This is a genomic window from Streptomyces sp. NPDC008001 (assembly GCF_042958085.1).
Classification (GTDB): Bacteria; Actinomycetota; Actinomycetes; order Streptomycetales; family Streptomycetaceae; genus Streptomyces.
In genome coordinates this window covers 169,821-266,178 of record NZ_JBIBIZ010000008.1, presented here as the reverse complement: position 1 = coordinate 266,178, position 96,358 = coordinate 169,821, and the positions used below count along the sequence as shown (strand labels likewise).

At 71.2% G+C, this 96,358-nt stretch carries 69 protein-coding genes and 2 pseudogenes (1 of these 71 running past the window's edge); 41 read left to right on the top strand and 30 right to left on the bottom strand.

Annotation, left to right across the window (positions count from 1 at the left end; translation table 11 throughout):
* Positions 1–653: 653 nt before the first annotated feature.
* A complete protein-coding gene (locus ACFZCD_RS22495) occupies positions 654–1,355 on the bottom strand; it encodes a nuclease-related domain-containing protein (protein WP_391833524.1) in 702 nt (233 codons plus the stop codon).
* A 253-nt stretch (positions 1,356–1,608) separates the two neighbouring features.
* On the opposite strand from ACFZCD_RS22495, the gene ACFZCD_RS22490 reads away from it, so the two are divergent.
* Positions 1,609–3,204 carry an alpha/beta hydrolase gene (locus ACFZCD_RS22490; RefSeq protein WP_391833522.1) on the top strand — a complete coding sequence of 532 codons (1,596 nt, stop codon included), beginning with the start codon at positions 1,609–1,611 and terminating at the stop codon, positions 3,202–3,204.
* A gap of 82 nt (positions 3,205–3,286) precedes the next feature.
* Here ACFZCD_RS22490 and hemQ read toward each other — a convergent pair whose 3' ends face one another.
* Together hemQ and hemG are read right to left on the bottom strand one after the other, a co-directional pair.
* On the bottom strand, positions 3,287–4,000 hold the full coding sequence (gene hemQ, locus ACFZCD_RS22485) for a hydrogen peroxide-dependent heme synthase (RefSeq protein WP_391833520.1): 714 nt from the start codon (positions 3,998–4,000) through the stop codon (positions 3,287–3,289).
* A 5-nt stretch (positions 4,001–4,005) separates the two neighbouring features.
* Positions 4,006–5,457 carry a protoporphyrinogen oxidase gene (gene hemG / locus ACFZCD_RS22480; protein ID WP_391833518.1) on the bottom strand — a complete coding sequence of 484 codons (1,452 nt, stop codon included), beginning with the start codon at positions 5,455–5,457 and terminating at the stop codon, positions 4,006–4,008.
* Positions 5,458–5,677: 220 nt separating this feature from the next.
* On the opposite strand from hemG, the gene ACFZCD_RS22475 reads away from it, so the two are divergent.
* The 5 genes from ACFZCD_RS22475 (at position 5,678) to ACFZCD_RS22455 (ending at position 10,858) form a co-directional block, all read left to right on the top strand.
* Positions 5,678–6,871: a thiolase family protein gene (locus ACFZCD_RS22475; RefSeq protein ID WP_391833516.1), complete on the top strand. Its 1,194-nt coding sequence runs from the start codon at positions 5,678–5,680 to the stop codon at positions 6,869–6,871.
* A 70-nt stretch (positions 6,872–6,941) separates the two neighbouring features.
* Entirely contained in the window at positions 6,942–8,168 is a 1,227-nt protein-coding gene (locus tag ACFZCD_RS22470; RefSeq protein ID WP_391833514.1) for a 4-hydroxybenzoate 3-monooxygenase, read from the top strand.
* A gap of 9 nt (positions 8,169–8,177) precedes the next feature.
* Positions 8,178–8,927 (top strand): protocatechuate 3,4-dioxygenase subunit beta, encoded by a 750-nt coding sequence (gene pcaH / locus ACFZCD_RS22465; RefSeq protein ID WP_391833512.1) that lies wholly within the window; start codon positions 8,178–8,180, stop codon positions 8,925–8,927.
* On the top strand, positions 8,927–9,466 hold the full coding sequence (gene pcaG, locus ACFZCD_RS22460) for a protocatechuate 3,4-dioxygenase subunit alpha (protein ID WP_391833510.1): 540 nt from the start codon (positions 8,927–8,929) through the stop codon (positions 9,464–9,466). Before pcaH ends, pcaG begins: the two co-directional genes overlap by 1 nt.
* A 12-nt stretch (positions 9,467–9,478) precedes the next feature.
* Entirely contained in the window at positions 9,479–10,858 is a 1,380-nt protein-coding gene (locus tag ACFZCD_RS22455) for an FAD-dependent oxidoreductase (RefSeq protein ID WP_391833508.1), read from the top strand.
* Positions 10,859–11,130: 272 nt separating this feature from the next.
* On the opposite strand, the gene ACFZCD_RS22450 is transcribed toward ACFZCD_RS22455, so the two are convergent.
* Complete coding sequence (locus tag ACFZCD_RS22450) at positions 11,131–11,622, bottom strand: MarR family winged helix-turn-helix transcriptional regulator (protein WP_391833506.1); 492 nt, start codon at positions 11,620–11,622, stop codon at positions 11,131–11,133.
* Positions 11,623–11,778: 156 nt separating this feature from the next.
* Between ACFZCD_RS22450 and ACFZCD_RS22445 the strand changes: the two genes are divergently transcribed.
* Positions 11,779–12,846: an alkene reductase gene (locus tag ACFZCD_RS22445; protein ID WP_391833504.1), complete on the top strand. Its 1,068-nt coding sequence runs from the start codon at positions 11,779–11,781 to the stop codon at positions 12,844–12,846.
* A gap of 169 nt (positions 12,847–13,015) precedes the next feature.
* Positions 13,016–13,609: a nucleoside deaminase gene (locus ACFZCD_RS22440; protein WP_391833502.1), complete on the top strand. Its 594-nt coding sequence runs from the start codon at positions 13,016–13,018 to the stop codon at positions 13,607–13,609.
* A gap of 15 nt (positions 13,610–13,624) precedes the next feature.
* Here ACFZCD_RS22440 and hemE read toward each other — a convergent pair whose 3' ends face one another.
* A complete protein-coding gene (gene hemE, locus ACFZCD_RS22435) occupies positions 13,625–14,689 on the bottom strand; it encodes a uroporphyrinogen decarboxylase (protein WP_391833500.1) in 1,065 nt (354 codons plus the stop codon).
* A gap of 90 nt (positions 14,690–14,779) precedes the next feature.
* Here hemE and ACFZCD_RS22430 point away from each other — a divergent pair, with 90 nt between their 5' ends.
* The 7 genes and pseudogenes from ACFZCD_RS22430 to ACFZCD_RS22400 all read left to right on the top strand — a co-directional run bounded on the left by ACFZCD_RS22430 (position 14,780) and on the right by ACFZCD_RS22400 (position 22,815).
* Positions 14,780–15,502, top strand: a complete 723-nt coding sequence (locus ACFZCD_RS22430; RefSeq protein WP_391833498.1) for a DUF3000 domain-containing protein — start codon at positions 14,780–14,782, stop codon at positions 15,500–15,502.
* 703 nt (positions 15,503–16,205) lie between these two features.
* The gene (locus ACFZCD_RS22425; RefSeq protein ID WP_030369345.1) at positions 16,206–16,868 is read left to right on the top strand and encodes a response regulator transcription factor; all 663 of its coding nucleotides are present in this window, start codon (positions 16,206–16,208) and stop codon (positions 16,866–16,868) included.
* Positions 16,869–17,019: 151 nt separating this feature from the next.
* Positions 17,020–18,297: an HRDC domain-containing protein gene (locus ACFZCD_RS22420; protein ID WP_391833495.1), complete on the top strand. Its 1,278-nt coding sequence runs from the start codon at positions 17,020–17,022 to the stop codon at positions 18,295–18,297.
* A 272-nt stretch (positions 18,298–18,569) separates the two neighbouring features.
* A complete protein-coding gene (locus tag ACFZCD_RS22415) occupies positions 18,570–19,790 on the top strand; it encodes a thiolase family protein (protein WP_391833493.1) in 1,221 nt (406 codons plus the stop codon).
* The gene (locus ACFZCD_RS22410; RefSeq protein ID WP_391833491.1) at positions 19,787–21,916 is read left to right on the top strand and encodes a 3-hydroxyacyl-CoA dehydrogenase NAD-binding domain-containing protein; all 2,130 of its coding nucleotides are present in this window, start codon (positions 19,787–19,789) and stop codon (positions 21,914–21,916) included. Before ACFZCD_RS22415 ends, ACFZCD_RS22410 begins: the two co-directional genes overlap by 4 nt.
* A gap of 17 nt (positions 21,917–21,933) precedes the next feature.
* Positions 21,934–22,125 (top strand): annotated as a pseudogene (locus ACFZCD_RS22405) (hypothetical protein); the annotation flags it as partial.
* Positions 22,126–22,209: 84 nt separating this feature from the next.
* Positions 22,210–22,815 carry a disulfide bond formation protein DsbA gene (locus tag ACFZCD_RS22400; RefSeq protein ID WP_391833489.1) on the top strand — a complete coding sequence of 202 codons (606 nt, stop codon included), beginning with the start codon at positions 22,210–22,212 and terminating at the stop codon, positions 22,813–22,815.
* Here the strand turns inward: ACFZCD_RS22400 and ACFZCD_RS22395 are convergent.
* Complete coding sequence (locus ACFZCD_RS22395; protein WP_391833488.1) at positions 22,808–23,836, bottom strand: hypothetical protein; 1,029 nt, start codon at positions 23,834–23,836, stop codon at positions 22,808–22,810. The two genes, ACFZCD_RS22400 and ACFZCD_RS22395, sit on opposite strands and share 8 nt — an antisense overlap.
* 278 nt (positions 23,837–24,114) lie before the next feature.
* Between ACFZCD_RS22395 and ACFZCD_RS22390 the strand changes: the two genes are divergently transcribed.
* The 5 genes from ACFZCD_RS22390 (at position 24,115) to ACFZCD_RS22370 (ending at position 29,906) form a co-directional block, all read left to right on the top strand.
* Positions 24,115–26,373, top strand: a complete 2,259-nt coding sequence (locus ACFZCD_RS22390; RefSeq protein WP_391833486.1) for a HAMP domain-containing protein — start codon at positions 24,115–24,117, stop codon at positions 26,371–26,373.
* Positions 26,374–26,376: 3 nt separating this feature from the next.
* The gene (pgsB, locus tag ACFZCD_RS22385; protein ID WP_391833484.1) at positions 26,377–27,657 is read left to right on the top strand and encodes a poly-gamma-glutamate synthase PgsB; all 1,281 of its coding nucleotides are present in this window, start codon (positions 26,377–26,379) and stop codon (positions 27,655–27,657) included.
* Positions 27,654–28,136, top strand: a complete 483-nt coding sequence (locus ACFZCD_RS22380; protein ID WP_391833482.1) for a poly-gamma-glutamate biosynthesis protein PgsC/CapC — start codon at positions 27,654–27,656, stop codon at positions 28,134–28,136. Before pgsB ends, ACFZCD_RS22380 begins: the two co-directional genes overlap by 4 nt.
* A gap of 28 nt (positions 28,137–28,164) precedes the next feature.
* A complete protein-coding gene (locus tag ACFZCD_RS22375) occupies positions 28,165–29,277 on the top strand; it encodes a C40 family peptidase (protein ID WP_391833480.1) in 1,113 nt (370 codons plus the stop codon).
* A 98-nt stretch (positions 29,278–29,375) separates the two neighbouring features.
* Complete coding sequence (locus tag ACFZCD_RS22370; protein WP_391833478.1) at positions 29,376–29,906, top strand: hypothetical protein; 531 nt, start codon at positions 29,376–29,378, stop codon at positions 29,904–29,906.
* 53 nt (positions 29,907–29,959) lie between these two features.
* On the opposite strand, the gene ACFZCD_RS22365 is transcribed toward ACFZCD_RS22370, so the two are convergent.
* Positions 29,960–32,062: a tachylectin-related carbohydrate-binding protein gene (locus tag ACFZCD_RS22365; RefSeq protein ID WP_391833476.1), complete on the bottom strand. Its 2,103-nt coding sequence runs from the start codon at positions 32,060–32,062 to the stop codon at positions 29,960–29,962.
* 516 nt (positions 32,063–32,578) lie between these two features.
* Here ACFZCD_RS22365 and ACFZCD_RS22360 point away from each other — a divergent pair.
* Positions 32,579–42,211, top strand: a complete 9,633-nt coding sequence (locus ACFZCD_RS22360; protein ID WP_391833474.1) for a DNRLRE domain-containing protein — start codon at positions 32,579–32,581, stop codon at positions 42,209–42,211.
* A gap of 32 nt (positions 42,212–42,243) precedes the next feature.
* The gene (locus ACFZCD_RS22355) at positions 42,244–42,714 is read left to right on the top strand and encodes a DUF4265 domain-containing protein (protein ID WP_391833472.1); all 471 of its coding nucleotides are present in this window, start codon (positions 42,244–42,246) and stop codon (positions 42,712–42,714) included.
* Positions 42,715–42,799: 85 nt separating this feature from the next.
* On the opposite strand, the gene ACFZCD_RS22350 is transcribed toward ACFZCD_RS22355, so the two are convergent.
* Positions 42,800–43,879 carry a hypothetical protein gene (locus ACFZCD_RS22350; RefSeq protein WP_391833470.1) on the bottom strand — a complete coding sequence of 360 codons (1,080 nt, stop codon included), beginning with the start codon at positions 43,877–43,879 and terminating at the stop codon, positions 42,800–42,802.
* 142 nt (positions 43,880–44,021) lie between these two features.
* Here ACFZCD_RS22350 and ACFZCD_RS22345 point away from each other — a divergent pair, with 142 nt between their 5' ends.
* Positions 44,022–44,396, top strand: coding sequence for an NTP pyrophosphohydrolase (locus tag ACFZCD_RS22345; protein WP_391833468.1), 375 nt, complete (start codon positions 44,022–44,024; stop codon positions 44,394–44,396).
* A gap of 59 nt (positions 44,397–44,455) precedes the next feature.
* Here the strand turns inward: ACFZCD_RS22345 and ACFZCD_RS22340 are convergent, their stop codons facing one another.
* The 6 genes and pseudogenes from ACFZCD_RS22340 to ACFZCD_RS22315 all read right to left on the bottom strand — a co-directional run bounded on the left by ACFZCD_RS22340 (position 44,456) and on the right by ACFZCD_RS22315 (position 53,428).
* On the bottom strand, positions 44,456–45,958 hold the full coding sequence (locus tag ACFZCD_RS22340; protein ID WP_391833466.1) for an amino acid permease: 1,503 nt from the start codon (positions 45,956–45,958) through the stop codon (positions 44,456–44,458).
* Positions 45,959–46,300: 342 nt separating this feature from the next.
* Positions 46,301–48,253 (bottom strand): 1-deoxy-D-xylulose-5-phosphate synthase, encoded by a 1,953-nt coding sequence (gene dxs / locus ACFZCD_RS22335; RefSeq protein WP_391833464.1) that lies wholly within the window; start codon positions 48,251–48,253, stop codon positions 46,301–46,303.
* 412 nt (positions 48,254–48,665) lie between these two features.
* Entirely contained in the window at positions 48,666–49,982 is a 1,317-nt protein-coding gene (locus tag ACFZCD_RS22330; RefSeq protein ID WP_391833462.1) for a sugar ABC transporter permease, read from the bottom strand.
* Between the two features lie 152 nt (positions 49,983–50,134).
* Positions 50,135–50,935: pseudogene (locus ACFZCD_RS22325) on the bottom strand (ATP-binding cassette domain-containing protein); the annotation flags it as partial.
* Positions 50,936–50,946: 11 nt separating this feature from the next.
* Complete coding sequence (locus tag ACFZCD_RS22320; RefSeq protein WP_391833460.1) at positions 50,947–52,053, bottom strand: substrate-binding domain-containing protein; 1,107 nt, start codon at positions 52,051–52,053, stop codon at positions 50,947–50,949.
* A gap of 193 nt (positions 52,054–52,246) precedes the next feature.
* Positions 52,247–53,428, bottom strand: coding sequence for an ROK family protein (locus tag ACFZCD_RS22315; RefSeq protein ID WP_391833992.1), 1,182 nt, complete (start codon positions 53,426–53,428; stop codon positions 52,247–52,249).
* Between the two features lie 1,753 nt (positions 53,429–55,181).
* Between ACFZCD_RS22315 and ACFZCD_RS22310 the strand changes: the two genes are divergently transcribed.
* The 3 genes from ACFZCD_RS22310 (at position 55,182) to ACFZCD_RS22300 (ending at position 58,952) form a co-directional block, all read left to right on the top strand.
* Positions 55,182–56,768: an FG-GAP-like repeat-containing protein gene (locus ACFZCD_RS22310; RefSeq protein WP_391833458.1), complete on the top strand. Its 1,587-nt coding sequence runs from the start codon at positions 55,182–55,184 to the stop codon at positions 56,766–56,768.
* Between the two features lie 378 nt (positions 56,769–57,146).
* On the top strand, positions 57,147–58,280 hold the full coding sequence (locus tag ACFZCD_RS22305; RefSeq protein WP_391833456.1) for an acyltransferase family protein: 1,134 nt from the start codon (positions 57,147–57,149) through the stop codon (positions 58,278–58,280).
* 210 nt (positions 58,281–58,490) lie between these two features.
* On the top strand, positions 58,491–58,952 hold the full coding sequence (locus ACFZCD_RS22300) for a hypothetical protein (RefSeq protein ID WP_391833454.1): 462 nt from the start codon (positions 58,491–58,493) through the stop codon (positions 58,950–58,952).
* A gap of 60 nt (positions 58,953–59,012) precedes the next feature.
* On the opposite strand, the gene ACFZCD_RS22295 is transcribed toward ACFZCD_RS22300, so the two are convergent.
* From ACFZCD_RS22295 to ngcE, 3 genes are all read right to left on the bottom strand, one after another.
* Positions 59,013–59,954 (bottom strand): carbohydrate ABC transporter permease, encoded by a 942-nt coding sequence (locus ACFZCD_RS22295; protein WP_391833452.1) that lies wholly within the window; start codon positions 59,952–59,954, stop codon positions 59,013–59,015.
* Between the two features lies 1 nt (position 59,955).
* Positions 59,956–60,873 carry a carbohydrate ABC transporter permease gene (locus ACFZCD_RS22290; protein WP_391833451.1) on the bottom strand — a complete coding sequence of 306 codons (918 nt, stop codon included), beginning with the start codon at positions 60,871–60,873 and terminating at the stop codon, positions 59,956–59,958.
* Between the two features lie 141 nt (positions 60,874–61,014).
* Positions 61,015–62,451, bottom strand: coding sequence for an N-acetylglucosamine/diacetylchitobiose ABC transporter substrate-binding protein (gene ngcE / locus ACFZCD_RS22285; protein WP_391833449.1), 1,437 nt, complete (start codon positions 62,449–62,451; stop codon positions 61,015–61,017).
* A gap of 659 nt (positions 62,452–63,110) precedes the next feature.
* Here ngcE and ACFZCD_RS22280 point away from each other — a divergent pair.
* Positions 63,111–66,938: a GH92 family glycosyl hydrolase gene (locus tag ACFZCD_RS22280; protein WP_391833447.1), complete on the top strand. Its 3,828-nt coding sequence runs from the start codon at positions 63,111–63,113 to the stop codon at positions 66,936–66,938.
* Positions 66,939–67,042: 104 nt separating this feature from the next.
* Entirely contained in the window at positions 67,043–68,098 is a 1,056-nt protein-coding gene (locus ACFZCD_RS22275; protein ID WP_391833445.1) for an FG-GAP repeat domain-containing protein, read from the top strand.
* 226 nt (positions 68,099–68,324) lie between these two features.
* Here the strand turns inward: ACFZCD_RS22275 and ACFZCD_RS22270 are convergent, their stop codons facing one another.
* Positions 68,325–68,852, bottom strand: a complete 528-nt coding sequence (locus ACFZCD_RS22270) for an EF-hand domain-containing protein (protein ID WP_391833443.1) — start codon at positions 68,850–68,852, stop codon at positions 68,325–68,327.
* 234 nt (positions 68,853–69,086) lie between these two features.
* Here ACFZCD_RS22270 and ACFZCD_RS22265 point away from each other — a divergent pair, with 234 nt between their 5' ends.
* The 5 genes from ACFZCD_RS22265 to ACFZCD_RS22245 all read left to right on the top strand — a co-directional run bounded on the left by ACFZCD_RS22265 (position 69,087) and on the right by ACFZCD_RS22245 (position 73,270).
* Positions 69,087–69,605: a hypothetical protein gene (locus ACFZCD_RS22265; protein WP_391833442.1), complete on the top strand. Its 519-nt coding sequence runs from the start codon at positions 69,087–69,089 to the stop codon at positions 69,603–69,605.
* 20 nt (positions 69,606–69,625) lie between these two features.
* Positions 69,626–70,690 carry a cobalamin-independent methionine synthase II family protein gene (locus tag ACFZCD_RS22260; protein ID WP_391833440.1) on the top strand — a complete coding sequence of 355 codons (1,065 nt, stop codon included), beginning with the start codon at positions 69,626–69,628 and terminating at the stop codon, positions 70,688–70,690.
* A gap of 132 nt (positions 70,691–70,822) precedes the next feature.
* Positions 70,823–72,718: an asparagine synthase-related protein gene (locus tag ACFZCD_RS22255; protein WP_391833438.1), complete on the top strand. Its 1,896-nt coding sequence runs from the start codon at positions 70,823–70,825 to the stop codon at positions 72,716–72,718.
* Positions 72,715–72,981, top strand: a complete 267-nt coding sequence (locus tag ACFZCD_RS22250; RefSeq protein ID WP_391833436.1) for a lasso peptide biosynthesis PqqD family chaperone — start codon at positions 72,715–72,717, stop codon at positions 72,979–72,981. Before ACFZCD_RS22255 ends, ACFZCD_RS22250 begins: the two co-directional genes overlap by 4 nt.
* Before the next feature lie 46 nt (positions 72,982–73,027).
* Positions 73,028–73,270: a hypothetical protein gene (locus ACFZCD_RS22245; RefSeq protein WP_391833434.1), complete on the top strand. Its 243-nt coding sequence runs from the start codon at positions 73,028–73,030 to the stop codon at positions 73,268–73,270.
* Positions 73,271–73,303: 33 nt separating this feature from the next.
* On the opposite strand, the gene ACFZCD_RS22240 is transcribed toward ACFZCD_RS22245, so the two are convergent.
* From ACFZCD_RS22240 to ACFZCD_RS22220, 5 genes are all read right to left on the bottom strand, one after another.
* Positions 73,304–74,584, bottom strand: coding sequence for a hypothetical protein (locus ACFZCD_RS22240; RefSeq protein WP_391833432.1), 1,281 nt, complete (start codon positions 74,582–74,584; stop codon positions 73,304–73,306).
* A 101-nt stretch (positions 74,585–74,685) separates the two neighbouring features.
* On the bottom strand, positions 74,686–75,027 hold the full coding sequence (locus tag ACFZCD_RS22235) for a hypothetical protein (protein WP_391833430.1): 342 nt from the start codon (positions 75,025–75,027) through the stop codon (positions 74,686–74,688).
* 29 nt (positions 75,028–75,056) lie between these two features.
* Entirely contained in the window at positions 75,057–75,335 is a 279-nt protein-coding gene (locus ACFZCD_RS22230) for a hypothetical protein (protein ID WP_391833428.1), read from the bottom strand.
* Positions 75,336–75,532: 197 nt separating this feature from the next.
* The gene (acnA, locus tag ACFZCD_RS22225; RefSeq protein ID WP_391833426.1) at positions 75,533–78,247 is read right to left on the bottom strand and encodes an aconitate hydratase AcnA; all 2,715 of its coding nucleotides are present in this window, start codon (positions 78,245–78,247) and stop codon (positions 75,533–75,535) included.
* A gap of 218 nt (positions 78,248–78,465) precedes the next feature.
* Positions 78,466–79,386: an alpha/beta fold hydrolase gene (locus ACFZCD_RS22220; protein WP_391833424.1), complete on the bottom strand. Its 921-nt coding sequence runs from the start codon at positions 79,384–79,386 to the stop codon at positions 78,466–78,468.
* 195 nt (positions 79,387–79,581) lie between these two features.
* Here ACFZCD_RS22220 and ACFZCD_RS22215 point away from each other — a divergent pair, with 195 nt between their 5' ends.
* Positions 79,582–80,148, top strand: coding sequence for a Uma2 family endonuclease (locus ACFZCD_RS22215; RefSeq protein ID WP_391833422.1), 567 nt, complete (start codon positions 79,582–79,584; stop codon positions 80,146–80,148).
* Here the strand turns inward: ACFZCD_RS22215 and ACFZCD_RS22210 are convergent.
* Both ACFZCD_RS22210 and ACFZCD_RS22205 read right to left on the bottom strand, forming a co-directional pair.
* On the bottom strand, positions 80,145–80,507 hold the full coding sequence (locus ACFZCD_RS22210) for a GntR family transcriptional regulator (RefSeq protein WP_391833420.1): 363 nt from the start codon (positions 80,505–80,507) through the stop codon (positions 80,145–80,147). The two genes, ACFZCD_RS22215 and ACFZCD_RS22210, sit on opposite strands and share 4 nt — an antisense overlap.
* 1 nt (position 80,508) lies before the next feature.
* On the bottom strand, positions 80,509–81,555 hold the full coding sequence (locus tag ACFZCD_RS22205) for a hypothetical protein (protein WP_391833418.1): 1,047 nt from the start codon (positions 81,553–81,555) through the stop codon (positions 80,509–80,511).
* Between the two features lie 92 nt (positions 81,556–81,647).
* Between ACFZCD_RS22205 and ACFZCD_RS22200 the strand changes: the two genes are divergently transcribed.
* Positions 81,648–83,177 (top strand): helix-turn-helix domain-containing protein, encoded by a 1,530-nt coding sequence (locus ACFZCD_RS22200; protein WP_391833416.1) that lies wholly within the window; start codon positions 81,648–81,650, stop codon positions 83,175–83,177.
* Between the two features lie 59 nt (positions 83,178–83,236).
* Here the strand turns inward: ACFZCD_RS22200 and ACFZCD_RS22195 are convergent, their stop codons facing one another.
* The 3 genes from ACFZCD_RS22195 to ACFZCD_RS22185 are packed head-to-tail and all read right to left on the bottom strand — an operon-like array spanning position 83,237 to position 87,059.
* Positions 83,237–84,952 carry an ADP-ribosylglycohydrolase family protein gene (locus ACFZCD_RS22195; protein ID WP_391833414.1) on the bottom strand — a complete coding sequence of 572 codons (1,716 nt, stop codon included), beginning with the start codon at positions 84,950–84,952 and terminating at the stop codon, positions 83,237–83,239.
* A gap of 5 nt (positions 84,953–84,957) precedes the next feature.
* Positions 84,958–85,656 carry a DarT ssDNA thymidine ADP-ribosyltransferase family protein gene (locus ACFZCD_RS22190; protein ID WP_391833412.1) on the bottom strand — a complete coding sequence of 233 codons (699 nt, stop codon included), beginning with the start codon at positions 85,654–85,656 and terminating at the stop codon, positions 84,958–84,960.
* Positions 85,653–87,059 carry a UvrD-helicase domain-containing protein gene (locus ACFZCD_RS22185; RefSeq protein WP_391833410.1) on the bottom strand — a complete coding sequence of 469 codons (1,407 nt, stop codon included), beginning with the start codon at positions 87,057–87,059 and terminating at the stop codon, positions 85,653–85,655. Before ACFZCD_RS22185 ends, ACFZCD_RS22190 begins: the two co-directional genes overlap by 4 nt.
* A 111-nt stretch (positions 87,060–87,170) precedes the next feature.
* On the opposite strand from ACFZCD_RS22185, the gene ACFZCD_RS22180 reads away from it, so the two are divergent.
* The 6 genes from ACFZCD_RS22180 to ACFZCD_RS22155 all read left to right on the top strand — a co-directional run bounded on the left by ACFZCD_RS22180 (position 87,171) and on the right by ACFZCD_RS22155 (position 93,676).
* Positions 87,171–87,434, top strand: coding sequence for a CopG family transcriptional regulator (locus ACFZCD_RS22180; RefSeq protein WP_391833408.1), 264 nt, complete (start codon positions 87,171–87,173; stop codon positions 87,432–87,434).
* Complete coding sequence (locus ACFZCD_RS22175; protein ID WP_391833406.1) at positions 87,431–87,844, top strand: type II toxin-antitoxin system VapC family toxin; 414 nt, start codon at positions 87,431–87,433, stop codon at positions 87,842–87,844. The genes ACFZCD_RS22180 and ACFZCD_RS22175 overlap by 4 nt, the downstream gene beginning before the upstream one ends.
* A 135-nt stretch (positions 87,845–87,979) precedes the next feature.
* Positions 87,980–89,212, top strand: a complete 1,233-nt coding sequence (locus tag ACFZCD_RS22170) for an arginine deiminase (RefSeq protein WP_391833404.1) — start codon at positions 87,980–87,982, stop codon at positions 89,210–89,212.
* Between the two features lie 116 nt (positions 89,213–89,328).
* Positions 89,329–90,330, top strand: coding sequence for an ornithine carbamoyltransferase (gene argF / locus ACFZCD_RS22165; protein ID WP_391833402.1), 1,002 nt, complete (start codon positions 89,329–89,331; stop codon positions 90,328–90,330).
* Between the two features lie 156 nt (positions 90,331–90,486).
* A complete protein-coding gene (locus ACFZCD_RS22160) occupies positions 90,487–91,314 on the top strand; it encodes an enoyl-CoA hydratase family protein (RefSeq protein WP_391833400.1) in 828 nt (275 codons plus the stop codon).
* A gap of 136 nt (positions 91,315–91,450) precedes the next feature.
* The gene (locus tag ACFZCD_RS22155; protein WP_391833990.1) at positions 91,451–93,676 is read left to right on the top strand and encodes a bifunctional salicylyl-CoA 5-hydroxylase/oxidoreductase; all 2,226 of its coding nucleotides are present in this window, start codon (positions 91,451–91,453) and stop codon (positions 93,674–93,676) included.
* A gap of 243 nt (positions 93,677–93,919) precedes the next feature.
* Here the strand turns inward: ACFZCD_RS22155 and ACFZCD_RS22150 are convergent, their stop codons facing one another.
* Together ACFZCD_RS22150 and ACFZCD_RS22145 are read right to left on the bottom strand one after the other, a co-directional pair.
* Complete coding sequence (locus ACFZCD_RS22150; RefSeq protein ID WP_391833398.1) at positions 93,920–94,771, bottom strand: PaaX family transcriptional regulator C-terminal domain-containing protein; 852 nt, start codon at positions 94,769–94,771, stop codon at positions 93,920–93,922.
* A 20-nt stretch (positions 94,772–94,791) separates the two neighbouring features.
* Positions 94,792–96,358: the 3' portion of an AMP-binding protein gene (locus ACFZCD_RS22145; RefSeq protein WP_391833396.1), read on the bottom strand. Its footprint extends 164 nt past the window's final position; the window shows 1,567 of its 1,731 coding nt (coding positions 165–1,731); its start codon lies off the right edge, out of view; its stop codon occupies positions 94,792–94,794.

Sequence of the window (96,358 nt, the reverse complement as noted above, 5' to 3'; positions counted from 1 at the left end):
ACGGCACCGCCGGACACCACCGCCGTGGTGACACACCGTCACGGCGGGCAACGGTTGCCGCGGCCCGGCACAGAAGCCGACGGCTGCCGGCCCGGCACCCTCCACCCGCCGCCACGGCGCGCAACCCGCCACGACCGCCCCGGCGGTGCCGGACCCACCGAGCCGGTACGGCACCGCCGGACACCACCGCCGTAGTGACGCGCCGTCGCGGCGGAGGGTGGTTGCCGCGGCACGCAACGCACCACCGCCGTCCCGACGGTCCCGGACCCTCCGAGCCCGTACGGCACCGCCGGACACCACCGCCGTGGTGACACACCGTCACGGCGGGCAACGGTTGCCGCGGCCCGGCACAGAAGCCGACGGCTGCCGGCCCGGCGGTGCCGAACCCACCGGGCCCGTAAGCAACCGGCAGGCCGCGGCCACGCCCCGCGCCACCGCGCCAAAGCGAGCGCGGTCGAGATACAGGAAGGCTGCGGTGCGGGCCGCCGCCCCGGCCGGGGTGCCTTGCAGGGCACCCTCATCCCCGAGCGCCGGCCGGGCACGGCGCACCGCACCGCAGCCTCCCCGTGGTCCTCGACCGCATGATCAAGGCTAGGCGGCAACACCCGCTCCGGTCGGGAAATACGCCCGCAGGTCACCCATCTGACGGTACGTCACGCCCAGAGCCACACCCGCCGGTTCCGCGCCACCGTGTGCACCCGCCGCGAGCGGTCCGGGTGCAGCACCCCGCCCGGCGCGCCCAGACCCGGCACGTCCGCCTCCCCCAGCACCCGGACGTCGTCCAGCCCCGGCACGACCTCCAGGCTCCGCGCCCCCACGAACACCAGCACCGGCTGCACCTGCACCAGGAACCCGCAGCCGCGGGAGAGGACGAGCGACGCCCGGCCCGCGTCGTGACGGATCTCGCGGACGTACGGCCGCGGCTCCCGCTCGCGGTCCGTCCGCACCTCCCCGTGGCCGACGCGGATCCGCGCCCCGCGCCCCGGCTTGGCGGCGACGGCGAAGACCCCGCCGGGTCCGATCAGCAGGTGGGGGATGATCGCGTCCCCGGGAAGGACGATGGAGTGCACCACGTCCCAGCCGCCCGCGGCGAGCCCTTCGAGCGCCGCGCCGACGCACTGCTCGGCGGCCAGCTCCCGGCGCCACGCGTCCGCGGCGGGCCGCCGGCCGAGCAGCCGGGCGAGCAGGAGGCGCACGCGGCCGGACGGGCCGGCCGCACCGGAGGAGTCGAGCCGGGCGCGGAGCGTCTCGCCGGGCCGGTTGGGCGCGAGGTCGTCGTCGGGCGGCAGGAACAGCCGCTCGGGATCGAAGGCCTTCCCGTTCGCGTTCCTCTTGCCGTCCGGCCGCTCCCGCACGCAGACCACCCCCTCCGCCATACTGCCGCAGAAGTACGGGAACCAACCCGTCCTGCGAGCCGTTGCCCCCTCAGAGGCCCCGCGACATCCCCCCGATCGCGGGGCCTCGTCCATTCCCGCGCGCCTCCCCCGCCTCCCCCTCCTTCCCCTCCTTCGGCCCCATCGCGGCGACACCGGCCACCGGTGCTTTACATCGGCAAACCCTCGGCCAATTATCCCTTTTGTCGCATTAAATGCCGGGAAGGGATGGTCAGTGAGAACAATCGCCTTGTACGGAGTCCTGGGTTCGCTGGTCCTCACCACGCTCGTCGCCGCCCCGGCCGACGCCCACGCCCCCGACCTGACGCACGCGCCCGGCGGTTACGCCGAAGCGCTCGGCGCGGCGGACGCCGCCCAGGAGGCCGAGGAGACGGGCATCCGCTTCGGCCCGTGCCCCGAGCCCGAGGGCCTGCCCGCCCCCTTCGAGTGCGGCACCGTCTCCGTGCCGCTGGACTACGCCCACCCCCACGGCAAGCACATCAGCCTCACCGTCAGCCGCGGCCGCGCCACCGGCCCGTCCTCCGGCCGGCAGGGCGCGCTCGTCTACAACCCCGGCGGCCCCGGCGGCTCCGGCATGTTCTTCCCCCTGCTCGCTGCCATCCCCCAGTGGCAGAACCTGGCCAAGGCCTACGACTTCGTCGGCTACGCGCCCCGCGGCGTCGGCCGCTCCGCCCCGCTGTCGTGCGTGTCGCCCGCGGGCTTCACCAAGGCCCCCAGCCAGGCCCCGCAGCACCCCTCCCCCGCGTACAAGCGCAAGAAGATCGCCGAGGCCCGCGCCTACGCGCGGGGCTGCGCCCGCAAGGCCGGTTCCGACCTGCGGTTCTTCACCAGCCTCAACAACGCCCGCGACCTGGACGTCATCCGCGCCGCCCTCGGCGAGCGGCGGCTCACGTACATGGGGGCGTCGTACGGCACCTACTTCGGCGCGCTCTACGCCACCCTCTTCCCGCACCACGTGCGCCGCATGGTCTTCGACAGCGTGGTCGACCCCGACCCGAAGAAGATCTGGTACGGCAGCAACCTCGCCCAGTCCGCGGCCTTCGAGCGACGCTGGCGCGACTGGCGGCGCTGGGTGGCCCGGCACGACGACGTCTACCACCTGGGCCGCAGCCCGCACCGGGTGCTGGCCTCCTACCAGCGGGTGAGCCGGCGGCTCGCCCGCAAGCCGGCCGGCCGGGTCGGCCCAGGAGAGCTCCAGGCCGCCCTGCTCCAGGTCGGCTACACCGACAGCTACTGGGCGCGCAGCGCGAACGCCCTCGCCGCCTACCTGCGCGGGGACGTCAAACCGCTGCGCGCGCTCGCCGAGCCGGACGCCTCGAACGCGGTCGCGAGCGAGAACTCCAACGCCGTCTACACCGCCGTCGAGTGCAACGACGCGCGCTGGCCGCACGACTGGCACGTGTGGGACCGCGACAACACGCGGCTCGCGCGGAAGGCGCCCTTCGAGACGTGGCAGAACGCCTTCATGAACCTGCCGTGCGCGTTCTGGAAGGCGCACCCCCAGCGGCCGCTCGACGTCAGGGCGGCGCGCGGCGCCCTCCCGCCCACGCTGCTCCTGGCGGCGGAGCGGGACGCGGCGACTCCGTACCCGGGCGCGCTGGAGCTGCGGCGCCGGCTGCCGGGTTCGGTGCTGGTGACCGAGCGGGGCGCGGGCACGCACGGCATCGGCGGCGGCCCGAACCGCTGCGTCAACCGCCACCTGGAGGCGTACCTGCTGGAGGGCGCGGTCCCCGCACGGGACGCGAAGTGCGCTCCGCGCCGGGAACCGGTGGCGACGAGCGGCAAGGTGGCACAGACGGACGCGGAGTGACCGCCGGCCCGGACGCTCCGCCCCGCGGGGCCGGCCGCCGGGCCACGGCCTGATCCGGCCCCGCCGGGGCTGGCGTGCCGCGTTACGCCAGCCCCGCCACCAGCTCCGACACCGCCTTGCGGCGGCCCGTGTAGAAGGGGACCTCCTCGCGGACGTGCATCCGCGCCTCGGACGCCCGCAGGTGCCGCATGAGGTCGACGATCCGGTACAGGTCGTTCGCCTCGAAGGCGAGGATCCACTCGTAGTCGCCGAGCGAGAAGGACGCGACCGTGTTCGCCCGGACGTCCGGGTAGCCGCGCGCCATCTTGCCGTGGTCCGCGAGCATGCGGCGGCGGTCCTCGTCGGGCAGCAGGTACCAGTCGTAGGAGCGGACGAAGGGGTAGACGCTGACGTAGTCGCGCGGCGTCTCGTCCGCGAGGAACGCGGGGATGTGCGACTTGTTGAACTCGGCGGGGCGGTGCAGGGCCATGTTGGACCACACCGGCTCCAGCGCCCGGCCGAGCCGCGTGCGGCGGAAGAGGTTGTACGCGTCCTGGAGGGCGTCCGAGGTCTCGGAGTGCCACCAGATCATGACGTCGGCGTCGGCGCGCAGGCCGGAGAGGTCGTACGTGCCGCGCACGGTGACGTCCTTCTCGGCGAGCTGCGCGAACAGCTCCTCCACCTCGTCGGCCCAGCCGGAGCGGTCCTGCGGCAGGACGTCGCGGAGCTTGAACACCGACCAGAGGGTGTAGCGGATGACCTCGTTGAGGTCCTTGGCCTTCTTGCCGGCGTTCGGGGTCTTCTGCGCGTCAGTCATGGTTCCTATTCTCCCCTGCGGTCCCCGGCGCCCTCGGCCAGGGTGGTGAGCAGCCCGTCGGCGGCCCGGTGGGCGCCGGCGATGCAGGCCGGGACGCCCACGCCCTCGTAGGCGGCGCCGCACACGGCCAGGCCGGGCACGCGGCCGACGGCCTCCCGGATGCGGGCGACGCGGCCGAGGTGGCCCACCGGGTACTGCGGCAGCCCGCCGTCCCAGCGTGTCACGCGCGTGCCGACCGGGGCCGAGGCGAGGCCGACCGCGTCGCCGAGGTCCTTGAGCGACAGCGCCACGAGCTCGGAGTCGTCGCGCTGCAGGTCGCCCTCGTCGCCGTACCGCCCGATCGAGGTGCGCAGGACGAAGAGGTCCGGGGCGGCGCCGGCGTTCCAGCGCCACTTGTTGCTGCTGAAGGTGGAGGCCTTGATGGTCCGGCCGTCGACGGGCGGGACGAGGAATCCGCTGCCGTGCAGCAGCCCTTCCACGTCGGAGCGCCGGAAGGCCATCGTGACCAGCGCCACCGAGGCGTACTCGATGCCGGCGAGCTCGGCGGCCGCCGCGGGGGCGGTACCGCGCAGGAGCCGTCCGGTCTCGCCCGCCGGTGCGGCGAGGACGACGGCGTCGGCCTCGACGGTCCGGCCGCCCGCCCGGACGGTCCACTTCGCGCCGTCGCGGCGCAGCTCGTCGGCGCGCGTGCGGGTGAGGATCTCGCCGCCCGCGGCGCGCACCGCGTCGGCGACGGCGAGCGGCAGGCGCCCGATGCCGCCCTCGATGCCCATGAAGACGGGGCCGGTCTGCTGCCGGGCGGCGGCGCGCTCCTGCAGGTCGCGGGCGGCCTCGGCGAGCGAGCCGTGGGTGCGGGCGGCCTCGAAGAGGGGCGGGACGGCGGCGCGCATCGAGATGCGGTAGGCGTCGCCCGCGTAGACGCCGCCGAGCAGCGGCTCGACCAGCCGGTCGACGACCTCGCGGCCCATGCGCTCGGCGACGTACGCGCCGATGGCGACGTCCTCGCCGGGCTCGGTGGGGGGCAGCTCGGCGTCCCGGGCGACGCGCGCGAGGCCGTCGGCGGAGAGGATGCCGGAGGCGGCCAGGGGGGCGAGGTCGCCGGGGACGCCCATGGTGTGGCCGGTGGGCAGGGGGCGCAGCTCGCCGCGGGTCCAGATCATGGCGGTGGCGGCGGGCGGCTGCAGGCTGTCGCCGAGGCCGGCGGTGCGGGCGAGCTCCACCGCCTCGGGGCGCCGGGCCAGCACCGACTCGGCGCCGAGGTCCACCGGCGCACCCTCGATCTCGTCCGCCCACAGCTTGCCGCCGACGCGGCCGCCGCCCTCCAGGAGGGTGACGCGGACGCCCGCCCGTGCCAGCCGGAGGGCCGCGGCGAGCCCCGAGATCCCGCCGCCGATGACCGCCACATGGTGCCTGGAAGAAGCCGCCGGAGGGCCGGCCGGAGAGTCCGCTGCGCTCATGGGACCACTCTCTCAAACGGCACCGATCACCCTTCCGCCGCCCTCCGCCGGAATGCCCGCCCGGATGCCCGTCCGGACGCCCGCCCGGTCTCCCGACCGACCGATCGGCCGGTTGCCCATTGACAGCGGCCGGAGGCAGCCCGAAGACTCGGCAGCGGCCGGCCATGAACAACCGTTCACACGGCGGGCCCCGGTCGCGGGGTCCCGCGGGAGGAGTGCCATGAACGACCGCATCCGGGACGTCTACATCGTGGACGCCGTGCGCACCCCGGTCGGCAAGTACGGCGGTGCCCTCGCCTCCGTGCGCCCCGACGACCTGGCCGCCCACGTCGTCCGCTCCGTCGCCGGCCGCAGCCCCGCCCTCGACCCGGCCCGGATCGACGACGTCGTCTTCGGCAACGCCAACGGCGCCGGCGAGGAGAACCGCAACGTCGGCCGGATGGCCGTGCTGCTGTCCGGGCTGCCGGTGACCGTGCCGGGCATGACGGTCAACCGGCTGTGCGCCTCGGGCCTGGAGGCCGTCGTCCACGCGTACCGGACGATCGCCCTCGGCGACGCGTCGGTCGTCGTGGCGGGCGGCGTCGAGTCGATGACCCGCGCGCCCTACGTCCTGCCGAAGCCCGAGCGGGCCTTCCCCGCGGGCCACCAGGAGCTGTACTCGACGACGCTCGGCTGGCGGATGACCAACCCGGCCATGCCCGAGCGGTGGACGACGCCGCTGGGCGAGGGCGCCGAGCTGATCGCGGACAAGTACGGCATCACGCGCGAGCAGCAGGACGCGTACGCGCTCGCCAGCCACCGGAAGGCGGCGCGGGCATGGGCGGACGGCGCGTACGACGACGAGGTCGTGCCGCTGCCGGGCGTCGGGCTGCCCCGGGACGAGACGATCCGCGACAACACCTCCATGGAGGCCCTCGCCCGCCTGAAGCCGGCGTTCCGCAAGGACGGGGGCACGGTCACGGCCGGGAACGCCTCGCCGCTCAACGACGGCGCCGCGGCGCTGCTGCTGTGCGACGAGGAGGGGCTGCGGGAGACGGGCCGCGAGCCGCTCGCGCGGATCCGGGCGTCCGCGGTCACCGGCATCGAGCCGGACCTCTACGGGCTCGGCCCGGTGGAGGCCGTGCGGCGCGTCCTCGCGAAGGCCGGGCGCTCGTTCGCGGACGTGACGCATTTCGAGCTCAACGAGGCCTACGCGGCCCAGGTCCTGGGATGCTTCGCGGAGTGGCCGGACCTCGACACCGGGATCGTCAACCCCCGCGGCGGCGCGATCGCCATCGGCCATCCGCTGGGCTGCTCGGGGGCGCGCCTCGCCGGGTCGGTCGCCCACCAGCTCGCCGCGGCGGGCTCGGGCACGGGGCTGGCCGCGCTGTGCATCGGCGTCGGGCAGGGGCAGGCGCTGGTCCTCGAACGCTGAGGGACCGCCCGCCCGGGACGCGCGCGCCGGGGCCCGTACGGCGCTCGCTCTCCGGGGAGGTAGCCCGCACATGCGTACCACCGTCGGCATCATCGGGGCCGGACCGGCCGGCCTGCTGCTCGCCCGGCTGCTGCACCGGGCGGGCGTGGACTGCACCGTCCTGGAGGCCCGCGACCGGGCGTACGCCGAGCGGCGGCAGCGCGCCGGGATCCTGGAGCAGGGCTCGGCGGACGTCCTGCGGGAGTGCGGCGCGGGCGAGCGGCTGGACCGCGAGGGCCTGGTGCACCGCGGCTTCGAGCTGCGCTTCGAGGGCGAGGCGCACCGGGTGGACCTGCCGTCCAGGACCGGCGGCCGGACCGTGACGATCTATCCGCAGACCGAGGTCGTCAAGGACCTGATCGCCCTTCAGCTTGCGGACGGCCCCCCTCTGCTGTTCGGCACGCGGGTGGTGGCGGTGGAGAAGGCCGACGGCGAGCAGCCGCTGATCCGCTTCGTGCGGGGCGGCCCGCAGGGGCAGGAGGGCACGCTGGAGTGCGAGTACGTGGCCGGCTGCGACGGCTCGCACGGCGCCTCCCGGCGCGCCCTGCCCCCGGGAGCGGTGCGGATGCACGCGCGCACGTACCCGTACGCGTGGCTGGGCATCCTCGCCGACGTGCCGCCCTCCAGCGACGAACTGCTGCTCGCGGGCCACGAGCGGGGCTTCGCACTGCACAGCATGCGCTCCCCCGCCGTCTCCCGGCTCTACCTGCAGGTGCCCCGCGGCACCGATCCGCGCGCCTGGCCCGACGAGCGCGTCTGGGACGAGCTGGACGTCCGGCTGGCCGCCGGGGACTGGCGGCTGCGGCGCGGCCCCGTCCTCGCCAAGTCGGTGAGCGGCCTGCGCGGCCAGGTGATCGAGCCGATGCGCCACGGGCGGCTGCTGCTGGCCGGGGACGCGGCGCACATCGTGCCGCCGAGCGCCGCCAAGGGCCTCAATCTGGCCTTCGCGGACGTCGTCACGATGGCGCGGGCGTTCACGCACTGGCACCGCACCGGCTCGACCGCGCTCCTCGACCGGTATTCGGACGACTGTCTGCGCCGCGTGTGGCAGGCGCAGCTCTTCTCGCACGAGATGACGACGATGCTGCACGCGGCGCCGGGGGCCGGCGCGTACGACCGCGCCCTGCAGCTGACGTGGCTGCGCCGGGTCACGGGCCCCACGGCGGCCGCGGCGGAACTGGCCGAGAACTACGCGGGAGCGCCGCTGCTCCGACCCGGCGGCGGGCCGGGCGGGATCACCGGCGGCGCCCCGGGGTAGATCAAGGCCATGGCCACCTCTGAACCCGCACAGGATCGGATACGCCCTGCCGTCCCCGCCGGCGCCGCCGCGGTCCCCGGCGGCGACGCCTTCGCCGCCGCCGCGCGGGCCGTCGCCCTCCGCACGCCCCGCAGACCGCCCGTGCCCGTCCCCCTGCCCGCCGCGCCCGGCACCGTCGAGCTGACCGGCCCGGTCTTCGGGACGGCGGACGTCGGCCCCCTCGACCACGACCTCACCCGGCAGCACGACGGCGCGCCCGTCGGCGAGCGGATCGTCGTCGGCGGGCGGATCACGGACCGCCGGGGCCGTCCCGTGCGCGGCCAGCTCGTGGAGCTGTGGCAGGCCAACGCCGCGGGCCGCTACGCCCACCCCCTCGACCGCCACCCCGCCCCGCTCGACCCGCACTTCACCGGCGCGGGCCGCTGCCTCACCGACGACGACGGCCGCTACCGCTTCGTCACCGTCCGCCCCGGCGCCTACCCCCTCGGCGGCCCGCACGACCTCTGGCGCGCGGCCCACCTGCACTTCTCCCTCTTCGGCACGGCGTTCACCCAGCGGCTCGTCACCCAGATGTACTTCCCCGGCGACCCGCTCCTGCCGGCCGACATCATCTGGCACGCCGTCAGCGACGAGGCCGCCCGCGCCCGGCTCGTCTGCACCCTCGACCGCACCCTGGGCGAGCCCGGCCGCTCGCTCGGCTACCGCTGGGACATCGTCCTGGACGGCCCGTCCGCCACCTGGACCGAAGGGGACCGATGATGACGCTGCCCCCGACCCCGTCCCAGACCGTCGGCCCCTACTACGGCATCGCGCTGCCCTGTCCCGGCGGCGGCGACGCGGCCCCGGCCGGGCACCCGGACGCCGTGACCGTGCACGGCCACGTCCGCGACGGGGAGGGCGCGCCCGTGCCCGACGCGCTCCTGGAGTTCTGGCAGGCGGCCCCGGACGGCTCGCTCGCGGGCGCACCGGGCAGCCTGCGCCGCGACGGGCGGACGTTCACCGGCTGGGCCCGCGTGCCCACCGGCCGGGACGGGCACTACGTCCTGCACACGCTGCTGCCCGGCGGGGCGCCGTACCTGGCGCTGTGCCTCCACGCCCGGGGCCTCGGCCGGCACCTCTTCACCCGGGTGTACGTCGCCGAGCCGCCCGGCGACCCACTGCTGGCCGCGCTGCCGCCGGACCGCCGCGCCACGCTGCTGGCGACGCCGGAGGCCGGGCGGCGGAACGCGTACCGCTTCGACGTGACGTTGCAGGGAGAAGACGAGACGGTGTTCCTTGACTGGCACACCGCGGGCTGAAAGGAGCGGGACATGAGCGCGCAGCGGCTGGTGGTCGTCGGGGGCGATGCGGCGGGCATGTCCGCCGCGTCCCGGGCGCGCAGGCTCCGGACGCCGGAGGAGCTGGAGATCACCGCGTTCGAGCGCGGCCGGTTCACGTCGTACTCCGCGTGCGGCATCCCGTACTGGGCCGGTGGCGTGGTGGACGGCCCGGACGCGCTCGTCGCCCGGACGCCGGAGGAGCACCGCGCCCGCGGCATCGGCGTGCGGATGCGCACCGAGGTGACGGAGCTCGACCTCGGCGGGCAGCGCGTCCTCGCCCGCGACCTGGAGACCGGCGAGGAGCGCTGGCACGGCTACGACCACCTCGTCCTCGCGACCGGTGCCCGCCCCGTGCGGCCGCCCCTGGAGGGCATCGACGCCCCGGGCGTGTACGGCGTGCAGACCCTGGACGACGGCCGGGCGCTCGTCGCCGGCCTGGACGGCGGCGGAGCGGACCGCAGGGCGGTGGTGATCGGCGCGGGGTACATCGGCGTGGAAGCGGCGGAGGCCCTCGTCCGGCGCGGCTACGCGGTGACGGTGATCGAGCGCGCGGCCCAGCCGATGTCGACCCTCGACCCGGACATGGGCCGGCTCGTGCGCGACGCCATGACCGGCATGGGCATCGAGGTCGTGACGGACACGGAGGTCACCGCCGTACTGACCGGTCCGGACGGCCGGGTCCGCGCCGTCGCCGCCGGCAGCGTCGAACACCCGGCCGACGTGGTCGTCCTCGGCCTGGGGGTGCGGCCCGGGACGGCGCTCGCCGAGGCGGCGGGCCTGCCGCTGGGCACGTCGGGCGGGCTGCTCACCGACCTGGCCATGCGGGTGCGCGGCCACGAGAACGTCTGGGCGGGCGGCGACTGCGTGGAGGTCCTCGACCTCGTCTCCGGCCGCACCCGGCACATCGCCCTCGGCACGCACGCCAACAAGCACGGCCAGGTCATCGGCACCAACGTGGGCGGCGGCTACGCCACGTTCCCCGGCGTGGTGGGCACGGCCGTCAGCAAGGTCTGCGACCTGGAGATCGCCCGTACGGGCCTGCTGGAGTCCCAGGCGCGGGCGGAGGGCCTGCGCTACGTGACCGCCACCGTCGAGTCCACCAGCCGCGCCGGCTACTACCCCGGCGCCCGCCCGATGACGGTGAAGATGCTCGCCGAACGGGGCACGGGCCGCCTGCTGGGCGTGCAGATCGTCGGCCGCGAGGGCGCGGCGAAGCGCGTGGACGTCGCAGCGGTCGCCCTCACCGCCCGCATGACGGTCGATCAGATGACGGCCCTGGACCTGGGTTACGCCCCGCCGTTCTCACCGGTGTGGGACCCGGTGCTGGTGGCGGCGCGCAAGGCGGCGGCGGAGGTGGCCTCGGCACGCTGAGCGCCGCCCAAGGCCATGCCGGGGCCCGCGGCGGTCCGGGGCCTTCGCGAGCTCGCCGCCCGAGCGGTCTCCGGGCCGCCCCGGGCGGTGGCTCCGCCCGGGGGCACCCGTACGCCTCGGTCCGGTCTCAGGCGCGCCACTGCTCGATGCAGGCCGTGGGCACCCAGCCCTCGTGGCCCGCGTAGCTCAGCAGGATCCAGCTGTTGTCCTTCTTCCCGCAGAGGTTGCAGGACGAGCGCCGCGCCGCTGGACGGCATCCCTTCGGCCACGGCTCAGCAGCCGGTGAGGTTGCCCTCCACGTGGGCCAGCAGCCGGGCCAGTTCGCTGCGGTCGGCGTCGCCGAGGCCGGCGAGCGTGCGGTCCTCCAGCTCCTGCCACACCTGCGCCACCTCCTTGCGCAGGGCTTCGCCCGCCTCCGTCGTCGCGACGATCACGACGCGGCGGTCCTCGGAGCACGGCTGCCGGGTGACGAGACCGGCCTGCTCCAGCCGCTGGACCATGCGCGTCACGGTCGAAGGGTCGAGCCCCAGCAGCCTGATCAGCTCGGACTGCCGCTGCGGGCCCGCGTCCCAGAGCCGCATCATCAGCAGCTCCTGCCCCGCGTACAGCCCGAGGCGGCGCAGCAGGTTCCCGGCGGTGATGCGGTGGACCCGGGCCACGCGCGCGATGGCGTGGCTGATCTGCCCGTCACCCCCGGGGCACAGCGGCGGGGCGGCGGCGGGCGGACACGCGGTGGCGTCGGTTACGGCGTCCCGGGCGGTCATGGCGGGTCTCCTCGGTCGGCGGGGGGGGGTCGGGGCAGGGGGCTCCAGTCTGCTCCGGACACCTCCCCTCTCATTATGTTGGCCGGCCAAACAATGCGCTACAGTGGCGACCGAGCCGATTACTTGGTCGGCCAATGAATCCTGGAGGGGACCGCTGTGACCACCGCTTTCGACCCCATCGACCTCGCCGGCACCCGGCTCGCCAACCGCATCGCCATGGCGCCCATGACCCGCAGCCGCGCCGGCGAGGGCGGCACCGCCACCGAGCTCGTCGCCGACTACTACGCACAGCGCGCCTCGGCCGGCCTGATCATCACCGAGGGCATCCAGCCTTCCGCCGTCGGCCAGGGCTACCCCTGGACCCCCGGCCTGCACAGCGCCGGGCAAGTCGCCTCCTGGCGCAAGGTCACCGGCGCCGTCCACGCCCGGGGCGGCCGGATCTTCGCCCAGCTCATGCACACCGGCCGGATCGGCCACCCGGTGCTGCTGCCGGACGGCCTGGTCCCGGTGGGCCCGTCGGCCATAGCCGCCGAGGGGGCCCACTTCACCCCCGAGGGCATGAAGGACCTCGTCACCCCCCGGGAGCTGACCGGCGAGGAGGTCCGCGCCACGATCGCCGACTACGCCACCGCCGCGCGCAACGCGATCGAGGCGGGCTTCGACGGCGTCGAGGTGCACGGCGCCAACGGCTACCTCATCCAGCAGTTCCTCGCGTCCAACTCCAACCGGCGCACCGACGAGTGGGGCGGCAGCACCGGAAACCGCATCCGCTTCGCCACCGAGGTCGTCAAGGCCGTCGCCGCCGAGATCGGCGCCGGGCGGACCGGTCTGCGGATCTCGCCCGCGAACACGCTCGGCTCGATCGCGGAGACCGACACCGAGGCGACGTACACCGCGCTGGTCGACGCCATCGCGCCGCTGGGCCTGGCCTACCTGCACGTCATGGAGGCCACCGGCATCCGCGAGCTCACCCTCGACCTGCGCAAGCGCTTCCCCGGCACCCTGATCCTCAACCCCTTCACCGACGGGCCGACCGGCCCGGACGCGCTCGGCCTCGTCGAGGACGGCACCGCCGACGTCATCAGCTACGGCACGCTCTTCATCGCCAACCCCGACCTGCCCGCCCGGCTCAAGGCCGGCGGCCCGTTCAACGCCGCCGACCGCACGACGTTCTACGGCGGCGGCGCCGAGGGCTACGTCGACTACCCGGCGCTGACGGGCTGACAACTGACGGCCTGACGGCCGACGGCCTCACCGAGGGCTGCCGGAGCGTCACATGTATCGCAGGCGGCCGCTTCCGGCCGCCTGCTCGCCGTATACGCCGCCCCCGCAGTCCCCGCCGTACCTGGCTTTTCCGCCCCGCCGGCCGTCACCCGCCTGCTAGAAACTCCGGGTGACTTCTTCCGACTCGTCGCGCCGCCGCTTCCTTTCGGGCGCGGTCGCAGCCGGCGGCGCCCTGCTCGCCGCGGCACCCGAAGCCCGGGCCGGAGCCCGGACCCATGCCCGTACCCGTACGCCTGACCGAACCGGCACCTGGCCCCCGGGCCTTGAGGCCGCGGTCCGCCGCGCCATGCCCGCCGCCGCCGACCGGGCCCGCACCGCCCGCTATCCCTACGGCGCGGTGCTCGTCGACGTCGCCGGCGGAAGCGTCGTGACGGGCGCGCGCAACGACTCGGGGCACGACCCCACGGCGCACGCCGAGGTCGCCCTGCTGCGCGCCGCGGCCGCGGCGGGCTTCCATCTCCCGGACCACGCCGTGGTCACCACGGCCGAGCCCTGCGCGATGTGCGCGGGCGCGCTCCTGTGGAGCGGGGTGCGGGCCGTCGCCTACGGGACGTCCGTGGAGAAGCTCATCTCGTACGGGGTCCCGCAGATCGACATCTCCTTCGCCGAGATCGCGGGAAGATCACTCCTGTCACGGACGCCACCGGCCCTGGCCGGGGGCGTCCGCTGCGATCTCACCGACCCCCTCTACCGCACCACCTGATGCCAGGCCGCGCGGTCAGCGGGCCGTGCGCTCGTGCACGTACTCCACGAGCGCCGTCAGCGCCTCCGGGTCCGTGTTCGGCAGGACGCCGTGGCCGAGGTTGAAGACGTGGCCCTCCAGGCCGGCCGCCGAGTCCAGCACCTCCTGGGCCTTCGCCTCGACCGCGCCGCGGCCCGCGAAGAGCACGGCCGGGTCGAGGTTGCCCTGGAGCGCCTTGCCCGGGCCGACGCGGCGGGCCGCCTCGTCCAGGGGGACGCGCCAGTCGACGCCGACGACGTCCGCGCCGGCCTCGCCCATGAGGCCGAGGAGCTCGCCCGTGCCGACGCCGAAGTGGATGCGGGGCACGCCGTGGTGCGCGACCGCGTCGAAGACCTTGGCGGAGGCGGGCATGACGTACTTGCGGTACTCGCCCGGGGCGAGCGCGCCCGCCCACGAGTCGAAGAGCTGGACGGCGGAGGCGCCGGCCGCGATCTGCACCTCCAGGAAGGCGGCCGTGATGCCCGCGAGGCGGTCGACGAGGGCGGCCCACAGCTCCGGGGCGCCGTACATCATGGCCTTGGTGTTCTCGTACGTGCGCGACGGGCCGCCCTCGATGAGGTAGCTCGCCAGCGTGAACGGCGCGCCGGCGAAGCCGATCAGCGGCGTGGCGCCGAGCTCGCCGGTGAGCTGGCGGACGGCCTCCGTGACGTACGGGACGTCGGAGGCGTCGAGCGGACGGAGGCGCTCCAGGTCCGCGCGGGTGCGGACCGGCTGGGCGACGACCGGGCCGACGCCCGGCTTGATGTCGAGGTCGATGCCGACGGCCTTCAGCGGCACCACGATGTCGCTGAAGAAGATCGCGGCGTCGACGTTGTGCCGCCGCACCGGCTGCAGGGTGATCTCGGTGACGAGGTCCGGGCGCATGCAGGACTCGAGCATCGGGATGCCCTCGCGCACCTTGCGGTACTCGGGGAGCGAGCGGCCCGCCTGCCGCATGAACCAGACCGGGGTGTGGGGCACGGGCTCGCGCCGGCACGCCCTCAGGAACGCCGAGTCGTGTGCGGCGGTACGGCCTGTCTGCTGCTGGCTGCGCTCACTCATGCCCCAAATCTTCGCACGGGCCGAACGAGTGACCCGCCCGTGTGGGTGTCCTACCCGGAACCGCGCGTCGTTCCGCCTAGTCTTCCGGGCATGGCTGCGGCGCAGGGACACCTCTCGGACGGTCCGGACGACGCGGATGGGGAGGGCTCCCCGTCCGTCTTCCGGCAGGCGGTCGCCGGGCTGCAAGGGGTGCGCCTGCGGCCGGAGATCGAGCTCGACGCGACGCCGCCGCCCCAGCGGCTCGCCCCCTTCTCGTACGCGCTGGAGGCCGCGGTCGTCGTCGACGACCAGGAGCTGGCCGACGGCCGGCTGATCCTGCTGCACGACCCGGCCGGGCACGAGGCGTGGGGCGGCACGTTCCGCCTGGTGACCCTGGTCCACGCGGACCTGGAGCCGGAGATGGCCGCGGACCCCCTGCTGCCCGAGGTCTGCTGGTCCTGGCTCACCGGCGCGCTGGAGGCGCGCCGCGTGCCGTACGCGGCTCCCAGCGGGACGGTGACGCGGGCCGGGTCGCACTACTTCGGCGGGCTCGCGGAACGGGAGCCGTCGACGCGCATCGAGATCCGGGCCTCGTGGTCCCCGGTCCCACCGGCCCCGCCGGCGGCCGCGAAGCCCGTCCGGGCGGTCCGGGACGGGAAGGACGGCGGCCCGGCCGCCGAACCACCGGAGGACGCCGGGGTGCCGGACACGGCGGCGCACCTCGCCGCCTGGTGCGACCTGCTCTGCCAGATCGCGGGCCTCCCCCCGGGCGGCACCCCGGACGCCGGCGTAGTAACCCTCCCCCAACGAAGGGACCCCCAGGGCCGCTGCTAGGCGCGGCGCGCGCCGGCCGGCCAAGGATGCGCAGCATCCTCGAATCCGCCGCAACGGCGATCAGCCGGAACGAGGCAGCCCGGCGGTGCCGTAACGGGCCCGCCCACGCCCGGCACCGCCGGACACGCCTACTGTGGCTGATCACCGCCGCGGCGGGATCGAAGGGGCGAAGCCCCCTTCACCACCGACCGGCGGCCGCCCCGGCCGTAGTGACGGGCGAGCCCCTCACCGCCAGTCGAGGATGCCCGCATCCTCGAATCCGCCGCCACGGCGATCAGCCGAAACGACGCAGCCCGGCGGTGCCGTAACGGGCCCGCCCACGCCCGGCACCGCCGGACACGCCCACCGGGGCTGATCACCGCCGCGGCGGGACCGAAGGGGCGAAGCCCCTTCGCCAGACCCCGGCCGTGATGACGGGCGAGCCCCTCACCGCCCCACCCCGTGGAGGCCACGGAACGGTCACCCGAATGCCGTATCCATGACCGATTCCGCCCCCTCCCCGGCACCATTTCGGTCGGCAATCCGACCGATTGCCGACCGTTCGCATCCGAATTGCCCGAATTGTTACTCACCAATTCGTGATCATTCCCTAAAGCCGGGACGCTTCGGTGCCGAAGAGGCTTGTGACCCTTCCCATACGGATCGCCCCGGCTTACCCCCCAAAGCCGGAACCGTCCCCCCGCCACTCCCCCCTGGAGGCTTGGTGTCCGTTCTCCTCGAGCAACCTGCGAGCCTCGCCTACCGCCCCAATAAACCGACGGCCATGGTCGTCGTCGCCGACCCCCGTGTCCGCTCCACCGTCACCCGGCACCTCTGGGCGCTGGGCGTGAGAGACGTGATCGAGGCGTCGTCCATCGCGGAGGCTCGCCCCCGCGTCGGCAACCCGCGCGACATCTGCGTGGCCGACGTCCACCTCCCCGACGGCTCCGGGCTCACCCTCCTCTCCGAGACCCGTGCCGCGGGCTGGCCCAACGGCCTGGCCCTGTCCGCCGCCGACGACATCGGCGCCGTGCGCAACGCCCTCGCGGGCGGCGTGAAGGGCTACGTCGTCACCGGCACCCGGACCAACCTCGGCGTCCCCGGCCGCCCCGGCGCCGCCCCCATCGGCTCCGCCGCCGCGGCCCGCCTGCACCGCCGCCCGCCCGGCGCCCCCGGCCACCCCGGCGGCTACCGCGAGCTGTCCGGCCGCGAGGTCGAGGTGCTGCGGCTGGTCGCGGAGGGCCAGTCCAACAAGGCCATCGGCGTGTCGATGGGGCTGTCGGCGCTCACGGTCAAGAGCCACCTCGCCCGGATCGCCCGCAAGCTCGGCACCGGCGACCGGGCCGGCATGGTCGCCGTGGCGCTGCGCACCGGCATCATCCACTGACGCCCCCACCACCGCCCGCACCTCCACTCACGCCCCCGGCCCGCCCCCGGCGCCCCTCACACCCCCCTCACCACCGCCGGCCCGCAACGCCGCGCCCGTCGACGGGACGTTCCGTCGGCGGGCGCTTGCCATACACAGATACCCTTGACCGGTGACCGACGCCCAAGAAACCGCAGCAGACACACCACTGCGAACCACCGGGGGCGGCCCCCCGGACGACGTCGTTTCGGCGCCGATCCCCCTACTGGAGCCACGCGAAGGCATCCCGCCGGTCGTCGCTGACAACGATGCCCTCGCGGCGGTCGTCGCCGCGTTCGCCGCCGGCACCGGCCCCGTCGCCGTCGACGCCGAGCGCGCCTCCGGATATCGCTACGGCCAGCGCGCCTACCTCGTACAGCTGCGCCGTGCGGGCGCGGGCAGCGCGCTCATCGATCCGGTCGGCTGCCCCGACCTGTCCGCGCTCGGCGAGGCCATCGCCGACGCCGAATGGGTTCTGCACGCAGCCACCCAGGACCTGCCGTGCCTGCGCGAGATAGGGATGACGCCGACGCGGCTGTTCGACACGGAGCTGGCCGGCCGGCTCGCCGGGTTCGCACGGGTGGGTCTCGGAGCCATGGTGGAGAACGTCCTGGGGTACGCCCTGGAGAAGGGCCACTCCGCCGTCGACTGGTCGACCCGCCCCCTGCCCGATCCCTGGCTGCGCTACGCCGCCCTCGACGTGGAGCTCCTCGTCGACCTGCGCGACGCGCTGGAGGCCGAGCTGGAGCGCCAGGGCAAGCTGGAGTGGGCCCGGCAGGAGTTCGACGCCATCGCCGCCGCCCCGCCCGCCCCGCCCCGCAAGGACCCCTGGCGCCGTACGTCCGGGATGCACAAGGTGCGCAGGCGCCGCCAGATGGCGGTGGTGCGCGAGCTGTGGACCGCCCGTGACCAGGTGGCGCAGCGGCGCGACGTCTCGCCCGGCAAGGTGCTCGGCGACGCCGCGATCATCGAGGCCGCGCTGAACATGCCGCCGAACGCGCACGCCCTCGCGGCCCTGCCCGGCTTCGGGCACCGCATGAGCCGCAAGCAGCTGGAGCAGTGGCAGGCCGCGGTCGACCGCGCGCGGGCCGTCCCGGACAACGAGCTGCCGCAGCCCGGCCAGCCGCTCACCGGCCCCCCGCCGCCGCGCGCCTGGGCCGACAAGGACCCGGAGGCGGCCGCCCGGCTCACGGCGGCCCGTACGGCCGTGTCCGCGCTCGCCGAGCGCCTCACGATGCCGCAGGAGAACCTGATCACGCCGGACACGGTGCGGCGGCTGTGCTGGGAGCCGCCGGCCGATCCGACGCCGGAGGCGGTGGCGGAGATCCTCTCCGCCCACGGCGCCCGCCCCTGGCAGATCGAACAGGTGACCCCGGTCCTGGTGAAGGCCCTGACGGAAGCCGCGGCCTGACGACCGCTTCCCGGATTGCGCCCCGGCCCCGCAGTGGGGGCCGGGGCGCAGCCCGTTTTCCGGCTCGAGCCGGTTTCTCCCACCGCAAACGCCACCGGCGGTGCCGAACCCCCAGTAGCCCCCTCCGTACACGGAATGTGACCTTCGCCGCTCCCCGCCAGGGGACTGGGCAACTTAGTTACCCGTAAGTAGCATGACGATGTCAGCCCGCACCGCGGCGGAGCCGTCCAGGCATGCCCGCGAGCAGCGATCCCGCACAGGAGGAGAGCCAAGTGCCTCGTACCGCTAGGGACGTCGTATTCGTCGACGGCGTCCGCACCCCGTTCGGCAAGGCGGGCCCGAAGGGCATCTACCACGAGACCCGCGCCGACGACCTCGTCATCAAGTGCATCCGTGAGCTGCTGCGCCGGAACCCGAACCTGGACCCCGCCAAGATCGACGAGGTCGCCATCGCCGCGACCACGCAGATCGGTGACCAGGGTCTGACCCTCGGCCGTACGGCCGGCATGCTCGCGGGCCTGCCGCAGACCGTGCCCGGCATGTCCATCGACCGCATGTGCGCCGGCGCCATGACCGCCGTGACGACCGTCGCCGGCGGCGTCGCCTTCGGCGCGTACGACATCGCCCTCGCGGGCGGCGTCGAGCACATGGGCCGTCACCCGATGGGCGAGGGCGTCGACCCCAACCCGCGCTTCCTCTCGGAGCGGCTGGTCGACGACTCCGCCCTCGTCATGGGCATGACGGCGGAGAACCTGCACGACCGCTTCCCGCAGCTCACCAAGGAGCGCGCGGACGCCTACGCGGTCCGCAGTCAGGAGAAGGCCGCCAAGGCGTACGCCGACGGCAAGATCCAGGCCGACCTGGTGCCGATCTCCGTCCGCCGCACCACGCCCGAGGGCGGGGAGCTGGGCTGGGGCCTGGTCACGGCCGACGAGCCGATGCGCCCGGGCACCACCATGGAGGGGCTGGCCAACCTCAAGACGCCGTTCCGCCCGCACGGCCGGGTCACCCCGGGCAACGCCTCGGGCCTCAACGACGGCGCCACCGCCTCGCTGATCGCCGCCGAGGACGTCGCGCGCGAGCTGGGCCTGCCGGTCCGCATGCGCCTCGTCTCGTACTCCTTCGTCGGCGTCGAGCCCGAGGTCATGGGCTACGGCCCGATCCCGGCGACCGAGAAGGCCCTCGCCAAGGCGGGCCTGACGATCGACGACATCGGCCTGTTCGAGCTCAACGAGGCCTACGCGGTGCAGGTGCTCGCGCTCCTGGACCACTACGGCATCGCGGACGACGACCCGCGCGTCAACCAGTACGGCGGCGCCATCGCGTTCGGCCACCCGCTGGCCTCCTCCGGCGTCCGTCTGATGACCCAGCTGGCCCGCCAGTTCGAGGAGCAGCCGCACGTCCGCTACGGCCTCACCTCGATGTGTGTCGGCCTCGGCATGGGCGGCACGGTCATCTGGGAGAACCCCCACTTCGACGGAGGCACCAAGTGAGCACCACCGCTGAACTTCTCAAGGGTGCGGCGGAGCTGTTCCCCGACGAGGTCGTGACCCAGGCGCACGTGCGCCACTTCGACCTCCCCTTCGGCGCCGGGCGCTTCGCGCTCGTCACGCTGGACAACGGCCTGGACCACACCAAGCCGACCACCTTCGGCCCGCAGTCGCTCGCGAACCTGAACACCGCGATCGACCAGGTGGAGAAGGAGGCCGCCGAGGGCACGATCACCGGCATCGGCATCACCGGCAAGCCGTTCATCTTCGCCGTCGGCGCCGACCTCAAGGGCGTCGAGCTGCTGAAGAAGCACGAGGACGCGCTCGCCATCGGCAAGGGCGGCCACGACGTCTTCAAGCGGCTGTCGTCCCTCGCCGTCCCGACCTTCGCGTACTACAACGGCGCGGCCATGGGCGGCGGCGTCGAGGTCGGCCTGCACTGCACCTACCGGACCGTCTCGCGGGCCATCCCGGCCTTCTCCCTGCCCGAGGTCTTCCTCGGCCTGGTCCCCGGCTGGGGCGGCTGCACCCTGCTGCCGAACCTCATCGGCGCCGACCGCGCGGTCTCGGTCATCATCGAGAACTCGCTCAACCAGAACCGTCAGCTCAAGGGCAAGCAGGTCTTCGAGCTCGGCATCGCCGACGCGATCTTCGACGGCGCCGACTTCCTGGAGCAGTCGCTGATCTGGACGGCCTCCGTCCTCAAGGGCGACGTCCAGGTCGACCGCGCCGAGATCGACCGCGGCGAGGCCTGGGACCAGGCCGTCGAGCGCGGCCGCTTCATCGCCGACTCCAAGGTGCACGGCGCCGCCCCGGCCGCCTACCGCGCCCTGGACATCATCTCCGCGGCGAAGAACGGCGACCTGCGCCAGGGCTTCGACGCCGAGGACCAGGCCCTCGCGGACCTGATCATGGGCGACGAGCTGCGCAGCGGCATCTACTCCTTCAACCTGGTGCAGAAGCGCGCCAAGCGCCCGGCCGGTGCCCCCGACCGCTCGCTGGCCCGCCCCGTCACCAAGGTGGGCGTCGTCGGCGCCGGCCTGATGGCCTCCCAGCTCGCGCTGCTCTTCGCGCGCCGCCTGGAGGTCCAGGTCGTCCTCACCGACATCGACCAGGAGCGCATCGACAAGGGCGTCGGCTACGTCCACGGCGAGATCGACAAGCTCCTCGCCAAGGGCCGCATCGGCAACGACAAGGCCAACCGCCTCAAGGCCGCCGTCACCGGCTCCCTCGACAAGGCCGCCGCCTTCGGCGACGCGGACTTCGTCATCGAGGCCGTCTTCGAGGAGATGGGCGTCAAGCAGCAGGTGTTCGCCGAGGTCGAGGCGGTCGTGCCCGCGCACACCATCCTCGCCACGAACACCTCCTCGCTGTCCGTCAGCGAGATGGCGTCGAAGCTCAAGCACCCCGAGCGGGTCGTGGGCTTCCACTTCTTCAACCCGGTCGCGATCCTCCCGCTGCTGGAGATCGTCCGCGGCGAGAAGACGGACGACGCCTCCCTGGCCACGGCCTTCGCCGTCGCCAAGAAGCTGAAGAAGACCGCGGTCCTGGTGAAGGACGCCCCGGCGTTCGTCGTCAACCGCATCCTCACCCGCTTCATGGGCGAGATCCAGAACGTCATCGACGAGGGCACGCCGGTCGCCGTGGCCGAGAAGGCCGTCGAGCCGCTCGGCCTGCCGATGTCCCCGCTGGTGCTCCTGGAGCTGGTCGGCCCCGCCATCGGCCTGCACGTCTCCGAGACGCTGGCCGGCGCGTTCCCCGACCGCTTCAAGGTCTCCCCGAACCTCGCCGCCGTGGTGAAGGCCGGGAAGCGCGGCTTCTACGTCTACGACTCCGGCAAGCCGGAGCTGGACCCCGAGGTCGCGGCGCTGCTCAAGCAGGGCGACAGCGTCCTGACGGAGGAGCAGGTGCGGGCCCGCGTCCTGGAGGCGGTCGCGCAGGAGATCGGCATCATGCTGGACGAGGGCGTCGTCGCCGAGGCCCAGGACATCGACCTGTGCCTGATCACCGGCGCGGGCTGGCCCTTCCACCTGGGCGGCATCACGCCGTACCTGGACCGCGAGGGCGTCTCCGAGCGTGCCGCCGGCCGGCGGTTCCTGCCGGTGGGCGTGGCGAGCGTCCCGGCGTAATCGCCGGCGCTGTGCCGATGCGAGGGCCGCACGGGGTTTCCCGTGCGGCCCTCGCTGTTTCCGCCACGCACGGCTTCAGTCAGCGGCTTCCGGTCGACTGGCTCCAAAAGCACCTCGCCGCAGAGGCGACGCACTACCTGCTCCCTACGCTCGTGCAGCGGCTCAGGCACCGTCCCGAGGTGCCGCTGCAGTGGAGGTGCCGGCAACTGCAGGAGTGACACGGGTATTGGCCCATGATCTTCGTGGGGAAGTGGCCCTGCCCGCCGGTCCACCTTCCCCATAGCCTCATGACCATGACACACAAAGTGGACTTCTACTTCGATCCCATCTGCCCCTTCGCCTGGATCACCTCCCGCTGGATCCTGGAGGTCGAGCGCCACCGCGACATCGACCTCCGGTTCCGGGTCATGAGCCTGTCCGTGCTCAACGAGGGCCGGGCCGACCTGCCCGAGCGGTACCGCCGCCTGTTCGACGTGGGCTGGGGCCCGGTGCGGGTGTGCACGGCGGCGGCGCAGGAGCACGGGGAGGACGTGCTGCGGGACCTGTACACGGCGCTGGGCACCCGTATCCACAACGAGGACGGCGAGGTCGGCGACGACCTGATCAGGAAGGCGCTGGCCGACGCCGGTCTCCCGGAGTCGCTGGCCGAAGCGGCTCACTCGTCCGACTACGACGAGGCGCTGCGCAAGAGCCACCACGAGGGCATGGACCCGGTCGGCGAAGAGGTCGGGACGCCCACGATCCACATCGACGGGGTCGCCTTCTTCGGGCCCGTCCTGAGCTCGATCCCGCGGGGCGAGGAAGCCGCCCGGGTCTTCGACGGCGTCCGGCTGCTGGCCGGCTACCCGGACTTCTTCGAGCTCAAGCGCACCCGTACGGGCGGCCTGGACTTCAGCTGACCCGGGGGCCCGGGGTGCGAGGCGCCGCGGCCCACGTCCGCGCGATCTCCACCAGCGCCCGTACCGCCTTCGCCACCAGCCCGTCGTCGTCCCGCACCTGCCGGCTGTGCTCGACGTGCACGAACGGCACCCCGGCCTTCCCCGCGTACTCGCCCTCCACGTTCGTACGGCCCTCCAGGCGGCCGCAGTAGCGCTCCCAGACCTCGCAGACGCGCAGGCCCTGGGCACGGTAGGCGGCGGCGAGGCGGCGGGCGGCGGGGAGGCCCGCTTCGCCGCTGCCGGGGGAGACGACGACGTCGTGGTCGGGCAGGCTGCTGTCGGCGAAGCCGTGCACCTGGACGGCGGGGAGGTGCCGGTCGGCGAGCGCGTCGGAGACGGCCGCGAAGACGGAGTCGGGGCGGTGGGCGACGTCCGCGGCGTCGGGGCCGGCGCCGGAGTCCGCGGCGCGGTGGGCGCCGGCGAGGACGAGCACTCCGCCGGGGGCGCCGCGCAGCAGGCCGATGCCGAGCTGCTCGGTGCGCTGGTCGGCGGACGGGTGCGGGACCTGGACCTGCCAGTGGGCCGGGCCGCCGAGGCCGACGTAGACGCGGCCCCAGCCGCGCCGGACCTCGCCCTCGCGCGTGGCGTCGGCGACCTCCGCGTACCGGGCGCCGCCGCTGCCGTCGGCGAGCGTGCGGACGGTGTAACCGACGCCGGAGAGGCGGCGGGCGGCCGTGGCGCGGTCCCCGTCGAGGACGGCGCGGACGCCGTCGGCGACGGCCCGGCGCTCGCGCTCGGTGGGGATGCGGTAGCTGCCGTCGGCGGTGATGCCGTCGGTGTAGTCGGTGATGTGCCGGCCGAGGTCGACGGTGGCGGCGGGTTCGGGGGCGGACTTGTGCGACGTGACGCCGCCCTTGCGGGCCCCGGGCCCGTCCGCGGCCGGTGCGCCCCCGCAGCCGGCCGCGCCGGCCAGGGCCAGCGCGCCGAGCAGCACGCAGGACAGCGCGGCGCGCACGGGCCGCACGGAGCGTACAGCTCGCACGGGGCGTGCCGTACGGACGGTACGGGCTGTGCTGTCGGGCGCCGGCCGGGTCCTCATGCGGGCAAAAGTACCCCGGAGAGACGCCCTCCCTCGCCCCTTACTCCAACAGCAGCCACTACGCACGCATATGAGGCACGCGTCACCAAGGTTTTGTTAGTCCTTTAACTTCCACCTAGAATTCAGCGGTTCCCGTTAGTTCATCCTGATGTGCGGCAAGCGGAACAAGGTATTCCGCCGACCCCGGCAATGCCGAGCCGCGGCCGAAAGGAATGCCAGGAATGCCGCTGTCCGCCCCGCGCGGCGCGCGCCGTCGCAAGCTGCGCCGGCGCGCCGACATGCCCCTGCTGGGCGGCGCCCGCCCGCCGGTGGCCGCACTCCTGGCGCTCCTGCTGCTGGTCGCGGGCGCGACCGCCCTCGTGCTGGGCGGCCCCGACCGGGCCGCCGCCGACCAGGCCGTCCTCACCTCGCAGCAGCGGGTCGCGGAGGACGGCGCGCTCGCCCTGCGGGCCTCCCTCGACGAGAGCGTCACCGACCTCCAGCGCGCCGCCGCGCTCTTCGCCGGCCCCGAGGCCGTACCCGCCGACACCGTTCTGGACAAGCTCGGCAAGGTCTACAACAAGTGGCGCGGCCTCGCCGTCATCGACCCCGCGGGCGGCAGCCTCCTCGCCGCCCGCGGCGAAACGATCCCGCTCGCCGACGCCCTGACGGACAGAACAGGCAAAAAGGGAGAGACCGACGGCTCCCCCGCTCCCCGCCTCGTCAAACTGCCCTCCGGCGACACCCGCATGCTCGTCACCGCCGCCCTGCGCGGCGGCGACAAACCGCGCCTCCTCGTCGCCTCCGGCACCCTCAACGTGCCGGGCATCTCCACCGGCGAGAACCGCTCCCTGCTCGTCGTCGACTGGGCCGGCACGGTCCTCGCCAAGGACGGCCCGTCCATCTCCCGCACCGCCTGGGCCAAGCGCGCCGCGAAGACGGCGGCCGCGGCCTTCGCCAAGGCCCCCGAGCCCGGCGGCCACCCGGGCGCGAGCGGCCGGCTCATGGGCGGCACGGAGAAGCACCGCGCGGCCGTGGGCTACGCGGCGGCGGGCCGCGCGCCCGGCGAGACCAGCCCCGCGGGCGGCCTCGGCCTGTCCGTGGTCACCTCGGTCAAGCTCACCGAGGACGCCAAAGCGGTGCAGACCCGGGCCTTCGGCCTCGTCGCCGCCGCCGTGCTGCTCGTCCTCGCTGTGCTGGTGACCTGGATCCTGGTCCGTACGGTCCAGCGCCCGCTGATCCAGCTGTACCTGGAGAGCCGCCGGATCAGCCGCGGCGAGCTCGACCGGCCCGTCCGCAGGTTCCGCGGCCGCGAACCGGCCCGCATCGGCGCCGCCCTGGAGAGCCTGCGCGGCCAGCTCCTCGGCGGGCGGCCCACCCGTACCGGCCGGGCCCGCGGCGGCTTCGGCACCCGCGCCACCGTCGTCGTCTGCGGCGTGGTCCTGCTCGCCTGGGCCGCCCCGCTCCTGCTGCTGCTCAACCGCGCCGGCAGCGGCGTGACCGTGCCCAAGCAGCTGGTCGAGGACCAGCGCCGCCGTACGGACACCGCCGCCGACCGCGTCCGCAAGGCCCTCAACGAGGGCTGGGCCGACGTCGCCTCCGTCGCCCAGATCGTCGGCGCGGGCGGCGGCAAGGAGGACGGCGCCAAGGACAGCAACAAGGACGGGGGCAAGGACGGCGGCAGGGACGACAGTGCCGACAGGGCCGTCCTGCAGACCACCCTGCGCGAGCACCCCCGCTACCGCTCCGTCTACGTCCTCGACGCCGGCGGCAAGGTCCTCACCCGCGCCGGGGCCGCCCCGCGCCACCCGGCCGGGCAGAAGCCCCGCGAGGACTCCGTCGCCCAGCTCAACACCTCCGGCAAGGAGCCGGCCGTCGCCGCCTACGCGGCCGTGCCCGGCGGCAAGGGCCGCACCGTCGTCGGCGAGTACGACCCCCAGTTCCTGATCTCCATGGTCACCCGGCCCGGCCTCGGCCAGGTCTGGCTGGTGGACGACGGGCACCGCATCATCGCCGCCGACCGCCAGCACGGCTTCCGCGCCTTCTCCAAGCTGCCCGGCAGCCACCTGAACGACCTCGTCACCAAGGCGCGCAAGGACACCAACGGCACCGCCCTGCTGCATCGCGCCGACGGCGGCTCCTCCCTCGCGGCCGCCGCGTCCTTCACCGGCGGCGGCGCCGTCCGCGACCTGAACTGGCAGGTCGTCAGCGAACAGCCGGCCTCCTGGCTGGAGCTGCCCGAGTACACCGCCCAGCGGCACACCATGCTCGCCGGCCTGCTCGGCGTGACCGCCGCCGTGGCCTGCCTGGGCTGGCTGCACATCATCGTCGTCCGCCCGCTGCGCACGCTCGCCGGCCAGGCCGAGGCACTGGCCGGCGGCGACCGCAAGACGGTCCTCTTCCCGCAGCACCACGACGAGGCGGGCGCGATCGTCCGCAACCTCGAACTGATCCGGCAGCAACTGCGCACCACCGAGCGGCCGCCGGCCGGAAGGAACTGACGCGTGCTCTTCCTCTACACGGTCCTGGTGATCTGCTGCGCGATCGTCCTCGTCGCCGGCGTGATCGAGCAGCGCCGGCACTTCACCAACCTCGACATGATCCCCACCCGGGTGCTGATCAACGGCATCCGCGGCAAGAGCTCCATCACCCGGCTGTGCGCGGGCGCGCTGCGCGGCGGCGGCCTGGTCACGGTCGCCAAGACCACCGGCACCGCGGCCCGCTTCATCCACCCGGACGCCACCGAGGAGCCCGTCTACCGCAAGTTCGGCATCGCCAACGTCGTCGAGCAGATCGGCATCGTGCGGCGCGCCGCCGCGTACCGGCCGCACGCGCTGGTGATCGAGTGCATGGCCGTCATGCCGGCCCTGCAGGAGGTCAACCAGACCAAGCTGATCCGCTCCACCATCGGCGTGCTGTGCAACGTCCGCGAGGACCACCTGGCGGAGATGGGCCCCACCCTGGACGACGTGGCCCGCTCGCTGAGCCGGTCCATGCCGCACGGCGGCATCTGCGTCACCGCCGAGCGCGACCGGCTGCACATCCTGCGCGAGGAGGCCGCCGAGCGCGACTGCCGGCTGATCGCCGTGGACCCGGAAACGGTCACCGACGCCGAGCTGCGCGGCTTCAGCTGGTTCACGTTCAAGGAGAACGTCGCCATCGCCCTGGCCGTCGCCGAGCTCCTCGGCGTCGACCGGGCCACCGCCCTGCAGGGCATGTACGACGCGCCGCCGGACCCCGGCGTGCTGTCCGTCGAGCGCTACCTCACCCCCGGCGGCACGCCGTTCCGCTTCGCCAACGTCTTCGCGGCCAACGACCCCGAGTCGACGCTGATGAACGTCGAGCAGCTGCTGACCCTGGGCGCGATCGAGCGCCCCCTGCACGTCCTCATCAACTGCCGCCCGGACCGCGTCGAGCGCAACGGCCAGATGGGCGAGCTGATCCCGCGCCTCGCCCCGGAGTCGGTCTTCCTCATCGGCCACCCCACGAAGAGCGCCGCCGACGCGATCCCCGCCGAATGGCGCTCGCGGATCACCGACCTCGGTGGCGACCGCCGCGACCCGGCCGAGCTGGAGCGGGAGATCCTCGGCCGGCTCGGCCCCGGCGCGTCGCTGATCGCCATCGGCAACATCCACGGGCAGGGCGAACTGCTGCTGGAGCGGCTGGCGGAACTGCCGGCGGACGACGAGCCGGCGCGGCAGGGGCCGCCTCCGCCGGGACCGGAAGAGCCCCCGGTGTACGTCCCGACCTACCTGGACCCGGATCCCACAGGAGACTTCCGTTGATCCCCGCCGTCCTCACCCCGGAGATCGCCGCCATCGGGATCGCCCTGGGCCTGCTGTTCTCCCTGGTCTGCTACCTCACGACCAACCTCTCCCCCGGCGGCATGATCACCCCCGGCTGGCTGGCCCTCACCCTCGTCGAGAGCGTCCAGCGCGCCGCCATGGTCGTCGGCATCACCGTCCTGACGTACCTGGCCACCCTGCTGCTGCAGCGGTACGTGATCCTCTACGGCAAGCGGCTGTTCGCGGCGGTCGTGCTGACCGGCGTCGTGCTGCAGGCCACGCTGTACGTGATCCTGCAGCAGCAGTTCCCGCTGATGTACGCGAACCAGACGCTCGGCTTCATCGTCCCCGGCCTGATCGCCTACCAGCTGGTGCGCCAGCCGCGCGGCGCGACCCTGCTGGCCACCGGCACGGTCTCGCTCGCCAACTACGTCGTCCTGACCGCCGGCATCCTGCTGGGCTTCATGCCCACCGCCTGAGCCTTCCCGACCCCCGGAGCACAGCCCCATGACGAAGGACACGACGAAGGGCACGACGAAGGACCGGAAGCGGGCCCGGAAGAAGGGCCCGGCCGGCCGCCACGCCCTGCACACCCTGGTCGTGCTCGGCCTGCTCGGCACCAGCGCGTACCTGACGGTGGAACTGCGCGAGAAGCAGGACGGCACCGCGCCGCCGGTGCAGTCCGTCTCCGGCACGGCCACCGGGCACGCGTCCGGCGGCAAGCCGGCGGCGGGCGAGCGCCGCTTCGAGCGGCTGACCGCCCCGGCCCGCACGGTCGTGCGCGCGGCGGACGGCGGCGTGCTCGCCACCTTCACCGACGGCGCCCGCACCGCGGTCCTCACCGGCGCGAGCCGTACGTTCACCGAGCCGAAGTACACGGACGCGAAGGTGACCACGGACAGCTGGGTCCGGTTGCTGCCGGAGGCGTGGAAGGAGGGCTCCGAGAAGGCGGCCTGGTTCAAGGACTGGTTCAGCAAGTCCCTGGGCAGCAAGGACCCCGACGTCTTCGCCTTCGCCATGGAGTACCTCGACGGCGCCCCGCAGAAGAAGGACGCCCAGGGCGTCCCGTACTCCGGCGACGCCCAGTTCGGCCCGCTGAACCCCACCGGCTCCGCGGCGGGCGACCTGCGCCTGGAGCAGTCCGACTTCTACGACTACCTGGGCATCCCGTACCGCTTCCGCGACGGCACCGTCGAGCGGCCGGAGGCGGCACGCTTCCGGGCCATGGACTGCTCGGGCTTCGTCCGCACGGTCTTCGGCTACCGGGCGCGCTACCCCCTCATGGCCAAGGACGCCAAGGGCGACGGCCTGCCCCGCACCGCCGACGGCATGGCCCGCCTCTCCCCCGGCGTGCCCGTCCTGGAGCTCACCGGCAAGCGCCCCGACGCCATCGACAAGCTGCAGCCGGGCGACCTGGTCTTCTTCGAGATCGACAAGCGCACCGGCGAACGCCTCGACCACGTCGGCATCTACATGGGCCTCGACACCGACGGCAAGCCCCGCTTCATCTCCAGCCGAGAAGAAGCCAACGGCCCCACCTTCGGCGACAAGGGCGGCACGGCCCGCCTGGACGGCAACGGCTTCTACGCGACGGGGCTCCGGAGCGCGAAGAGGCTCTGACGCGGTCTCAGCTGCAAGGGGTGCAAATATTCCGTTTGCCGGAACTCCGTGTCAGACTTGCCCGGTTCACAGGTGGTTCGCGAGAGAAGTGTGAGACTGTGCCCGAGCAGGTGAAGTCCTCGTCCGGAGAGCGGAGCGCAGGAGAACGGATCAGCCGTGCGGCTCGTAGCGCCGGCACGCGGCTGTGGTCGACCCGCAAGCGCCGGCTGACGACGATCGGCACGTCGGCCGCCCTGGTGGCCGCCGCCGTCACCGGCGTCCTCGCCTTCTGGGACAGCGACCCCGGCGCGGAGCCCGGCGCCAAGGGCGCTCGCAAGCTCGTCATGGCGTACATCGACGCACTCGCCGACGACGACATGCGCGAGGCGTGCCACCTGATGCATCCCAAGGTGGTCTCCTCCATGGCCGAGGCCGACGGCGGTTGCCCCGGGGCCATGCGCGCCCAGATCGGTAACCGGCTCAGCAGCAAGGAACAGCGCAAGGTCGGCGACATCGACGTCCACGCGGCGCGGGTCGAGGGCGGGGGCAAGGTTGCCCGCGTTGAGGTGAGCGCAGGGGCGCAGGGCGCCAGGAAGAGCACCGTGACGGTGGAGCGCATCGACGGGCACTGGCGCATCCTGGAGGACTGAAGGCGAGCCGTGCGACGAGTGGGGCGGGAGGTGTTCCTCCCGCCCCACCACCGCTACCGGCCTTCCTTCACCACGGGCTTGCCGTCGCGGGACTTGGCGACGACGCCGCCGGTGAACACCGGACCGGCCGGAACGCTGCGCTTCGGCCTGACCAGGGACCGGGGCTGGGCGCTGCCGCCGTCGGCCTCGGAGAGCCAGTACATCCGCTCCAGGCCCTGGGTGTCGATGTAGAAGACGGCCCACTCACCGTTGTCGAGCTGCACCACGGCCGGGTCGGTTGCCGCCTGCTTGGGAGCCACGAGGCTCCAGCGCCCGAACTCGCCGTCGGGGGTGAGCTGACGGGCGTAGTAGACATAGCCCTTGTCGTCCCGGACGACCACACCGAGTGACTTGTCCTGGTTGACGGCAACAGCAGGCGAACCCGTGGTCTTCACACCCGGCAGGACGGTCCCCTGGCCGAAGAAGCCGTTGAGCGGGAGCTTGGTGTCGGCGTCGGCCTTGGTGGACTCCTTCGCCGTCCAGATCTCTCCGTCCTTGGTGCGGGCGAACGCCGTCACCTTGCCGTCGGCGCCGCGCGCGGCGGCGGGCGTCCCGCCGAGGCCGCTCACGTCGGAGGCTCCCCAGACCCACCAGCCCTCGCGCTTGGCATCCGCGCGGTTCATGCCGAGGCGCCCCTGCTTGTCGATACCGAGGATGAAGGGGCGATCGGCGGTGACGTCCACCGAGACGGCCTGGCCCGCCCCGGCGAAGGACGACTTCTCGTACCCGGCGGGCATGGAGGAGTAGGCGTCCCGGGTGCGCCACGGAATGAAGTTGTCACTGTTCGAGCTCTGCTGGTTCAAGTACCACATCCTGCCGTCGCGGTCGAAGGCGTGGACCGCGACGATGCCCTGGGGGTTCCTGGTGACGGTGGGCGCGGCGGTGAAGTCGCCGCCCAGGTCCTTCAGCGCGGACCAGGTCCCGCCTGCTTGGCGCTTGGTCATCCAGACGTGGCCGTCCTTGCCGAGGGCGAAGGCCATCGGGGTACCGTCCGCCTGCTCCATGACGACCGGCTGGTCGACGAAGTCCCGCGCGCCGGCCACGGTGCTGTAGGCCACGGTGCCCAGGTCCTTGGGATCGCGCTGGACACCGTTGATCAGCCATCCGCGCTCGTCGACATAGAACTGCTGGATGAGTTTGTCACTGCCCTGCCGGATCGCAGCGGGCATGTTGGGCCGCGGAGCGACGGGGGGCTTCACGGGCTGGGCCGGGACCTTGCAGGCGTCCGTGGACACGGATATCCCGTAGTACGTCTCGAAGTTCCAGCCGGCCTTGCGGCGGCCGGTGTCGACCCAGGCGGCGGCGTTGACGTCGTAGCGGTACCAGAACAGCGAGCCGTCGGTGTGCAGGGCGTAGAGGGTGCCGCCGCCCGCGGAGCGGATCTCCCGGATCTTGTCCCAGCCTGCCGTCCAGGCCGGACTCTTGATCTCGAGCCACTGCTGGGTGTCGACGTCGTAGCGGTAGCGGTACAGGTCCCCGCCCTGGCGGGCGAAGAGCAGGCCGTCGCCCGCGGCGACGACGAGGTTGTACCCGCCCCAGGTGCCGGTGTCGATCACGCGGCCGTTGCCGGGCATCGGGGCCCCGGTCTTCTCGTCGTAGCGGTACAGCCGCAGGGTGCCGTCGTCGTGGACGGCGAAGATGTTGCCGCGCTCGTCAATGGTGACGCGGTTGCGACGGCTCGCACCGTTGAGGAAGTTCCCCCAACCGCTGTCGATCTTCTCGCCCGGAGGCGTGCCCCAGCTGTTGGTGACGGGATCGTAGCGGTGGCGGTACAGGCCGCCGTCGGCGTTGATGCTGTAGATCCAGTTGCCGGGACCACCGAGGGTGATGCGGGGAGCGCCCCAGCCGCTCCCGTCTATCCGCTTGCCGATGACGGGCCAGTTGAACGACCCCTGTGCGGCGTCGGCGTGAGAGAAGAAGTCCAGCTTCCCGTCGGGGGCCGCGCCGTACAACTGGACCGGGCGGCAGCTCACCTGTGCGGACGGGGCGGGAGCGGACGGCACGGCGTCGGCCATGGCCGTGGGCGCACACACCAGTCCCAGCGGCAGGGCCGTGACGACTGCGAGGGTCAGCGCCGCCACACGGGCGGCGGACGGGCGGGGGCGTCTCAGGGGCATCGAGGGGCACTTTCTGACGGGGCGACAAGGCCCGGGCCGGGGCCGAGGTCCCGACCGGAGGACGGCGGGGCGGGATGCATGTAATCACACCCCATGTACCGATCTTTGGGTAGTTACCCTCGATGAGCGTTGATAGCGGCAAATCACCCATAATCCCCGTTCGTGACTTCAGAGTGTAGTCACCATCTTTTTAACTCGCCCTGCGTCTTGCATGCCTGATCTTTACTCAGATAAAACTTCGTCTCAATGCCCGCCATCTCGTGGTTGTGGCTTCCCTGTGGCGATCTATGCCCATATGACGATGCATGTCCATATGCCGGCTCGCCACGTCCGGTCGATGGGTGGGGTGTTTTCTCCGTGTTCCTTGGCAGTCGGCGCGCCGGATCATCCGGTGCGCGTCGCCGCCGTGGTGGCTTCAGGCACCGCGGCTTCTTCGCCACCAGACCGGGTGCGCGCCGGGCCGTCGCGGCCACGGCCGCCATGCTGGTGTTCACCGCCGCAGCACCCTCGGAAGCCGTGACCAAACCGGCGTCCGGTCCCTCGCTGCCGGGCGTCAAGGGACACACCAAGCGCCCTGACGGGCAGCGCTGGGGCAGTGCGGCGGATCTCGACCACCTCGACGGCGCGTCCAACCCGGTCAAGTCCCGCGGCCCGCAGACCCTGCACGGCAAGTACGCCGTGGAGCACCCGGAGATACCCGCGGCCACCGCCCGGAACGAGGCCAGGGTCGTGGCTGCCCCCGGTAAGGAGGTCAAGGGCTACGACCCGAAGAGCAGCAGCGAGATCACCGGCAAGCGGTCGGAGTTCGAGCGCACCTTCAGCAACCGGGACGGCTCGCAGACGACCCAGTTCTCCAAGGAGCGGCTGAACTACCGGGCCGCCGACGGCAACTGGAAGCCCATTGACTCCACGCTCGTCCGCACGGGCGACGGCAACACGAGTGGCTGGCGCAATGCCGCCGACAACCTCGACATCCGGCTGGCCGCACAGGCCGACGCCAAGGACCTGGCCCGGCTCGTCGTGGACGGCGACCACGAGGTCTCCTTCGGCCTCGACGGAGCGCAGCGCTCGGCCGGCCGGACCGACGACAAGAACAAGTCCGCGATCACCTACCCCGACGTCCTCAAGGACGCCGACCTGGAGCTGATCTCCAGGCCCGGCGGCCTCAAGGAGGTCATGGTCCTGCGGTCCAAGAACGCGCCCCGCAGCTGGCTCTTCCCGCTGCGTACCAAGGGCCTCACGGCCTCCATGGACAACGGCGACGTCGTCCTCAAGGACGCCGAAGGCAAGCAGCGCGTGCGGATTCCGCACGGCTACATGGAAGACTCGAAGGTCCATCCGGAGTCCGGAGACGGCGCGATATCCACCAAGGTGGACTACCGTCTCGTCAACCACGCCGGCGGACAGGCGCTGCGCGTGGACCTCGACGGCGACTGGCTCTCCGCACCCGAGCGCACGTTTCCCGTCCGGGTCGACCCGCCCATGGTGGAGCCCGTCGGCGCCTCGTCGAGCATGTACGTCGAGAAGTCCGGCGGGAACAACTGGAGCTCCGGCTCCGAGGACACGCTCAAAGTGGGCGCCGTGAGCGACGGCGGCACCAGCCGGGCCGCGAGCTACCTCGCCTTCCCGAACGTGGCCTCCAAGCTGCGCAACCACAAGATCTTCGGCGCCTCCCTCAACGTCCTCAACTACTGGTCGGCCTCCTGCCGGCCCCGTGAGGTGAGCGTCCATCCGGTCACCGAGGCGTGGACGGCCGGCAAGGGCCACACCTACCCCGGGCCCTCCTACGGCTCGAAGATCGCCGGCTCCTCCTTCGCCCACGGCTTCATCGGCGAGGGTCAGTCCAGCTCGGACTGCCCCGCTGCGTGGGAGGCCATGGACCTCGGCTCCAAGGGACGCGACCTGGTCGAGGAGTGGGCCAACGGCACCCGGCCCAACTACGGCCTGACCCTGCGCGGCTCGGAATCCGACACGTCGAGCTGGAAGAAGTTCTCCAGCACCAACAGCGCCAACCCGCCGTCCCTCTACGTCACGCACTCGCCGTACGACGCCAAGTACTCCGTCGAGCGCGCGAACCCCGAGCCGCCCGTCACCCGGAGCCAGGACGGCAAGGTCAAGATCAAGGTGACCAACCTGGGCGCCGAGACCTGGACCCCCAACACCTACGAGCTGGGCTACCGCGCTTACAAGGGCGGCAAGCTCGTCAAGGAAGTGTCCGCGGCGCAGCTCCCCAAGGATGTGCCCCACGGTGCCGGCGTCACCCTCGACGCGACGATCCAGAAGGGTGACCCGGGCGAGTTCCTCATCGACTTCTCGATGATCCGCAAGGGTCTGGGCTTCTTCACGGACTACAACATCGCACCGGTCCGCCTCGGCCTCAACGTGCTGGCCATCCCGCCGGTCGTCGACACCTTCCACCCGGCCAACGGCTACCAGTCCCAGACGCTCGCGCCGGAGCTGTGGGCCAACGCCCGGGACATGGACAAGACCGGCCAGACGCTGCAGTACCGCTACGAGGTCTGTGAATCCGGCAAGGACGGCAAGCTGAAGGACTGCTTCTTCTCCGACTGGTCCCCCGATCGCAGCTGGGTCGTTCCGGCCGGCAAGCTGCGCTGGTCCAAGACCTATCTGTGGCGCCCCTGGAGCAGGGACAACGCGGCCGTCAGCCCCGAGCTGCCCTACACCACCCTGCTGACCGCGGTGCCCCAGCCGGCCATCACCTCGCACCTGGCGGGCTCGCCCTACGGTTCCTCGGACAAGCCCTTCGACCCGCAGGTCGGCAACTTCGCCAGCTCTGCGGTCGACGCCTCGGTGGCCACCGTGGGCCCGGACCTCACCGTGGCCCGCACCTACAACAGCCTCGACCCGTCCACGAACCACATCTTCGGCGCGGGCTGGGCCTCGCGCCTCGACATGAAGGTGACGCCGGACGACGACGGGACCGGCAATGTCGTCCTGACCTATCCGGACGGCCAGCAGGTCCGGTTCGGTCGCAACCCCGACGGGTCGTTCGCCGCACCCATGGGCCGTGACGCCGTCTTCACCGCCGTCAAGGACGGCGGCTGGCAGCTCACCGACAAGAACAGCGTCCGCTACGCCTTCCGCGCCGACGGCCTGCTCGGCACGGTCACCGACGCGAGCGGCCTGACCCAGACCTTCACCTACACGGACGGCAAGCTCGTCCAGCTCCGCAACGAGGCCAGCAAGCGGAGCCTGTTCTTCCAGTGGACGGGCGAGCACATCACCGCGGTCGGCACCGACCCGCTGCGCACCAGCCCGCTGACCTGGACCTACGAGTACGAAGGCGACAAGCTCACCAAGGTCTGCTCCCCCGAGAAGACGTGCACCCGATACGAGTACGCCAAGGGTTCGCACTACCGCAGCGTGGCCCTGGACTCCGGCCCCTACGCCTACTGGCGCTTCGGTGAGGACGGCGACGACGCCGTCAGCCAGGTCACTGTCAACCAGGGCAAGGACCAGGCCCGGTACGTCAACGTCACCCACGACGCCGCCGGCCCCCTGAGCGGCACCTCGGACGGCGCCGCCACCTTCAACGGCACCTCCTCGCGCATCGACCTGCCCGAGAACCTGCTGAACCTGCAGCGCAACCTCGCGGTCAGCATGTGGTTCCGCACCTCCGGCAGCGGCGTGCTGCTGAACTACCGCTCCGACAAGCACAACGACAGCAACGACGGCACCAGCGCGCCCGTGCTGTACATCGGCGCGGACGGCAAACTGCGCGGACAGTTCCGCATGGGCCGCATCTCCCCCATCACCACGGGAACCGCCGTCAACGACGGCCAGTGGCACCAGGTGGTGCTGTCCTCGGACGGCACCCGGCAGACCCTGTTCCTGGACGGCAAGCGCCACGGCACCCTGGACGCACCGGTCGACCACGGCAACCAGCGGTTCGCCGAGATCGGCTCCGGCTACGCCTACGACTGGCCGTCCCCGCCCGCCAAGGGCGCGGTCTACTTCAAGGGCGACATCGACGAGGTCGCCGTCTACCACAAGCCGATCGGCACCGCCGCCGCGCAGGCCCTCTACGTCGCCCGCGGGCAGGCCGACCAGCTCACCAAGGTGACGACGCCCGGCGGCCGCACGGCCGTGGAGGTCTCGTACGACACCTCCGTGGACCGGGTCGACAAGCTGACCGACAACAACGGCGGCCAGTGGCAGCTGGGGGTCCCGGTCACGGGTCTGTACGGCAAGGAGCTCATCCGCACCGTCCAGGTGACCGACCCCAAGAACCGCCGGCACTTCTACGACTACGATCCGCTGGCCGGGCGCGTCATCCGCTACGTCTCGCCGTTGCGCGACAAGCCGGTGGAGCCCGCGAAGCCCAAGCCCACCGTCTCCGCGAGTCCCGGCACCGAGGGCGGCATTTTCGAGGGCGGTGTCGTCGGCGACGGCAACCCCCCGCTGGACTACCCCGACCCCGAGTTCGTCGGCGGCGCGATCAACGCCATGGGCGTCCGCAGCTTCGGCTACGACGACAAGGGCTTCCAGAACCGGGTCATGGACGAGAACGGTCATGCGATCGACATGACCTACGACGACCAGGGCAACATCGCGACACGCAAGACCTGCCGCGACCTCGGTGACTGCCAGACCACGTACTACAGCTACTACTACGACGAGAAGAACCCGGTCGACCCGCGCAACGGCAAGCTCAGCGAGTCCCGCGACGCCCGCTCGGCGAACGCGACGGACAACACCTACCGGACGACGTACTCCTACGACGCCCGCGGCGAGCTGACCGAGCAGACCGCACCGGACGGCCGCAAGGCCACCCGTGTCTTCACCACCGGATCGGACCCCGCCTTCAACAACGAGGGCACCGCTCCGGCCGGCCTGCTGGCGTCCATGACCGACGCCAAGGGCAAGACGACCAAGTACACCTACTTCGCCAACGGCGACCTGGCCGAGACCACCGACCCGGCGGGCCTGGTCACCCGCTACACCTACGACCGGCTGGGCCGCAAACTCACCGAAACCGACGTCAGCGACTCCCAGCCCAAGGGCGTGACCGTCAGCTACACCTACGACGGGCTGGGCCGGACGGTCACCACGACCAAGCCCGGGGTCAAGAACCAGATCACCGGGGTCACGCACACCGCCCTCACCACCATCGAGTTCGATCCGGACGGCCTGGTGCTCCGCTCCGAGGTCGCCGACACCACGGGTGGCGACCCCACCCGGGTGACCCGCACCGAGTACGACGATTCCGGCCGCCCGGTGCGGGTCACGGACGCCGAAGGCTCCGAGACCAGCTTCGGCTACGACGACCTGGGCAACCGTGCCTGGCAGGTCGACCCGAGTGGTACCCGGACCGAGTACACCTACACCCCGCGCAACAAGGTGGCCGAGGTACGGGTGCGCGACTGGCGCGGAGACCCGGAGGAGGCGCCCAAGGACGCCGACGAGAAGGTCCTGGTGACCGACTCCTACGCCTACGACATGGCCGGCCGCCTGACCCGGCACGCCGACGCCATGGGCCGTGTCCGAGCCTTCAGCTACTACGACGACGGCCTCAGCAAGTCCGTGCGCGCCCTCGGCGTGCGCCAGCCGGACGGTTCCACCCGCGACGTCGAACTCGAGCAGAACGTCTACGACGCCGTCGGCCACCTGACGCGCAAGACCACCGGCAACGGCACCACCGTCACCGCGTACGCCTACGACGTCTCGGGCCGTACCCAGACGATCACGACGGACCCGGGCCGGCTCGACCGCAAGGTCAGCTACTCGTACGACGACGCCGACAACGTGACGCGCGTCGTGCACACCGGCAAGAGCTCCAACGTCCCGTTCTCCAGCAGCAGCTCCGAGGTCGTCGACTACACCTACGACGGCGCCGGCCGGGAGCTCAGCGAGACCACGCTCAACGGCAAGGAGCGGCTGACCACGACCTTCAAGCGCGATCAGCGCGGTCTGCTGCTCGCGGAGACCGAGCCCCGGGGCAACGCCGAGGGCGCGGACCCGGAGGCGTTCACCACGACGTACACCTACGACGAGCTCGGCCGTCAGGTGACCGTCACCGAACCGGCCGCCGACGTGGAGAACGGCGCAGGCGACGCCCAGGCGGTCAGGACCCGCCCGACCACCACGACCGGCTACAACGCCTTCGACGAGGCGACCCAGAGCAAGGACCCGCAGGGCCGGGTCTCCTCCGTCGCCTTCGACAAGGCCGGCCGCCCCACGGCCAGCACCTCTCCCTCCTACACCCCGCCCGGCGCGTCCGAACCGATCACGCCGGTGAGCCGCAACGAGTACGACGCGGCGGGCCGGATCACCGCGACCACGGACGCGCTCGGCAACGTCCAGCGATTCCGCTACGACCAGCTCGGGCGGATGGTCCAGCGTGAGGAGCCGCGCGCCTCGAAGCTGCTCGGCCTGGTGACGGAGCCCGGCAAAAACGTTCCGGCAGGTGCCGGTGCCGTGTGGTCCTACACCTACTCCCGCACGGGCGAGACCCTGTCCGTGACGGACCCGACCGGGGCCCGCACCGAGAGCACCTACGACGACCTCGGTCGTCAGCGCACCGCGACCGCGGTGGAGCGCAAGTCGGACCAGACCCGCTACTTCTCCACCACCTTCACCTACGACGATGCCGACCGGCTCGTGGCGCAGACCGCGCCCAGCGGCGACACCACGCGCTTCACGTACGACGCGCTCGGCCAGCTCACCGGCACCGAGGACGCCGCCGGCGTGAAGACGCAGACCGGCTACGACATGGCCGGCCGCGTCATCCGCAACAGCGACGCCCTGGGCCGCACCGTGCGCCAGGACTACGACCAGGCGGGCCGGATGACCGGTCAGCTCTGGCTGGACAAGGACGACCGCCCGCTGCGCGACCGCAGCTTCCGCTACGACCAGGCGGGCAACCTCTCGGCCTCCACCGACGCCAAGGGCAAGAGCACACAGTTCACCTTCGACCCGCAGAACCAGCTGGTGAAGCAGGTCGAGCCGGTGAGCGCGGGCAAGACGATCACGACCAGCTTCGGCTACGACGCCAACGGCAACCGCACCCGCTTCACCGACGGCCGCGGCAACACCACGCGCTACACCTTCAACACCCTCGGCCTGCCCGAATCGGTGATCGAGGCGGAGACCAAGGACCACCCGGCCCCGGCCGACCGCACCTGGACCACGTCCTACGACGCCGAGGGCAACCCGGTCCAGCTCACCGAGCCCGGCAAGGTGGAGCGCCGACGCACCTTCGACCCCAGCGGCCTGCTGCTCCAGGAGACCGGAACGGGGGCCGAGGCCTCAACGCCTTCCCGTGTCTACGAGTACGACGCGGCCGGCCGGATGACCTCCGCCAGTGCCCCCAAGGGGGCGAACGTCTTCGAATACAACGACCGTGGCCTGCTGACCTCCGCGAAGGGCGGCTCCGGCGACGCCACGTTCGGCTACGACGAGAACGGTCGTCTGCTCACCCGGGTCGACGCCGCGGGCACGGCAGTGTTCGGCTACGAGAACGGCCGGCTGAAGTCCGTCAAGGACGCACAGTCGCAGCAGCTCTTCAGCTACCGGTACGACAAGTCGGGGGCGCTGGAAGGCGTTGACTCCCCCGGCCTGAACCGCACCTTCGGCTATGACTCGCTGGGACGCCAGGTCTCCGACGTCACCAAGTCCACCGGGGGGACGACACTCACCTCGTTCGAGTACGCCTTCGACGACAACGACCGCGTGGTCTCGAAGAAGACCACCGGCACGGCCGACGCGGGTGAGCAGAAGTACGCCTACGACGACGCCGGCCGTCTGACCTCCTGGACCGACAAGGACGGCAAGACCACCGGCTACGCGTGGGACGACGCCGGAAACCGCATCCAGTCAGGCGAGCGGAAGGCCACGTACGACGCGCGCAACCGGATGCTGACCAACGGTGAGGCCACCTACAGCTACACCCCGCGCGGCACCCGGAAGTCCTCCACGACGTCCGGCCTGACCGAGGAGAGCCGTTTCGACGCCTTCGGCCAGCTGGCCAAGCAGGGCGAGATCTCCTACCAGTACGACGCCCTGGGCCGCCTGGTCGACCGGGACGGCACCCAGCACACCTACGACGGTCTCGACGACGAGGTCGTCACCGACGGCCGCGGCGTCTACAGCCGCGGGCTCAACGGCGAGCTGGTCTCCATCACCCAGGACGGTGCCACCCGCCTGGCGATGAGCGATCGCCACGGCGATGTCGTCGGCACGCTGGACGCCAAGGACACCGACCCGAAGAAGCTCACGTCGTCGACCGGCTTCGACCCCTTCGGCCGCACCACGGCCAGCCAGGGCGACAAGGTCTCCATCGGCTACCAGGGCGACTGGACCGACCCGTCCACCCAGCAGGTCTCCATGGCCGCCCGCTGGTACGACGCCGACGGCGGTTCCTTCATCTCCCGCGACAGCTACAACCTCGACCCGACCCCTGCGTCCATCCGCGCCAACGCCTACACCTACGGTGACGGCGACCCGGTGGACAACACGGACCCGACCGGGCACTGGAGCCTCCGGGGCACCCTGAAGAAGGTCGGACGGAAGATCGCGTCCGCCGGCCGCGCCATCGCGCAGACGGCCACGCAGATCTACCACTACGCGGAACAGCAGGTCACGCGGTTCTACCACTACGCGGAGCGAATGATCTCCTCCGGCGTCAACTGGGTCCGGGAGAAGGTCTCGTCCGGCGTACGGTGGCTGGGCAACAAGGTTGCTTCCGGAGCGCGGTACATACGCAACCAAGGCGCACGGATCTATAAATCCGCGGCCCAGATCTACCGCGAGAGCAAGCGCTACATCAGCGACACGGCACGGGCGGCGAAACGGTACGCCGCCACCCACAACCCCATACCGGTCCTGGCCAAGGCACTTCGCCCGGTCTACGCGGGCATGAAGATGGTCGTCGCTGCAGCGGCCCACGCACCGGCGCTGATCGTCCAGGAGACCAAGCAGGTCGTCCAGGACGTGGCCAAGGTCGCGACCGAGGTCACGAAGATCGTCGCCGACGTGAGCGCCAAGATGGTCTCGGCCGTCGACACCGCGATCACCGCGGTCTCGGAGTTCGCCCAGACGGCGGCGCCCTACCTGAAGGCGGCGCTGGACTTCGCGGCCGAGGTCACGGGCGTCAACGACGCGATCGCATGCGCGACGAAGGGCGACGTCGAGGCGTGCCTGTGGACCGTAGCGACGGTCGGCAGCATGTTCGTGCCGGGCGCCACGGCAGGCGTCCGCGGCGCGAAGGCGGCGCGGGCCGGCATGAAGATGGAGCACGCGGCGAAGACGGCGTTCGTCTCGGAGAAGGGCGCGACCACCGCGGGGAAGGGCGCGCAGGCCGCGGAGAAGGCCGAGGACCTGGCCGGCGCCACCTGCAAGGTCCCGAACAGCTTCACTCCGGAAACCCCGGTGTTGATGGCCGACGGCACGACCAAACCCATCAAGGACGTCAAGGCCGGCGACAAGGTCCTGGCGACCGACCCGACCACAGGAAAGACAGAAGCCCGGCCTGTTGACGACGTCATCGTCGGCAACGGCGAGAAACACCTCGTCAACTTGACGGTCGACACCGACGGCGACAAGGGCGACGCAACCGGCACCATCAACGCGACCGAAGGCCACCCGTTCTGGCTGGAGGACCAGAAGACCTGGGCCAAGGCCGGCGAGGTCAAGCCTGGAGCACTGCTCCGGACTTCGGCAGGCACGTGGGTCAAGGTCACGGCAACGCGCGCGTGGACGGCCGTCCAACAGGTATTCAACCTGTCGGTCAGCGGGATCCATACCTTCTACGTCCAGGCTGGTGCGGCAACTACACTAGTTCACAATGACTTGTGCCAGCTCCGCCCCGGGTTCGTGGCCAAGGATAATCGTGGGGGCGCACCCGGCTCTCGTGCCGGAAAGGACTTCACTAAAGCAGGTAAGGACGAAGTTATCCAGCGAAATGCACAGAAACAACCAGATGGAATCGCACGTTGCGAGAACCCTGGATGCCAGGTCGAACTGGAGCGTGCAGTGAAGTCCCAAAGCGGCGTAAAGCCACCCGGCAACGAGGCCCAGGTCGACCACATCGACCCGAAGGCACACGGCGGTTCCGGGGATCCATCAAACGGGCAGGCCCTATGCCGGGACTGCAACAGATTGAAGAGCGATGGACCACAGCCCTGGTAACAGGATTCAAAAAGACCGCACGAAAGGCTCCAATGACCGCCGGAAGCAGCGTTGTGCATATTCATCTCAAGCGGGAGGGTGACTGGCCTCCCGTCGCGTACGAAGAAATCAGTGCAGCGCCTCTGGGCTCCCACCGTTTCCGGCTGACTCGGCCACCGCTCTTCGCCAAGCGACTGGCAGCAGGTGACACCGTCCGAGTCGTTCACCTCGGGAACCCTGAACTTCCATGGGTTGAAGAAGTCATGGAATGGGGTGGGCACTCCACAGTGCGGGTGATCGTCCTCGAGAAGAATGGAACGTCAGGAGAGCAGAGACTGCAGGAATCTGTGAGTGCACTCGGAATGACCGCCGACCGCACGAGGTTTGACGGATTGTTCGTGATTGACGTTCCCGCCGACGTTGATTACGCAGAGCTGCGCGCAGTACTGGACGAAGGCGAAAGCCACGGCCTGTGGGAATATGAAGAGGGAGCTGTCTCGGCACAACACGACTCACAGCTCTAGCGGATGGCAAGGGTTGTGCAACAGGTGTACCGGTCGCACAACCCTTGCCATCTACTGTCAGAATCCACAGAGCCGAACTATCCAATTAGGCCCGAAGCCACTCCCCCAGCGCCAACCCTGGCTCGTCGGCCCGCTGGCGGGCCACCCGCAAGTGGCCGTCGGCACCGAGCACAGCCACCGTCACGCGGCCGTTCGCGTCGAGGGCCAGCGCCGGCGCGCCCGTGAACTCCTCGCCCGTCTCCGACCACTGCGCCGCGAGCGTCTCGTCCCCGCTGGGGCATACGGCGACGGCCGGCAGCCCGGAGGCCGCTCGCTGGGCCAGCACCGTGCACTCGTGCCCGTCGAGGACGGCGTGCAGCACGGCGACCGGGCCGCTGCCCGTGCCGCCCACCGAGACGGTGGCCGGCTCGGCGTCGGTGCCCTCGGCGGACGCCTGTTCCGGCGCCAGGGTCCGCAGGCTCCCGTCCGCCGCGTCCCGCCAGAAGTGCGTGATGCGGTCGTCGCCGGTGACCCCGGAGGCGGAGGATCCGGCCGCGGGCTTCGCGGGGACGTTGAGCACGCGCCGCACGGGACCGCCCGCCTCGTCCTGCCGCCAGCGCAGCACGAACTCGGCCGCGGGGGCGATGAGTTCGACGCGCCCGGCGGGCGTCGCGACGGCGGTCAGCCCTTCGAGGACGTGACTGCCCTTCATGTCGGTCCAGGGGCCCCAGATGCCGCGGGCGTCCTGCCGCCGTCCGCACACCCCGCCGCCGGCGTTGCGCACGAAGACGTGCAGGCCCGCGGAGTCCACGGCGGCCGCGGGCACGCCGATCTGCTCCGAGCGCTGCCGGTCCTGGCCATGGGGCGAGCCGAGCGAGCGCCAGTTCGTGGGCGGCCGGCCCGACTGGAACTGGGTGGCGTAGACGACGTCGGTCTCGGTCTGCCCCTCGACGTCGCGGCGCCGCAGGCCGACCAGGGACACGTAACCCTTCGGGCCCTGCGCTATGGACAGGCACGGCTCCAGGCCGGGCATCTCCAGCAGCTCCGGGCCCGTCCACTCCGGGCCGCCGGGCCGGGTCTCGGTCCAGCGCACGACACCGCCCTCGGCCGGTGCGTAAGCCGTCAGACGGCCGTCGCTCCCCCTCAGTAGCCAGCCGGTGACCGGGGTGGCCGTACGCACTGCCATGACTCGCTGCCAGCCTTTCTCACATGCGGCTCTCGCACCGGCCTCGGTCGCGCTGCGCTCGGAGCCCGTTCGTCGACCCTCGACAATAACATCGTGGCCGGTCAGGGCAGCCGGCCGCAGTGGGCGTGCGAGGCTGGTGGGTATGAGCGCTCTTCTCGTCGTGGACTCCGCGAACGTCGTCGGCTCGGTGCCGGACGGCTGGTGGCGCGACCGCCGCGGCGCGGCGATACGGCTGCGGGACCGCATCGCCGCCTGGGCGGCGGCCGGGGAGCGGGCACCGTTCAGAGACGCGCCGGAGGTCGTCCTGGTGGTCGAGGGCGCGGCCCGGGACGTCGGCTCGGTGCCGGGCGTGCGCGTGGAGCGGGCCGCCGGCAGCGGCGACGACACGATCGTCGACGTGGTGGCGGCCCGGACCCCGGGGCGGCGCTGCGTGGTCGTCACGGCCGATCGCGAGCTGCGGTCACGCGTCACCGCCCTCGGCGCGGAGGTGGCCGGACCGAGCGTGCTCCAGCCGTAGGCTCCCGCCGTAGAAACGGGCCCGCCGGAGAACCGGGGCGCCGGCGGGCCCCGCCGGGGCTACGGCACCCGGCTGTGCCGCCTCCCGTACGCGAAGTAGAGGACGAAGCCGAGGACCATCCAGGCCGCGAACCTCAGCCACGTCTCGGCGGTCAGATTGAGCATCAGCCACACCGACGCGACGACCGACAGGACGGGCACCAGCGGCACCAGCGGGGTGCGGAAGGCGCGCGGCAGGTCGGGCCGGGTGCGGCGCAGGATGATGACGCCCAGGGCCACGACGACGAACGCGAAGAGCGTACCGATGTTGACGAGTTCGGCGAGGACGTCGATCGAGGTGAAGCCGGCGAGGACGGCGACGACCAGGCCGAGCAGGATCGTGGAGCGGTAGGGCGTGCCGAACCTGGGGTGAACGCGGGAGAAGATCCGCGGCAGCAGCCCGTCGCGGCTCATCGCGAAGAACACCCGGCTCTGGCCGAGCAGCAGGATCATGCAGACGGTCGTGAGGCCGATGGCGGCGCCGAAGCTGATGAGCCCGGCCCAGAACGGGTGCCCCGTGGCCTTGAAGGCGTCGGCGAGCGGGGCGTCCGTGGACAGGTCGCTGTACTTCTGCATGCCGGTGACGACGACGGACACGGCCACGTAGAGCAGCGTGCAGATGGCGAGGGAACCGAGGATGCCGCGCGGCACGTCGCGCTGCGGGTTGCGGGTCTCCTCGGCGGCGGTGGCGACGATGTCGAAGCCGATGAAGGCGAAGAAGACCACGGCGGCGGCCGCGAAGATGCCCATGACGCCGAAGTTCGACGGGGAGAAGCCGAACATCAGCTGCACGAGCGGTGCCTGGATATCGCCGCCGGCGGTGGTGCTCTGGGACTTCGGAATGAACGGCTCGTAGTTGGCGCCGTCGATGAAGAAGGCCCCGACGACGATGACGATGAGGACGACGGTGACCTTGATGGCGACCACGACGGTCGTCACGCGCGAGGACAGCTTCATGCCGAGGACGAGGATGGCGGTCAGGACGAGGACGAGGGCGGCGGCGAGGACGTCGAAGCCGAAGCTGCCCCCGTGCGTGCCCTGCAGGCCCACGGGCAGGTGCCAGCCCGCGTTGTCCAGCAGCGAGCGGATGTAGCCGGACCAGCCGACGGAGACCACGGCGCAGCCGAGCGCCAGCTCCAGGACCAGGTCCCAGCCGATGATCCAGGCGGGCAGCTCGCCGAGGGAGGCGTACGAGAAGGTGTACGCGGAGCCGGCGACCGGCACGGTGGAGGCGAACTCGGCGTAGCACAGCGCCGCGAGCCCGCACACGACGCCGGCGAGGACGAAGGCCAGCGCGACCGACGGGCCGGCGTTCTCCTTGGCGACCTTGCCGGTGAGGACGAAGATGCCGGTGCCGATGACGACGCCGACGCCGAAGACGGTGAGGTCGAGGGCGGTCAGGGACTTCTTGAGCGCGTGCTCGGGCTCCTCGGTGTCCCGGATGGACTGCTCCACCGATTTGGTACGGAAGACCCCGCGCCTGCCGCCGCGCTCTCCGAGAGGTTGCTGTTCGCTCGTGCTCATCGGCCCACCTCCACCTGCTCGCATCTCTTGGCCGTCGCCCACCATGAACTGAGCGAGTGTCCGCGATGATCCGGGCCGGACAGGGGCCTGACCGGCCACCATCAACAGGATTCACCCGATGGGACGCACGGGTCCATATGCAGACGGACCGCCCGGACCACCCGGATAGGGGGTGCTCCGACCGGCCCGTAAAGAGCGGCGCCCGCGCCCCTTGAGGGGCGCGGGCGAGCATTCGCCCCGTAAGGGGCGCGGGGAACTGCGCGATCAGCCACAGCGGACCCGCAGCCGACCAACAGCCAAAGGCCCGCACCGCGGGAAGGCGCCGCAAGGGCGGGCGAAGCCCTAGTCCCGCGCGGGCTCCACGGCCGCCTCGGAGGCCACCTCGGACGCCGCCGCGGGCGCCTCCTCAAGCCGCCCATCCAGCTTGGCAACAAGCCCCGTCACCTGACGCGCAATGTCCGGCGCGGTGAGCCCGATCTCCGCCATGACCTCCTTGCGGGAGGCGTGGTCGAGGAACCGCGGCGGAATGCCGAAGTCGCGCAGGGGCAGGTCGACGCCCGCGTCGCGCAGCGCCTGGGCGACGGCCGAACCGACGCCGCCCACACGGCTGTTGTCCTCGACGGTGACGACAACACGGTGCTCCGCGGCGAGGCCCGGCAGGGCCTCGTCGACCGGCTTGACCCAGCGCGGGTCGACGACGGTCGCGGAGATGCCCTGCTTGTCGAGGAGGTCGGCGACCTCCAGGCACATCGGGGCGAGGGCGCCGACGGAGACGACGAGGACGTCCGGCCTGACCGTGCCCTCGGCGGGACGGCGCAGCACGTCCATGCCGCCGACGCGGCCGACGGCCTCGACGGCCGGCCCGACGGTGCCCTTGGAGTAGCGCACGACCGTGGGCGCGTCCTTGACGTCGACGGCCTCGCGCAGCTGCGCACGCACCTGGTCGGCGTCGCGCGGTGCGGCGATCCGCAGGCCGGGCACGACCTGCAGGATCGACATGTCCCACATGCCGTTGTGCGAGGCGCCGTCGTCGCCGGTGACGCCGGCCCGGTCCAGGACGAAGGTCACGCCGCACTTGTGCAGGGCGACGTCCATCAGCACCTGGTCGAAGGCGCGGTTGAGGAACGTGGCGTAGACGGCGAAGACCGGGTGCAGGCCGCCGGTGGCCAGGCCGGCCGCGGACGTGGCCGCGTGCTGCTCGGCGATGCCGACGTCGTAGACGCGCTCCGGGAAGGCCTTCGCGAACTTGCCGAGGCCGACCGGCTGCATCATGGCCGCCGTGATGGCGACGATGTCCTCGCGCTCCTTGCCGAGCTCGACCATCTCGTCGGCGAAGACGGAGGTCCAGCTGGCGCCGGAGGAGGCGACCGGGAGGCCGGTGTCGGGGTGGATGGCGCCGATGCCGTGGAAGCGGTCGGCCTCGTTCTGCTCGGCGTGCTTGTAGCCGCGGCCCTTCTGGGTGAGGCAGTGCACGAGGACGGGGCCGCCGAAGCGCTTGGCGCGCTGCAGGGCGGACTCCAGGGCCTCGATGTCGTGGCCGTCGATGGGGCCGACGTACTTCAGGCCCAGGTCCTCGAACATGCCCTGCGGGGCGATGAAGTCCTTGAGGCCCTTCTTCGCGCCGTGCAGCGTCTCGTAGAGCGGCTTCCCGACGACCGGGGTGCGCTCCAGGATGTCCTTGCCGCGGGCCAGGAAGCGCTCGTAGCCGTCCGTGGTGCGCAGGGTGGCGAGGTGGTTGGCGAGGCCGCCGATGGTGGGCTCGTAGGAGCGCTCGTTGTCGTTGACGACGATGACGAGCGGGCGGTCCTTGGCGACGGCGATGTTGTTCAGCGCCTCCCAGGCCATGCCGCCGGTGAGCGCGCCGTCACCGATGACGGCGACGACGTGGTCGCTCTTGCCGAGGACCTGGTTGGCCTTGGCGAGGCCGTCGGCCCAGCCGAGCACCGTGGAGGCGTGGCTGTTCTCGATCACGTCGTGCGGGGACTCGGCGCGCGAGGGGTAGCCCGAGAGGCCGTCCTTGGCGCGCAGCTTCGAGAAGTCCTGGCGGCCGGTGAGCAGCTTGTGGACGTAGGCCTGGTGCCCGGTGTCGAAGAGGACCTTGTCCCTGGGCGAGTCGAAGACCCGGTGCAGGGCGATGGTGAGCTCGACCACGCCGAGGTTGGGCCCGAGGTGTCCGCCGGTCTTGGAGACGGCGTCGACGAGGAAGGTGCGGATCTCCGCGGCGAGCCGGTCGAGCTGCTCCGGGCCGAGCCGGTCCAGGTCGCGCGGTTCCCTGATGCGGGTCAGCAGGGCCACCCGTGCCTCCTCTTCGTCGAGCTGTCGGCTGTAGAAGCGTGTGTAGATGTGCGTGCGTGCGGATGCGTGTGGAAACGCTTGCCGGAGCGTCCGGAACGTACGGCCGCCGGTGGAGGCCTCCGATCCGGTATCCGGCTGGATCAGTCGAGTCTAATGTTCCGCCCGCGGTGGCGATGAACGGGTGATGCGACCTGCATCACGCGAACGGGTGTACGGGCTCCCAAACCGGCCGAAAGGGAACGGGCACACGGGTGGGGCCCGGCCTGTGCAGGCCGGGCCCCACCCGTGCGTACAGATGAGCGTTTCGCCGGGGCGTTACGCCCGGGCATTGCGCCTGAACGTTACGCCCGGGCATGGCGCCCGAGCGCCGAGCCGGAGCGATACGCCCGTCCGGCGGTCTCAAGCCGGAGCGCTACGCCCGTCCGGCGGTCTTCTGCGTCCGCCGCGAGACGGAGTCGATCACGACGGCGGCCAGCAGCACCGCGCCCGTGATCATGTACTGGACCGCGGAGGCGATGCCCAGCAGGGCCATGCCCGACGCGATCGACTGGATCACCAGCACGCCCAGCAGGGCGGACCAGGTCTTGCCGCGCCCGCCGAAGAGGCTGGTGCCGCCGATGACGGCCGCGGCGATCGCGTTCATCAGCAGGCTGCCGGCGCCGGAGGACTGGTTCGCGGCGTTGATCTGCGACGCCAGGAACATGCCGCCGACGGCCGCCATCGTCCCGGAGAGGGCGAAGACGGAGATCCGGACCGCCGCGACGTTGATGCCCGCGCGGCGGGCCGCCTCGACGCTGCCGCCGAGGGCGAAGACCTTCCGCCCGTACGGGGTGCGGCGCAGCACCAGGTCGAGCGCCACGACGACCCCGAGGAAGATCACCACGGCCAGCGGCAGGCCCTTGTACTGGTTGAACAGCCAGGCCACCACGTAGGCGGGGACGGCCAGCGCGGCCGTGCGGAGCACGATCTCGCTGAGCGGCCGGCTGGGCACGCCCGCGGCCTCGCGGCGCCTGCTGTCCCGGAAGGACACCAGGAAGAACGCGGCCACGGCCACCGTCGCCAGCCCGTACGCGGCGGCGACGTCGCTGAAGTAGTGGTTGGTCAGGCCCGCGACCAGCCCGGAGTCGTCCAGGTTGATCGTTCCGTTGGACCCCAGGACCTGCAGCATCAGGCCGTTCCAGCCCAGCAGACCGGCCAGGGTGACGACGAAGGCGGGCACGCCGATCCGGGCGAAGAAGAAGCCGTGCAGGGCACCGATGACCGCGCCGGAGAGGATCGCCAGGACGAGCGCGAGCCACTCCGGCATGCCGTGGTTGACGTTCAGCACGGCGAAGACGGCGGCCGCGAGCCCGCTGACCGAGCCCACGGACAGGTCGATCTCGCCGAGGATCAGCACGAAGACGATGCCGACGGCGATCAGGCCGGTGCCGGCGGCGGTGACGAAGAGGTTGTTCAGGTTCTCCGCGCCGAGGAAGGCCGAGTCCCGCAGCTGGAAGACCAGGGCGATGACGATCAGGCCGACGATGACGGGGAGGGAGCCGAGCTCGCCGCTGCGCAGCTTGCGCCGGAATTCGCCCCAGTAGCCGGCGAAGCCCTCTTGGCGGACGAGGAGGCGGGGGTCGACGGCGGGGACGGCGTCGTGGGCGGCGGCCTGGCCGTTGGAACCATTCGAACCGTTGGAACCATTGGCGGCCAGCTCGGTGGACGACGTAGGCAGTTCGGTGCTCATGCGCCCGCCTCCTTCTCGGGCTTGTCGGCCTTGACGGCCTTGTCGGCTTTGCCGGCCTCGGCGGGCTCGGCGGGCTCGGCGTCCTGAGTGGTCGGAGCCGCCTTGGCGGCACCGGCGGCCTCCGCCGCCCCCATGGCCTCCGTAGCCCCCGCGGCCTCCGCGGAGCGGGCCCGGCGCCGGGTGACAGCGTTGTCCGTCGCACCCGTGATCGCCGAGATGATCTCTTCCTGGGTGGTGCTCGCCACCGGAAACGTGCCGTTGTTGCGGCCGAGGCGCAGCACCGCGACCCGGTCGGCGACGGCCTTGACGTCGGCCATGTTGTGGCTGATGAGGATGACGCCGAGGCCGCGCTCACGCAGCCGCTCGACCAGGTCGAGGACCTGTGCGGTCTGCTCGACGCCGAGCGCCGCGGTCGGCTCGTCCAGGATGACGATCTTGGGCTCGCCGAGCAGGGAGCGGGCGATGGCGACGGTCTGCCGCTGCCCGCCGGAGAGCGAGGCGATGGGGATCCGGACGCTGGGGATCCGGATGGACAGGGTGGAGAGCAGCTCACGGGCGCGGCGCTCCATCTCGACCTCGTCGAGCACCCCGGCGCGGACGATCTCCCGGCCGAGGAAGAGGTTGCCGACGACGTCGAGGTTGTCGCAGAGCGCGAGGTCCTGGTAGACGGTCGCGATCCCGAGCTCCTGGGCGGCGTGCGGCCGGTCGACGGTGACCGGCTTGCCCTCCCACTCGATGACGCCGTCGTCGGCGGGGCCGACTCCGGCGATGGTCTTGACGAGGGTGGACTTGCCGGCGCCGTTGTCGCCGACGAGGGCGACCACCTCACCGGCGTGGATCTCCAGGTGGACGTCGGTGAGCGCCTGGACGGCACCGAAGCGCTTGGAGATCCCGCGCAGCGCGAGGACGGGCGTGGCGCCGGCCGTGGCGGCCTTCGCGGTGGTGGCGGACATCTGAGATATCCCTACTTCAGACCGGCGGAGTCACACTGCGCCTTGTACTTGTCGGTGCAGATCTCGTCATGGGTGAAGAACCCTTCCTTGCCGACGTACTGGGCGATGTCGCCCTTGGTCAGCGCGAAGGGGGTGACGATGATCGAGGGGATCTTCTTCTCGGTGCCGCTGTCCACGGCGGACTTGGCGATGCCGTCGAGCTTCTTGCCCTGGGCCAGGGCCACGGCCATCTCGGCGGCGGCGTCGGCCTCGGGCTTGTAGGGCTTGTAGACGCTCATGAACTGCTCGTCGGAGAGGATCCGCTGGACGGCGGAGAGCTCGGCGTCCTGGCCGGTGACGGGCGGGAGCTTGTCGAAGCCCGCGCTCTTCAGGGCGGTGATGATGCCGCCGGCCATGCCGTCGTTGGCGGAGTAGACGCCGACGATGTTGTCCTTGCCCAGCGAGGAGATCGCGCCCTTCATGTTCTCGTTGGCGTTCTCCGGCTTCCACTCCTTGGTGTCGTACTCCTTGCCGATCTTCACCTTGCCGTCGAGGACGGAGTGGGCGCCGTCCTTGTACATCTTGGCGTTCGGGTCGGTGACGGAGCCGTTCATCATGACGATCTGGCCCTTGGAGGCGTTGTCGCCGAGCTCCTTCAGCAGCGATTCGCCCTGGATCTTGCCGACGCGCTCGTTGTCGACGGAGGTGTAGGCCTTGACCGGCCCCTCGGCCAGCCGGTCGTACGCGACGACGGGAATTCCCTTGTCGTTCGCCTTCTTCACCGAGGAAGCTATCGACTTCGCGTCCACGGAATCGACGATCAGCGCGTCGACCTTCTTCGTGATCATCGTGTCGACCTGCTGCTGCTGGACGGAAGCGTCCTGCTTGGCGTTCTCGTAGAGGACGACGGCGTCCGCCCCCGCCAATTCCTTGATCTTCTTCTCGATCAGCGGCTTGTCGAAGCGCTCGTAACGTGCGGTCTGGTTCTCCGGGAGGAGGAGCCCGATGGTGAGCGGGCCCTTCTTCTCCTTCTTGGACTCCCCGCCACCGGCTTCCTTGGCGCTGCCACAGGCGGCGAGCCCGGCGGCCATCGACACGGCCGCAACGGCCACGGCTGCACGACGCAGATTCGTGTTCACTTCAGAAACCTCCCTGACGAGGCCGCGTCGTTGCGGCCGAGGTGGCTGGAAGTCAACTCGGCCGCCGGAGCACCGTCAAGAAGTAAATCCCTAACGAGACGGCAACGATGCCATTCGTTATCTACGTGAACTCAAGATGAGTTCCAGCCGAATGCGCTCCGGCGGCCGGACGCCCTCGGGCAGGCAACGGGGATCAGGCCGGAACGGGTGCGTCCAGCAGGGTGGAATCACCCATCTCGCTCAGTACGAGGGCGAGCGCGCCCAGCACCTCGGCCCGGCCGCCGAGCGCCCCGGGAACGACCTCCAACTGCCGTGCGGCGCTGGGGATCGCGTACCGCGAGACGGACTCGCGGATGGGCGCGAGCACCAGCTCGCCGGAGTCGGCGAGATCACCGCCGAGCACGATACGGCTGGGATTGAGGAGATTGCAGAGGTTGGCGACACCGCTCCCGATATGCCGCCCGACGTCGGAGATCACCCGGCGGCAGCCGGGGTCCCCCTCCCGCGCGAGCTGGACCATCCGGGCGACGGTGAGGTCGGCTCCATGAGCCGAATGGAGCAGGGGCAGGACGTACCGGGCGGCGGTGAAGGTCTCAAGGCACCCGCGGTTCCCGCAGCGGCACACGGGCCCGGATTCATCGAGCGTGATGTGCCCGATTTCCCCCGCGGTGCCCCCGGGCCCCCGGTAGATCTGCCCATTGATGACGAGCCCGGCTCCGACACCGCTGGCGACCTTGATGTACGCAAGATCGGCAGCCCCGCGCCCGGCGCCCCACACGAGCTCACCGAGGGCGCCGAGGTTCGCGTCGTTGTCGACGTGCACGGGCACGCTGAGCCGTGAGGCCAGCTCGTCCCGCGGATTGGTCCCGGCCCAGCCCGGCAGAATGGCGGTGGATCCGAGCGTTCCGGTCTCGACGTCGATGGGCCCGGGCACGCCGAGCCCCACCCCGATGATCTTCCCGGGATCGATCCCCGCATCCTTGATCAGCCGCTTGACCAGGTGCTCCGCCCGGTCCAGGCCCTGCGCGGCGGAGGCATCCACGTCCAGCGGCTCGGCCTCCTCGGCGAGCACCCGGTGAGCGAGGTTCCCGACGGCGACCCGCAGATGCGTGTGCCCGAAGTCCACGCCGACGACGATCCCGGCATCGCCGGACAGCGACACGCTGCGCGCCCGCCGCCCCCCGGAGGAGGTGGGCGTGACCTCGACGGTCCCGCCCTCCTTCAGCTCCCGCACGATGTTGGAAACGGTCGCGGCCGACAGTCCGGTGGTCCGGGCGATCTCGGCCTGTGTGAGCGACCCGGCCGTCCGCACCGCACGCACGACCCGCTCAAGGTTGGCCCGGTGCAGCGACGACTGCGACCCCGGAGTCTCCACGCCCATCCACTCCCGCCTAGCCGGCAACGGCACGCCGGCCGTCCCCGTACCGGACCACAGCTCTGGAGCCCGGCATCCATACAACATATGAACTCTAAGCTGAGCCGTCCGGCGGATCCCCCGTCAAGGCCCGGAACCACATCGAGGCCACCCTGGTACGGAATGCCTCCCAACAGGACCGGCCGATGTGCGGGAGGCCTCAGCCGCGGGCCGCCATTCCGGCAACGAGGGAGAGCACTCCTTCGATCTTGCCCCTGATCTTGATCTTGCCCTTCGGAATCAAGGTCAAGATCATCCGTGAGGTCAGTTTCCACGGTCGGGCATCGGGCATGATCGGGAGCCCGCATGACCGGCACGTGCATGACGGGCAACCATGCGCCACCCCCCTGATCACTCACCCTTACTTAAGGACGGCCACCGGAGGCAGGCGCGTGCAGCCAGCCATAGTCACCGCGAAGAGCACCACACGGGCACGTACCCCGGAGAACGTTCCCGCCACCGTGCAACGCCCCACGTCATCGGACGGAGTGAACCAGCAAAACTGGTAAGCACAGGAGTTCACAGCCGGGAACCACCCACTCGGACAGCCCTTCGCTGACAAAATCAGCGCGCACGGCGCACAGTTCGGGAATCGCCTCCCTCTTGCATCCATCGGATGCGGTCTCGATATGTCATGACGGTTTGACAGGCGCCCTACCCCATCCACTGTCCACTGGACCGGCAACTCTCGGCCGACGGCGCCGAGGCCAACGGATCGACAGGACTCGGGGACCCGCACCAACCTGACCGCTCACTCCGATCGGCTAGCCATAAGGCGCTCATTGCCGCGTACATGACACTATGTCAGGTGTATCACCCTCCCGCCCGTGGGTCCGTTAACGACTCAGACCGTATGGTATGTTCACCCGCATCGCCTGCCGCTCCACCGCAATTCATGGTTACGGCCGCAGGAGAACCGCGGAAGGATCCCAGGACTGGCAGACCGATCCGAGACCTTCTGTGCACCCGACAGATGACCCAAGCAGTCCTCGCCTTCGTGAATGCCGACGGCAAGACCCCGCACATTCGCGTCGGCAAGAGTGACGGCGAGAGAGTCAGCCGGGGAGCCGAGCCCCCGGCGCCTTGCCACTGTGGTCGAGCTTCGCGTCACCGGCTGATTTGTCCCGTCAAGCCTGTTGCCCAGTCCCGCCCCAGAGGAAGCTCGCATGCCTGCCATACGCCCACGTAGCGCGTGGATGTCAGGGTTATCGGTAGCGGCTGTCGCTTGCCGACACACTCAAGCCGATGCTCTCCAGGACGCCACCGGACGGCAGGAACAGGCCGGCATCATCAACGCCCCCTTGTCACGAGGCCGGCCCCTGGGCGCCGACCCGGACAAGGCACTCGCCGGCACCGTCGGCCGCGCCGCACCGCGCGCGAGGCGCAGGCACTTCGGCCTGCATCCAGCCGTGGAAGTAAACGTCACGCGCCTCCGCGCAGGCCCCCTCACTTAGCACCCGGACTGCCACGACGCCATGCGGTGCGGGACTTAATTCCATGAAGTCACGGCAAGCCCCTCAGCGAAAAGTGCGCCTCCTCCGTTCACGGAAAGGGAGGGCCGCACTCGGCCGTAGTCGCCAAAAGCTGTCCTCCGATCGCAAGGAAGCGCACACTCCGGGCTGCCAAAAAGAGATATGACAGAGAGTCATTGAACTTGAAGAGTAGAAATCACCTCAGACCGTCGTCACCGCGACTGGCCGCGTTCGCGCTGACCGTGGCACTCACAGGAGGCCTTCTGGCCACCGATACCGTGGTCGCCGACGCGCAGCACTCACAGGGGTCCCCCGGCACTCCTGAAGTCGTTCCACCGGCCGCCGGAAAGAGCTGGAATGTGCCACGCCTCACCGTGATGCCTCTCGGCGATTCGATAACGTACGGCGCCGGCAGTTCGACCGAGTCCGGCTACCGCGGCGAATTGTGGAACCGGCTGGCCTCGCACACGGACCACTTGGACTTCGTGGGATCCGTGCAGAATGGAAAGCTTCCCGACCTGGACCACGAAGGACACTGGGGCTGGAAGATCGGTGGCCTGTCGAGCAATATCGACAGATGGCTGCCGGCCGCACAACCCAATGTGGTGCTGCTGCACATCGGCACCAACGACCTCAACGACAACTACCACGTGGATACGGCCCCCCGCCGCCTCGGTGACCTCATCGACAAAATCACGTCGGCCGCCCCTGATGTGACGGTGCTGGTCTCCTCTCTGGTCCCCTCCACCACGGCCGACACCCAGAAGCGCATCGAGCAGTTCAATGCCGTGGTGCCCCAACTGGTCGCGGAGCGGAAGGCCAAGGGCCGGCACGTCGGGTACGTCGACATGGGGGCGGTCACCACGAGCGATCTCGCCGACGACCTCCACCCCAAGGACAGCGGCTACGTCAAGATGGCCGAGGCGTTCTACCAAGGCGTGGCCCGGGCGGCCGAGGACGGCTGGATCCAGCAGCGCGTGGACGTGAAGCCCGCCGCACCGCGCCGGGCGGCTCCGCCCGGTGACTACCGGGTAGACGTCGACGGCGATGGAAAGGCCGATTACCTCGTCGTCGAGGACAACGGATCCGTGAAGGCCTGGATCAACAACGGCGGCACCGACCACGGCAGCTGGAGCGGACGCGGCACCTTCGCCACCGGCGTCGGCGCACCCGGCAGCAAAGTCCGCTTCGCCGACATCAACGGCGACGGCAAAGCCGACTACCTGGTCCTCAATGACGACGGATCCGTGAAGGCCTGGATCAACAACGGCGGCACCGACCACGGCGGCTGGAGCGAGCGCGGCACCTTCGCCACCGGCGTCGGCGCACCCGGCAGCAAAGTCCGCTTCGCCGACATCAACGGCGACGGCAAAGCCGACTACCTCGTGGTCAAGGAATACGGCGCCGTGCAGGCCTGGCTCAACAACGGGGGCACCGGTCAGGGAAGCTGGATCGGGCTCGGCACCATCATCGGTGGTGTCGGCGAACACGACGACAGCATCCGTTTCGCCGATATCGACGGCGACGGCAAGGCCGACTACCTCGCCGTCCAGGATGACGGCTCCGTGCGGGCCTGGATCAACAAGGGCAGCGACGGTCGCGGCCGCTGGATCGAACTCGATTCCTTCATCCCCGGCGCCGGCGAACCCGGGCACAAAGTCCGCTTCGCCGACATCAACGCCGATGGCAAGGCCGACTACCTCGTCCTTCAGGACAACGGCGTGATCCAGGCGCGGATCAACGCCATCGGTGAGGGCCAGGGAAGCTGGACCGAACGCGGCACCTTCGCCACCGGCGTCGGCGAGCCCGGCAGCAAGGTCCGGATCTAACGCAACACCTGGAAATGGGCGGGCATCTGTCCCTCCGTATGCCTTCGGCCTGCAAGAACCGCAGGTAACAGGAGCCGCGGGTAAGTCACGACACTCCGGCTCGGCAAACCTGTGACCGAGACACCTCATGTAGTGACCATCTTGCATATAAGATGAGCGCTTCGTGCTCATTCGTTCCGCAGCCGGAGGCCGCCTTCCCGCGGCCCCGGCCACCCGCAGTACGGCCTGTGTTCCCTGCCCGCGCCAGCCGGGCGGGACACAGGCGTTTCTGTGGTCCCTGGAGATCATTTCTCCAGGGATCCCTCCATGCCCTCGCACGGCCCTGCGACGTGACCCATGTCGCAGCACTCGCCTGCTCTTCACCTGGGATAGCCGACCGTGAGTCTGATAACCCCCACCGCCACCGAGGTGTCCAGCAAGTCTCCCGTTTCAGGAGTACGCCTGGATTCGCTCACCGGCCTCCGGTGGTACGCGGCGCTGCTCGTCGCCTGCTTTCACTTCTTCTATGAGGAGGCGTCGACCGGCACTTCGGTGCACGTCTTCCGGCTGAAGGAGGTCGTCTACGCCGGCCCCTCGGCGGTGTCGTTCTTCTTCATCCTCTCCGGGTTCGTCCTCGCCTGGTCGGCACGTCCCCGTGACACCGTGACCGGATTCTGGCGGCGCCGTTTCTCCCGGATCTACCCGAGCCATCTGGCGACCTTCTTCGTCGCCGTGCTCACCATGATCTGGATGGGCAAGGCCCTCGACCCCCGGATCGCACTGACCAACCTCAGCCTCACCCAGTCCTGGATTCCCAACAGGAAGGACTGGTGGTTCGGGTACAACGGCGTCTCGTGGTCACTGAGCTGCGAGTTCCTCTTCTACCTGAGTTTCCCGCTCGTGGTGAAGCTCATTCGCCGGCTCTCCACCCGGGGCCTGTGGGCAACCGTGATCGCCGGCAATCTGTGCGTGGTGCTTGCCCCGCTGGCCGCCGCCCGCATCGCGCACGCGACGGGCTGGGACCCGAAGTTCATGCTGTACATCTTCCCGCCCGTCCGGTTGCTCGAGTTCGTCATCGGCATCGCGGTCGCCCTTCTGGTAAAGAGCGGGAACTGGCGCGGCCCGGGACTCGCCGCCAGCCTCGCCCTGGCCGTCCTGGTCGTGTTCGGGCCGTCCCACGTCATGCCCTTCGACTTCCACTGGGCCGCCGACACGGTGATTCCGTACACGCTCACCATCGCCGCAGCGGCCCGTGCCGACGTACGGGGAGAGCCTTCACCGTTCCGGAATCGCATTACGGTGTACCTGGGTGAGGTCTCCTTCGCCTTCTACCTGGTGCACGAGATGGTCATCTTCAGCGTCGACCACTTCCTCAAGACGCATCACCTGCTCATCCCGCTGAGTCTGCACCTCGGGCTGGTGCTGACGGTTTCCTTCCTCGGCGCGGTAGTCCTCCACGAGTACGTGGAGAAGCCCGGCGTGAAACTCCTCTCCGCCCGGCGCCGGAAGCCCACCCCGGCCGTGGCGACCTGACCGACGGACCGCAGCCACGAGCCGGCAGAGAGAGCCTCCCTCCTGCCGGAAGACCCTTAATTCACCGGACAGCACATTTGACAGACACCACGCCCTGATACGCATTCGTGTGGTTTGGTGTGGATACGTCACAGGTAATTACTTTTCTTTCGACATCGTGGGTCATCCAGGGTTGCGCGCAGGCGCAGCCCATCCGTGAAGGGTGATCCGATGCGAAATCTTGTGCGTGCCGCGCTGGTGGTTCTCTGTGCGGCCGGGGCCGCACTGCCCGTCGTTCCGGGGGCGCAAGCGGCGACGGGGGCCTCCTCGGCTCCCGCCGACTGCCGGTACTTCTATTCGAACGGGCGGCCCGGGCCGAACGGGGAGACCAGAGGCAGTGGTGTCTACGACGAGGGGGATCGTGACGCCGAAGGCCGTGTCTGCCACAACGGCTGGTGGGTGCATCCGTCCGAGGTGAACCACCGCCGCGATGACGACGACCGCCGAGACGATGATCACCGCCGGGAGGACGACCACCGACGCGATGACGATCACCGCCGGGACGACGACCACCGACGCGACGACAGCCACCGTCGCGACGACGACCGTCGTGACGACCACCGCGACGACCGTCACGACCGCGATCACGACCGCGACCACGACCGCGACCACTCCTACGGCCGCCGCCCCTAGTCGGCGGCAGCCCCCAGCCGTTTCCCTGGTGCCTGACCGGCACCAGGGAAACCGTTCACGCTACTTCAGCGCCCCCGCCGTCAGGCCCGCCTGGACCTGGCGCTGGAAGACGATGTACGCCGCCAGGACGGGGAGCATGGCGATGACCAGGCCCGCGAAGAGGCCCGACCAGTCGCCCTTGTAGCCCTGGCTGACGGCCAGGGCTACCAGGCCCTGGGGCAGCAGCTTCTTGTCCTCGTCGCCGACATTCAGGACCGCCGGCAGCAGGTACTGGTTCCACTGGCCCAGGAAGTTGAAGATCCCGACGCTGATCAGGCCCGGCTTGGCCATCGGGAGCATCACCTGGAAGAACGTGCGCGTGTGCGAGGCACCGTCGATCAGGGCCGCCTCGGCCACCGAGCTCGGCAGCGTGCGGAAGAAGCCGCTCAAGAAGAAGATCGTGAACGGGAGCGAGTAGGCGATGTAGACCAGGATCAGACCGTGGTACGTGTCCAGCAGCTGCATGTTCTTCATGACGAAGAACAGCGGGACGAGGGCGAGGATCACCGGGAAGCTCATCCCGCCCACGAACAGGTAGTAGATGAAGCGATTCCCCGGGAATTCGAACCTCGCCAGGACGTAGGCCGCCATCGAGCCCAGCAGCATCGTGCCGAAGAGCGAACCCGCCACCACCACGACCGAGTTCATGAAGTACTCGCTCATGTGCGCCTGCGACCACGCCCTCGACCAGTTGTCGAAATGCAGGCTCGTCGGCAGCGCCCAGGGCGAGGTGAAGATGGACTTGTCGTCCTTCAGCGCGCTCATCACCGCCCACACGAGCGGCAGCGTCACCATCAGCGCCCACAGGATCAGCACCCCGTGCGAGAAGACGTTGAGGATCCTGCCCTCGGTGCCGAGCCGGCCCTCCGGGGAGTCCACCACCGGCACGTTCTCGCCGTCCGGCGCCGCGGACGGCTTCCCCTCCGCCGCGGATGTGCTTTCCACGCTTTCCACGCCGCCCATCTCAGAACTCCAGCCGTTCGCGCCGGCCGAGCTTCATCACGATGCCGGCGAAGATCATGGTGACGATGAGCAGGGCGACCCCGAGCGTGGTCGCGTATCCGGCCTGCCCGTCGCGGAATGCCTTGGTGTAGAGGAAGAAGGCGAGCACCTCGGTGGAGTAGTCCGGGCCGCCGGGGCCGACGGTCATGATCTGGACGACCGCGAATCCGTCGAGCGCCATGATGCCCATGTACACCCAGCCCGTCTGGACGGTGTCCCACAGCAGCGGCAGCGTGATCCGGAAGAACGTCTGGACGCGGTTCGCACCGTCCAGCAGGGCCGCCTCGTAGAAGTCCTTGGGAATGGAGCTCATGCCCGCCGAGAACAGGACGACGTAGAAGCCCACGTTGCTCCACACCATCACCGCCATGACGCACCACAGCGCCAGGCTCGGATCACCCAGCCAGTTCGGCCGGACGGAGTCCAGCCCGATCGCGTCCAGGAACGAGTTGAGCGCCCCGCTGTTCGGGTTGTACGCGAACTGGAACAGCAGCGCCACGATGGCGATCGACAGCACCTGCGGGAAGAAGTAGACGACCTTGTAGAAACCGGAGCCGCGGACCCCGGCGACCGCCGCGTTCTTCCTGCGGCGGCCGCCCACGTTGAGCATGAAGGCGAAGAAGAGACCAAGCCCCAGCGTCACCAGCGGCAGTACGAGCAACAGCAGGACGTTGTGGCCGACCGACTTCCAGAACACGTCGTCGGCGAACATCTTCCGGTAGTTCTTGAGCCCGACCATCTTGAAGTCGGGGCTCAGGCCCGTCCAGTCCGTGAACGAGTAGTAGATGGCCTGGAGGAACGGCGAGATCACGAACACCGCGTAGATCACCAGGGGGACGGCCAGGAACCCCACGATGAAACGGTACTTACCGTGCTGCATTTCCCTGCGACTCCGATCTCCCCGCGCCGGCGCCCGATCCCGCCCTCACGCCTTACGCCCTGACGCTCCGAGCCCTCACGCCCTGACGCCTTACGCCGGCCGTGACGCCTCACGCCCTGACGCCGCTACGCCCCTACGCCCCTACTTGTGCTTGTACTTCTTCACCGAGTCGTCCTTGCGCGTGTCGTCCGCGAACTTCTGGATCTTCGTGATGGCCTCGTCCGGAGTCATCCGGCCCGCCATCATCTCGCCCAGCGCGGCGACGCCGATCTTCTCCTTCTGCAGGGCCACGTACCAGTCCTGGATCCGCGGGTTGACGACGTTCTCCCCTGCCTTCGCGAGCGCTTCCTGCGAGGAGCTCAGGCCCGGCGGCAGCGTCAGCCCCTCCGTGCCGCCGTTGAACGACGTCAGCGACGAGACCTGCTTGATGAAGTTCTGCGAGGACTTCTTCCCCAGCATGATGCGCAGGAGCTCCATTCCGCCCTGCGGGTTCTTCGCGTTCTTCGGGACGATGAACGGCTCGCCGCCCGAGGCCCAGATCGTGCCGAAGGGCATCTTGTCGCGCTTGGCGTCCAGGCTCGAAGGCGCTCCGACGGCCATCTGGAAATCGGCCGGCGTGGTCGGCTTGGACTCGTGCTCCACCCACGACCCGTTGGGGATGAACAGGGCCTTGCCCTGGTTCCAGGCGGTCTGCGACTCGATGTGGGTGAGGCCGGGGGTGCCCTGGAGGATGTAGCCCTTCTTGTAGAGCTCGTAATACGCCTCGAACGCCGCCTTGACCGCGGGGTCCTTCCAGGCGTTCGGCTCCAGGTTGTCGATCCGGTCGAGGACCTCCCGGCCGCCGATCTTGGCGATGAAGGGGTAGAGGCTGAACGGCAGGTAGTACGGGAACTTGCCGGGGTAGGTCCAGCCGGCGATTCCCTTCTTCTTCGCCTTCTCGCAGACGGCGAGCATCTCGTCCCACGTCTCGGGATACTGCGCGTCCAGCTTCGCCAGTGCCGTCTTCGAATACCAGACGCCGTAGACGGTGTAGGCGTAGAAGAGGATCCACGTCTCCCGGCCCTCGAACTGCCCCATCTCGACGACGCCGGGCCGCAGCGTGTCCCGCACCTTCTTCGACGGGTCGTCGATCGACGGCGCGTCCAGCAGCTCGTTCAGATCGGTCAGCTGCTTCTTGCCGACCAGGGTCCCCATGTCCATCTGCTTGGCGCCGGAGTTGTCGATCAGGTCCGGCGGCGTGCCGCCGTTGAAGCGGGGCTGGAGCTGGGTCTGGATCTCCTGGGTGGCCGCGTGCTTGATGTCGGCCTTCGGAAATGCCGCCTTGTACTCGGCCTCGGCGTCCTTGGCGTATTGCTGGCCGAACCCGCCGTCGAAGATGACGACGTCGAGCTGCGCGGACTCGTTGACCGCGAGCGGGTTCTTGTCGCTCTTCTTCCCCTTCTCCACCTTGTTGTCGTCACCATCGCCGCCGCCCGACGCGCAGGCGGTCAGCACGCTCATCGTCGGCACCGCGATCAGGCCGAGTGCGGCTGCTCTCTTGATCAGGTCGCGCCGGCCGAATTCCCCTGTGGATCCCATGCTCGATCCCATGCTCAAGTCCTCGCCTTCTCCAGGACTCAGGCGGTGCACCGGTTCTCCCCTTGCTCACGAGAGTTGCCTAAGGGCCCGACACCGCGGGTCAGTTGAAGCTTGGTGTGGTGCTCGGTGTGCTGGGTGTGCTGGGTGTGCTGGGTGTTCTGGATGCGCGCGCCGGGAACGGTGTCGTACCTGCGGCGTCCCCCCTGCCGCGCTCCCCCGGATCCGCCGCGGCGGCTCTCGGAGCCTCCCCGGTAGCCGACAGGTATAGTCCACTTCTCACCAACTGGGCAAGATCGGGAGCAGCTTCCGCCCCCAGTCTTTCTCTAGTTGAGACCTCGGGCGGTACGGAATCCCCGCCGGTTGAGACCTCCTGCGGTACGGAATACCCGTCGGTCGAGTCTTCCAGCAGTACGGGATCCCCGCCGCCCCGTGACGGTCCGTCGGCCCGCAGGGCGACGACACCAACTCCGAGACCCTTGACACCACCCGCCTCTCACGCCCTACTTAACTCTGCGCGGCTCACTTGACAACGTTGTCTGCACGTTGCGAGACATGGGAGACATGCGATGCGGCAGGGACGGCGCAACCGGCACTGGCCCCGACAGCACCGGCGCCCCGGCGTCACCCGTCTGCTGGTGCTCCTTCTGGCCGTCACTCTTATGACGGCCATTCAGGTACCGCGGAGCGCGCCCGCCACCGCCGCCCCCCACGCCACCCCTCACGCCGCCCCTCCCCCCACCGACCGCTTCTTCTCCTCCTTCGAGCCGGGCGACCCCCAGCCCGGCTGGCGCAACACCGTCGACTCCACCCCCGACGGCCGCAAGCGCACCGCCGGTGTCGACGGCAACGACACCCGCGGCATCCCCGGCAATGTCAGCGACTCCGTCACCGCCGTCCGGGCGAGCGGCGAGAACGCCGGCTCGGGCGAGGTCAAGGAGAACCTCGTCGACGGCGAGAGCACCACCAAATGGCTCACCTTCGAGAGATCGGGAGCCTGGCTGGAGTTCGACCTCGCCGAGCCGGTCACCGCCGTCCGCTACGCCCTGACGTCCGCCAACGACGCACCCGGCCGCGACCCCCGCGACTGGGTCCTGCAGGGCTCGCAGGACGGCAAGGTGTGGACGCCGCTCGACTCCCGCAAGGGCGAGACCTTCGACAAGCGCTTCCAGACCCGCCAGTTCTCCTTCATCAACACCGCCCCCTACCGCCACTACCGGCTCGACATAACCCGTAACGGCGGCGCCGACATCACCCAGCTCGCCGAGGTGCAGCTGGCGCCGGAGTACACCGGCCCGCCACCGCCCTCCGACATGCGCAGCTACGTCGACGGCGGCCCCAAGGGCTCCCCCACCGCCAAGGCCCGCGCCGGATTCACGGGGACCCACGCCCTGCGCTACGGCGGCGTCCACCAGGCCATGGGCCGCGCCTATTCGTACAACAAAATCTTCGCCCTAGGCCTCCGCGTGACCCCGGCCACCGTCCTGTCGTACAAGGTCTTCCCGTCCATGCCCGAGGTCGACCAGCGCTATCCGGCCACGCACGTGGCCCTGGACCTCGCCTTCACGGACGGCACCTATCTGAGTGACCTCGGCGCCGTGGACCAGCACGGCGCGCCGCTCACGCCCCGCGGCCAGGCCGACTCGCGCACGCTCTACGTCAACCAGTGGAACAACAAGGAGTCGCCCATCGGGGCCGTGGCCGCCGGGAAGACCGTGGCCCGGGTGCTCGTCGCGTACGACTCCCCCGCCGGGCCCGCGCAGTTCCGCGGCTGGGTGGACGACGTCTCCCTCGCCCCGGCCCCCGCCGAGAAGCCCCCGGCGCACCTGGCGGACTACGCCGTCACGACGCGCGGCACCCACTCCAGCGCGAGCTTCTCGCGGGGCAACACCTTCCCCGCGACCGCCGTCCCGCACGGCTTCAACTTCTGGACGCCGGTGACCAACGCGGGCGCCATTGACTGGCTCTACCAGTACGCCGCCGCCAACAACGCCGACAACCTCCCCACCATCCAGGCCTTCAGCACGAGCCACCAGCCGAGCCCCTGGATGGGCGACCGGCAGACCTTCCAGGTGATGCCGGCCCTCGCCGCCGGGGCGGGCCCCCCGGACACGAACCGCACCGCCCGCGCCCTCCCCTTCCACCACTCCCGCGAAACCGCGCGCCCGCACTACTACGGCGTCACCTTCGACAACGGCCTCAAGGCGGAGATCACGCCCACCGACCACGCCGCGGTGATGCGCTTCACCTATCCGGAGGGCGCCGGCGCGGACTCCGCCGCCCTCGTCCTCGACAACATCCGCAACCAGGGCGGCCTCACCCTCGCCCCTGAGACCCGCTCCTTCACCGCCTACTCGGACGTGCGCAGCGGGCTGTCCGCCGGCGCGGGCCGCATGTTCGTCTACGGGGTGCTCGACACGCCCGTCACCGCGAGCGGCAGAACGGACGACAAGGCCGGCACCACCGGCTACCTGCGCCTCGCCCCCGGCAAGGACCGCACAGTCACCCTGCGCATCGCGACGTCGCTCATCAGCACGGAGCAGGCCGAGGCCAACCTGAAGCAGGAGATCCCGGACGGCACCTCCTTCGACCGCGTCCGCGACCGGGCCCGCGCCGCGTGGGACGCCCTCCTCGGCCGCGTCGAGGTCGAGGGCGCGAGCCGCGACCAGCTCACCACCCTCTACTCCAGCCTCTACCGGCTCTACCTCTATCCCAACTCCGGCTTCGAGAACACCGGCACCCCCGCCCGCCCCCGCCACCGCTACGCCAGCCCCTTCTCCCGCCCGGACGGCCCGGACACGCCGACCCGTACGGGCGCGCACGTCGCCGACGGCGAGGTCTACGTCAACAACGGCTTCTGGGACACCTACCGCACCACCTGGCCCGCCTACTCCCTCCTCACCCCGAAGCACGCGGGCCGGCTCGTCGACGGCTTCGTGCAGCAGTACAAGGACGGCGGCTGGATCTCCCGCTGGTCCTCACCCGGTTACGCCGATCTGATGACGGGCACGAGCTCCGACGTGGCCTTCGCCGACGCCTACGCGAAGGGGGTCCGGTTCGACGCCGAGGCCGCCTACGAGGCCGCGCTCAAGAACGCGACGGTGGTGCCGGCCCTGCCCGGCGTGGGCCGCAAGGGCATGGAGACCTCCCCCTTCCTCGGCTACACGAGCACGACCACCCGCGAGGGCATGTCCTGGGCCCTGGAGGGCTACCTCAACGACTACGGGCTCGCGACGATGGGCAAGGCCCTCTACGAGCGCACCCGCAAAACCCGCTACCGGGACGAGTCCGCGTACTTCCTCAACCGCGCCCGCAATTACGTCAAGCTCTTCGACCCCGCCGTCGGCTTCTTCCAGGGCCGCAACGCCGACGGTTCGCGTCGGCTGCCGCCCGGCCGCTACGACCCGCGCGTCTGGGGCAACGACTACACCGAGACCAACGGCTGGAACTTCGCCTTCCACGCCCCGCAGGACACCCGGGGCCTGGCCGGGCTCTACGGCGGCCGGGAGGGCCTGGCCGACAAGCTCGACCAGTTCTTCGGCACGCCCGAGACCGGCGTGCCCGAGTTCGCCGGCTCGTACGGCGGGGTGATCCACGAGATGACCGAGGCGCGGGACGTCCGGATGGGCATGTACGGCCACAGCAACCAGGTCTCGCACCACATCACCTACCTCTACGACGCCGCCGGGCAGCCCTGGAAGACGCAGGAGAAGGTGCGCGAAGTGCTCTCCCGCCTCTACCTCGGCAGCGAGATCGGCCAGGGCTACCCGGGCGACGACGACAACGGCGAGATGTCGGCGTGGTACCTGTTCAGCGCCCTGGGCTTCTACCCGCTGGTCATGGGCAGCGGCGACTACGCGATCGGGTCGCCGCTCTTCCGGAAGGCCACGCTCCATCTGGAGGGCGGCCGGGACGTGGTGGTGAGGGCCCCGCGCAACAGCGCCCGCAACGTCTACGTGCAGGGGCTGCGCGTCAACGGCAAGGCGTGGCGCTCGACCGCCCTCCCGCACGCGGTCCTCGCGAAGGGGGCGACCCTGGAGTTCGACATGGGTCCGCGGCCGTCGTCCTGGGGCAGCGGCCGCGACGACGGGCCGACGTCCATCAGCAAGGACTTCGAGGCCCCCGTCCCCGACGAGGACCTGACCGCCCCGGGCACCTCTCCCCTCACCGACGACACCTCGGTCACGGACGTCTCCTTCACCACGGCCCTCCTGCGGGTACCGTCCGGCGCCCGCGTCACCTCGTACACCCTGACCTCGGCCGACCGGGCCAAGGCCCCGGACGGCTGGGTCCTGGAGGGCTCCCCGGACGGGGAGGGGAGGTGGGCGGAAGTCGACCGGCGCAAGGGCGAGCCGTTCGCCTGGGACCGGCAGACGCGGGTCTTCTCGGTGGCACGGCCCGGTGCGTACCGGCACTACCGGCTGCGGGCCGCGGACGGCGGCGATCACGTCCTCGCCGAGATCGAACTATTGGGGTCAAGATCCACATAAAAGCCATTGACACGTAAAGAAAGTGTGAAACGATCACGTGGATCCAGTGGCGTGCTCCTGACAGGGGCGCGCCACTCTTCGCTGAGACCCTCTGGAGAACCCACGTGGCTCACCTTCCCGGCCGCCCGCGTGCCCGCGCGGTGCAGCGCATTGCCACCGCTGCGATAGCCGCCGCCCTGGTCGGCACCACTGCCGGAACCGCCCTGGCCGACGGCCACCAGCCGTCCGCCGCGGCCTCCCCGGCCGCGCGGGCGGCCAAGCTGCCCGCCGACGCGTCGTTCAAGCACCGCTCCGAGGCGCTGCGCGGCGAGGCGAAGTCCGGCGACTACCCGAAGACCGGCCCCCTCGCCCCCAAGGCCCCGCTCGCCACCCGCGCCCCGGGCCTCGCCGCCCCCCGCAAGGGCGTCAAGGCCGACGGCCCCTCCGCCGAGGCCCCCTTCTTCCCGCTGAGCGCCGTCAACAACGACGACCTGTACTTCTACTGGCCCGACGGCAAGGGCGGCATCACGCCCAAGGAGTACGTCACCAACGGCTGGAGCGCCATCAACGCCGCCGCCCGCGTCGACCACGACCGCGACGGCATCGCCGACGGCCTCTACGTCCGCGACAACGCCCAGAACATCATCTTCGCGCCCGCCGGCAAGAGCCCGAGCATCGTGGCGGACGACTGGGGCCAGTACGACCAGTTCATGTCCCCCGGCAACCTCGGCGGCGGCAAGGAGTCGGACATCCTCGTCCGCGACCGCGACGGCGTGCTGTGGCTCTACCTCGCCTACCCCGACGGCACGCTGACCGGCCGCAAGAAGGTCGGCCCCGGCTGGGGCCAGTTCACCGAGATCGCCGGCCGCGGCGACCTCACCGGTGACGGCAAGGCCGACATCGTCGCCCGCGACAAGGACGGCGTCCTCTGGCTCTACAAGGGCACCGGCGACTACACCAAGCCGTTCGAGTACAAGCAGCGCATCGGCGGCGGCTGGAACCAGTTCAACAAGCTCGTGGGCACGGGCGACGTCGACCTGGACGGCAAGCCGGACCTGATCGCCCGCGACAAGGACGGCGCGCTGTGGCTGTACCGGGGGACGGGCCGGTCGGACCAGCCGTACGACTACAAGGTGAAGATCGGCAACTCCGGCTGGAACCAGTACGGGATGCTTTTCTGACGTCTCGTCAGTGCAGGTGATCGCCCCGGCGGACCGAAACTCCCGGGCCGCCGCGGGTAGGTGACCGAGCCCGGGGGCAGCGACCGTACAGCGGCCCCCGGGCGTTCTGCGGATCCGGGCTCCGGCGCCTGCGTGCGGCAGCGGGCTCCGGCGCCTGCGTGCGGCAGCGGGCTTCACGCAGGCGCCGCGCTGGGGGCCCGTGTCATCCGCACACCAGGGGCGCGTGTCATCCGCGCACCGAAGGCTTCGCCTCCCGGCGGTACAGCGCTTCCCCCACGGGCGAGTCCTCCCCCGCGACGTGCGAACGGACCGACGCGAGGTAGTCGGCGCGGGCTACCAGGCCGTCGCCGTCACCGTCCAGTGCGGCGAAGGCGGCCTCGGCGTTGCCGGCCGGGTTGCCCAGGGCCGTGCGCAGTGCGGTGAACTCCTTCAAGTCCAGCGCGCCGTCCCCGTCCGTGTCGGCGAGGTCGAAGAGGCCGCCGAGCACGGGCTCGCAGACGGTGTCGAACGCCTCGGCGCCCGCCCACGCCGCGTACTCGTCGAAGGTCACGCCTCCGTCGCCGTCGGCGTCCATCGCCGCCCATGCCCGCGCACCGTTGGCGCGTGCGGCGATGACCAGGGGGTCGTCGTCCGTCCGCCCCGTCGCCAGGGTCACGCGCTCGACCCGTGCCGAGTATTCGGCCTTGGAGATGACGCCGTCCCCGTCCGCGTCGAGCATGGCGAAGACAAGTCGCTTTGCGGCAGTTTCGTCCACTGAGGCACCTTCTATCGGGTTCCGTCGGGTTACGTTCCCGGACGGGGGTCTCTACCCGGATTACCGGTGTCCGACTCCGTCGCTGCGGCGTGCGAGCCCCGCGTGCACAGCAGCACGCGCGCGGCCGGGCCGCTGCGAGTGCCGGGGGAGGCGGGGACGTACGGAGGGTAGTCACAGGGCCGGCAGTGAAACCGGACCCCTGGAGGGCTCATGGTCGGCGGACGTGGTGCGGCAGTGGCGTTGAGTGTCCTGGCTCTGGTGGTGTCGTCGGCGGCGTGGTCCCCGGCCGCGCAGGCGCATACGGGCGGGCACAGAAGCGCCGTCCTGTGCCAGGGGCCCAGCGACAGCACGTACGACCCGCCCCTGACCCTCGAGGCGCGCGGCACGCGTGTCCACACGGACGCCCAGTACTCGTGCAGCGTCGCGCCCGGCCGGATCGTATCGGCCACCGGTTCTCTGGACGGGGTGTCGCCGGAAGCGTCCTGTGACGGCCAGTCCAGCCCCCGCATCACGGAAGTGGTGAAGTACGCCGACGGTGCGGAGTCGTTGCTCGTCTACGACCACGGCACCACCACCCGTACCCTCGGCTTCCTCGACGTCATGCTGTCGGGCCGGGTCGTCAAGGGGCGCGGGGAGGGGCAGTCCGCGCGGCGGGACGTGCTCCTCGCGGCGCCCAAGCAACTGCCCACCGACTGCTTCTCCTCCGGCGTCCGGGGGAACAGCGGCCAGGCACAGCTGGAGATCCAGCCGTGACCCTCACCCCTGGTGCACCCGTGACGATCCCCACCGAGCCCATCGGCAGCATCCCCCGCCCCGCCGAGCTGCTCGCCGCCATGGCGGACCACGCGGCGGGCCGGATCGGCGACGGTGATCTCGCCGCCGCGCAGGATCGCGCCGTCCGTGACACCATCCGCCGCCTGGAGGAGGCCGGTTCGCCGGTCGTCACCGACGGGGAGCAGGCCAAGCCGAGCTTCGCCACGTACCCCTTGGCGGGGCTGGACCGGCTGGCGCCCGACGGCGTCGTCATCCCGTTCGCCGACGGGCACCAGCGGCAGCTGCCCCGGCTGACGGCAGGGCCGTTGCGCTATGCCGTGCACGCCGACCGCTATCTGCGCTCCGCCCTCCCGCACGCGACCGTCCCCGTCAAACAGGCCGTGATCGCCCCCTCTGCGCTCAGCCTGCTCTACCCGCAAGACCCCATCGACGGGTACTCCCGCGAGGCCTTCCTGGACGATCTGACCGCCGAGGCCGAGGCCGACATCCGCGGCTGCCTGGACGCCGGCGCCCACGTCGTCCAGCTCGACTTCACCGAGGCCCGCCTCGCGCTGAAGCTGGACCCGTCGGGGGCCGTGCTGGAGGACTTCATCGCGCTCAACAACCGCGTGCTGGAACGCTTTTCCGCCGCCGAGCGGGCCAGGATCGGCGTGCACAGCTGTCCCGGCGGCGATCAGGACTCCACGCACAGTCTCGACGTGGACTACGCCACCCTTCTGCCGCGGTTGATGCGGCTCAACGCGGGGGCGTTCTACGTCCAGCTGGCGAGCGAGCCGGAACCGGACAAGGTCCTCGCCGTCCTCGCCGAGCACCTTCCCTCCGACGCGCGCGTGTTCGTCGGCGTGACCGACCCGATCGACCCCCGGGTCGAGACTCCCGAGCAGGTCCGGGACCGGGTCCTGGCCGCCGCACGTCATCTGCCCGCCGACCGGCTGGGCACATGCGACGACTGCGGCTTCGCACCCTTCGCCGACGACACGTCCACCTCCCGCGACACCGCCTTCGCCAAGATCCGCGCCCGGGTCGAAGGCACCGCCCTGGCCGCCCGCGCCCTGACCGGCTGAGCCGCAAGGCGTTCACTCCCCCACCGCACTCACTCTCAAGAGTGAATATATCGACCTAAATGGCCGCATGGTTGACGCCCGGGTGTCTCCTGGTCGCAGGACGGATCCCCTGCGAGGGCGAGGCGAGGCACCATGGCCGGAGACCAACGGTCCGCCGGAGACCAGCGGTTCGCCGGGGACGAGCGGTTCGCCATTCTCCCGGACGGCGAACCGTCCTCCCTCGCGGCGGAGCTCCTGCGTCCCTCGGCCACCGAGGTGATCCGGCACGCCTCCGGCAGGCCCTGGCTGCTGGGCAGCTGGCCCGCCGGGCGGGTGAGGACCGCCGAAGCCGGTTCCGCACGGCTGGCGGTGATCGGTCGGTGCCGGGTCACCGCCGCCGGGCTGGCGGCCGGCCTGAGACGGATCCGGCGCGCCGAGGACGTGGAGCAGGCGGTACGGGGGCTGCCGGGCTGCTTCCATGCCGTCGCGTCGATCGGCGGGACGGTGGCCGTGCGCGGGACCGCGTCCGGCACCCGGCGCGTCTACTCCGCGCGCGTGGGCGGCGCCACGATCGGCGCGAGCGGATCCGGCGTGCTGGCAGCGGTCACGGGCGCGCGCGTCGACGAAGAGGCGCTCGCCCTGCACCTCCTGTCGTCACCCCCCTTGTATCCCCTGGACGACCACTGCGTGTGGCACGGCGTCCAGGCCGTACGGTCGCACGACTGCCTGCTGCTGGAGCGCGACGGCCGGGCCCGTACGCGGCGGTGGTGGACCCCGCCCGAACCGGTCGTGCCGGCCGTCGAGGGCGCGCACGACGTGCGGCGGGCCCTGGAGGACGCCGTCGGCTCCTGCACCGCCGGCGGCGGAACGATCAGCTCGGACCTCTCCGGGGGACCGGACTCCACGAGCCTGTGCTTCCTCGCGGCCAGGAGCGACGCCCGCCTGGTCACCCTGCACTGGTCCGGGCTCGACCCCGGCAACGACGACTCCGCGTTCGCGGCCCGCGCGGCCGCCGAACTCCCCGGCGCCGGACACGTCGTGGTGGACCGCTCCCGGGCCCCGGCCTGGTACACGCCCCCGGCCGGGACGGACGCCGTGGCCGACGAGCCTGGCCCCTGGGTGCGCGACGCGGCCCGGCTGAGCATGCTCGCCGCCCTGATGACCGGCCGCGGCTCCCGCCTGCACATGACGGGCGGCGGCGGGGACGAACTGTTCACCGCGCACCCCGCGTACCTCCACGACTACCTCCGCAGCAACCCGCTCGCCGCGCTCGCCCGCCTCCGCCGTCAGCACGCGTTCCAGCGCACCCCTGTGGGGCCGCTCCTGCGCGGACTGGCCGACCGCAGCACCTTCGCGCAGTGGCTGGCCGGCTGGACGGCGGCGGTCTCCGAGCCCGCCCCTGCCCGATCACCGGCCGGATACGTGCCCTCCCTCTCCTGGGGTCCGGAGCAGCACATGCCGCCCTGGGCGACCAGGGACGCGGCCCGCTCCGTACGGGTCGCGCTGCGGGAGGCCGCCGCAGCGGGCCCGGAACCGCTCGCACCGCAGCGCGGGCAGCACGGGGCGCTCGTGGCCGTCATTGCGGGCGGACGGGGCCTGCGCCAGATGAACCAGGTCATCAGCGGCATGGGGCCGGAGTACGCCGCGCCCTTCCTCGACGACGGAGTGGTCGAAGCGGCCCTCTCCGTACGGGTCGCCGAGCGCAACGCTCCCGACCGCTACAAGCCGGTCCTCGCGTCGGCCCTGCGCGGCATCGTGCCCCGCTTCGTCCTGAACCGGTCCACCAAAGGCGAGTACAGCGCCGGACTCCACACCGGACTCCGCGTCAACAGGGCGGCCCTCGCCGGTCTCTTCGGCGATTCCGATTGCCTGCTGGCCCGCCTCGGGCTCATCGACGCCGGCGTGCTCCGCAGGGAGCTGTCCGCGCTGCGGCCGGCCCCGGACCCGCACTTCTCGCTGGACTTCACCCTGGGTGCGGAACTCTGGCTCCGCGCCCACCGGCACGAGGCCGGGCACCCGCGCCCGGTGAGCACGGGAGGCCCGTCATGACCCTCGCCCTGCGCCCGGACGTCTCCGCGACGGACACCGACTACGGGATGGTGCTGCTGGACGAGGCCACCGGCCGCTACTGGCAGCTCAACATCACGGCCGCCCTCATCCTCCACGCCCTGCTCGACGGCGCCACCCCGCAGCAGACCGCCGACCGGCTGGGCGAACGCTTCCCCGGCCTGGGGGCCGAGCGGAGGTCCGCCGATGTGACGGCGTTCGTCCGCGCCCTGAACGAGGCGCGCCTGGTGGTGGGGCAGCCATGAGGCGGACCGTGACTCTCGTAGCGGGGCGGCAGCCATCAGCCGGCCCATGGTTCCCGCCACGCGGGACGAGGTCCCCCTGCACCGCCGCCCGCCCGTCCTCCTGGCCCTGGCCGTCGCCCGGCTGCTCGTCCTGGTGAGGCGGTCGCTGGCCGAGCGGGTGCCGGGCGCGGCCGGGGGGACGTGGCCGGCGGGGTGGCAGCCGTCGCGGGCGGCGGAGCCGGCGCTGATCGCGGCGATCGGGCCGGCCGCCCTGGCGGTGGCGTCGCGGCGCTTCGCGCGCCCGGAGTGAGGGCACGGGGATCCGCGCCCCCCGGCTGCTCCTCTACCTGCTGCTGCTTACTGCAACCCGCGTGGCCCGCCGGACCGGCAGCCGCTTCCGGGCGGCGCGGGCGAGCGAGCGCACCGGCCGCCACAGGGCCACCGCCAGCCCCGCCACGGGCAGCGTGAGCAGCACGATCTGCAGGCACGCCGCGACCGTGCCGAGGACGGGGTAGCCGGCGGCGCCCGCGTTCCCGATGAGGGCGCGGACCGTCAGCCAGTCCGTACGGAGCAGCTGGGGCAGGTTGACGAGCATCATGCCGAGCTGGAGCGTGAGCGCCGGGACCAGGAAGAGGACCCATACCGCGACCACGATCTGCGGCCATCGCTTCAGTGCCTTCAGGCACTCGTCCTGGGGGCGCCGGAGGACGACCCGCTTGAGGATGGGCGCGATGTACTTGAACAGGTCGGGGATGCCGACCAGGTCCGCCACGATGTAGTAGCCGTCGAACCGCAGGGTGGGGAGGAGCTGCTGGATCATTTCCAGGTGGACGGAGAGGATCGCCACCAGCAGCAGCGGATTGCCGGTCGCTCCGTACAGCCCCAGCAGCCCCAGCACGAACAGCCCGTTGAAGTAGACGCCGCCCAGGTCCGCTCGGATGCGGCCGGCACGGCCCAGCCGGTAGGAGCTGGTGATGTCGGTGTAGAAGGCGGGCCAGACCAGGTAGATGCCGCAGCCCATCGCGCCGGGCCGCACGCCGCCGTAGCGGCAGGCCGCGCCGTGGCCCATTTCGTGGAACACGCAGGAGGCGACGGCCAGGAGGACGACGAGGAGGACGTCGGTCGGGGAGGACAGCACGGACTGCAGCGCCGCACCGGTGTCCTGGGTCATCCACAGCCACACCTCGCCGTAGGCGAAGGCGCCCAGGGCGAGCAGGACCAGCACCGGCCGGAACAGCCACGCGAACAGCCCGGCGAGGAACCACGTGGCCTGTTCGGGCAGCACCGCGAGCCGGAAGCGGAACGCCAGGAACGGGTCGGTGCGCACCATGGGCGGGGGCGGCGAGCCGTCGCTGTAGGTCGAAAGGCCCAGCGGGGCGAGCTTCTTGTCGATGAGGAAGACGACGTGCTCCGCGGCGAACCGCCGCCCGGTCTCCCGGCTCAAGTGCTCGGCCACCTGTGCCACGGGCCTGCCGTCGAGCACCCGCGCGAGCTGGTAGAGGAGGACGGGGAGGCGGACGACCTGCCCGTCGGGGCGGCAGACCAGGTGCGGCGGCTCGCGGTAGCCGGAGTCCTCGAACTCGCCGACCAGTTCCGTGCCGGCGACCAGCGCGGGCTGTGCCATGGGCGCTCTCCGTGGGAGGGGTCCGTGGGAGGGGGCGGAGTGCGGGGAAGGACCGGATGCGCCCGGTCCTTCCCCGGTGCGTACGGCGGGCCGTTACGCGATCAGTGGCTGGAGACGGCCGCCGGGATGCAGTGGAGGCCGCTGGCCGGGTTCTGCGAGGGCAGGCCGAGCGAGCCGAACAGGCCGGCCGTCTGCTGCCGGTCGACGGACTGGCAGGCCGACAGCATGGTGGTGCCGTGGTCGGCGGCTCCCGGGGCGTACACACCGCCGCCGGAGGCCGTCGCGGAGCTGCTGCTGGAGCTGCCGGCCCCGGCGCCGGAGCCGACGTCACCGTCGCCGTACGGAGCGGCGAGCGGCGTGGCGACGACGCCCATGACGGTGCGCTCGGGCAGCACCTCGCCCATGACGGTGTCGAGTTCCTCGAAGCTGATGGCGTTTTCCATTTCCGTACCCCTTCTCGAAAGCGGAGCGGTCAGCGGCTGGAGATGGCCGCAGGAATGCACGTGGTGCTGTATCCGGGGTCGCTGGACGCCAGTCCGAGCGCGACCAGCAGAGGAGGGTTGCCGGCGTTCTGCCGGTACTGGCATGCGTAGGCGACCGTCGTCCCGTGGTCCGACTTCACGAGCGTCGGGAACACGGGCTGCTCGGAGCCCGGAGCCGCCGGCAGCAGAACGCTCGACAGCGCGATCCGCCGGGGAAACTCCTCACCGCACATCCGGTCGAGCTCCCCAAAAGTAACGGCGGATCCCATCGTCACTCCCTCCCCCATCGTCCCGGGCGGGAGCTTAACCAGGACATCACCACCCGACACATCATCAATCCGATGATCACCCGGTCGAGTTGGATGTATGCCCCGTGAGGGTGGAAAACCCGAAAAGCATGCATGAACGCGGAAGGGCCGCACCCCGTGAACGGGGTGCGGCCCTCACAACTCCGCGCCGGAACCGCTTACTTGCGGATCAGCGAGCGCAGCACGTACTGCATGATGCCGCCGTTGCGGTAGTAGTCCGCCTCGCCGGGGGTGTCGATGCGGACGACCGCGTCGAACTCCACGCCCGTGTCGGTGGTGACCTTGACCGTGCGGGGCGTGCGGCCCTCGTTGAGCTCGGTCACACCGGTGAAGGTGAAGGTCTCCTCGCCGGTCAGGCCCAGGGACTCCGCCGAGGCGCCCTCGGGGAACTGGAGCGGCAGGACGCCCATGCCGATGAGGTTCGAGCGGTGGATGCGCTCGTAGGACTCGGCGATGACGGCCTTGACGCCGAGGAGCGCGGTGCCCTTGGCGGCCCAGTCGCGGGACGAGCCGGAGCCGTACTCCTTGCCGGCCAGGACGACCAGCGGGATGCCCTGCTCGATGTAGTTGCGCGAGGCGTCGTAGATGAAGGAGACGGGGGCGTCTTCCTTCGTGAAGTCGCGGGTGAAGCCGCCCTCGGTGCCCGGCGCGATCTGGTTGCGCAGGCGGATGTTGGCGAACGTACCGCGGATCATGACCTCGTGGTTGCCGCGGCGGGAGCCGTAGCTGTTGAAGTCACGACGCTCGACACCGTGCTCGGTGAGGTACTTGCCGGCCGGGGTGTCGGCCTTGATGGCACCGGCCGGGGAGATGTGGTCGGTGGTGACCGAGTCGCCCAGCTTGGCGAGGACGCGGGCGCCCTCGATGTCCGTGACGGGGGTGGTCTCCATCGTCATGCCCTCGAAGTACGGGGGCTTGCGGACGTAGGTGGACTCGGCGTCCCACTCGAAGGTGTTGCCGGTCGGGATCGGCAGGGCCTGCCACTGGGCGTCGCCCGCGAAGACGTCGCTGTAGGACTTGTTGAACATGTCCTCGCCGATGGCGTTGGCGACGACGTCGTTGACCTCGGCCTCGGTCGGCCAGATGTCCTTGAGGTAGACCGGGTTGCCCTCGGTGTCCGTGCCCAGGGCGTCCTTGGTGATGTCCACCTTCATGGAACCCGCGAGGGCGTACGCGACGACCAGCGGCGGGGAGGCCAGGTAGTTCATCTTGACGTCGGGGTTGATCCGGCCCTCGAAGTTGCGGTTGCCGGAGAGCACCGAGGTGACGGCCAGGTCGTGGTCGTTGACGGCCTTGGAGACCTCCTCCGGCAGCGGGCCGGAGTTGCCGATGCAGGTGGTGCAGCCGTAACCGACGAGGTTGAAGCCGACCTTGTCGAGGTAGGGGGTCAGGCCCGCCTTGTCGAAGTAGTCGGTGACGACCTTCGAGCCCGGGGCGAGGGTGGTCTTGACCCACGGCTTGCGGGTCAGGCCCTTCTCGACCGCCTTCTTCGCGACGAGGGCAGCGGCCACCATCACGTACGGGTTCGAGGTGTTGGTGCAGGAGGTGATCGCGGCGACGGTGACGGCGCCGTGGTCGATCTCGTAGGTCGAGCCGTCGGGGGCGGTCACGGTGACCGGCTTGGACGGGGCGCCGGTGGAGATGGCCGGGGCGTCGGAGGCCGGGAAGGACTCCTTGCCCGCCTCGTCGACCTCGTCGACGTAGTTGCGGACGTCCTGGGCGAACTGCGCGGCGGCGTTCGCGAGGACGATGCGGTCCTGCGGGCGCTTCGGGCCGGCGATCGAGGGGACGACCGTCGACAGGTCCAGCTCGAGCTTCTCGGAGAAGTCGGGCTCGGCGGCCGGGTCGAGCCAGAGGCCCTGCTCCTTGGCGTAGGCCTCGACGAGCGCGACCTGCTGCTCGGAGCGGCCGGTGAGCTTGAGGTAGTTCAGGGTCTCGCCGTCGATCGGGAAGATCGCGGCGGTGGAGCCGAACTCCGGCGACATGTTGCCGATGGTGGCGCGGTTGGCCAGCGAGGTGGCGGCGACGCCCTCGCCGTAGAACTCGACGAACTTGCCGACGACGCCGTGCTTGCGCAGCATCTCGGTGATCGTGAGGACGAGGTCGGTGGCGGTGGTGCCGGCCGGGAGCTCACCGGTGAGCTTGAAGCCGACGACGCGCGGGATGAGCATGGAGACCGGCTGGCCAAGCATCGCGGCCTCGGCCTCGATGCCGCCGACGCCCCAGCCCAGCACGCCGAGGCCGTTGACCATCGTGGTGTGCGAGTCGGTGCCGACGAGGGTGTCGGGGTAGGCCTGGCCGTTGCGGACCATGACCGTACGGGCCAGGTGCTCGATGTTCACCTGGTGGACGATGCCGGTGCCCGGGGGGACGACCTTGAAGTCGTCGAAGGCGGTCTGGCCCCAGCGCAGGAACTGGTAGCGCTCCTTGTTGCGGCCGTACTCCAGCTCGACGTTCTGGCCGAAGGCGTCCTTCGTGCCGAACTTGTCCGCGATGACGGAGTGGTCGATGACCAGCTCGGCCGGGGAGAGCGGGTTGACCTTCGCCGGGTCGCCGCCGAGCTCCTTGACGGCCTCACGCATGGTGGCGAGGTCGACGACGCAGGGGACGCCGGTGAAGTCCTGCATGATCACGCGGGCCGGCGTGAACTGGATCTCCTGGCTGGGCTGGGCCTGGGAGTCCCAGCTGCCCAGCGCACGGATGTGGTCGGCGGTGATGTTCGCGCCGTCCTCCGTGCGGAGCAGGTTCTCCAGCAGCACCTTCAGGCTGTAGGGCAGGCGTGCCGAGCCCTCGACCTTGTCCAGCCGGAAGATTTCGTACGACTCGTCGCCCACCTGCAGCGTGCTGCGGGCGTCGAAGCTGTTCGCCGACACGACAGTCTCCTTCATGCATGAATTCGCGTACTGCGGCCATCCTGCCGCCCGACGGTCCCGCCGATCCGATAAGGTACGCCTTAGTTAGGCATGCCTTACTGGCGCGACCGCGGTACGCCTCTCGGTAGATATCTCGATGTCGAGATAACTCTAGTACATCGCTGAGGCACGGTCATGTCCTGACGGGGCCGACCGGGTGCCCGCCCCTCGCCCGCCTCCTAGTCCCCCTTCTCGTCCACCTCACGCAGGAAGGCCGGAAGGCGGTCGTTCAGCACCTTCACGGGCATGCCGTGCCCGGCGCCGGGCACGATCTCCGTCCGCACGCCCGGGATCAGCCGCCGGGCCCGCTCCTCGGCGCGCCGCGCGTCCATGATCCGGTCGGCCCCGCCGAGCAGGATCAGGGCGGGCGCGGTCACGGAGCGCAGTTCGTCGTCGGACATGGGGTGCGGCGGGGACAGGCGGATCCGGTAGCCGCGTATCGCCTCCAGGGAGAGCCGGGCCTGCGCCTCGGCCTCCTCGGGATCGAGGCCCGTGTCACCGATGAGGCCGGCGAACCAGCGGCGCTGGAACTTGTCGGATCCGCTGAGGAGGGAGACGGCGGCGCCGAGGACGAAGCCCGCCTTCAGCGGGGCGAGGGCGCGGGGCGGCTCGTAGGCGGTGACGGAGGCGACCCGGCCGGGCCGGTGGGCGGCGTGCTGGAGGGCGACGCCGCCGCCGTACGAGTGGCCGGCGAGGTGGACCCGCTCCAGGCCGAGGCCCGCGAGGACCTCTTCCAGCCAGTTCGCGGTGTCCTCCGGGGTCCGGACGGGCGCGGTCTGCGTGCTGTACCCCGGCTCCCCCACCCGGTCGACGGCCAGCACGGGACGGTCTGCGCCGAGGGCGGCGACGTGCGGCGCCCACTCGGCGGGGGTGGCGCTCTGGCCGTGCAGCAGGACGACCGGGGTGCGGGTGCCGGCGCCGGCGGCCGTGCCGGGGTCCGTGCCGTAGGTGTGCACGCGGGTGGTCCCGAAGGACGTCGTGACGTCCTGCTGCCCCCGCGGCTCCGGCCAGAAGGCCATCGCCTTGTCGTAGGCGGCGAGTATGCGCGCCCGGGCCGCCTCGTCGGCGAACGAACCGAGCCGAGCAGTCACGTCTGCCATGACCATGCCTCCCCCTGCGGCGGCACCCTCGGCCGCCACGCAATTGATCATGGCAGGGGGTGGATTCCGGGACACGGTCGGGCCTAGTTCACCAGTACGAGTGAGCGATGGGCCGAACGGGCGGGGCGGTGGCGCTGATTGCCGTAGACCTCGGAGAGTCGTCATGCTGCAGCCACGATGTCCGCGGGAGGACCGATGAGCGCACAACCTCACTCTTACGCAGCCGACGACCCCGAAACCGCGCTGAAGTACGCGATCCAGCACATCCGGGGACACCGGGCGCAGATCGTGGAGGGGGTCATCGAGCCAGTGTCGCCCACGTGGGGCCACGAAAAGGCCATCACCAGGATCCGCAAGCAGATCGAGCCGACGACGGACAAGCTCGGCTGCGTGATCGGTGCAGGCAATGTCGACCTGCCGGGCACAGCCAATTGGTACGTCCCCGACATGGCTGTCGTGCCTGAGCACCTCGAGGATGCCGATTACGTTCTCCCCGACCAGACCCTCCTCATCGTCGAAGTCACCTCCGACTCGAACGGCGACACCGACCGCATCACCAAACGCCGCCGCTACGCCGAGTACGGCGCCCCGCTCTACCTCCTCGTAGACCGCCAAGAGCGTTCCTGCACGCTCTTCAGCGAGCCGGGGCAGCTCGGCTACACGCACACCGACGGCCCGCTCCCGTTCGGCGTCCCGGTGCACCTTCCCGCCCCTTTCGGCCTCGACATCGAGACTTCCGGGTTCTCGCCCAGGGAGCGTTAGCGGCCGGTCAGGCCGCCCCGCACCAAGGCGACGAGTTCCTCGTCGGACACGCCCAGCGCCCGCGCGTCCGCGACCAGGGCACGGACGCCGTCCGTCAGGCGGGCCCGGCCGGGGGCGGCGGGGTCGGCCGTGACGACCGCGCCGCGGCCGCGGCGCAGCTCGATGAGGCCCTCCTCGCGGAGCTGCTGGTAGCCGCGGAGGACGGTGTGGACGTTGACGCCGAGGGAGTCGGCGAGGGCGCGGGCGGCGGGGAGGCGTTCGCCGGGGCGGACGGTGGCGTCGGCTATGGCGCCGCGCACGGAGGCGGCGATCTGGTCGCCGAGGGGGACCGGGGATCCGTGGTCGAGGCGGACGAGCATCTCAGTCCCTTCCGTTCGCCGCGCGCTCGCGCTGCGTCGTGGGGTCGTTCGCCGCGCGCTCGCGCCGCGTCGTGGGGTCGTTCGTCGTGCGCTCCCGCTCGGCCAGGGCGTTGAGGAGCGCGGCGGCCGTGGCGGCGTCGTCGACCGTGACGAGGAACTCGCTGCCGGTCGTCAGGCGGGCCACCACCGCGTCTCCGGGGCGCAGGGCGAAGCCGCTGCGGCCCGGGACGGCGCGGTAGCCCCAGCCGCCGAGGTCGCGCAGCGGGTCGACGGTGCGGCAGGTGACGTCCTCGATGCGGTCGAGGGGGATGCGCACGCGGGGGCGGGGCAGGCCGAGCACGTTCACGGTGAGGCCGTGCCGGTCGACGGTGACGCGGACGGCGAAGCAGGCGCACAGCGCCACTCCGCCGGCCATCAGGCCCGCGCCCGCGGCCCAGCCGGCGAGCGGGACCAGTGCGGCGCCGGCCGCCAGGAGGGAGCCGCCGCCGGCGAGCACGGGGCGCGAGCCCGCCGTACGGGTCCAGGTGACGCTCTCGCCCTCGCGCAGCGCGAGGCGGGGCAGCGGGGCGGAGGCGGCCTCCTTCGCGAGGGCATCCGCGGGGCGTCGTCCCCCGGCCGGCACGCCGAGGGCCGCGGCCACGGAGGCGGCCGCCACGGCCGCGCCCAGCGCCCCGGGGCCGAGCTCCGCCCCGTCGGCCGTCTCCGCTCCGGCGTTGGCGAGGACGACGGCGACGGCCAGGGCGCCCAGGAGCCCCGCCACGCCGCAGCCGAGGCCGACGAGCACCCGAGCGCCGCGCGTCGCGTACACCAGCCCCGTAAGGAGCAGCGCGGGGACGAGCAGGAGACCGAGGCACTCGTACGGGAAGGAGCCGAGCGTCGTGAAGCCGTCGGCCCCGCCGGAGCCGGTGAAGTGCGTGGCCAGGGGGTCGGGCAGGCCGTCGCGGCGAAGCAGAAAGGCCGTCAGGAAGGCGGCGCAGGCCAGCAGATGGGCGGCCGCCACGACGAGAGGCGCACGGAGGCCGCTCGCCGGGCGCGGGGACACATTCATGACACCTCCGAGTTGTACGCATTGTAATAGAACAACCAATGGCCAGAACCGCCATGCGGATGAAATCTCATATGTGAGATAACGTCTACGGCATGACAGACGCATACCTCGCCCGTATCGGCAAGCTGATCCGTGACGCCCGGCAGCACCGAGGCTGGACCCAGTCGCAGCTCGCGGAGGCCCTCGGCACCAGCCAGAGCGCCGTGAACCGCATTGAGCGAGGAAATCAGAACATCAGCCTTGATATGATCGCCCGTATCGGTGAGGCGCTGGACAGCGAAATCGTCTCCCTCGGTTACGCCGGGCCCATGCATCTCAGGGTGGTCGGCGGCCGCCGCCTCTCCGGCTCCATCGACGTCAAGACCAGCAAGAACGCGTGCGTCGCCCTGCTGTGCGCAACGCTCCTCAACGCCGGCCGCACGACCCTGCGCCGGGTCGCCCGGATCGAGGAGGTCTACCGGATCCTGGAGGTGCTGGGCAGCATCGGCGTCCGCACCCGCTGGATCAACGACGGCAACGACCTGGAGATCGTGCCGCCGGCGGAGCTGGACCTGGCCGCGATGGACACCGAGGCCGCTCGCCGCACGCGCAGCGTCATCATGTTCCTCGGCCCGCTCCTGCACCGCATGGACCACTTCAAGATTCCGTACGCGGGCGGCTGCGACCTCGGCACGCGCACCGTCCAGCCGCACATGACCGCCCTGCGCCACTTCGGCCTGGAGGTCACGGCCACCGACGGCACGTACCACGCCCGTGTCGACCGTTCGGTCGCACCCACCCGGGCGATTGTGCTGACCGAGCGCGGCGACACCGTGACCGAGAACGCCCTCCTCGCGGCCGCCCGGCACGACGGCGTCACCGTCATCCGGAACGCCAGTTCGAACTACATGGTCCAGGACCTCTGCTTCTTCCTGGAGGAGCTCGGCGTACGGGTCGAGGGCATCGGCACGACCACGCTCACCGTGCACGGCGTCGCCACCATCGACCGCGACGTGGACTACGCGCCCTCCGAGGACCCGGTCGAGGCGATGAGCCTGCTGGCCGCCGCCGTCGTCACGGAGTCCGAACTGACCATCCGGCGCGTGCCGGTGGAGTTCCTGGAGATCGAGCTCGCCGTCCTGGAGGAGATGGGCCTCGACCACGAGCGCAGCCCCGAGTACCCGGCGAACAACGGCCGCACGCGCCTGCTCGACCTGACCGTGCGCCCCTCGAAGCTGCGGGCGCCGATCGACAAGATCCACCCCATGCCGTTCCCCGGCCTCAACATCGACAACGTGCCCTTCTTCGCGGCCATCGCCGCGGCCGCCCAGGGCCAGACCCTCATCCACGACTGGGTCTACGACAACCGCGCCATCTACCTCACCGACCTCAACCGTCTCGGCGCCGACGTCAAGCTGCTCGACCCGCACCGCGTCCTCGTCGAGGGCCCGACGCGCTGGCGCTCGGCGGAGATGATGTGCCCGCCGGCCCTGCGCCCCGCCGTGGTCGTGCTGCTGGCGATGATGGCGGCGGAGGGCACGTCCGTGCTCCGCAACGTCTACGTCATCAACCGCGGTTACGAGGACCTGGCCGAACGCCTCAACTCGATCGGGGCCCAGATCGAGATCTTCCGGGACATTTAACGTCGCTGCAGGTCAGCTCGGCCGCCGGGACGGCCTCGTTCCGCCCCGGCGGCCGAGCTTCACTGAGCAGGGAGAGCGGCGTTGTTGACCGCGACGATCAGGTAAGGGTCGATCCGAACCCAGAAAGCCTTCCCGTCCCGCTGGAGGTCGCCGTCCAGCCCCAGGCCACGGACGCGCTCCCAAGCCGTTGCCGTGTCGTCGATGGCCAATCGGAGTTGTGCCTCAGGAAGAATTGGGACACCGTCACGGATCCGCCGTTGCCTGATGACGAGGTTGTCGTAAGAGACCCAGTCATCCCCGTGCTGAGTCGCGCTCAGGCCCATCATGGTCAGGGCTTCCTTCACACGGCCCACATCGGCGACAGGCACGTACGCCCCCTGGAGCCGGGCCTGCGCTTCAGGGGAAGCGGGCCGGCCACCGGTGACGGGCTCCGGCCCCGCACGGCGGGTGCCGCGGACGATGAAGATGTTCTGTCCGTCTTCGGTGAGCAGTTGCGAACGCTCTGCGCTCCACGCGCCGGAGGTGATCGTGCTCCGGGCGACGATACGGCTCCGGCGGCGGTCCGGGAGCAGAACGCTGTCGCCCTTCCCGGCCACATCGAGCGCCTCGCGGAAGTCTCTCCTGGCTCGTTCGGCTTCATCCCGCGAGGGAAGCGGCTCACGTTGGGTGACGGAGAACAGCAGGTCATCGGCGAGGGCGACCAGCAAGTGCCGGTCCTGCACCGTGCGGCCGTAGAAGCCGAGCCAGTCATGTCCCAGTCCGGCGCCCAGCAGGCTGCCCGTCATGGACGCAAGGGTGTCGGTGTCCGCACCCTCCTGGCGGGCGGGAATGGTGATTCCCCTTTCGGGCGCAGCCGCCGAACGAGCAGCCAGGTAAATGGCAGCAGCGGCACACAAAGTGCCGGAGCCGCGTGTCTTCGTCCGGGTCAGCCCGTGGGAATCGAGGAAGACGGAGGGAGCGCTCAGCGCGCCGTCGCCGAGGGTGTCGTGTGCGCTGTTGAGCAGGTCTTCCATCTCCCGCGCCGTCTCCTCCCAGACGCGGTCGTAGCCTTCCGGGAACGCACGGGCAGCGGCGTCCAGCCAAGGCTGGTCCAGGATCCGCCATACAGGCTCCCGCCAGTTCCCCGAACCGTCCAGCGTGGCTTCGATCAGCCATCCGTAAGCGAGTGGCGCGGGCTGGCGCAGGCTGATCCACAGCGCGTAGGCGTGCACCAAGGCGCCCAAGAGAGCGCGGGGGTGGCCGTGCGTAGTCACAGCGTCGCGAATCACATCGGCGGCCAGGGCATCAAAGCAGCCCCGGTGATGAGCAATGACGTGGGGGGCGATCCGCATCGCCGCGCCATTGGCACCCGTATTGAAGTACCTCTCCTGGTCGTCGGCCCTCTTGCCCCAGGCCGCGCCCTGTTTGCTCCAGGCACGGCAGGCTCGTTTGATGCTGGCCCCGGCCCCCCGTTCGTAGTCGAGCAGGAAAGGCAACTCGACATGCTGCAGCCAGGGCAGCCAGGCGTCACCTCCGGTAAGGCGCGCTCTGGCCACTGCGATCAGCAGTTGGGTGTCGTCGCTGTACTCGCCCGCACCGACGTCCTCGGGGAGAGGGCGGAAGCGGCTGCCGGCCAGCCGCTGCCAGGGGAAGAACCGCCCCGCGACCTGACTGAGCGGCGGCAGCGACCGGGTACGGTCACGCCGTTCGTAGGGCCAGCCCATGGCGTCGCCGACGGCGGCGCCCACGAGCATTCCGCGGGCCCGGTCGGACCAGGGGTGCAGCTCGGCGTTCACGTGCTTCACTCTGCCAGAGTCGGAGGAGGGGTGTACGGGGTCTCCAGTGGGCGCTTGCCGGTGCGCACTGATCTGCTCAAACCGTACTTGTCGAAGATGACAGGGGCGACGGACAACGGCGGCAGAAGGGCAGCCGTACCGAGGGCCACGTGCCGGTGGTACTCCAGCTGCGCTTGTTCTTCGTCACGGACGATGACCGTCCTCACGTCCGACAGCGGTATGGCATGAGGTGTCTGCACTTCCGCCTGGTCGTCCGTCGGCCACCAGGCCGGGTGGTTACGCTCCCGCCGTCGTGTCGCGTTCCCCGTCACCATGGCTGCGAACATGGCGCGGAAGGCCTCGACGCCCGCATGCGCGCCCGCACTCATATCCCTGGCCGAGTTGTAGGGGGAGAACCGCACGCCGGGACGGGCGAGAATTCCGGGGTCGAGGGTGAGGACGACCCAGTCCCGGAAGTGAGGGTCACGGCTCGCTGCCTGGGACAAATACCAGGTGTTCGGATACTCGACGCTCAGGAACGTGTAGGCCAGTGCGCCGTCCATGCGACGGGTGTCGGCGGGACGGAAGGCATCGGATTGCTCCTGCAAGGTTGTCACCGGGCGTATCTCGCCGCTGGCGAGGATGTGGGCCAGGTTGGCGGACTTGGTGACATGACACAGGCGCGTGATGCCGAGTTCTCGGGCCAGGTCGGCTACGTCCCTCATGCAGTCACCCGCCGCACGTACAGGTCCGACATCTCACCGGGGAGAAGGCCGGTGAGTTTACTGGAGTGCATCAGGACGAGGTCCTGCCGCGCGCGTGTGATGGCCACGTACAACTGACGCGCCTCGCGGGCCCGGGCCTCGTCGATGCCGTGCGCTTCGACCTCACCGGGTCTCGGCAGCTCGTCCACGTCGCAGTACGGGAGGATCACCGAGTCGAACTCGAGTCCCTTCGCCGCGGAATACGTTCCGTAGAAGACGCCCGGCTCGTGCGTCCAGCGCAGAAGATCACGGTGCAGGCGGTGAACCGGGGTGGTACGGCCCCCGCCCAGGAGAGCTCTGAGTTCCTTCTCGTGTTCGCGTGTCCGCATCAGTATGGCGACCTGGCGGTCGGCTCCCAACGCCAGGGCTGTGCGTGCAGCGGCGACCAGCTGCTGTTCCTTGCTCGCGGCCTCCAGGATGGTGGGCTTGGGCCCGTCCGCCGCCGGGCCAGCCGGCTGGACCAGATCGACGTCGTCCCGGAAGTGCGGCATGTTGGAGATGGCTTGGGCAAGCCGGGCGATCTGCCGGCTGTTGCGGTAGTTGTGGGTGAACTCCACGACCCCAGGGACCCGCAGGCCGAGGGAACGCCACGACATCCGGCTGCCGTAGATCTGCTGTGCGTAATCCCCGAAGAAGGTGAGCGACCCGTCCTCGGGAATGGCGGCCGCGAGGCTTCGGATCATCTGGGGCGTGAAGTCCTGTCCTTCGTCCACGACCACGTGACGGTAGTGGCGTTCGGTGGGGTCCTCCCGCAGCGCGGCCAGTGCGGTGGACGCCACGTCGTCCCAATCGTGCGCGAATCCCTCCCCGGCCCGCAGCTGCACGTACCGCTGATAGACGTGGAAGACGACTTCTCGGTCGGCGCCCTGGAGCGGCGTTCCCCGGCCGACCCGGGGCGTGCGGTTCTCCACGTACGCCTCCTGGTCGGTCACGCCGTGCCCGACCATCCAGTGAAGTTCATCGAGGAAGAATCCCAGCGGGCGCTGAACCACCGCCCGGGAAGGATGGCGCGCCCGCGCCTCCTCAAGGGCCCGTTCGACGAGGCTGCTCTTGTACTTGCAGATCTGTACAGGGGATTTGGTGCGATGTGCGATGTAGCCGAGAGCGAATCGGTGGTAGTTCTCGATCTGCAGGTTGGCGGGGGTGTCCCCCATGCCCTTGAGATAGGTCACAAGCGCCTTGTTGAACGTGACCAGCAGCGTCCGGCCCCCGATGCCCGGGGCCGTGGCCAGGTAGTGGGCCCGGTGCACCGCCATGGTCGTTTTTCCGCTGCCTGCCGTGCCGAGAACAACGCAGTGTCCGCTGCCGTTCAGGAAGACGACGTCTCGCTGATGACCCTTCGGGTCAGGTAACGAAAGCCCCATCGCGTCAGTATGACGTGCCCATGGTCAACTCGTACATGGTCATGCCGGGAGCTTCCGGACCAGGAGAGCCTGCACGTTCCTCGGAGGAAGACCAGCGGTAGGATAGGGAGTATGAGTGAGCCTACCGGCAAGTACTCGATCACCATGCCCCGCGACATCGCCGAGGCAGCAAAGGCCCGCAGCGGCCCTTCCGGACTGTCCGCTTACGTCGCCGCCGCCGTGGCTCGCCAGATCGAGCGCGACAACCTCAACGAGATCATCCAGGTCGCCGAGGCCGAGCACGGGCCCGTCACCGACGAAGAGATCCAGAGCTTGCGCGATCAGTTGAGCCAAGCCCGGCACGAGCAGACGCGGGGCAGGGCTGACGCCGCGTGATCCGGCCCTCCGCCGCCCCCGGCGGCACCCTGGTCCTCGACAGCGAAGGGCTGGCCAAAGCCGTTCTGCGAGACCGCACAATCACCACTTGGCTCGCGCTGGCCCGCGCCGACGACCTTCGCGTGCTCACCTCCGCGGCGACCCTGGTGGAGGTGATCCACCCCCGCATCAACCGCCCGGCCCTGGAGTGGCTCCTCTCCCGCATCACCGTCGAACCGGTCACCGAGCCCATCGCCCGCCATGCCGCCGCCCTCCTCGCCGACGGGGGCCTGCACGGTCACAAGTACGCGATCGACGCCATGCTGGGCGCCACCGCCCTCGCCGCCCCCGGACCGGTCACGATCCTCACCTCCGACCCGGAGGATCTGACCGCCCTGTGCGGCCGGCGCGTCAGCGTCATCAAGATCTGACCGGAGCCACACTGGGAGCGAGGCGGAGAGCGAGCGCCGACGGTGGGTGAGGCCTTCCGGTGGATACGCCGGGACACCAGCGGAATCAGCTCGGTGAACCGGTCTATCGCGCGTGATCGGGGCCAGGATGGTGGCATGGGATTCCATGTCGATTCCGAGGCCGGGCGGCTGCGCCGCGTCATACTGCACCGCCCCGGTCTGGAGCTGAAGCGGCTCACGCCCTCCAACAAGGACGCTCTGCTCTTCGACGACGTGCTGTGGGTGCGGCGGGCCCGCGCCGAGCACGACGGGTTCGCGGACGTGCTGCGCGAGCGCGGGGTCGAGGTGCACTTCTTCCAGGACCTGCTGGAGGAGAGCCTGACGGTGCCGGAGGCGCGGGAGCTCGTGCTGGACCGGGTCTTCGACGAGAAGGAGTACGGCCCGCTGGCCACCGGCCACCTGCGGGCCGCGTTCGAGCGGCTGCCGGCGGCGGAGCTGGGCGAGTGGCTGGTCGGGGGGATGACCAAGCGGGAGTTCCTGGAGCGGCACAGCGAGCCGGTCTCGGTGCGCTTCCACGCCATGGAGCTGGACGACTTCCTGATCAACCCGCTGCCCAACCACCTGTTCACCCGGGACACCTCCGCCTGGATCTACGACGGGGTGTGCGTCAACGCGATGCGCTGGCCCGCGCGTTGGCACGAGACGGTGCACTACGAGGCCCTGTACCGCTACCACCCGCTGTTCTCGGACGGCCGCTTCCACGTCTGGTCGGAGGGGCAGGCGGCCTATCCGTCGACGATCGAGGGCGGTGACGTGCTCGTCATCGGCGAGGGCGCCGTGCTGATCGGCATGAGCGAGCGGACCACCCCGCAGGCCGTGGAGATGCTCGCCCACCGGCTCTTCGCCGCCGGCTCGGCCCGCACGATCGTGGCGCTGGACATGCCCAAGCGGCGCGCGTTCATGCACCTGGACACGGTGATGACCATGGTGGACGGGGACACCTTCACGCAGTACGCGGGGCTCGGGATGCTGCGCTCGTACACGATCGAGCCGGGCGCGGGCGAGCGCGAGCTGAAGGTCACCGACCATCCGCCGGAGCACATGCACCGGGCGATCGCGGCGGCCCTGGGCCTGGATTCGGTGCGGGTGCTCACCGCGACGCAGGACGTGCACGCGGCGGAGCGGGAGCAGTGGGACGACGGCTGCAACGTGCTGGCCATCGAGCCGGGCGTGGTGATCGCCTACGAGCGGAACGCGACGACCAACACGCACCTGCGGAAGCACGGCATCGAGGTGATCACCATCCCGGGCAGCGAGCTGGGGCGGGGCCGGGGCGGGCCGCGCTGCATGAGCTGCCCGATCGAGCGGGACGCCGTGGGGAGGGGCTGAGCGGGGCCCGGCCCCGGACCTCATCCGCACACCTGATTGCATAATGATACGGGTATTCGTATAGCATTACGGTTTTCCGCAGCCGTGAGCACGTGAGCAAGCTAGGAGTCCATCCCATGGCGACAGACCTCAAGGGCCGTCACTTCCTCAAGGAGACGGACTTCACCGCCGAGGAGTTCCACAGCCTCGTCGAGCTCGCCGCCGAGCTCAAGGCCGCCCGGGAGACCGGCACCGAGGCGCAGCGGCTCACCGGCCGCCACATCGCCCTGATCTTCGAGAAGACCTCGACCCGGACCCGCTGCGCCTTCGAGGTCGCGGCGGGCGACCAGGGCGCCCGTACGACCTTCCTCGACCCCGCGAGCTCGCAGATCGGGCACAAGGAGTCGGTCAAGGACACCGCCCGCGTGCTCGGCCGGATGTTCGACGCGATCGAGTACCGGGGCCACGGCCAGGAGATCGTGGAGGAGCTGGCCGCGCACGCGGGGGTGCCCGTCTACAACGGCCTGTCGGACGAATGGCACCCCACGCAGATGCTCGCCGACGTCCTCACCATGTCCGAGCACACCGCCAAGCCCCTGGAGCACGTCGCCCTCGCCTACCTCGGCGACGCCCGCTACAACATGGGCAACTCCTACCTCATCACCGGCGCCCTCCTCGGCATGGACGTGCGCATCGTGGCCCCGGAGGAGCTGTGGCCCGCCCCCGAGGTCGTCGCGCAGGCCAAGCGGCTCGCCGAGACGAGCGGGGCGCGGATCGAGCTCACCGCCGACGTCGCCGAGGGCGTGAAGGGCGCGGACTTCGTCGCCACCGACGTGTGGGTGTCGATGGGCGAGCCCAAGGAGGTGTGGGACGCCCGGATCACCCTGCTCCGCCCGTACGCGGTGACCATGGACGTGCTGCGCGCCACCGGGAACCCGGCGGTGAAGTTCCTGCACTGCCTGCCGGCCTTCCACGACCTGGAGACGACGGTCGCCCGCGAGATCCACGCGCGGCACGGGCTGACTTCCCTGGAGGTCAGCGACGAGGTCTTCGAGTCGCCGCACTCCGTCGTCTTCGACCAGGCCGAGAACCGGATGCACACCATCAAGGCGGTGATGGTCGCGACGCTGGCCGGCTAGGCCCTGGGACCGCCGGCCGGAAACGGCCCCCGAAGAGGGCGGGCGGAGTGCGCGGGCACTTCTCTTCTTATCGCGTAGTCGTGACGACAGTCACGATCCGGTGATAGCTTCGCAAGGCAGGCGACACCAGCCCCAGGCTGAAGGAGGCCGTGCCCCGTGAGCCCGTTCACCGGCTCCGCGTCCCGGACCGAGGAGTGGCGGCACCTGCGCCTGACCCTCGACGCCGGTGTCGCGACCGTCACCCTCTCCCGCCCCGACAAGCTCAACGCCCTCACCTTCGGCGCCTACGCCGACCTGCGTGACCTCCTGCCCGAGCTGGCCCGCGACGGCTCCGTGCGCGCCCTCGTGCTCGGCGGGGAGGGCCGCGGCTTCTGCTCCGGCGGCGACGTCGACGAGATCATCGGCGCGACGCTGACCATGGACACCGGCCGGCTCCTCGACTTCAACCGGATGACCGGCCAGACCGTACGGGCGCTGCGCGAGTGCCCCTTCCCCGTGGTCGCCGCCGTCCACGGGGTCGCCGCGGGCGCCGGCGCCGTCCTCGCGCTCGCCGCCGACTTCCGGGTCGCCGACCCGACGGCCCGCTTCGCGTTCCTCTTCACCCGGGTCGGCCTGTCCGGCGGTGACATGGGGGCCGCCTACCTCCTCCCCCGCGTCGTCGGCCTCGGCCACGCCACGCGGCTGCTGATGCTCGGCGAGCCCGTACGCGCCGCCGAGGCCGAGCGCATCGGGCTCATCAGCCAGTTGACGGAGGAGGGGCAGGCGGGCAACGCCGCGCAGGCCCTCGCCCGGCGCCTCGCCGAGGGGCCCGCCCTCGCCCACGCCCAGACCAAGGCCCTGCTCACCGCCGAGCTCGACATGCCGCTCGCCGCCGCCGTCGAACTCGACGCCGCCACCCAGGCGCTGCTCATGAACAGCGCCGACTACGCCGAGTTCCACGCCGCCTTCACCGAGAAGCGGCCGCCGAAGTGGCGGGGGCGATGACGTGGCCGGGCCGGCGAGCACGGCCGGAGGCACGGTGAGAGCGGCCGGAGGCACGGCCGGAAGTGCAGCGGGAAGCACAGCCGGAAGCGCGGGGCCGGGAACTCCCGCGCGCACGCCGGCCGCCCGGGTCGCCGTCATCGGCGGCGGCCCCGGCGGCCTCTACGCCGCCGCCCTGCTGAAACGTCTCGCCCCGGAGCGCGAGATCACCCTCTGGGAGCGCAACGCCCCCGACGACACCTTCGGCTTCGGCGTCGTCCTCTCCGACGAGACCCTCGGCGGCATCGAGAGCGCCGACCCGGACGTGTACGCCGCCGTGCGCCGCGAGTTCGTCCGCTGGGACGACATCGACGTCGTCCACCGCGGCACCTCCCTGCGCTCCGGCGGGCACGGCTTCGCCGCCCTCGGCCGCCGCCGGCTCCTGGGCATCCTCCACGAGCGCTGCCACGCCCTCGGCGTCCGGCTCCGCTTCCGCACCGAGGCGCCGCCCGCCGCCGAGCTGGCCCGTACGCACGACCTCGTCATCGCCGCCGACGGCGTCCACAGCCGCACCCGCGACGCCCACGCGGACCACTTCCGGCCCTCCGTCACCACGCACCGCTGCCGCTACATATGGCTCTCCGCCGACTTCGCGTTCGACGCGTTCCGCTTCGAGATCGCCGAGACCGAGCACGGCATCATGCAGCTGCACGGCTACCCGTACCGGCAGGACGCGAGCACCGTCATCGTCGAGATGCGGGAGGAGGTGTGGCGGCGGGCGGGCCTGGACCGCTGCGACGAGGACGGCACGCTCGCGGCCTGCGGCAAGTACTTCGCCGACGCCCTCGGCGGGCGCCCCCTGCGCTCCAACCGCTCCGCGTGGACGGCCTTCCGGACGGTGGTGAACGAGCGGTGGCACCACGGCCGTACGGTCCTGCTCGGCGACGCCGCCCACACCGCGCACTTCTCCATCGGCTCCGGCACCAAGCTCGCCGTCGAGGACGCGCTCGCGCTCGCGCGGGCCCTGGAGCGGCACCCGGACGTCCCCGCGGCGCTCGCCGCGTACGAGGAGGAGCGGCGGCCGGCCGTCGCCTCCACGCAGCGGGCCGCCCGCGCGAGCCTGGAGTGGTTCGAGGACCTCGCGGTGCACGTGGGGCAGCCGCCGCGCCGGTTCGCCTTCAACCTCCTCACCCGCAGCCGCCGCGTCACCCACGGCAACCTGCGGCTGCGCGACCCGGGCTTCGTCGCCGCCGTCGAGGACGAGGCCGGGGTGCCGCCCGGCACGCCGCCCATGTTCACGCCCTTCCGGCTGCGCGGCCTGACCCTGCGCAACCGCGTCGTGGTCTCCCCCATGGACATGTACTCCGCGGTCGACGGCACCCCCGGCGACTTCCACCTCGTCCACCTGGGCGCGCGCGCCCTGGGCAGGGCGGGGCTCGTGATGGCGGAGATGGTCTGCGTGAGCGAACGGGGCCGGATCACACCCGGGTGCTCGGGCCTGTACGCGCCCGAGCACGAGCGGGAGTGGAGCCGCATCACCGGCTTCGTGCACGAGCAGGCGCCCGGCACGGCGATCGGGCTCCAGCTGGGGCACGCGGGCCGCAAGGGGTCGACGCGGCGGATGTGGGAGGGCATCGACCAGCCGCTCCCGTCGGGGAACTGGCCGGTCGTCGCCCCCTCGGCGCTCCCGTACCGGCCCGGGATCAACCAGACGCCACACGCGCTGTCGATGGCCGAACTCGCGGAGATACGGAATCAGTTCGTGCGATCGGCCGAGGCGGCCGCACGCGCCGGCTTCGACCTCCTCGAACTCCACTGCGCGCACGGCTATCTGCTGTCCGGCTTCCTCTCCCCGCTCACGAACCACCGCGACGACGCGTACGGGGGCGGCGGGCTGGAGGGCCGGCTGCGCTACCCCCTGGAGGTGTTCGACGCGGTACGGGCCGTGTGGCCCGCCGACCGGCCCATGACCGTACGGATCTCCGCCACGGACTGGGCCGAGGGCGGCACGACGGCCGACGACGCCGTGGCCGTCGCGCGCGCCTTCGCCGCCCACGGGGCGGACGCGCTCGACGTCTCGACGGGCCAGGTCGTCGCCGGCGAACGGCCCGCGTTCGGCCGCTCGTACCAGGTGCCCTTCGCGGACCGCATCCGGCACGAGGCGGGCGTGCCGGTGATCGCCGTGGGCGCGATCTCGTCCTGGGACGACGTCAACTCCCTGATCCTGGCCGGCCGCGCCGACCTCTGCGCACTCGGCCGCCCGCACCTGTACGACCCGCACTGGACCCTCCACGCGGCGGCCGAACAGGACTACACGGGCCCGGGCGCGGTCTGGCCCCTCCCGTACCGGGCGGGCAGCCGCCGGCCTCCTACGGGGCGCGGCTGAACGAGGGTGGTTGCGCGCGGGGTACGGCCTTCCGCCGTGACGGCGGAGCCGAGGACCGACGCGGGCCACCCCCTCCCGCCGCACCGGCGACCGGCCACGACGGACCTGCCCGGCGGTGCCGTACCGGCCCGGGCGGGCTCGGCACCGCCGGACACGCCGAGGAGGGTTGCGCGCCCCGGCGGCGGGGCGAAGGGGCCGCGCCCCGGTAGGAAAGGCCCCGCCACCGCGGCGGAGCCGTCCGCGCTACGCCAGTTCCGCGCCCACGAAGCGGGCCCCCGCGTCGCGCAGGCGGGCGTGGAGGGCGGTGAAGACGCGGGACGAGCGGGCTCCCGGCCAGTCGGGCGGGAGGAGGGCCGCGGGGAGGCCCGGGTCGGCGTAGGGGAGGTGGCGCCAGGAGTCGAGGGCGAGGAGGTAGTCCCGGTAGGCCTCCCGCGGCGGCACCACCCGCCGCCGCGCCCACCGCCGCAGCACCGGCTCGTGCGCGTCCAGGAACGCCCGGTGCTGCGCCGCCAGGGACTCCAGGTCCCACCACCGGGCCACCGCCTCCGCCGTCGGCTCGAAGCCGAGGTGGGAGCCCTTGAACAGGTCGACGTACGAGGCGAGGCCGAGCCGCTCCAGCGTGTGCCGCGTCTCCTCGTGCACGTGGGCCGGGGCGATCCACACCCCCGGCGCCGCCGTGCCGAAGCCGAGCCGGGCGAGCCGCGAGCGCAGCAGGTGCCGCTTGTGGCGCTCCTCCTCGGGCACCGAGAAGACGGCCAGCAGCCAGCCGCCGGCCGCCCGCGCGGGGGCGCGGCCGTAGATGCGCCGGTCGCCGTCGTCGAGCAGCTGCCGGGCGGCGTCCGAGAGCCCGTACCCCGCGGCCCCGCCGTCCGTACGGCCCGCGACGAGCAGCCCGCGCCGTTTGAGGCGCGAGACGGCCGACCGCACCGAGGGCGAGTCCACGCCCACGGCACCCAGCAACCGGATCAGGGCCGCGATCGGCACGGGCCGCCCGCCGCCCGTGCGGCAGGCGCTCCCGCGGCCGTACGCGCCGTAGAACGTGACGATGAGGGACCGGGGAGTATGGAGAGTAAGGAGTGGTTGCTGGTCAGTCACGGGGAAACTGTAAAGCTCCGTCACGAGCCCGTACGCAGCCGGAATCGCTGCAGCTTGCCGGTGGGCGTCCGCGGAAGGGCGGCCAGGAACTCGATCTCGCGAGGGCACTTGTAGGGAACGATCTCCTTTTTGGTGAACTCCCGCAGCGCCGCGACCGTTTCCGCCGTCCCCGGCACCTCCTCCCGCAGCACCACGTAGGCGACGACGATCTCGCCGCGCTGCTCGTCGGGGCGCCCGACGACGGCCGCCTCCAGGACGTCCGGGTGGCGCAGCAGCGCTTCCTCGACCTCGGGTCCGGCGATGTTGTACCCGGCCGAGATGATCATGTCGTCGGCGCGGGCGACGTAGCGGAAGTGGCCCGTGGTCTCGCGGACGTACGTGTCGCCGGTGAGGTTCCAGCCGTCGCGCACGTAGTCGCGCTGGCGCTCGTCGGCGAGGTAGCGGCAGCCGGTGGGGCCGCGCACGGCGAGCAGTCCGGGTTCGCCGTCGGGGAGCGGCCGGCCGCCGGGGCCCAGGACGCGGGCCTCGTAGCCGGGGACGGGCAGGCCGGTGGTGCCGGGGCGGATCTCGTCGTCGGCGGCGGAGATGAAGATGTGCAGCATCTCGGTGGCGCCGATGCCGTTGATGACGCGGAGCCCGGTGGCGCGGCGCCAGGCGTGCCAGAGGGCCGCGGGCAGGTGCTCGCCCGCGGAGACGCAGCGGCGCAGGGAGGAGATGTCGTGCGCACCGGTCGGCTCGCCGAGCAGCTCCAGCATGGAGCGGTAGGCCGTGGGGGCGGTGAAGAGGACGGAGACGCGGTGGCGCCCGATGTCGTCGAGGAGTTGTCCGGGGCCGCGCCACTCGGTGAGGAGGGTGGCGGCGCCGGCGCGGAGGGGGAAGATCACGAGGCCGCCGAGGCCGAAGGTGAAGCCCAGAGGCGGGCTGCCGGCGAAGACGTCGTCGGGGCCGGGCCGCAGGACGTGGGCCGAGAAGGTGTCCGCGATGGCGAGCACGTCGCGGTGGAAGTGCATGCAGCCTTTGGGGCGGCCGGTGGTGCCGGAGGTGAAGGCGATGAGGGCGACGTCGTCCGCGGAGGTGGGCGCGGCCGCATACGATGGGGGTTTGTCCGCGGCCAGGTGCAGCAGGTCGCCGGGGGTGTCACCGCCGTAGGGGGTTATTCGGACGGCTGTCGCGAGCGACTCCAGGCCGTCGAGGGAACGGGCGTCGCACAAGGCGTGCCGTATGCGCGCGAGTTCGCAGATCGTGGCCAGTTCGTGCGGGCGCTGGGCGGCGAGGACGGTGACGGCGACGGCCCCGGCCTTCATCACGGCGAGCCAGCAGGCCGCCAGCCAGGGGGTGGTGGGGCCGCGCAGCAGGACGCGGTTGCCGGGTACGACGCCGAGGTCGTCGGTGAGGGTGCGGGCGATCCGGTCGACGTGCGCGGCGAGTTCGCCGTACGTCCAGAGGCCGCCGTGACCGTCGTGCACGGCGGGGCGGTCGGGGCCCAGCCGGGCGATGGTGGCGTCGAGCAGTTCGGCCCCGCAGTTGAGCCGGGCCGGGTAGGCCGGGAGGGCGCCGTGCTGCGGGCCGAGGAGGAGGTCGGGCCAG

Excerpts from the sequence above, each read along its gene's own strand:
- hemQ (WP_391833520.1), bottom strand. The coding sequence starts at position 4,000 with ATGACTGACGCGCAGAAGACCCCGAACGCCGGCAAGAAGGCCAAGGAC.
- hemG (WP_391833518.1), bottom strand. The coding sequence starts at position 5,457 with ATGAGCGCAGCGGACTCTCCGGCCGGCCCTCCGGCGGCTTCTTCCAGG.
- ACFZCD_RS22475 (WP_391833516.1), top strand. The coding sequence starts at position 5,678 with ATGAACGACCGCATCCGGGACGTCTACATCGTGGACGCCGTGCGCACC.
- ACFZCD_RS22470 (WP_391833514.1), top strand. The coding sequence starts at position 6,942 with ATGCGTACCACCGTCGGCATCATCGGGGCCGGACCGGCCGGCCTGCTG.
- pcaH (WP_391833512.1), top strand. The coding sequence starts at position 8,178 with ATGGCCACCTCTGAACCCGCACAGGATCGGATACGCCCTGCCGTCCCC.
- pcaG (WP_391833510.1), top strand. The coding sequence starts at position 8,927 with ATGACGCTGCCCCCGACCCCGTCCCAGACCGTCGGCCCCTACTACGGC.
- ACFZCD_RS22455 (WP_391833508.1), top strand. The coding sequence starts at position 9,479 with ATGAGCGCGCAGCGGCTGGTGGTCGTCGGGGGCGATGCGGCGGGCATG.
- ACFZCD_RS22450 (WP_391833506.1), bottom strand. The coding sequence starts at position 11,622 with ATGACCGCCCGGGACGCCGTAACCGACGCCACCGCGTGTCCGCCCGCC.
- hemE (WP_391833500.1), bottom strand. The coding sequence starts at position 14,689 with ATGAGTGAGCGCAGCCAGCAGCAGACAGGCCGTACCGCCGCACACGAC.
- ACFZCD_RS22430 (WP_391833498.1), top strand. The coding sequence starts at position 14,780 with ATGGCTGCGGCGCAGGGACACCTCTCGGACGGTCCGGACGACGCGGAT.
- ACFZCD_RS22400 (WP_391833489.1), top strand. The coding sequence starts at position 22,210 with ATGACACACAAAGTGGACTTCTACTTCGATCCCATCTGCCCCTTCGCC.
- ACFZCD_RS22390 (WP_391833486.1), top strand. The coding sequence starts at position 24,115 with ATGCCGCTGTCCGCCCCGCGCGGCGCGCGCCGTCGCAAGCTGCGCCGG.
- ACFZCD_RS22375 (WP_391833480.1), top strand. The coding sequence starts at position 28,165 with ATGACGAAGGACACGACGAAGGGCACGACGAAGGACCGGAAGCGGGCC.
- ACFZCD_RS22365 (WP_391833476.1), bottom strand. The coding sequence starts at position 32,062 with ATGCCCCTGAGACGCCCCCGCCCGTCCGCCGCCCGTGTGGCGGCGCTG.
- ACFZCD_RS22355 (WP_391833472.1), top strand. The coding sequence starts at position 42,244 with ATGACCGCCGGAAGCAGCGTTGTGCATATTCATCTCAAGCGGGAGGGT.
- ACFZCD_RS22350 (WP_391833470.1), bottom strand. The coding sequence starts at position 43,879 with ATGGCAGTGCGTACGGCCACCCCGGTCACCGGCTGGCTACTGAGGGGG.
- ACFZCD_RS22345 (WP_391833468.1), top strand. The coding sequence starts at position 44,022 with ATGAGCGCTCTTCTCGTCGTGGACTCCGCGAACGTCGTCGGCTCGGTG.
- ACFZCD_RS22340 (WP_391833466.1), bottom strand. The coding sequence starts at position 45,958 with ATGAGCACGAGCGAACAGCAACCTCTCGGAGAGCGCGGCGGCAGGCGC.
- ACFZCD_RS22330 (WP_391833462.1), bottom strand. The coding sequence starts at position 49,982 with ATGAGCACCGAACTGCCTACGTCGTCCACCGAGCTGGCCGCCAATGGT.
- ACFZCD_RS22300 (WP_391833454.1), top strand. The coding sequence starts at position 58,491 with ATGCGAAATCTTGTGCGTGCCGCGCTGGTGGTTCTCTGTGCGGCCGGG.
- ACFZCD_RS22295 (WP_391833452.1), bottom strand. The coding sequence starts at position 59,954 with ATGGGCGGCGTGGAAAGCGTGGAAAGCACATCCGCGGCGGAGGGGAAG.
- ACFZCD_RS22290 (WP_391833451.1), bottom strand. The coding sequence starts at position 60,873 with ATGCAGCACGGTAAGTACCGTTTCATCGTGGGGTTCCTGGCCGTCCCC.
- ngcE (WP_391833449.1), bottom strand. The coding sequence starts at position 62,451 with ATGGGATCCACAGGGGAATTCGGCCGGCGCGACCTGATCAAGAGAGCA.
- ACFZCD_RS22280 (WP_391833447.1), top strand. The coding sequence starts at position 63,111 with ATGACGGCCATTCAGGTACCGCGGAGCGCGCCCGCCACCGCCGCCCCC.
- ACFZCD_RS22255 (WP_391833438.1), top strand. The coding sequence starts at position 70,823 with ATGGCCGGAGACCAACGGTCCGCCGGAGACCAGCGGTTCGCCGGGGAC.
- ACFZCD_RS22250 (WP_391833436.1), top strand. The coding sequence starts at position 72,715 with ATGACCCTCGCCCTGCGCCCGGACGTCTCCGCGACGGACACCGACTAC.
- ACFZCD_RS22245 (WP_391833434.1), top strand. The coding sequence starts at position 73,028 with ATGGTTCCCGCCACGCGGGACGAGGTCCCCCTGCACCGCCGCCCGCCC.
- ACFZCD_RS22240 (WP_391833432.1), bottom strand. The coding sequence starts at position 74,584 with ATGGCACAGCCCGCGCTGGTCGCCGGCACGGAACTGGTCGGCGAGTTC.
- ACFZCD_RS22235 (WP_391833430.1), bottom strand. The coding sequence starts at position 75,027 with ATGGAAAACGCCATCAGCTTCGAGGAACTCGACACCGTCATGGGCGAG.
- ACFZCD_RS22230 (WP_391833428.1), bottom strand. The coding sequence starts at position 75,335 with ATGGGATCCGCCGTTACTTTTGGGGAGCTCGACCGGATGTGCGGTGAG.
- ACFZCD_RS22220 (WP_391833424.1), bottom strand. The coding sequence starts at position 79,386 with ATGGCAGACGTGACTGCTCGGCTCGGTTCGTTCGCCGACGAGGCGGCC.
- ACFZCD_RS22215 (WP_391833422.1), top strand. The coding sequence starts at position 79,582 with ATGAGCGCACAACCTCACTCTTACGCAGCCGACGACCCCGAAACCGCG.
- ACFZCD_RS22210 (WP_391833420.1), bottom strand. The coding sequence starts at position 80,507 with ATGCTCGTCCGCCTCGACCACGGATCCCCGGTCCCCCTCGGCGACCAG.
- ACFZCD_RS22205 (WP_391833418.1), bottom strand. The coding sequence starts at position 81,555 with ATGAATGTGTCCCCGCGCCCGGCGAGCGGCCTCCGTGCGCCTCTCGTC.
- ACFZCD_RS22200 (WP_391833416.1), top strand. The coding sequence starts at position 81,648 with ATGACAGACGCATACCTCGCCCGTATCGGCAAGCTGATCCGTGACGCC.
- ACFZCD_RS22190 (WP_391833412.1), bottom strand. The coding sequence starts at position 85,656 with ATGAGGGACGTAGCCGACCTGGCCCGAGAACTCGGCATCACGCGCCTG.
- ACFZCD_RS22185 (WP_391833410.1), bottom strand. The coding sequence starts at position 87,059 with ATGGGGCTTTCGTTACCTGACCCGAAGGGTCATCAGCGAGACGTCGTC.
- ACFZCD_RS22180 (WP_391833408.1), top strand. The coding sequence starts at position 87,171 with ATGAGTGAGCCTACCGGCAAGTACTCGATCACCATGCCCCGCGACATC.
- ACFZCD_RS22170 (WP_391833404.1), top strand. The coding sequence starts at position 87,980 with ATGGGATTCCATGTCGATTCCGAGGCCGGGCGGCTGCGCCGCGTCATA.
- argF (WP_391833402.1), top strand. The coding sequence starts at position 89,329 with ATGGCGACAGACCTCAAGGGCCGTCACTTCCTCAAGGAGACGGACTTC.